This window comes from Paenibacillus sp. SJS-P3, assembly GCF_056711585.1.
Map to the genome: position 1 here is coordinate 4,727,059 of NZ_CM160043.1, position 114,858 is coordinate 4,841,916.

101 protein-coding genes, 2 pseudogenes and 1 riboswitch (2 of these 104 cut by a window edge) are annotated in these 114,858 nt (G+C 59.6%); of the genes and pseudogenes, 37 read left to right on the plus strand and 66 right to left on the minus strand.

All coding sequences use genetic code 11. The features are described from left to right. Positions 1-409: the 5' portion of a hypothetical protein gene (locus AC06G8_RS21600; RefSeq protein ID WP_480283911.1), read on the minus strand. The gene continues 545 nt to the left of window position 1, outside the view; the window shows 409 of its 954 coding nt (coding positions 1-409); it begins with the start codon at positions 407-409; its stop codon lies beyond the left edge, outside the window. Between the two features lie 192 nt (positions 410-601). Between AC06G8_RS21600 and AC06G8_RS21605 the strand changes: the two genes are divergently transcribed. Then, on the plus strand, positions 602-772 hold the full coding sequence (locus AC06G8_RS21605; RefSeq protein ID WP_480283912.1) for a DUF1540 domain-containing protein: 171 nt from the start codon (positions 602-604) through the stop codon (positions 770-772). Between the two features lie 270 nt (positions 773-1,042). On the opposite strand, the gene AC06G8_RS21610 is transcribed toward AC06G8_RS21605, so the two are convergent. Then, entirely contained in the window at positions 1,043-1,987 is a 945-nt protein-coding gene (locus AC06G8_RS21610) for a GTPase (RefSeq protein ID WP_480285485.1), read from the minus strand. 702 nt (positions 1,988-2,689) lie between these two features. On the opposite strand from AC06G8_RS21610, the gene AC06G8_RS21615 reads away from it, so the two are divergent. The 9 genes from AC06G8_RS21615 to AC06G8_RS21655 all read left to right on the plus strand — a co-directional run bounded on the left by AC06G8_RS21615 (position 2,690) and on the right by AC06G8_RS21655 (position 11,311). Then, positions 2,690-3,220 (plus strand): cupin domain-containing protein, encoded by a 531-nt coding sequence (locus tag AC06G8_RS21615; protein WP_480283913.1) that lies wholly within the window; start codon positions 2,690-2,692, stop codon positions 3,218-3,220. Between the two features lie 215 nt (positions 3,221-3,435). After that, the gene (locus AC06G8_RS21620; protein WP_447663194.1) at positions 3,436-4,173 is read left to right on the plus strand and encodes an ABC transporter ATP-binding protein; all 738 of its coding nucleotides are present in this window, start codon (positions 3,436-3,438) and stop codon (positions 4,171-4,173) included. After that, entirely contained in the window at positions 4,170-5,216 is a 1,047-nt protein-coding gene (locus tag AC06G8_RS21625) for an ABC transporter permease (protein ID WP_480283914.1), read from the plus strand. Before AC06G8_RS21620 ends, AC06G8_RS21625 begins: the two co-directional genes overlap by 4 nt. Before the next feature lie 48 nt (positions 5,217-5,264). Then, complete coding sequence (locus AC06G8_RS21630; protein ID WP_480283915.1) at positions 5,265-5,921, plus strand: TetR/AcrR family transcriptional regulator; 657 nt, start codon at positions 5,265-5,267, stop codon at positions 5,919-5,921. A gap of 213 nt (positions 5,922-6,134) precedes the next feature. Further along, positions 6,135-7,616: an alpha-amylase gene (locus tag AC06G8_RS21635; protein WP_480283916.1), complete on the plus strand. Its 1,482-nt coding sequence runs from the start codon at positions 6,135-6,137 to the stop codon at positions 7,614-7,616. Between the two features lie 109 nt (positions 7,617-7,725). Further along, the gene (locus AC06G8_RS21640; RefSeq protein WP_480283917.1) at positions 7,726-8,232 is read left to right on the plus strand and encodes a DinB family protein; all 507 of its coding nucleotides are present in this window, start codon (positions 7,726-7,728) and stop codon (positions 8,230-8,232) included. Positions 8,233-8,594: 362 nt separating this feature from the next. Continuing rightward, on the plus strand, positions 8,595-9,956 hold the full coding sequence (locus AC06G8_RS21645; protein ID WP_480283918.1) for a lytic polysaccharide monooxygenase: 1,362 nt from the start codon (positions 8,595-8,597) through the stop codon (positions 9,954-9,956). 159 nt (positions 9,957-10,115) lie between these two features. Further along, positions 10,116-11,048, plus strand: a complete 933-nt coding sequence (locus tag AC06G8_RS21650; RefSeq protein WP_480283919.1) for a methylenetetrahydrofolate reductase — start codon at positions 10,116-10,118, stop codon at positions 11,046-11,048. A 44-nt stretch (positions 11,049-11,092) separates the two neighbouring features. Further along, positions 11,093-11,311 carry a hypothetical protein gene (locus tag AC06G8_RS21655; protein WP_480285491.1) on the plus strand — a complete coding sequence of 73 codons (219 nt, stop codon included), beginning with the start codon at positions 11,093-11,095 and terminating at the stop codon, positions 11,309-11,311. A gap of 89 nt (positions 11,312-11,400) precedes the next feature. Here AC06G8_RS21655 and AC06G8_RS21660 read toward each other — a convergent pair whose 3' ends face one another. The 5 genes from AC06G8_RS21660 to AC06G8_RS21680 all read right to left on the minus strand — a co-directional run bounded on the left by AC06G8_RS21660 (position 11,401) and on the right by AC06G8_RS21680 (position 17,785). Continuing rightward, a complete protein-coding gene (locus AC06G8_RS21660; protein WP_447663201.1) occupies positions 11,401-12,510 on the minus strand; it encodes a DNA alkylation repair protein in 1,110 nt (369 codons plus the stop codon). Between the two features lie 9 nt (positions 12,511-12,519). Beyond that, positions 12,520-13,614: a hypothetical protein gene (locus AC06G8_RS21665; RefSeq protein WP_480283920.1), complete on the minus strand. Its 1,095-nt coding sequence runs from the start codon at positions 13,612-13,614 to the stop codon at positions 12,520-12,522. Between the two features lie 210 nt (positions 13,615-13,824). Beyond that, a complete protein-coding gene (locus AC06G8_RS21670; RefSeq protein WP_447663203.1) occupies positions 13,825-15,420 on the minus strand; it encodes an HD domain-containing phosphohydrolase in 1,596 nt (531 codons plus the stop codon). A gap of 171 nt (positions 15,421-15,591) precedes the next feature. Further along, complete coding sequence (locus tag AC06G8_RS21675) at positions 15,592-16,503, minus strand: polysaccharide deacetylase family protein (RefSeq protein WP_480283921.1); 912 nt, start codon at positions 16,501-16,503, stop codon at positions 15,592-15,594. Next, entirely contained in the window at positions 16,478-17,785 is a 1,308-nt protein-coding gene (locus AC06G8_RS21680; protein ID WP_480283922.1) for an MFS transporter, read from the minus strand. Before AC06G8_RS21680 ends, AC06G8_RS21675 begins: the two co-directional genes overlap by 26 nt. Before the next feature lie 222 nt (positions 17,786-18,007). On the opposite strand from AC06G8_RS21680, the gene AC06G8_RS21685 reads away from it, so the two are divergent. Together AC06G8_RS21685 and AC06G8_RS21690 are read left to right on the plus strand one after the other, a co-directional pair. After that, positions 18,008-19,468 carry a catalase gene (locus AC06G8_RS21685; RefSeq protein WP_447663206.1) on the plus strand — a complete coding sequence of 487 codons (1,461 nt, stop codon included), beginning with the start codon at positions 18,008-18,010 and terminating at the stop codon, positions 19,466-19,468. 412 nt (positions 19,469-19,880) lie between these two features. After that, complete coding sequence (locus tag AC06G8_RS21690; protein ID WP_447663207.1) at positions 19,881-20,495, plus strand: DedA family protein; 615 nt, start codon at positions 19,881-19,883, stop codon at positions 20,493-20,495. Positions 20,496-20,606: 111 nt separating this feature from the next. Here the strand turns inward: AC06G8_RS21690 and AC06G8_RS21695 are convergent, their stop codons facing one another. From AC06G8_RS21695 to pruA, 7 genes are all read right to left on the minus strand, one after another. After that, on the minus strand, positions 20,607-21,266 hold the full coding sequence (locus AC06G8_RS21695; RefSeq protein ID WP_480283923.1) for a VC0807 family protein: 660 nt from the start codon (positions 21,264-21,266) through the stop codon (positions 20,607-20,609). Positions 21,267-21,314: 48 nt separating this feature from the next. Next, positions 21,315-21,905 (minus strand): TetR/AcrR family transcriptional regulator, encoded by a 591-nt coding sequence (locus tag AC06G8_RS21700; RefSeq protein WP_447663209.1) that lies wholly within the window; start codon positions 21,903-21,905, stop codon positions 21,315-21,317. A gap of 35 nt (positions 21,906-21,940) precedes the next feature. Beyond that, positions 21,941-22,633, minus strand: coding sequence for a DUF2306 domain-containing protein (locus AC06G8_RS21705; protein WP_447663210.1), 693 nt, complete (start codon positions 22,631-22,633; stop codon positions 21,941-21,943). A 20-nt stretch (positions 22,634-22,653) separates the two neighbouring features. Then, positions 22,654-23,133: a hypothetical protein gene (locus tag AC06G8_RS21710; RefSeq protein ID WP_480283924.1), complete on the minus strand. Its 480-nt coding sequence runs from the start codon at positions 23,131-23,133 to the stop codon at positions 22,654-22,656. A gap of 26 nt (positions 23,134-23,159) precedes the next feature. Beyond that, the gene (locus tag AC06G8_RS21715; RefSeq protein WP_480283925.1) at positions 23,160-23,714 is read right to left on the minus strand and encodes a CcdC protein domain-containing protein; all 555 of its coding nucleotides are present in this window, start codon (positions 23,712-23,714) and stop codon (positions 23,160-23,162) included. 235 nt (positions 23,715-23,949) lie between these two features. After that, positions 23,950-25,248, minus strand: coding sequence for an RNA polymerase factor sigma-54 (rpoN, locus tag AC06G8_RS21720; protein WP_480283926.1), 1,299 nt, complete (start codon positions 25,246-25,248; stop codon positions 23,950-23,952). A gap of 159 nt (positions 25,249-25,407) precedes the next feature. Next, complete coding sequence (gene pruA / locus AC06G8_RS21725) at positions 25,408-26,955, minus strand: L-glutamate gamma-semialdehyde dehydrogenase (protein WP_480283927.1); 1,548 nt, start codon at positions 26,953-26,955, stop codon at positions 25,408-25,410. A 258-nt stretch (positions 26,956-27,213) separates the two neighbouring features. Between pruA and AC06G8_RS21730 the strand changes: the two genes are divergently transcribed. The 3 genes from AC06G8_RS21730 (at position 27,214) to AC06G8_RS21740 (ending at position 30,879) form a co-directional block, all read left to right on the plus strand. Continuing rightward, positions 27,214-28,137, plus strand: a complete 924-nt coding sequence (locus AC06G8_RS21730) for a proline dehydrogenase family protein (protein ID WP_447663215.1) — start codon at positions 27,214-27,216, stop codon at positions 28,135-28,137. A gap of 374 nt (positions 28,138-28,511) precedes the next feature. Further along, positions 28,512-30,221, plus strand: coding sequence for a sigma-54 interaction domain-containing protein (locus AC06G8_RS21735; RefSeq protein WP_480283928.1), 1,710 nt, complete (start codon positions 28,512-28,514; stop codon positions 30,219-30,221). 118 nt (positions 30,222-30,339) lie between these two features. Further along, positions 30,340-30,879, plus strand: a complete 540-nt coding sequence (locus tag AC06G8_RS21740; protein ID WP_480283929.1) for an N-acetyltransferase family protein — start codon at positions 30,340-30,342, stop codon at positions 30,877-30,879. An 89-nt stretch (positions 30,880-30,968) separates the two neighbouring features. Here the strand turns inward: AC06G8_RS21740 and AC06G8_RS21745 are convergent, their stop codons facing one another. Together AC06G8_RS21745 and AC06G8_RS21750 are read right to left on the minus strand one after the other, a co-directional pair. Further along, a complete protein-coding gene (locus tag AC06G8_RS21745; protein ID WP_480283930.1) occupies positions 30,969-32,357 on the minus strand; it encodes a sugar phosphate nucleotidyltransferase in 1,389 nt (462 codons plus the stop codon). A gap of 120 nt (positions 32,358-32,477) precedes the next feature. Next, positions 32,478-33,377, minus strand: coding sequence for a DUF6492 family protein (locus tag AC06G8_RS21750; protein ID WP_480283931.1), 900 nt, complete (start codon positions 33,375-33,377; stop codon positions 32,478-32,480). A gap of 195 nt (positions 33,378-33,572) precedes the next feature. Between AC06G8_RS21750 and pepT the strand changes: the two genes are divergently transcribed. Together pepT and AC06G8_RS21760 are read left to right on the plus strand one after the other, a co-directional pair. Further along, on the plus strand, positions 33,573-34,805 hold the full coding sequence (pepT, locus tag AC06G8_RS21755) for a peptidase T (RefSeq protein WP_447663419.1): 1,233 nt from the start codon (positions 33,573-33,575) through the stop codon (positions 34,803-34,805). 308 nt (positions 34,806-35,113) lie between these two features. Then, positions 35,114-36,277, plus strand: coding sequence for a glycosyltransferase family 4 protein (locus tag AC06G8_RS21760; RefSeq protein WP_480283932.1), 1,164 nt, complete (start codon positions 35,114-35,116; stop codon positions 36,275-36,277). Between the two features lie 163 nt (positions 36,278-36,440). On the opposite strand, the gene AC06G8_RS21765 is transcribed toward AC06G8_RS21760, so the two are convergent. From AC06G8_RS21765 to AC06G8_RS21780, 4 genes are all read right to left on the minus strand, one after another. Beyond that, positions 36,441-36,941, minus strand: a complete 501-nt coding sequence (locus tag AC06G8_RS21765; protein ID WP_480283933.1) for a GyrI-like domain-containing protein — start codon at positions 36,939-36,941, stop codon at positions 36,441-36,443. Between the two features lie 194 nt (positions 36,942-37,135). Continuing rightward, a complete protein-coding gene (locus AC06G8_RS21770) occupies positions 37,136-37,681 on the minus strand; it encodes a GrpB family protein (protein ID WP_480283934.1) in 546 nt (181 codons plus the stop codon). A gap of 191 nt (positions 37,682-37,872) precedes the next feature. Then, the gene (locus AC06G8_RS21775) at positions 37,873-40,920 is read right to left on the minus strand and encodes an efflux RND transporter permease subunit (protein ID WP_480283935.1); all 3,048 of its coding nucleotides are present in this window, start codon (positions 40,918-40,920) and stop codon (positions 37,873-37,875) included. Between the two features lie 594 nt (positions 40,921-41,514). Beyond that, on the minus strand, positions 41,515-42,417 hold the full coding sequence (locus AC06G8_RS21780) for a LysR family transcriptional regulator (protein ID WP_480283936.1): 903 nt from the start codon (positions 42,415-42,417) through the stop codon (positions 41,515-41,517). A 682-nt stretch (positions 42,418-43,099) separates the two neighbouring features. Here AC06G8_RS21780 and AC06G8_RS21785 point away from each other — a divergent pair. Genes AC06G8_RS21785 through AC06G8_RS21795 form a run of 3 tightly spaced genes read left to right on the plus strand, consistent with a single transcriptional unit; the run spans position 43,100 to position 43,970 of the window. After that, positions 43,100-43,372, plus strand: coding sequence for a hypothetical protein (locus tag AC06G8_RS21785; protein WP_480283937.1), 273 nt, complete (start codon positions 43,100-43,102; stop codon positions 43,370-43,372). 60 nt (positions 43,373-43,432) lie between these two features. Next, entirely contained in the window at positions 43,433-43,822 is a 390-nt protein-coding gene (locus AC06G8_RS21790; protein ID WP_480283938.1) for a hypothetical protein, read from the plus strand. 25 nt (positions 43,823-43,847) lie between these two features. Further along, positions 43,848-43,970 (plus strand): hypothetical protein, encoded by a 123-nt coding sequence (locus tag AC06G8_RS21795; RefSeq protein ID WP_480283939.1) that lies wholly within the window; start codon positions 43,848-43,850, stop codon positions 43,968-43,970. Positions 43,971-44,051: 81 nt separating this feature from the next. Here AC06G8_RS21795 and AC06G8_RS21800 read toward each other — a convergent pair whose 3' ends face one another. Next, positions 44,052-46,112 carry a catalase gene (locus AC06G8_RS21800; RefSeq protein ID WP_480283940.1) on the minus strand — a complete coding sequence of 687 codons (2,061 nt, stop codon included), beginning with the start codon at positions 46,110-46,112 and terminating at the stop codon, positions 44,052-44,054. 140 nt (positions 46,113-46,252) lie between these two features. Beyond that, entirely contained in the window at positions 46,253-48,004 is a 1,752-nt protein-coding gene (locus AC06G8_RS21805; protein WP_480283941.1) for a methyl-accepting chemotaxis protein, read from the minus strand. Positions 48,005-48,302: 298 nt separating this feature from the next. Between AC06G8_RS21805 and AC06G8_RS21810 the strand changes: the two are divergent. Together AC06G8_RS21810 and AC06G8_RS21815 are read left to right on the plus strand one after the other, a co-directional pair. Continuing rightward, a pseudogene (locus AC06G8_RS21810) lies at positions 48,303-49,326 on the plus strand (LLM class flavin-dependent oxidoreductase). Between the two features lie 191 nt (positions 49,327-49,517). Next, positions 49,518-50,150 carry a response regulator gene (locus tag AC06G8_RS21815; RefSeq protein WP_447663230.1) on the plus strand — a complete coding sequence of 211 codons (633 nt, stop codon included), beginning with the start codon at positions 49,518-49,520 and terminating at the stop codon, positions 50,148-50,150. Positions 50,151-50,204: 54 nt separating this feature from the next. On the opposite strand, the gene lepB is transcribed toward AC06G8_RS21815, so the two are convergent. The 4 genes from lepB to AC06G8_RS21835 all read right to left on the minus strand — a co-directional run bounded on the left by lepB (position 50,205) and on the right by AC06G8_RS21835 (position 52,837). After that, complete coding sequence (gene lepB / locus AC06G8_RS21820) at positions 50,205-50,837, minus strand: signal peptidase I (RefSeq protein ID WP_480283942.1); 633 nt, start codon at positions 50,835-50,837, stop codon at positions 50,205-50,207. Positions 50,838-50,870: 33 nt separating this feature from the next. Continuing rightward, complete coding sequence (locus AC06G8_RS21825; protein WP_480283943.1) at positions 50,871-51,386, minus strand: hypothetical protein; 516 nt, start codon at positions 51,384-51,386, stop codon at positions 50,871-50,873. Between the two features lie 85 nt (positions 51,387-51,471). Continuing rightward, a complete protein-coding gene (locus tag AC06G8_RS21830) occupies positions 51,472-52,356 on the minus strand; it encodes a hypothetical protein (protein WP_480283944.1) in 885 nt (294 codons plus the stop codon). Next, positions 52,343-52,837, minus strand: a complete 495-nt coding sequence (locus AC06G8_RS21835) for a hypothetical protein (protein WP_480283945.1) — start codon at positions 52,835-52,837, stop codon at positions 52,343-52,345. The genes AC06G8_RS21830 and AC06G8_RS21835 overlap by 14 nt, the downstream gene beginning before the upstream one ends. Positions 52,838-53,154: 317 nt before the next feature. On the opposite strand from AC06G8_RS21835, the gene AC06G8_RS21840 reads away from it, so the two are divergent. Continuing rightward, the gene (locus tag AC06G8_RS21840; protein ID WP_480283946.1) at positions 53,155-54,036 is read left to right on the plus strand and encodes a general stress protein; all 882 of its coding nucleotides are present in this window, start codon (positions 53,155-53,157) and stop codon (positions 54,034-54,036) included. Positions 54,037-54,130: 94 nt separating this feature from the next. Here the strand turns inward: AC06G8_RS21840 and AC06G8_RS21845 are convergent, their stop codons facing one another. From AC06G8_RS21845 to AC06G8_RS21865, 5 genes are all read right to left on the minus strand, one after another. After that, the gene (locus AC06G8_RS21845) at positions 54,131-55,426 is read right to left on the minus strand and encodes a nucleobase:cation symporter-2 family protein (protein WP_480283947.1); all 1,296 of its coding nucleotides are present in this window, start codon (positions 55,424-55,426) and stop codon (positions 54,131-54,133) included. After that, complete coding sequence (locus AC06G8_RS21850; RefSeq protein WP_480283948.1) at positions 55,420-56,049, minus strand: xanthine phosphoribosyltransferase; 630 nt, start codon at positions 56,047-56,049, stop codon at positions 55,420-55,422. Before AC06G8_RS21850 ends, AC06G8_RS21845 begins: the two co-directional genes overlap by 7 nt. Before the next feature lie 156 nt (positions 56,050-56,205). Continuing rightward, a riboswitch (purine riboswitch) is annotated at positions 56,206-56,309 on the minus strand. 21 nt (positions 56,310-56,330) lie between these two features. Then, positions 56,331-56,900, minus strand: a complete 570-nt coding sequence (locus AC06G8_RS21855; RefSeq protein WP_447663238.1) for an MFS transporter — start codon at positions 56,898-56,900, stop codon at positions 56,331-56,333. After that, the gene (locus AC06G8_RS21860; protein WP_480283949.1) at positions 56,897-57,085 is read right to left on the minus strand and encodes a hypothetical protein; all 189 of its coding nucleotides are present in this window, start codon (positions 57,083-57,085) and stop codon (positions 56,897-56,899) included. The genes AC06G8_RS21855 and AC06G8_RS21860 overlap by 4 nt, the downstream gene beginning before the upstream one ends. A gap of 637 nt (positions 57,086-57,722) precedes the next feature. Next, on the minus strand, positions 57,723-58,742 hold the full coding sequence (locus AC06G8_RS21865) for an AraC family transcriptional regulator (RefSeq protein WP_480283950.1): 1,020 nt from the start codon (positions 58,740-58,742) through the stop codon (positions 57,723-57,725). Positions 58,743-58,922: 180 nt separating this feature from the next. Here AC06G8_RS21865 and AC06G8_RS21870 point away from each other — a divergent pair, with 180 nt between their 5' ends. Beyond that, on the plus strand, positions 58,923-59,504 hold the full coding sequence (locus tag AC06G8_RS21870) for an NAD(P)H-dependent oxidoreductase (protein ID WP_480283951.1): 582 nt from the start codon (positions 58,923-58,925) through the stop codon (positions 59,502-59,504). Between the two features lie 293 nt (positions 59,505-59,797). On the opposite strand, the gene AC06G8_RS21875 is transcribed toward AC06G8_RS21870, so the two are convergent. After that, positions 59,798-60,385: a DNA-3-methyladenine glycosylase gene (locus AC06G8_RS21875; protein ID WP_480283952.1), complete on the minus strand. Its 588-nt coding sequence runs from the start codon at positions 60,383-60,385 to the stop codon at positions 59,798-59,800. Between the two features lie 381 nt (positions 60,386-60,766). Here AC06G8_RS21875 and thrC point away from each other — a divergent pair, with 381 nt between their 5' ends. Beyond that, a complete protein-coding gene (thrC, locus tag AC06G8_RS21880) occupies positions 60,767-62,155 on the plus strand; it encodes a threonine synthase (protein WP_480283953.1) in 1,389 nt (462 codons plus the stop codon). Positions 62,156-62,396: 241 nt separating this feature from the next. Beyond that, a complete protein-coding gene (locus AC06G8_RS21885; protein ID WP_480283954.1) occupies positions 62,397-63,011 on the plus strand; it encodes an HD domain-containing protein in 615 nt (204 codons plus the stop codon). Between the two features lie 150 nt (positions 63,012-63,161). Here the strand turns inward: AC06G8_RS21885 and greA are convergent, their stop codons facing one another. From greA to rlmN, 4 genes are all read right to left on the minus strand, one after another. Next, positions 63,162-63,635, minus strand: coding sequence for a transcription elongation factor GreA (gene greA, locus AC06G8_RS21890; protein ID WP_447663245.1), 474 nt, complete (start codon positions 63,633-63,635; stop codon positions 63,162-63,164). Between the two features lie 248 nt (positions 63,636-63,883). Then, on the minus strand, positions 63,884-64,942 hold the full coding sequence (locus AC06G8_RS21895) for a GNAT family N-acetyltransferase (protein WP_447663246.1): 1,059 nt from the start codon (positions 64,940-64,942) through the stop codon (positions 63,884-63,886). Between the two features lie 99 nt (positions 64,943-65,041). Continuing rightward, positions 65,042-65,368, minus strand: a complete 327-nt coding sequence (locus tag AC06G8_RS21900; protein ID WP_447663247.1) for a YnfA family protein — start codon at positions 65,366-65,368, stop codon at positions 65,042-65,044. A gap of 237 nt (positions 65,369-65,605) precedes the next feature. Further along, a complete protein-coding gene (gene rlmN / locus AC06G8_RS21905; protein WP_480283955.1) occupies positions 65,606-66,697 on the minus strand; it encodes a dual-specificity RNA methyltransferase RlmN in 1,092 nt (363 codons plus the stop codon). A gap of 270 nt (positions 66,698-66,967) precedes the next feature. On the opposite strand from rlmN, the gene AC06G8_RS21910 reads away from it, so the two are divergent. Then, positions 66,968-67,918 carry a cation diffusion facilitator family transporter gene (locus tag AC06G8_RS21910; RefSeq protein ID WP_480283956.1) on the plus strand — a complete coding sequence of 317 codons (951 nt, stop codon included), beginning with the start codon at positions 66,968-66,970 and terminating at the stop codon, positions 67,916-67,918. 85 nt (positions 67,919-68,003) lie between these two features. Here the strand turns inward: AC06G8_RS21910 and AC06G8_RS21915 are convergent, their stop codons facing one another. Beyond that, positions 68,004-68,336, minus strand: a complete 333-nt coding sequence (locus AC06G8_RS21915) for a winged helix-turn-helix transcriptional regulator (RefSeq protein ID WP_447663250.1) — start codon at positions 68,334-68,336, stop codon at positions 68,004-68,006. 156 nt (positions 68,337-68,492) lie between these two features. On the opposite strand from AC06G8_RS21915, the gene AC06G8_RS21920 reads away from it, so the two are divergent. Further along, the gene (locus tag AC06G8_RS21920) at positions 68,493-69,437 is read left to right on the plus strand and encodes an aldo/keto reductase family protein (RefSeq protein WP_447663251.1); all 945 of its coding nucleotides are present in this window, start codon (positions 68,493-68,495) and stop codon (positions 69,435-69,437) included. 104 nt (positions 69,438-69,541) lie between these two features. On the opposite strand, the gene AC06G8_RS21925 is transcribed toward AC06G8_RS21920, so the two are convergent. From AC06G8_RS21925 to AC06G8_RS21980, 12 genes are all read right to left on the minus strand, one after another. Continuing rightward, positions 69,542-70,339, minus strand: a complete 798-nt coding sequence (locus AC06G8_RS21925) for a GNAT family N-acetyltransferase (RefSeq protein WP_480283957.1) — start codon at positions 70,337-70,339, stop codon at positions 69,542-69,544. Then, positions 70,333-70,695 carry a tyrosine-protein phosphatase gene (locus AC06G8_RS21930; protein ID WP_480283958.1) on the minus strand — a complete coding sequence of 121 codons (363 nt, stop codon included), beginning with the start codon at positions 70,693-70,695 and terminating at the stop codon, positions 70,333-70,335. The genes AC06G8_RS21925 and AC06G8_RS21930 overlap by 7 nt, the downstream gene beginning before the upstream one ends. Before the next feature lie 237 nt (positions 70,696-70,932). Beyond that, on the minus strand, positions 70,933-72,141 hold the full coding sequence (locus tag AC06G8_RS21935; RefSeq protein ID WP_480283959.1) for an MFS transporter: 1,209 nt from the start codon (positions 72,139-72,141) through the stop codon (positions 70,933-70,935). Positions 72,142-72,234: 93 nt separating this feature from the next. Then, complete coding sequence (locus AC06G8_RS21940) at positions 72,235-73,005, minus strand: HAD family hydrolase (RefSeq protein WP_480283960.1); 771 nt, start codon at positions 73,003-73,005, stop codon at positions 72,235-72,237. Positions 73,006-73,256: 251 nt separating this feature from the next. Next, positions 73,257-74,786 carry a phospholipase D family protein gene (locus AC06G8_RS21945; RefSeq protein ID WP_480283961.1) on the minus strand — a complete coding sequence of 510 codons (1,530 nt, stop codon included), beginning with the start codon at positions 74,784-74,786 and terminating at the stop codon, positions 73,257-73,259. Between the two features lie 79 nt (positions 74,787-74,865). After that, positions 74,866-76,374, minus strand: coding sequence for a hypothetical protein (locus tag AC06G8_RS21950; RefSeq protein ID WP_480283962.1), 1,509 nt, complete (start codon positions 76,372-76,374; stop codon positions 74,866-74,868). Continuing rightward, positions 76,371-77,474 carry a DUF58 domain-containing protein gene (locus AC06G8_RS21955; RefSeq protein WP_480283963.1) on the minus strand — a complete coding sequence of 368 codons (1,104 nt, stop codon included), beginning with the start codon at positions 77,472-77,474 and terminating at the stop codon, positions 76,371-76,373. Before AC06G8_RS21955 ends, AC06G8_RS21950 begins: the two co-directional genes overlap by 4 nt. Beyond that, positions 77,474-78,496, minus strand: a complete 1,023-nt coding sequence (locus tag AC06G8_RS21960) for an AAA family ATPase (RefSeq protein WP_447663259.1) — start codon at positions 78,494-78,496, stop codon at positions 77,474-77,476. Before AC06G8_RS21960 ends, AC06G8_RS21955 begins: the two co-directional genes overlap by 1 nt. A gap of 88 nt (positions 78,497-78,584) precedes the next feature. Beyond that, positions 78,585-79,427 carry a KPN_02809 family neutral zinc metallopeptidase gene (ypfJ, locus tag AC06G8_RS21965; RefSeq protein ID WP_480283964.1) on the minus strand — a complete coding sequence of 281 codons (843 nt, stop codon included), beginning with the start codon at positions 79,425-79,427 and terminating at the stop codon, positions 78,585-78,587. 122 nt (positions 79,428-79,549) lie between these two features. Further along, positions 79,550-80,704 carry a DUF3500 domain-containing protein gene (locus AC06G8_RS21970; RefSeq protein WP_480283965.1) on the minus strand — a complete coding sequence of 385 codons (1,155 nt, stop codon included), beginning with the start codon at positions 80,702-80,704 and terminating at the stop codon, positions 79,550-79,552. Positions 80,705-80,874: 170 nt separating this feature from the next. After that, positions 80,875-81,936, minus strand: a complete 1,062-nt coding sequence (locus AC06G8_RS21975; protein ID WP_480283966.1) for a cupin domain-containing protein — start codon at positions 81,934-81,936, stop codon at positions 80,875-80,877. Positions 81,937-82,078: 142 nt separating this feature from the next. Continuing rightward, entirely contained in the window at positions 82,079-83,779 is a 1,701-nt protein-coding gene (locus AC06G8_RS21980) for a methyl-accepting chemotaxis protein (protein ID WP_480283967.1), read from the minus strand. A gap of 198 nt (positions 83,780-83,977) precedes the next feature. Here AC06G8_RS21980 and AC06G8_RS21985 point away from each other — a divergent pair, with 198 nt between their 5' ends. Beyond that, positions 83,978-84,130, plus strand: coding sequence for a DUF1540 domain-containing protein (locus AC06G8_RS21985; RefSeq protein WP_447663264.1), 153 nt, complete (start codon positions 83,978-83,980; stop codon positions 84,128-84,130). Positions 84,131-84,428: 298 nt separating this feature from the next. Here the strand turns inward: AC06G8_RS21985 and AC06G8_RS21990 are convergent, their stop codons facing one another. The 8 genes from AC06G8_RS21990 to AC06G8_RS22025 form a co-directional block, all read right to left on the minus strand. Then, positions 84,429-85,841, minus strand: coding sequence for a DEAD/DEAH box helicase (locus tag AC06G8_RS21990; RefSeq protein WP_480283968.1), 1,413 nt, complete (start codon positions 85,839-85,841; stop codon positions 84,429-84,431). 187 nt (positions 85,842-86,028) lie between these two features. After that, complete coding sequence (locus tag AC06G8_RS21995) at positions 86,029-87,273, minus strand: MFS transporter (RefSeq protein WP_480283969.1); 1,245 nt, start codon at positions 87,271-87,273, stop codon at positions 86,029-86,031. Positions 87,274-87,285: 12 nt separating this feature from the next. Next, entirely contained in the window at positions 87,286-87,654 is a 369-nt protein-coding gene (locus tag AC06G8_RS22000; RefSeq protein WP_480283970.1) for a MerR family transcriptional regulator, read from the minus strand. Between the two features lie 352 nt (positions 87,655-88,006). Then, positions 88,007-88,876, minus strand: coding sequence for a M15 family metallopeptidase (locus tag AC06G8_RS22005; protein WP_480283971.1), 870 nt, complete (start codon positions 88,874-88,876; stop codon positions 88,007-88,009). Between the two features lie 264 nt (positions 88,877-89,140). Next, entirely contained in the window at positions 89,141-90,244 is a 1,104-nt protein-coding gene (locus tag AC06G8_RS22010; protein WP_447663269.1) for a sensor histidine kinase, read from the minus strand. After that, positions 90,237-90,923: a response regulator transcription factor gene (locus AC06G8_RS22015; protein ID WP_480283972.1), complete on the minus strand. Its 687-nt coding sequence runs from the start codon at positions 90,921-90,923 to the stop codon at positions 90,237-90,239. Before AC06G8_RS22015 ends, AC06G8_RS22010 begins: the two co-directional genes overlap by 8 nt. A 172-nt stretch (positions 90,924-91,095) precedes the next feature. Then, a complete protein-coding gene (locus AC06G8_RS22020) occupies positions 91,096-95,184 on the minus strand; it encodes an S-layer homology domain-containing protein (RefSeq protein ID WP_480283973.1) in 4,089 nt (1,362 codons plus the stop codon). A 273-nt stretch (positions 95,185-95,457) separates the two neighbouring features. Beyond that, the gene (locus AC06G8_RS22025) at positions 95,458-96,384 is read right to left on the minus strand and encodes a phosphotransferase family protein (RefSeq protein WP_480283974.1); all 927 of its coding nucleotides are present in this window, start codon (positions 96,382-96,384) and stop codon (positions 95,458-95,460) included. A gap of 264 nt (positions 96,385-96,648) precedes the next feature. Between AC06G8_RS22025 and AC06G8_RS22030 the strand changes: the two genes are divergently transcribed. The 3 genes from AC06G8_RS22030 to AC06G8_RS22040 are packed head-to-tail and all read left to right on the plus strand — an operon-like array spanning position 96,649 to position 98,528. Beyond that, complete coding sequence (locus tag AC06G8_RS22030) at positions 96,649-96,837, plus strand: PLD nuclease N-terminal domain-containing protein (RefSeq protein ID WP_447663273.1); 189 nt, start codon at positions 96,649-96,651, stop codon at positions 96,835-96,837. Beyond that, positions 96,838-97,746 (plus strand): ABC transporter ATP-binding protein, encoded by a 909-nt coding sequence (locus AC06G8_RS22035; protein WP_480283975.1) that lies wholly within the window; start codon positions 96,838-96,840, stop codon positions 97,744-97,746. Further along, positions 97,743-98,528 (plus strand): ABC transporter permease subunit, encoded by a 786-nt coding sequence (locus AC06G8_RS22040; RefSeq protein ID WP_447663275.1) that lies wholly within the window; start codon positions 97,743-97,745, stop codon positions 98,526-98,528. The genes AC06G8_RS22035 and AC06G8_RS22040 overlap by 4 nt, the downstream gene beginning before the upstream one ends. A 140-nt stretch (positions 98,529-98,668) precedes the next feature. Here AC06G8_RS22040 and AC06G8_RS22045 read toward each other — a convergent pair whose 3' ends face one another. The 4 genes from AC06G8_RS22045 to AC06G8_RS22060 are packed head-to-tail and all read right to left on the minus strand — an operon-like array spanning position 98,669 to position 100,572. Next, complete coding sequence (locus AC06G8_RS22045) at positions 98,669-99,151, minus strand: hypothetical protein (protein ID WP_480283976.1); 483 nt, start codon at positions 99,149-99,151, stop codon at positions 98,669-98,671. Positions 99,152-99,201: 50 nt separating this feature from the next. Then, positions 99,202-99,390 (minus strand): hypothetical protein, encoded by a 189-nt coding sequence (locus tag AC06G8_RS22050; protein ID WP_076357404.1) that lies wholly within the window; start codon positions 99,388-99,390, stop codon positions 99,202-99,204. Positions 99,391-99,449: 59 nt separating this feature from the next. Beyond that, the gene (locus AC06G8_RS22055) at positions 99,450-99,968 is read right to left on the minus strand and encodes a methylated-DNA--[protein]-cysteine S-methyltransferase (RefSeq protein WP_480283977.1); all 519 of its coding nucleotides are present in this window, start codon (positions 99,966-99,968) and stop codon (positions 99,450-99,452) included. Continuing rightward, the gene (locus tag AC06G8_RS22060) at positions 99,940-100,572 is read right to left on the minus strand and encodes a bifunctional transcriptional activator/DNA repair enzyme AdaA (protein ID WP_480285486.1); all 633 of its coding nucleotides are present in this window, start codon (positions 100,570-100,572) and stop codon (positions 99,940-99,942) included. The genes AC06G8_RS22055 and AC06G8_RS22060 overlap by 29 nt, the downstream gene beginning before the upstream one ends. Before the next feature lie 229 nt (positions 100,573-100,801). Between AC06G8_RS22060 and AC06G8_RS22065 the strand changes: the two genes are divergently transcribed. The 4 genes and pseudogenes from AC06G8_RS22065 (at position 100,802) to AC06G8_RS22080 (ending at position 107,687) form a co-directional block, all read left to right on the plus strand. Continuing rightward, positions 100,802-103,519, plus strand: coding sequence for a LytS/YhcK type 5TM receptor domain-containing protein (locus tag AC06G8_RS22065; protein ID WP_480283978.1), 2,718 nt, complete (start codon positions 100,802-100,804; stop codon positions 103,517-103,519). Then, the gene (locus AC06G8_RS22070; RefSeq protein WP_480283979.1) at positions 103,494-104,240 is read left to right on the plus strand and encodes a LytR/AlgR family response regulator transcription factor; all 747 of its coding nucleotides are present in this window, start codon (positions 103,494-103,496) and stop codon (positions 104,238-104,240) included. Before AC06G8_RS22065 ends, AC06G8_RS22070 begins: the two co-directional genes overlap by 26 nt. Positions 104,241-104,418: 178 nt before the next feature. After that, a pseudogene (gene cstA, locus AC06G8_RS22075) lies at positions 104,419-106,212 on the plus strand (carbon starvation protein CstA). Positions 106,213-106,769: 557 nt separating this feature from the next. Then, positions 106,770-107,687: an aldo/keto reductase gene (locus tag AC06G8_RS22080; protein WP_447663282.1), complete on the plus strand. Its 918-nt coding sequence runs from the start codon at positions 106,770-106,772 to the stop codon at positions 107,685-107,687. 71 nt (positions 107,688-107,758) lie between these two features. Here AC06G8_RS22080 and AC06G8_RS22085 read toward each other — a convergent pair whose 3' ends face one another. The 3 genes from AC06G8_RS22085 to AC06G8_RS22095 all read right to left on the minus strand — a co-directional run bounded on the left by AC06G8_RS22085 (position 107,759) and on the right by AC06G8_RS22095 (position 112,836). Next, the gene (locus AC06G8_RS22085) at positions 107,759-108,730 is read right to left on the minus strand and encodes an iron-hydroxamate ABC transporter substrate-binding protein (protein WP_447663421.1); all 972 of its coding nucleotides are present in this window, start codon (positions 108,728-108,730) and stop codon (positions 107,759-107,761) included. 179 nt (positions 108,731-108,909) lie between these two features. After that, a complete protein-coding gene (locus AC06G8_RS22090) occupies positions 108,910-112,041 on the minus strand; it encodes a galactose-binding domain-containing protein (RefSeq protein ID WP_480283980.1) in 3,132 nt (1,043 codons plus the stop codon). A 225-nt stretch (positions 112,042-112,266) separates the two neighbouring features. Then, the gene (locus tag AC06G8_RS22095; protein ID WP_480283981.1) at positions 112,267-112,836 is read right to left on the minus strand and encodes a GNAT family N-acetyltransferase; all 570 of its coding nucleotides are present in this window, start codon (positions 112,834-112,836) and stop codon (positions 112,267-112,269) included. A 63-nt stretch (positions 112,837-112,899) separates the two neighbouring features. Here AC06G8_RS22095 and AC06G8_RS22100 point away from each other — a divergent pair, with 63 nt between their 5' ends. Further along, positions 112,900-113,169, plus strand: coding sequence for a hypothetical protein (locus AC06G8_RS22100; RefSeq protein WP_480283982.1), 270 nt, complete (start codon positions 112,900-112,902; stop codon positions 113,167-113,169). Positions 113,170-113,187: 18 nt separating this feature from the next. Here the strand turns inward: AC06G8_RS22100 and AC06G8_RS22105 are convergent, their stop codons facing one another. Together AC06G8_RS22105 and AC06G8_RS22110 are read right to left on the minus strand one after the other, a co-directional pair. Continuing rightward, positions 113,188-114,192: a Gfo/Idh/MocA family protein gene (locus tag AC06G8_RS22105; RefSeq protein ID WP_480283983.1), complete on the minus strand. Its 1,005-nt coding sequence runs from the start codon at positions 114,190-114,192 to the stop codon at positions 113,188-113,190. A 192-nt stretch (positions 114,193-114,384) separates the two neighbouring features. Further along, positions 114,385-114,858 carry the 3' end of a stalk domain-containing protein gene (locus AC06G8_RS22110; protein WP_480283984.1) on the minus strand. Its footprint extends 1,284 nt past the window's final position, so the window shows 474 of its 1,758 coding nt (coding positions 1,285-1,758); its start codon lies beyond the right edge, outside the window; it ends in the stop codon at positions 114,385-114,387.

Genomic DNA, 114,858 nt, shown 5'->3' on the forward strand with positions numbered 1-114,858 from the left:
ATTTGACCAGCGAATCGATAGAGCCGCTGCTTCCCTTGCGCCAAGCGGCGTTGACCGCTTTCTGGACGGAACTCGCGGCGATGCGGTTCTGCAGGGATTCCAGCCCGGCAGTCTGCGCATTCTCCAGACGGAGCACCATCATGGATGCCGTCCATTTATCGGCTTCTCCGATATGTTTGTTCAAATAGGCAACGGCCTGGCTCAGCGTCTTGGAGCTGGATGCCAGCCTGATATATTCGTTGTACATCTTCTTGATCGCTGCCGCATCAGCGGGAACGGAGGTTATGGCCGCCTCGCCTGCAGCGGGTGCCGGCTGGCCTTCGAGGGCAAATACAGCGCTGCCTCCGGAGAGAGCCATCGTCAAAGCCAAAACAGAGCCTGCGGTTCGTTTCCAAGTCTTGTTCATCATGTCTTTCCTCCCTATCATTCAGCTCTCTTGCTTCAGGTGCGCACCCTGCTCACCCTTTCAGACGGTATATACACGGGAAGGTTGCACGAGAATCAAAGTCCGCTCCGCATCCATGCCAGTCATGCCGGTTCGGCAGCCCGCATACCCTATTAGGGACAGGTATCCAGCAGCATCGAGACGGAGGTGAATGCAATGGCATGCGAAGTATCATGCGAGGTCAGCAGCTGCAAGAACTGGTCTCTCAACAACGTCTGCACGGCGGCAGCGATCACAGTGGCGTTAGCCGGCGAGCGGGCGGACCGCAAGGCTGAGGACGCGGGCTGCCGCACGTTCGAGCCCAGACAGCAGGAAGCTACCGCCTGATTTCCTTTTTCTCCGATCGACCGAAGCGGCGGTACTGGCATTCGCACAACTGTTGGCTGCTGGAATGAGCTGCGCCGCCGTTGTTGCAACGGTGCAGGTCGAGCCGGCGACGGTCGAGGGCCCGTTGGCCTGCAAACGACAAAAAGGCGCATAGGCGCCTTTTTGTCGTGGAAATTATTTGAACGTCATCCTGCATATCCATACAGCCGGTCAGAGGAGCAGGTTCGAAGCATGGGCTTCGACTTCCAGGCCCCGATCTCCGCAGCCGTCTTACCCCTTCGCTTGCTTGCGGAACATGCCGTACAGCTTGCCGATCGTAGCGGTATTGATATCCATATTGTTCTCGTAGGCATACTTGACCGCGTAGCCGAGCGCCAGCGTCATCGCACCGGCCACCGAAGCTCCGGCTACTGACCCTGCTCCGGGAAACAGCTTCAGCACTTGCCTGAATACGCTTTTGCCGATATTGCCGACCACAGTGGCGACGACGAGCTCGCGAGCCGTCTCCTTGCTGATCGGCTTGCCGTACAAGACGGCCAGCCGCGTAAGCAGTCCGATCTGCACGGCCGTGATCGGCACGATATCCGCTCCGGGAATCGGAGCCGCGCCGATGGCCGAAGCGGAGGCTGCCGCTCCCAGGATCCACTTGTTAGCCGCCGCCGATTTCTCCTTGAGATTTTTCGCGAACAGCAGATCCTTGGACTTTTTTCGGAGCAGCTCCAGAATGGCGGCCCTCAGCGCTTCGATATTCTCGCCGGTGCGGGAGGAGACGGGGACGACATCGTACTTGCCTCCGGTCTCCTGCTTCACCCTTGCTGTGATGCGGTCGACCTCGTCCGCCGCATCGATCTTGTTGAGCACGATCAGAATATTCGGATTCGTGTCCCGAATCGCCTCGAAGGAGCGCTTCTCCGCCTCCGAATACACCGTTCCGGCTGCATTCAGGAAGAACAGGATGATGTCTGCCTGACGGTAGTAATCCATCGTCTGCTGCGAGTTCTCCACCCGTACGTCGTTCAGGCCGGGCGTATCGACGAAGAAGATCCGCTCCTTGAACAAGTACGGCCGGATATCGGCCGTCTCTCCAGGCTCCGCCCCGACTCCCGCCACCGTTTCGCCGACGATGCGGTTGAGGGTCGAGGATTTGCCCGCGTTCACGTCGCCGACGAGCGCGATCAGAATATCCTGGTCGAGCTCCCTGCCGATCTCGGCCATATGCTGCTCGTATTGCGCCTCCGCGGCTCGTCTCCATTCCACTTCCCAGCTGGAAGCTGCGGGCAGAAGCTCATTCAAGCGTTCCTCGAGAGGAGGTGAGAGCAGACTGGAGTCCGAGCGGGAATTATCCGCTGCAAGCGCGGACATGGAGCCTCCTTCCGCCGGGTGGACCAGCAGAGCGCCGGCGCTCTGCTGGCTAGAGACCAGATCCAGCTCGGCAGCGGCGGCATAGGCGCCCGCGGCATCCCCTCCCGGGGGCGCCGCCGCGCTTGCTCCGTCCTCGGAGCCATCCGAGAACGCCGACGCATAGGATGCGCTCTCATTCGTCCATGGCGCCGAGGCGGGGGCTCCGGATGTTTCGGAGGAAGGCGCCGACGCCCCGGCAGGCAATCCGGCCGCGGCCGCACGTCCCGCTTCGATCATGACATCCGCCTCGCCTTGCATGGCCTCCTCGGCCATTTTCCGAACGCGATCCGCTTCCGGCAATTCCCGTCCCTCGTCCTGTCCATATACCCGCTCTTCCATTCCCAGTTCTCCCTTCGGCTCTCCCCGTATTCGACCGTCATGAAGTCTATCTCTTCTCTTACCTCGATAATGCCCGTCGTGAATCTCGCGAAGCCGCCACGCGGTGGAAGAAACGGTTGCCGGCACCGCGCCGCGGGTATGTTAGCCTCATAAACCTGAAAAACAAGGAGGTCCGCCATGAAACCCGGTCCCGAGCATCACCCTTCCGTCCGAACATTTGCTTTCCACGATGACGGCAGCATTCCCAACCATCCCAGCCTCCACGTCCTTTTCTATCCGTCGGCCGTCTCCGAGCCGGGACGGATGGAGCTGCTCTTCGCCTCCAACGGATGGGGAAATACCTGGACGAACGGCGTCTTTTCCTATCATCACTACCACAGCAATGCCCATGAGGCGCTCGGCGTCGCGCGCGGCAGCGCCAAGCTCCAGCTGGGAGGAGAGCAAGGAGAGATCGTCGAGATGGAGGCAGGCGACGTGCTCGTCCTGCCGGCCGGAACCGGACACAAGAAGCTTCGGGCGAGCGCCGATTTCCTGATCTCCGGCGGTTATCCCGGAGGCATCGATTACAATATCCGCACCGGCGAGCCCGGCGAGCGTCCGCGCGTGCTGGAGGAGATCCGGCTCGTGCCGATGCCCGCCTCCGATCCCGTTTACGGAAAGGAAGGACCGCTTCTTACGCTGTGGAACAACAACCAAGGGGCCAGATAGAACATACGACGGACTCGGCCTCTGGTCGAGCCGGCTGCGGTCGGAAGCAGCGATGGAGCCGGTCCCTGCCATAAAGCGGTCAAGTACGCCGCCATACGTACATAAATTGCGCATCGGTCAATGGAATGGAAGCAGATGTCAGGTCTTCTATTTTTCCGCTTTTCGATTAGAATAGGAGTGAGTAATCACTCATTTTCGAAGGAGATGAAGCTTCCATGGAAAATCCGACGCTTCCAGCCGCCGACCTCCGGCAGATCACCCGCCGTCTGGGCAAGCGTGAAGTGTTGAGGAATCTCAGCCTGCAGATTCCTCGCGGCCGGCTGACCGGACTGCTTGGCCCATCCGGCTCCGGCAAGACAACGCTCGTCAAGCTGCTGGCCGGCATCGACAAGGCGGATGAAGGCGAAGTAACGGTTCTCGGCCGGAGCATGCCTGCCTTGCCCGTGCTGCAGCGCATCGGGTATATGGCGCAGTCGGACGCTCTCTATGCCGATCTGACCGCAAAAGACAACCTGGTCTTCTTCGGGAAGCTCTACGGGCTCCGGGGAAGCCGATTGCAGGAAAGAATCGCCGCCGTGATGGCGCTCGTCGCGCTTGATGATCATCTCCACAAGAGTGTCGCAGCCTACTCCGGAGGCATGAAGCGGCGGCTGTCGCTGGCCATCTCGCTGCTGCACGAGCCGGAGCTGCTGCTGCTCGACGAGCCGACGGTCGGCATCGATCCCGTGCTGCGCCAATCCATCTGGCGGGAGCTGCTGCAGCTGCGGGACGGCGGCACGACGATTCTAATGACGACTCACGTCATGGACGAAGCCGAGAAATGCGATACCATCGCCTTCATCCGCAGCGGCGAGCTGACCGCCTCCGGATCTCCGCGCGAGCTGATGGAACGCAGCGGCGCCTCCAGCATCGAACAGGCGTTCATCGCCATGGGAGAAGGTGTCACCGCATGAGGACGCGCGCCCTCGCCTACCGAATCATCCGCCAGTTCCTGCGCGACAAGCGCACGCTCGCGCTGCTGTTCCTGGCGCCGCTGCTCGTGCTGACGCTCATGCACTTCGTCTTCGGCGGCGCCTCCGCGGCCCCTTCCATCGGCCTGATCTCCGGCCCCGGAACTGCCCAGGAGCACGTGTCCCAAAAGCTTCAGCATGCCGGTGCGACTATCCGTGACTATGCCGACTCCGAAGCCGGGCAGACGGCTCTGGAGCATGGGGATATCGATGCTCTGCTGCAACTTGGAGGCGCCGCGCCGCGCGTCACGCTGGAGGGAACCGATCCTGCCGTATCGAAGGCGTCGCTCGGGCTGCTCCAACAAGCTCTTTCCCCCGACGCTGCGGCATCCGGAGGCATAGACGGCAAGCTTCAGGTCGCCTACCTGCACGGCTCCGCCAGCCTCAGCTCCTTCGACTCCTTCGGACCTGTGCTCGTCGGCCTGTTCGGGTTTTTCTTCGTCTTCCTGCTTGCCGGCGTCTCCTTCCTGCGCGAGCGGACGACCGGGACGCTGGAGCGGCTGCTGGCTACGCCGATCCGCAGATCGGAGGTCGTCGCCGGCTATCTGGGCGGATTCGGCTTGTTCACCCTGCTTCAAGCCGCCCTCATCGCCTGGTACTCCACGTCGGTGCTTGGCCTGTATATGGAGGGATCCTTCTGGCTGCTCATGCTCGTAAACCTGCTGCTGGCGCTGACGGCTCTGACTCTCGGCACGCTCCTCTCCACCTATGCGGGCAACGAGTTCCAGATCATTCAGTTCATCCCCCTCGTCATCGTGCCGCAAGTGTTCTTCTCCGGCCTGTTCAGCCTCGATGCCATGAATGAATGGCTGAGGCATATCAGCCTCGTCATGCCGCTCTATTACGGCGCCGACGCGCTGAGAGGGGTCATGCTGCGGGGAGAAGGATTCGCCTCCATATGGGTTGATCTGACCGTGCTGTTCGGCTTCTCCCTGTTGTTCGCCCTGCTCAATGTGCTGGCGCTCAAGAAACAGCGCTCCATTTAAACGAGCCTGCCGGCTGTGTTACGATGGACGGCATAAGGAGTTGGCATGATGAACGATGGAAGAGAACCTTGGCTGCAGGAACTGCTGCAGGGAGGCGAAGGGAAAATGACCGACAAGCAGGCGCGCATCGTCGCCGCAGCAGCGGATCTGTTCGCCGAGAAAGGATATGCCTCGTCCTCCACGAGCGAGATCGCCTCCAGAGCAGGCGTTGCCGAAGGAACGATATTCCGCCACTACAAGACGAAGAAGGACCTGCTGCTGACAATCGTAAAGCCGGCGATCATCAAGCTGCTGGCCCCCTTCCTGCTGCGGGAATTCAAGGATGTGCTCCATACCCGCTACAGCACCTACGAGGAATTCCTCCGCGCCATGATCATGAACCGGCTGCAGTTCCTTTCCCAGAACAAACGGCTGTTCAAGGTGCTGCTCCAGGAGCTGCCCTTCCACCCCGATCTCCAGCAGCAGGCCAAGGAAACGCTGATTCCGCTCGTCCTGCCGCAGCTGCTGGCGGTCATCCGGAAGTTCCAGGACGAGGGCAGCCTCGCTCCGCTGCCGCCCTTGACCGTTCTCCGGCTCACCGCATCCGGAATCATGGGCTATATCCTCGCCCATCTGGTCGCCGCCGACCGGAATGCCGGCGGCTGGGACGAGCAGGCCGAGCTCGAAGCGACGATCGCGTTTCTATCCAAGGGGCTCGCTCCCTGACAAGTCCATCCAGAGGGAAGGAAGCCGCGTTGCGCAGCTCAAGCGGGAAGTCATCGAGATCGAGGTCGAGATTCCCGTCAGCCCGGCCTCCGACTGATTATGCCCGCCCGCCTGGGGCGGGCTTTTTTGGCGCGCCTCCGCTGCCTTGATTAACCGGCCGCCTCCGAAGGTTAATGATGCGGAAACGACAAGCAGAAGGGTGATTTCCGCACGATGGAGCGCAACCACACGATGATGCAGTTTTTTGAATGGCATGTACCCGCCGACGGCCGCCATTGGCAGCGGCTCAAGGAACGGTCCGCCGAGCTGAAGGCAGCCGGCATTGATGCCGTCTGGATCCCTCCCGCCACCAAAGCTTCCTCTCCGGAGGACAACGGCTACAGCATCTACGACCTGTACGATCTGGGCGAATTCGACCAGAAGGGCGCGGTCCGCACGAAATACGGGACGAAGGCGGAGCTGCTCGAAGCTATTCAGGCCTGCAAGCAGGAAGGCATCGCCGTCTATGCGGATCTCGTCATGAACCATAAGGCCGGCGCGGACGAGAAGGAGAAGTTCAAGGTGGTCGAAGTCGAAGGCGACAACCGCCAGGAGGAGATCTCCGACGCCCACAACATCGAGGGATGGACAAAATTCACGTTCCCCGGGCGCGGCGGCAAGTACTCGGACTTCACCTGGAACTTCAACCATTTCAACGGAACCGACTTCGACGCCAAGCGGGACAAGACCGGCGTATACCGCATCCTCGGCGAGAACAAGGACTGGAACGAGAATGTCGACGACCAGTTCGGCAACTACGACTACCTGATGTTCGCCAACGTCGACTACAACAACCCTGAGGTCAGGGAAGAAATGATCAAGTGGGGCAAATGGCTGGTCAAGGAAACCGGCGTGGACGGCTTCCGGCTGGATGCGATCAAGCATATCGACCATACGTTCATCCGTGATTTCGCCCATGCCGTGAAGGAGGACCAGGACGGTCCGTTCTACATCGTCGGCGAGTTCTGGAACAGCATTTCGGAGGACTGCCTCGCTTATCTGGATGCGGTGGAGGGCAGCGTCGACCTGTTCGACGCGCCCCTTCATTACCGGTTCAAGGAAGCGGCCCAGGCCGGACAAGGCTTCGACCTGCGCACGATCTTCGACGGATCCATCGTCAAGGAACGCCCTCTGGAGGCGGTGACGATCGTCGACAACCATGACACCCAGCCGGGAGAAGCGCTGGAATCGTGGGTGGACGACTGGTTCAAGCAGAGCGCGTATGCGCTCATCCTGCTCCGCAAGGACGGCTATCCGGTCGTTTTCTACGGAGATTATTACGGCATCGGCGGAGAGGCTCCGGTGGAAGGCAAGAAGATGGCCATCGACCCGCTGCTGTACGCCCGCTATCATCGCGCTTACGGCGATCAGGACGACTACTTCGACGATCCGAATGTGATCGGATGGGTGCGCAGGGGCGTGCAGGAATTCGAGCGCTCCGGATGCGCGGTCGTGGTCTGCAACAAGGAGGAATGCTCCAAGCGGATGTTCGTCGGCGAGGAACGCTCCGGCCAGGTGTGGGTCGATCTCACCAACACCCGCGCGGAGCGGGTCGTCATCGGCGAGGACGGGTTCGCCGATTTCCCGGTGAATGGCGGCAGCGTCTCCGTATGGGCGCTGCCCGAGTTCGACGTAGAGCCTGAGGGCGGCGAGTAGGACGCCCCGCAGATCATTTGCAGACCGGCACGCCGGTAAAGAATAATAAAGAGCAGGAACAGCGTTTTCAGAGCATGCAGCCTGTCCCCAAAAAAGGAGAGCTTTGACCATGAATGTAATCGACTCCCTGGAAATGACCCGCTCGGAGCTTGTGGAAGAGGTCCATGCCCTACCCGTCGATCTGCTGACGCAGAAGCCCGCAGGAGGCGGCTGGTCCGTCATGGAAATCCTCGAGCACCTGTCGCTGCTGGAGGCGCGCATCGTCAAGGGCATCCAGGCCTCGCTGCTGGCCCCGGAACGCGGCGATCTCCGCCCTGCCCCGCTGGAGCTCGTCAAGGACCGCTCCCGCAAGCTCCAGGCTACAAGCCAGGCCGAGCCTTCCGGGCGCTTCCATACGCTCGCCGACGCGCTGGAGGCTCTGAATGGAGCGCGGCAGAGCACGCTCGAAGCTCTGGCTCCGTCCATCGGCACCGACGCCATGGACAGCCACGGCTTCGACCACCCTGCGTTCGGACCGATGAGCGCCAAGCAATGGGTGGAGCTGATTCCGCTGCATGAAGCGCGCCACCTGGATCAGATCCGGGAAGTTGCCGCGGGCCTGAAGAGCGGGAGCTGACCGGCATCCCTTGCCGAAGCTTGTTCGGATCAGACCGTATCCCGCCTAGGGCGGATACGGTCTTTTTGCGCGCATGCGCTCCTTCGGCATCCGCCGGGGGCAAGGCTCCGCCTGCCATCGGGAAGAGCCGCAATTGCGGAACTGCCTTTCGCTTCGTTTGGATAAAGCATTATTTACCCCCTGCCATGAATATTTTCCCCCTATTGCTTTCACGTTAAATGCCTTATTGTGGTAGCAAGAGAGCTTCCAATGTCTCCCACTTCATCGTAAAGGAGGCCTGTCGCCGACCCGGAGGAACCCCGTTCCCGCCACGGATCAGACAGAAGGAACTTCATTTATCCATCTTACAGGAGGAATGATTAATGAGTGTACGAATGAATGACAGCCGCATGTTCATCTGGAAGCTGGCAGCCGCTTTCGCGTTGATGCTGCTGGCCCTCGCCTGCGCCAAGGCCTTTGCTGGAAGCGCTTCCGCACATGGCTATATCGATTCCCCCTCCAGCCGCTCCAAGCTGTGCAGCACCGGCGTCAACACCGGCTGCGGCGCGATCCAGTACGAGCCGCAGAGCCTCGAAGCCAAAGGCAACTTCCCGACAGGCGGTCCAGCCGACGGCCAAATTACGGGCGCAGGCGCCTTCCCCGAGATGTATGCGCAATCCGCGACGCGCTGGAGCAAAGTCAACCTGAGCGGCGGTACGAACACGTTCACCTGGAAGCTGACGGCCCGCCATGCGACGACGGAATGGAAATACTACATCACCAAAAAAGGCTGGGATCCGAACAAGGCGATCGCCCGCGCGGATCTCGAGCAGTTCTGCTACATCAAGGATACCGGCAAGCAGCCTGAGGCCACCGTCACGCATACCTGCAGCGTGCCGACCGACCGCAGCGGCTACTACGTGATCCTCGGCGTCTGGGAAATCGCGGACACCGGCAACGCCTTCTACCAAGCCATCGACGTCAACCTGACGAACGGCGGCACGCCGGTCGACACGACAGCTCCATCTGTCCCTGGCAACCTGCGCTCCACGTCGGTGTCTTCCACGAGCGTAGGCCTCGCCTGGAACTCCTCCTCCGACAATGTCGGCGTTACCGGCTACAAAGTCTATCGCGGCACGACGCTGCTGGCCACCGTGTCCGGCTCCACGACGACCTACACGGCAACCGGCCTGACGGCCGGCACCGCCTACAGCTTCACGGTCCAGGCCGTTGACGCCGCGGGCAACACCAGCGCTTCCAGCGCAGCCCTGAACGTCACGACGCCGACGGGCTCCGCGCCGGATACGACGGCTCCGACCGTGCCTGGCGGCCTTCATATCCACACCTTCGACGCCTCCAGCATCTCGCTCATGTGGAGCGCTTCGACGGATAACGTAGGCGTCACCGGCTACCGCATCTACAACGGCTCCACCCTTGTCGCGACCGTCTCCGGAACGACGCTCGAGTACAAGGTGAGCGGCCTCAGCGCCGGCACCTCCTACACTCTGAGCGTGCAGGCCATCGATGCGGCGGGCAACGTCAGCCCGTCGGCGACGGTTGCCGGCAAGACTTCCGACGGCACGACGCCGCCAACCGGCCCTCAAGCCTGGGCTGCCGGCGTCGCTTATAAAGTAGGCGATCTGGTCACTTACGGCGGCAAGACGTATTCCTGCCGCCAGAGCCACACCTCCCTGACAGGCTGGGAGCCGCCAACGACGCCGGCCCTGTGGCTGCTGCAAACCTGACGAGGCTTCCGATCCAAAAAGGAGAATAGCGAAGAGCCCCTGCCCCCGGCAGGGGCTCTTCGGCCTATAACCAGCTATTCGGAAAAGGAATATCAAGACAGGTATTCGAAGTGCTAAACTAGGTAAAAGACCAGCAAGCGCGGCACAAGGAGGCCCTTCATGAGTACCCCCACCCTTAAGGACAAGCTGCTCAGCCGGCAGAGCGGCATCATCACCTACGGCATGACCCCGCCCAAAAATACGCATCCGGCGGAGAAGGTGAGGGAAATCGCCGACAAGCAGATCGAGCGTCTGCAGGGCATCGGCATCGACGGCCTCGTGCTGTACGACGTCCAGGACGAAGCCCAGCGCACCGACAAGGACCGGCCCTTTCCCTATCTGGCCTCGCTTGATCCGACCGCCTATTATCGGGACTATCTCCAGCAGGAGCTCGGCCTTCCGGCTGTCATCTACCACTGCGTCGCGGGCGGGAGCCGAAGCGAGCTGGAGGAATGGATCCACCAGAACCGCGACGAGCAGCGCTACTCGGTGTTCGTCGGCGCCTCGTCGAGCAGGCAGCAGGTGCAGGTCAAGCTGCCCGAAGCCTATCGTCTGGGCGCCAGCTTGAACGAGAAGCTGATGCTCGGCGGCGTCGTCATCCCGGAACGGCACCGGGGCAAGGGGGACGAGCATCTGCGCGCGCTTCACAAGCAGCAGTCCGGCTGCGCCTTCTTCATCTCCCAGGCGACCTACGACGTAGAGGCATCCAAAAGCTTCCTGTCCGACTACTATTACCATTGCCGGGACAACGGCATCGGAATGGCGCCGATTCTGTTCAACCTCGCTCCCTGCGGCTCCGCGAAGACGCTGGAGTTCATGAAGTGGCTCGGCATCAGCATTCCAAAATGGCTCGAGAACGAGCTGATCCATTCCCACGATATTCTGGACAAATCCGTCCAGCTCTCGCGGGAGACTTTCCGGGAGCTGTACCAGTTCGGCCTGGAGAAGGGCATACCGATCGGCTGCAGCATCGAGAGCGTATCGACCCGCAAGGTCGAGATCGAAGCTTCCATCCAACTGATGAAGGACATCAAATCCGATATGAGCCGCTGAGGCCTTGCCTCGAGCGGAAGGCAACGGGCGGGTTTGCAGGACGAATGAAGAGCGCCTCGGCGCTCTTTTTTTTCATTCTGCCCGTCCGCGCCTTCCACTTTGACCCGCTTCGCGTCGGCACGAATTTGTCGGGCTGGCTGTCAGACCGGTTCGACAGCCGCTGGCTGCTGTTCTGGTACTGCGGGCTGCGCGGACTGTCCCTGCTCTTCGTATCCCGGCCGCCATACCGGTTAGCGGCAGTATGGAGGCTTGAAGAGACTTGAAGAGGCTTGAAGCGCGGCCACCCTGTATCTTGGAATCACGGCAAGAAAGCCCGGCTGCGGATGACCTTCATCCATGCCGGGCTTTCGGGTTATACGCGCGCCTCTGCCGCCGGCATCGTCAGCTCGAACGGTCCGGCCGCGAGCTCGACGCCGTTGACCAGCACCTTCAGGGCATGGACGCCCGGGTAGTAGCGGCGGGTAGTGATCGGCTTCAAGGCATGATGCCGAGAGACGGCCGAGATTCCCGGCGGGTAGCTGCGCTCCGACAGCTTGAACCGCTTGCCCGAGAGGCTGCCGCTTGCCTTGACGAAGCCGATCTCATATTCGATCCGCAGCGGCACGGAATCGTCTCCCCGATTGTGCACTTCAAAGGAAAATTCGAGCTCGCCCCCGAACTCCACCGACGGCGTCAGGATGCGGAACTGCTCCACGCCGGCATCGGCCGCGGCCGGATAGCCGAACAGCGCCAGCGCCTCCGGCAATCCCTGCTTGAGCAAGGTGCGGCAGCCGTGCTTCAGGATCCAGTCCGTCCGGGCCGATCTTCCGATCTCGCGGACGGCCAGCTCCAGCACCCGCTGCGGGTGGTCTTTGGCGATATCGTTGAGATTGTTGGCGACGCTGCGCCTGACGTACTCGCTGGCATCGTCCAGCATCGTCTCCAGCAGGCTCAGCACAGGCTCGGGATCCCGGACGAACACGGGCAGCCTCGTCCCCCAAGGAAGCCGCGGGCGGCAGCCTTCGCTGGCGAGCCTCCTCACATGCTCGTCGGGGCTTTTCGACCAGAGCGCGAGCTGCTCCATGACCGCCTCCGGACGGCGCAGCAGGAAAGGACGAATCGCGAATTCCGATGTCGAATACCGGCTGATCTCGGCCAATGCCGCGAGGGAAGCCGGCTCATGCTCCGGCTTCTCCATTCCTCCAAGCTCGATGAAATCGGGAAAGAAAATGTATTCGACGCCCCGGAACTCTTTCGCCGCCTGGCATAAGAGATGCAGAGCCCGTTCGTACGATTCCGGCAGCGTTTCCCGCAGAGCGAGCGTCACGAGCCTCATCCTTTCCTTGAACGGAGCCTCTCCCCAGGGGTCACGGCGAACCAGGTCCATGAACCGTCCTGCCGGAAAAGCCGGCTCCAGCTTGCGGAACGCCTCCGCGACGGCTTCGAGCTTCTCATCGGTGTACAAATTGCGCAGTGGCTCCATCGTTCGGCTTCACAACTCCTCTAGGTTTAATAAAGACCGCTCAGCTCCCTTTCCAAGAGGCTGATGGGCAAAATCCGGCTTGAATTCCCGAATGCGCTCAAGCATGCCGGGCAGAGCGGCTCCAAACTGCGAATGGCGGCTGCCATTGGCGCCCGACGGATGCGGAAAGCCCCAGAGCACTTGAGCTTCGGAAAGCCATCCGTCTGCGGCAAGCAGCCGCAGCGCCTCCTCGACGGCACGGCCGAGGGGAATGATCAGAGGCTTGTGCATCGAGCTCAGCTCTGTCCCCATATGGCCCATCATGATCTCGGCCAGCAGCGGGCTTCGTCCGAGCGGCGGACGATGGCCCGAGTAATTCGCCCCGTCCATGAATACCGGACATGGCAGCACCGATGTCGTATGGATCAAGGGATGATCCAGTAGAGCAAATGACCCCCCTGCCGAGAAATGCAGGTCTGCCTGCGCGGCAGGATCCAGATCCTCCATTCCATCCTCATGCCGGTCAAGGCCGGCCGAAGGAAGCAGCAAGCCTGCCGGAGGCTGGCTTGTAATTCCTCGCTGTCCGCACGCCGCGCTCTCTGCCGCCTCCCATTCCGCCAGCTTGCCGGGGAGGCCGAGCCGCTCCAGCATGGCCAGCAGATCCCGCCTCATCGATCCGGCGAATCTCGCTTCCCGCTTGGCCATCAGGCAAGCCTCGGGGGCGTCTCGGCCATCGAGCAAGGCGCGGCGCATCGTCCGAAGCGAGATCTCCATCTGCCTCCAGCCGGGAGTAAGTCCGGCGATCAAGACTTTCGCCCGGCTGCCTGCGATTTCATTATGGGGTGCGTAATATTCCTGCAGTCTCCCCGAGCTCTTCAGCAGCAAGCCAGGGACAAGCAACTCGCCGCGCTCGTACCGGTCCCGCTCCGGCAAAGACGCCATCAATTGGGCCGCACGGACGAACGCATCCGGGCGGCTCAGGCGATCAAGCCCCTGCAGCTCATAGCCGCCAAGCTCAGCCATGGCTGATCCCTGTGCGGGACGACCGTTTCGGCTGCTGCCTTCTCCGCCGCAATCCGCCCTCGCGCAGCGCTCTGCTGCCGCGATTCCGTTCCCATCCGGCATTGTCCGTTCCTGCCATTTATCTTCTCCCCGCTTTTCCCCATGCTGATCTTCTTCCCATTATACCCAAGCAATGCTGACAGCTTGTTGTCAGGAAACGAAAATTCCTCGATCGGCATCGACTCCGCGAAAACTTCGGAATCCCGCTAGTTAAGCCGGAAATGCAAAAAAACCGGGCTGCCCGCCCGGCCGATTGCCGAAAACCTTGCTCCGTCAGGAGCTCTTCCGCTTCTCCAGTCCCCGTTCTTCCATTTTCCCGCCGGGCAGAAGCCCGCCCGCGCGAGCGGGAGACTCAGGATCGGACATGCCGGATTGATCCACTCCGCCCATCGCATCGATGAACAGCTTGGCATACTCCGGGTCCCACTGGGTGCCGCTGCCTTCCTCCAGAATCCGGAGCGCACGGTCGATCGGCATCCCGCACCTGTAAGGACGGTCGGAGGTCATCGCATCGAAGGCGTCGGCAACGGCGATGATTCTGCCCATCATCGGAATGTCCGTACCGCTCAGGCCGTCCGGGTATCCTTGGCCGTCGTAGCGTTCATGATGGGATCGGACGCCGGGCAGGAAGGCGGCCATCGCCTCGGCAGGCTCGATCTGCCTCAGGATATTCTCGCCCATGACCGTATGGAGCTTGATCTGGTCGAACTCCTCGTCGGTCAGACGGCCTTCCTTGAGCAGCACGCTGTCCTGGACCCCGATCTTGCCAATGTCATGCAGGAGCGCAGTCTTGTGAAGCGCATCGAGCGTCCATGCATTCAAGCCGGCTGAGCGTCCGATCATGAGCGCGTATCCGGCCACCCGGTCGGAATGGCCCGCCGTATAGGTATCCCGGGCATCCAGCGCGGCGGCAAGCGTCGAGAAGTAGCTCTGCAGCAGCTGCTCGTTCATCTTGGCGCGCTCCTCCAGGCTGCGGATCATATCATTGAACCCGTCCACGAGCCGGGAGAATTCATCCGAGTAGAGATCCGGAACGGTAGCGCCCAGATCGCCTCTGCGGACCTGCTGCATCGTCCCGTACAGCTCTTCGATCGGCTGCTTGATGTTGCGTCCGAACAGCCAGGCGGCAAAGGAAGCGAAGCCCAGGCTGACGGCCAGGACGAATCCCGACCAGACCCAATCCTGATTGTGCTGGTCGCTGGCGTGGACAGCCTGGCGGATCTGCGTGGAGAGCAGGAACAGGATGACGGGCAGCGTTCCGATAACGAATACGCTCAGCTGGAACTTCTTCTGGATCGGCACCAGCACCTTCCCCTCAAGCGACAGCCCGTTGATTCCCGCCTTGACGGCGCAGTCGCGGATCTGCACGAGCACCGGCCGTACCGCCTGGACCGTCAGGAAGAATTCCACGAGTGCATGCAGGCATGCGATGAGAAACGAAGCGACCGCGGCAATGATCAGGAAATAGGGCCTGATCGTAAGCCAGCCCGATTCCAGGCTGATCAAGGATAGGATAAGAGCAGGCACCATGAAGCCTAACGTATGCGGTCCCATGATCCGCAGCACGGCGAGCATCGGCAGGCGGTGGGCTCTCAGATAAGCTGCGCGAATATCCGTTTCGCTGAAATGATCCGCCATGAACAGCTTGCGGATCGGCTGAAGATGGCTGCGGAACACAAGTCCCTCCAGCGATCCCATGACCAGCAGGGATACGAGCAGCACGGCTGTCACAACGGCCAGCTGCTCGCCCTCGACGCCGAGCGTGATCCATATAACAGCTCCCCCTACCCCCAATACGGCCAGGAGAGAGCCCGCCAAATAATTGCGAACAAGGTTCCGTTGAAAGTGATGGTAGCTGCTGGACAACATGAAGACCTCGATTCCGTGCGCCGCAACTCGGGGCACCTTACATGAGCGAAGACGGTCCTAGCCTCAGGGCCGGACCTATTGCTCTTCTTATTATCGCCCGTAGAGTTGCATTTTGTTAGATTTTGGCGAAACTAATGATTGTTTGTCGAATAATAGCCTTTTTCTTGCTTATTACCCTAATAAGCGCCAAAGGCGGATCCAGGAGCGCAGCCTCGGCTGACGCTGCAGCCGGTCGACTTCCGCATAGGTGGTAAGCTCAATACCGGCATCGCGGATCGCATACCGGAAGTCGGCATCCTGCGGAAGAAGGAACTCCCATTCCCGCTTTTCCCAGGATGGTATGACGGCCGCCATCGCCGGATCGGGCGCTGCGGGATGGATGTACGTCTCGATAATGCCTTCCGGCAGGGCGTACAGCTTGCGGATCATCATCTCCTTGAAGGTATCGTACGTCTCTCCGATCTCCTCATGATAGGAATGGCTGACCAGATAGTCGGGAACGGGAACATTCAAGGCGTCGGCGAGCACGAGGACCTTATCCAATATCCCTTGGGCTCCCGGTATCGAAGCCAGGAACTGATCCTGCTCCCAGATCTTGCGGAACAGCCGGTACGGCAGCCTTCTTCGGGAGCATTCCCGCAGCACCATCGGGAGGAAGCTTCTGCCCGTAGCGAGGCCGAACAGGCTGCCCATGTGATTGTCCGCATGAGAGACCGGGATGCCCGCCTCCCGGATCGCCTCGAACTGCGCCCTCATCTCCGCGCGAAGCTCGCGCGCATCGACGCGGCGTTCGAACTCCTCCACGGTCGGATGCAAGAACCCTTCCGCGTCCTGCAGAGACTTTCCTCCGGTGAGGCTGCCCCATCTGTATCCGGGAAACTCGCTCGTGAAGGTCAGATGGGCCCCGATATTGGCGGCGCCGGCCCGCCTGCACCATGCCGCCGCCTCGGAAAATCCAGGGGCAGGCGCCATGATCGTGGCCGAAGACACGAGCTTCTCCTCCAGCAGGCAGATGATCGCTTCGTTGGCGGCCCGGCTTTGGCCGAAGTCGTCGCAGTTAAGAATCAGTTTTTTGCTCCCCATGCCGCTTCTCCTCCCGGTACAGCGATGATATCGCCAGCGATACGGCCATAAGGCCGAGCGGCACGAGACTGATCAGCCAGCGGAAGGCCTGCTCCGGATCCGGTCCCGGGTCATGTCCGCTGACATAGCCGAACATGCGGCCTACAATCCAGAAAGCCAGAGCGGATATGAGCCCGCTGGAGCGGTTGATGAACCCTCCGACAGCGGTATAGACTCCCTCCCGCCGCCTCCCCGTGCGCTCCGCGTCTTGATCGATGATATGCCCGTTCAGTACCGCCGGAGTCACCAGAAATCCGGCCAGGCCGAAGCCAATCGAGATTCCCGCCGCGATTCCCGTCCCCAGGCTTCCTGCGAACCAGAGCGGAATCGCCGTGATTCCGTACACGGCCAGCGACAGCCGCCAGCTGCGCAAGCCGCCGAGACGCCGGGCGATGAGATACCAGACTACGACCAGCGGAATGACGGATACGAATACGGAGGCGAGCAGAATGGAAACCTGGCTCTCCGGAATATGCAGAGCATACTTGGCATAAAACGGAATCATGGAGCTGAGCAGCCCGTTCACCGTTTGGGCGAACGAATTCGCCAGATGGAAAATCCAGAAATTGCGGTTGCGGAGCGTTTCGCGGAAAGCTTGCCGCAGCGGCAGCGGAGAAGGGGCGCGGGCGGCGGGGCTCTCCTGCAGATGCTTCAGAAAGACAAGCATGCATAGAAGGAAGAGGGCGGCGTACGCGACAGACATGCCGCTGAAGCCGATCGATTTGAACAGCAGAGGCGTGGCCGCCGTGCCGATCAGGATGGCCAGCATCTGGAAGCTCTGCTGGACGGCGGAGGCTTTGGCCCGGAGCGCGGCTCCGGCGAACAGCTCGGGAAGGAGGGAGCCATAATTGACCCAAAGGACGGATGAAGCGCTCTCGAACAGAATCAGCACGATCAGAAACCACCAGAACAGCTCTCCGGCAGCCGAGGCTCCGGACAGCCCGGGCGGGACGGAGAACATCAGCACGAACAGGATGGCGAAAGCGGGCAGTCCTCCGTAGAGCCAGGGCTTGCGCCGGCCGCGGGGGGATCGGGTCCGGTCGGACCAGTAGCCGAGAAGCGGCTGGTTGACCGCATCCCATACGAGATAGACCGATCGCGCCAGCGTCGCAAGACCGATGCCGAGCCCCAGCTTCTCCACGTAGTAATAGCTGTAGAACGAAGTGAAAGCCTGGCTCGGCACCATGATGGCGAACATTCCTAGCGCGTACATAAAGGTGGAATTCACGCGTTTGGACGACATGATTCACACTCCCGGCTGATGGAATTGCGGCAGCTCCGCAGCGGCTCCCGATGCTCTATATTACTTCACGGCCTGCCAGAAAAATCCTTCCGATAGTTTATTATAATGATTATAAAAAAGTATTGACTATCAAATTAGAAACAGATAAAGTTATGGCGACAGAATGAACTCATACATGGCGCTTATGCCGAAAAATTCGAGCCGAAGGAAGGGGAGCTTGCGATGAACAGACTTACGACGAACCAGGGTGTCCCGATCGGAGACAACCAAAATTCCAGAACTGCCGGACAGAACGGCCCGACGCTGCTGGAGGATTACCAGCTGCTGGAGAAGCTGGCCCATTTCGACCGGGAGCGCGTGCCTGAGCGCGTCGTCCATGCCCGCGGCGCAGGCGCGCATGGCGTATTCCGCACTGCGGCCAGCATGAAGCGCTGGACCAAGGCGGCGTTCCTGCAGGATGCCGGAACCGAGACGCCGGTCTTCGCCCGCTTCTCTACCGTCATCCACGGCCAGCATTCCCCCGAGACGCTGCGCGATCCTCGCGGATTCGCCATCAAGTTCTATACGACGGAGGGGAACTACGACTTTGTCGGCAACAACCTGCCCGTCTTCTTCATCCGCGACGCGATGAAGTTCCCGGACATGGTCCACTCCCTGAAGCCGGATCCAAGCACCAACCTGCAGACAGCCGACCGCTACTGGGATTTCATGTCGCTGTCTCCCGAGTCCACCAACATGCTTGTGCATCTGTTCTCCGACGAGGGCATTCCCGCGAACTACCGCGAGATGCGCGGCTCCAGCGTCCATGCGTTCAAATGGGTGAACGAGCATGGCAACCGCGTGTACACCAAGCTGCGGTGGGTGCCGAAGCAAGGCGTGCGCAGCCTCAGCGCCGAGCAGGCGTCGGAGATCCAGGGGCGCGACTTCAACCATGCCACGCGCGACCTCATCGACGCCATCGACCGCGGCGATTTCCCGGAGTGGGATCTGTTCGTCCAGATCCTCGATCCGGCCGACCTCGATTCCTTCGACTTCGATCCGCTCGATCCGACCAAGGATTGGTTCGAGGAGGATATTCCTTACGTGCATGTCGGCACCATGGAGCTGAACCGCAATCCCGACAACGTCTTCGCGGAAACGGAGCAGGTCGGCTTCAATCCCGGCGTCGTCGTCCCGGGCATCGAGCCGTCCGAGGACAAACTGCTCCAAGGACGCCTCTTCTCCTACTCCGATACGCAGCGTTACCGGATCGGACCGAACTATTTGCAGCTGCCGGTCAACTGCCCGTTCGCCCAGGTGAGCAACAACCAGCGTGACGGGGCCATGCAGCACGGCAAGTTCAGCGGCTCCGTCAATTATGAGCCGAGCCGCCACCTCGATGCTCCTCAGCCGGATCCGGCCTACGCCGAAGCTGCCGCGCCTCTCGAAGCCGGAGCTGCCGCAGGACGCCAGCGCATCGCCAAGACCAACGACTTCGGCCAGGCAGGCCAAGTGTTCCGCCGCTACTCCCCGGCCGAGCAGGATGCGCTTGTGCGCAACCTGTCCGCCGATCTCGCCTCCGTCGAGGCGTCCACCCAGCTGCGCGCGATCTGCAACTTCTTCCGCGCGGATGCCGAGCTCGGCAAGCGGCTGTCCGCGGAGCTTGGCGTCGATCTGACTCCATATCTCCAGCATCTGGGCTGACCGTATCCTCCTGAACTTCCGCCGCCACCCGGCTGGAAGCAGGGCTTCGATCCGGCCCGACATCATCCCATCCGGGCTGACCGCAGCTCCCGATCGTTCGCCGCCACCCGGCTGGACGCAGGAGTTCGGTCTGGCTCTGGGGCAGCCCAAAAGTCATGAAAGTGACTGAGGGCTGCCCTTTTTTCTGTTTTCCAAGAGATAGGGCAGCCTGCGCATCCTCTCCCGACAGACTTGTCCCAGCGACGGCTCCGGCCTCCAGCCAACGAAACGCCGCGATGTCCCATGCCTTTCAAGCGGCCTTGCTCGATGGCGGATGGCAGCATCTTCTGAATCCAAGAGGCGGGGTCAAGCGTATAAGGGGAAACCAAAGTCCGCCGCCCGAGGCGGGACTCCCGAAAGGAAGTGCGCTTTTTTGGAAGCCTGGATTACGGAGGTCATGGACAAGTTCGGCTACTTCGGCGTTGCGCTGCTGATCGCCCTCGAGAACCTGTTCCCTCCGATTCCCTCCGAGGTCATCCTTACATTCGGAGGATTCATGACGACACAGACCAGCCTCACGGTGACCGGGGTGGTCATCGCCGCCACGATCGGTTCCGTCTTCGGAGCGCTGGTCCTATACGGAATCGGCGCCTGGCTCCATGCCGAGCGGCTGGAGCGGATCGTCGAGCGGTACGGCCGCTGGCTGCGCCTCAAGCCGGAGGATGTGCGCAAGGCCGACCGCTGGTTCGACCGCTACGGCCCATGGGCCGTGCTGCTCTGCCGGCTCGTGCCGCTCGTGCGCAGCCTGATCTCGATTCCAGCCGGCATGTCGGGCATGAATCTGCCTCTGTTCCTGCTGTATACGACGATCGGCTCGCTCATCTGGAATATCGTGCTCGTAAGCGTCGGAGCATCGGTCGGAGCTTCCTGGGAATCGGCCGTCGGGTTCATGGACGTCTTCTCCAACATCGTCTACGGCCTGCTCGCCGCCGGCGCCGCAGCGGCCATCTATTTCTTCTACCGCAACCGCAGCAGGAACCGCCGCTGACCGCCGTTCCATCGCAAAGAAAAAGCAGGAAGGGGGACCGCCCTTCCTGCTTTTTGGATACCCTCATTATCTCCTTGCCCTCGTTCTGCTTGCCTCTTCATGCTTGCCTCTTCATGCTTCCGAAGCCTTCGGATCTGGCGTCGCCGCGTTGATCCGGCTTAGAGTGCGCCGCCGGTACGTCATGCTCCACAAAGCTCCGAACCCAAGGGTGCCATAGAGGAGAAGGCCGGATACGGCCAAAAAAGTCTCGACGCTCAGAACGAGAACCAGCCCTACCCGCAGCATGCTTTCCCCTAGCAGCAGCGCTCCCCAGAAGACGGTCGATACTCGTGAGGCACGCCGGTACTCCGCCAGCTCCCACCTCTGCTCCATCGCTGCGGCATCCGCCGCCGGCACGAACCTCGCCGCCAGCCGGTAGACGAGCGGACGCCGTCCCGCCAGGGACAGCAGGAACGCAGCTCCCGCAGCTCCCGTGACCAGCGACTCGCGCAGCAGCACGGCCTGCTCGCCGCCTCCGGCCAGCGCCGCTCCCGCTCCCAGCACGAAGAGCCCGGCCATAAGCAGGCCGAATGCGTCCGGCTTTCTGCGCCGCGCCAAATGCCACAACTGCTCCAGCAGCGGGAGGCAGGTCGCGATCAGCAGCGCTTGCAACCCGGTCATGCCCTCGCTCAGGATGCGATACGCCACATAGGGCAAAACCGCGTTCATTAAGACTGTCGCTGCCGCTCCCGCAGGAATTCGGTGCAGAACCTTGACTCTCGAACCCGCCATCCGACCCATCCACTCCCGATACCGAATGAACCCAGTATAACGGATAGATCAGCGGAGCGCTTTAGAAATCAGGGAAAAAATGTCTGCCGAGCCCAAGCTGTCCTCCTGCTCCAGCGTCCCCAGCGTCCGCATTCCGTAGCTGAACACGATAAACAGTCCGGCCATCTTCGCGGCGTCGATCTCCCTCGGGATCGCCCCCGCCTGCTGGCCGGTCTCGATCCAGCGGCGGCTGAGCTCCAGATTGAACCGATGAAGCTCGTTCATCATGGCTTCGATCTTGGGATTGTCGGTCTGGCTGAGCAGATAGGTGAAGATTTTATTGGTGACGGCATTCCGGTCCGTATTGCGCTGGATCGCCTCCGCGATCATGCGGATCGGAGGAGTCGCCTCTCCTTTGGGCGTCTCCGATACCGATCGCTTGAAGCTCTCGTTCATCTGGTCCATCTTGGTTTTCAGAATCTGGCCGAACAGCTCGTTCTTGCCCGATACGTAGTGGTAGATGGCGCCTTTCGACAGCCCCGAGCGGTCGATGATATCCTGCATTGTCGTCTGGCGGCAGCCCTTCTCCTGGATGATCTGCTCCGCCGTATCCAGGATCAGTTGAAAGCTGGAGGTTCGGCTCGCGGATTCCTTCATCATATTGTCCTCTCCTTCAGCTGTCGATTATGGTCTTCTTATTGTATACCAACCGTCGGTCCGGTCAAACCAACGTCGCGCCCCTTCGATCTGCGGATGATCCACTCGGCGACGGCCAGATTGACGAGCCAGCACAGCCAGCTCGCAGCCTGGTAAGCCGGAGTGAAGGAGCCAAGCAGCAGCACCAGAGGTCCCATCAGAACACGCAGGGATACGCCTGAAAAGGTAAGGGCATAACTGCGGATCATCCAGTGACGGTGCTCGCCGATGCGGCCAAGCATCGCCTGCCTGACGCCATGTATCGTCGTTCCCACCCATAATGCGTCCAAAAGGAGGAAGCCGGCGCTGGCGATCCATCCCCCGCTGGCTTTGAAGGCCAGATACAGGCTTGCCAGGCTGCTGAGCGCTACGGAAGCGGCGTAAATCCGGCCGGCGAGCCGGTGGAGCCGCACCGTCCTCAAGGAAGGCGAGCCAGCATGCCGCGCCTTCCCGGCCGCAGGACGCAGCAGCGCGTACAAGCCGGCAAGCATAGCCGCGCTTGCCGTGATGATGTGGACATACAGCATGTAGATCCACGGCGAGTAGCTGAACCCCGGCGACTGCAGCTTGAAATTGACGAACCCGCCCTGCCTCGCTCCCGCAATGCCGTACTGCACCAGCACATACCCGAACACGAGCAGCAGCGCGGCGGCAGAGAGCGACCAGAGTCCCGTTTTTGCTTTCCATGTCATCTTTCTATCTCCTCCTTGTATCATACGGATTGATGGGCCATCTGCCACGGGTAGCGCAGCGCCACGAGAAGGGCACGGCCCAGCAGTATTCCTCCAAAGCCAAGCAGATATGGCACGAAGGGAAGCGCGTGCGACAGCTCCATCTGAATCCCGAACGCGCTGGCCGCGCCGAGCTCGATGCCGAGCCGCAGCGGAATGGAGAACAGCCAGATTGCCGCGCCCGCAACGGAGCCCCGAATGATCCATACAGAGCCTTCCTGGAAGATCAGGCTCAGATGGCCTTGAAGCAAGCCGATGCCCATCCCCATCAAAGCTTCCATTAGCAGGAGAAGTCCTTCTCCCTCACCGGCTGCAGCGCGGGAGGAGGCGGCGAGAGCGCCTCCCAGCAGCAGGATCGGAAGAGCGAACAGCCTGACGCTCAATATTCTGGTTCTAAGCTGCGAGCGCAGCATCAGGAAAACGAGATAGAAGATGACGACCGGCGACAGATTGGCAAGCATGAAACCTCAACTCCTTTTTCGAAAGATTAGACCGACTGTCGGTCTATATTAGGCGTACGCATGGGAATCTCTATCCGATCTTCCCGAACCAGACGGCGGTAGGAGGCGTACATCCACACGCGCCACAGGAAGGTGCAGATCACCATCGCAGCGATATACATGGCCAGCATCAGCTCGATGTCCGGTCGATGCTCCGGCGTTAGAATCGGATACGTGTGGAACACCTTGTCACGGATCAGGTAACGGACATAAGGAAGACCGAGCAGGAAGACATAGAACAGAAGATTGAACTTGAAGAATATCCTTCCGCCTGAGCGAGCCTCGAACCTCGTCGTCAATATATAGGGAAGCGAAAGCATGATGCCAAGTCCCAGCGTCCATGCGGCCTGCACCAGCGTCGCCCGGCTGCCCATGCAGACGGCGATCCACGGCAGCGGCGCGAGCAGCAGCCAGTCTCCCAGCAGGAGCTTGATTCCGCTGCCCTTCATTTCCCTGCGCGTCTGCCTGAACTGCTTGAACGTCATCCAAATAATCAAAGCCCAAACTCCGTAGCCGATCAAATCCCATTGCTGCTGCGTCATGCTTGATCTCTCCTCTTTTTCGCCTCGGCCAGGTTCCCGTACCGACCGACGGTTTGTTATCATCAGAATACAAAACCGACCGTCGGTCTGTCAAGAGGGGATGAGGTATTTTTTTCGATTCCTCTCCCCTAGCCGCAGACAGTCCCATGCTGCTGCCACCGCCTTCCCCTTTCGCCGCAGCCGTCTGTCGCAAAAAAAACAGAACATGCCTCGTGAGGCATGCTCTGTTCGCAATTTATCGGGGCTTCCGTGCCGAAGAGGACGGGATCCGGAGCTCGTCCCGGTATTTGGCTACGGTTCGGCGGGACAAGGCGATCCCTTCTTCCCCAAGAAGATTCGCGAGCTGCTGGTCCGACCAAGGATGCGCCTTGTTCTCGGCGCCGATCATCGCCTTGAGGCGCTGCTTCGCGGCCGCGGCCGAGGTCCCGTCGCCGCCGTCCGCAGACAGGCTGGCGGAGAAGAACGAGCGGAGGCTGAACACTCCGTGAGGAGTCTGTACATATTTGCCGCTCACCGCACGACTGACCGTGGACTCATGCAGCTGCACGACGGCAGCGATATCTGCAAGCGTCATCGGTCGAAGCGCCGAAGCACCCCCTTCCAGGAAGCCCGGTTGTCCGTCCATGATCGCCTGCAGGACTCTGCGCATCGTCCGTTTGCGCTTCTCCAGGCTCTGCACGATCCACTTGGCCGACCGGTAGCACTCCTCCAGGTAGGCGTCCGCTTCCCCCCGCCTATCCCCGAGGAGCCGGCCGTAGCCGGAATTCACCGACAGCCGCGGCTCCCAAGCGGCATTGAGCTCGATGTCGAAGCCGGAGGCCGTACGCTCGATCCTGGCATCCGGGATGATCGTCTGCGGCTTGCAGGGAGAGATTCCGGCGCAGGGGCGTGGACTCAAGCTGCTGATATAAGTGCGGATATCCATGACCTTATAGCGGCTCACGCCAAGGGAAGACGAGACGGCCTCCCATCTCTGGCCGGCCAACTGGTCCAGATGATGCTCCACCGCCTCGGCGGCCAGCGCCGGGCTACGTCCGTCGCGCTCAATCTGCAGCAGGAGGCATTCCTTCAAGCTCCTCGCTCCGACCCCTGCGGGATGGAGCGATTGAAGCTTCCGCAGCGCTTCATCCGCCTCCGCTTGATCGAGTCCAAGCTCGGATGCGATCTCGCCCAGACTCAACTGCAGATAACCGTCGTCGTTCAGGTTGCCCGCCATATAAGCAGCTGCCTGATGGATGCGCCGCGGAAGGGACAGAAGTCGAAGCTGGCCGAGCAGCTCAGCCTCCAGCGTCGGTTCGGCCTCTGCAGCGCGGGAGATCGGATCCCCGGAGAAGGAGGACGATCCGCCTTTGCGTACGGCGCCTCCGGCGCGGGTGCCTTCGTACTCCAGAACCGGGTTCTCCGCCGCAAGTTCCCGCACGTAGCTGTCGAGCTCGCATGCGGGAAGCGTCAGCATATGGATGGATTGCCTGATCTCCGGCGTTACGGCCAGCCTGAGCCTCTGCTCCTGGCGCAGTTCCAGTCCTGTCATCATCCTCTGCCTCCCGGTCCAGACTCTCGCGGCGCTTCATGCCTCCAGTATACCCAAGGGGAGCGGACTATGACAGTCCCGCTCCCCGCCTCGATCCCGCTGCGCTCTCTCCGATACGAGCTGCTTTCTCTCCGAAACGAGCTACATTTTCTCCGACACGAGCTACATTTTCTCCGAGACGAGCTTCGCTTGCGTGAACAGAAGCAGGTAATCGCGTCCGCCCGCCTTGGAATCGGTGCCCGACATATTGAAGCCGCCGAACGGATGGACCCCGACGAGGGCGCCGGTGCATTTGCGGTTGAAGTACAGGTTGCCGGCGAAAAACTCGCGGCGGGCCTTCTCCAGGTTTTCCCGGCTGCGCGATATGACCGCTCCAGTAAGGCCGTAATCCGTATTGTTGGCGAACTCGAGCGCCTCGTCGAAGGAGGATGCCTTGATGAACGCGACAACCGGTCCGAAGATTTCTTCTTGAGCGATGCGGGCCTGGGAGTCCACGTCGGCGAAAATCGTCGGCTCGATGAAATAGCCGGACGGATCGCCCGTGCCGCCGCCCGTCACGAGCCGTCCTTCCTGCTTGCCGATCTCGATGTACTCCTGGATTTTGCGGTAGGCGTTCGCGTCCACTACCGGACCGATATTGGTAGCGGCTTCGGCCGGGTTGCCGATCCGGAGCTGCTTCGTCAGCGCCGTTACTTTCTCCAGCACCGTGTCGTAGACGTCCTCATGAATGATCGCGCGCGAGCAGGCGGAGCATTTCTGTCCGGAGAAGCCGAAGGCCGATGCGGTGATGGCTTCCGCCGCCAGGTCGAGATCGCTGTCGGAGTCGACGACAATAGAGTCCTTGCCGCCCATCTCGGCGATGACGCGCTTGATCCACTTCTGGCCTGGCGCCGTCTTAGCCGCGCGCTCATTGATGCGCAGGCCCACGTCCCGGGAGCCGGTGAAGCTGATGAAGCGGGTCAGAGGATGCTCGACGAGGTAGTCCCCGATTTCTCCTCCCGGTCCGGGCAGAAAGTTGACGACGCCCGCTGGAACGCCTGCTTCTTCGAGCAGCTCCACGAACTTCGCCGCGATGACCGCCGTCGGGCTGGCAGGCTTAAGGACGACGGTATTGCCGGATACGAGCGCGGCCGTCGTCATGCCGGCCATGATGGCCAGCGGGAAGTTCCACGGCGGGATGACGATGCCGACGCCGAGCGGCATGTAATAGAGCTCGTTGTCCTCATCCGCGAGGCGGGTCAGCGGCTGCGGAGCGTGCAGACGCAGCATTTCACGGGCGTAGAATTCCATGAAGTCGATCGCTTCGGCCGTGTCCGCATCCGCTTCCGCACGGTTTTTGCCGGATTCGAACGTCAGCCACGCGGAGAACTCATGCTTGCGGCGGCGCATGATCGCAGCAGCCTTGAACAGGCAGCGGGCGCGGGACTCCGGAGCCATCGTCCTCCAAGTCTTGAACGTGCCGGATGCCGTCTGGATGGCGCGTTCCGCAAGCTCGCGGTCCGCCTGGTGAACGCGGCCGACGACCTGCTTCGTATCGGCCGGATTGATGGAGTCGAGCAGGCTGCCTGTCTCGATCTTCTCGCCGCCGATGACGACCGGATAGGTTCGGCCGAGCTGGGCTTCCACCTTTTTCAAAGCATCGTCGTAGGCTTGGGCGGTCTTTTCATCCTTGAAGTTGGAAAACGGCTCGTTCACAAATTCCTCTCTCATGGTACAGCCTCCTTGGATATCGTTCTTAGCCCTGCGTCTGCATGGCCAGCTCATTTTTTTGTTTCTCAACATAAGTATTCAAGCAAGTTTCATGCCAACTTCCGTCCTTCGTTGACAATGAATGTTTTTTTATTTTTTCAAGCTTGGTTCCCTCGATGTTGGCACGGCGCTTGCTTCTATTATCTGCAGGCACCAATTTCCCGGCTACAATGCTTCGGGAATCTATTTTTCGACGGAGAACGGAAGGGGCAATCGAGGATGGAAATCGGATCCGAGCTGTACCGCAAAACCTTGCTTACGATTACGGGCAACAGCCTGGTAGAGAAACTGACGCTCAAATACGGCAAGAAGCTTGCCGGCAAATTCATAGCAGGGCAAGAGCTTCCGGAAGCGATAGACGCGATCCGGGAATTGAACGGCAAAGGCATCATGGCCACGCTGGATCATCTAGGCGAGGGAATCAAAAGCATGCGGGAAGCCGAGGGCTACCGCAAGGAATACGTCCGGCTCGTCCAGGCGATCGCCGCAGCCGGAGTCGTCTCCAACATCTCTCTCAAGCCGACTCAGATGGGCCTCGCCCTCGATCCCCAGGCTTGTTACGAGAATATCCGCCTGGTCGTGAAGGAAGCGCAGCAATGCGGCAATTTCGTCCGCATCGACATGGAGGACACGCCGTTCACGCAGGCGACGATCGACATCGTCAAGCGTCTGCATGCCGAAGGGCTGACCAACGTCGGCACGGTCATTCAGGCCTACCTGCACCGGACCAAGCAGGATATCGAAGACATGATCGAATCCGGGATCCGGCTGCGCCTCGTGAAGGGAGCCTACAAGGAGCCCGCCGAGGTCGCCATTCAGAAGAAATCGGCCGTCATCGACAATTTCAAGGACATGATCCGCACCCATCTGGACCGCGGCATCTATACCGCCGTCGCGTCTCACGACGATACGATCATCGACTGGACCAAGAAGTATGTGGAAGAGAACGGCATCTCCAAAGACGCCTTTGAATTCCAGATGCTGTACGGCCTCCGCATGTCCTACCAGGCCGAGCTCGCCCGGCAAGGCTACCGCGTCCGCTGCTATGTGCCTTACGGGGCGATGTGGTACCCCTATTACACTCGCCGCCTGGCGGAGAAGCCGGCCAACCTGATGATGGTTCTCAAAAACATGTTCAACTAGATCTCTTCAAAGTGTCTAATTCATTAGACACTTTGGACTTTTTTTGACATGTCTTGCCAGAGGCATTTTCGACCGAAGCCCCTTGCATGCGAGAGCTCGCCTTCAAGCGAACCGTTCCCAGCCGCAGCAAAAAGGGGCTTGTCCGATTTGCTCAAGGCGCATACGGCAATGAATACGTTTCGGGGAGATCGGCTTCTTGATAGATCCGGCGCGTCAGCATTTTCATCTCTCATTCCATGCCAGGCTGCATCCCTCCCAAAGGGATGCAGCTTATTTTTGCGGTTTTGACCAAAAGTGTCAAAATTTTTGTACACTTCTAGCCGCTAGTTCTTATAATAAAGATAACGGTTACAAACAGGATGAGGAGGAATGAGATGAGGCACCAGCTTCCTGCAGGCTGCAGCATCATGACGCAAGACTTTGTCCTATGGACCGAGGAAGAGGCCGGCTCCGGCATTTTGCCCAAGGCGGGCATCGTTGCCTTCATCCGCTCCGCGGAAGGACTCTACGAATGGCTCGTGCCTGGAAGCCCCGGCAATTCCGGCCGGATCGCGGTCCATGCCGTTCCTGAAGGAACCGGACTCGGCGAGCTGGCCGCCATTGCCGGGGACTGTCCCTACGCGCTGCTTACCGGGACATCCGGGCAGCCGAGCGGAATGGTCCGCATGAGCGATGTCCGCCGGGAGCTTGCGCTCGCCTACCGGCAGCTCAAGGCGGGCTTCGACGCGGCTCTGGAAGCCTCGGAGATTGCGATTACGGTCATCAACGAGCACAGCGAGGTGATCGCATGGACTGCCGACGCGGAGCGGATGTTCGGCATCCGCCGCGAGGATATTCTCGGCAAGCAGGCATCGGACTTTTTCCCCAAGGAGCGTCTCCAGGTGCTGCGCACGCTGCATACGGGCGAGGCCGTCCGGCAGATGCAGCATCAGCCGCGGCAGGATATCCACGCCATGATCAACGCCCGCCCGATCGAGCTGGACGGCAAGGTGATCGGGGCGGTAGCGGCGGAGATCGACATCACCTCGCAGATCCGGATGAACAAGCAGCTGTTCACGATGGCGGCCAAAGTCCAGCATTTGGAGCGTGAGGTCGCCAAGCTCAGCCCGACGAGCGATCCTTTCGCCTCCATCAAGGGAACGAGCGCGGCGCTCAAGACATCCGTCGAGACGGCCCGCAAGATCGGCTCCACCCAGGCGACCGCGCTCATCCTCGGCGAGAGCGGGGTCGGCAAGGAGCTCTACGCGCGCGCCATCCATGATTCGAGGGAGAAGGCCGGGGCTCCGTTCATCGCCATCAACTGCGGCGCCATCCCTCCCTCCCTGTTCGAGAGCGAGCTGTTCGGCTATGAGCGAGGAGCGTTCTCCGGCGCCGATCCGAGAGGCAAGAAGGGCAAGATCGAGATGGCCGGAGGTGGCACTCTTTTTCTCGACGAAATCGGGGAAATGCCTCTCGACATGCAGGTCAAGCTGCTGCGCGTACTGCAGGAGAAGAAGTATTACGCGGTCGGCGGCTCGGCCTTGAAGCAGGCGGATTGCCGGATCATCGCCGCCACGAACCGCGATCTCAAGGCCATGATCGCCGACAATAAATTCCGCGAGGATCTGTACTACCGCCTCAATGTCGTCACGCTCGACGTGCCTCCGCTTCGGCATCGGAAGAGCGACATTTATGAGCTGATCCAGGCCTTCCTCTCGGAATTCTCCGTCGCCTACGGCCGGTTCATCGAGGCTTGTCCGAGCGAAGTGGTGCAGGCGATGATGAGCTACGATTGGCCCGGCAACGTCCGGGAGCTGCGCAATGCGGTCGAGAGGCTCGTCATTCTGTCCTCGGACGGAGAGCTCAAGCCGGAGTACTTGCCAGGGCCGGTGCTGAGCGCTCCGGGCTCGGCGGCGCCGGCTGCCCCCGTCAAGGAAGCGCAGGCCGGCGCCCGGCTGCAATCCATGAAGGACGAGGTCGAGAAGCAGAAGATTCTCGAAATGCTGGAAGCCGAAAAAGGCAACAAGCGGGCCGTCGCCAAAAAGCTCGATATCTCGCGGGCGACGCTGTACAACCGGATGAAACGGCTGGGATTGCCGCTTTAGGACGGATGCCGATGGAGCATGGAACCGCCGAGGCTGGACCGATGCGCCGGCGGAGCCTGAGACCGACGCGGTGCGCCGTCCCCTGTGGGACCTAAAGCAGAAAAGAGGGGGGATCGATTTGAATTCGATGAAAATCCGGATACCAAAGCGTGAAGAGGCCGCGTCGATGAACGCTTTTTTCCAGACCGTGATTACGGATACGTTTGCCAAGGAAGGCTTGGACGATCACGCTGATGACTTGGAAAATGAAATCGAAAGCAAGCGGCTCCGCCTGGAGCGCTGCTTCGAAAGTGAAGGCACGGAAGTGCATTTCCTGGTTGCCGAGGTCGACGGAGCCATTGTCGGTTCCATCGAGCACGGTCCTCCAAGCAGCCTGATTCTCGACGTGACCGATGGCGGGTACGGCCATCTTCGGGAGATCGGCACCGTCTTCGTCCATCCCGCCCGCCAGCGGCGCGGGATCGGCAATTCCCTCCTTGAAGGCGCCTTCGCTTCCTTGCGGGAGCGGAGCATCGATGAATTCTGCCTGGACAGCGGGTATAAGAGCGCCCAACGGATCTGGACGAAGAAGTTCGGCGAGCCGGACTACAGGCTGCGAGACTACTGGGGAAAAGACGAGGACCACATGATCTGGAGAAGAAAGGTGCCGCGCCTCTGATCCCTCCTTTCCATACTAAAAGGCCAACGGCTGCGCAATCAGGACCTGATGCGCGGCCAATGGCCTCTTTTTCGCATGGAATGCCGCCGCTACCAGCTCATCAGCAGCCGCTCGATGTCTTTTTCATCCCGTACATCGCCAATCTCGACCTGCATGCAGAGCAGCTCCGTGACGGCCTTCACTCCATGCCTGGCTCCAGGAGGAAACCGCATCACATCCCCGGGTCCGACCGTATAGATCTGGTCCTCGAGCATGAAGCGGCCGGTCCCTGACAGAACCGTCCACACCTCTTCCTTGCGCTCATGCAGATGGTAGCTTGTGTGGCTGCCCGGCTGCAACTCCACGCGCCGCGTAAGCACCGCGCCGTCCTCCGTCTCGGCGTAATCGATCGTCCGGCGTATTCCCCATCGCTTCTCCTCGTACATGGGCAGCCGCGCCTGCTCGCCCAGCATGCTCTTGATGCGGCTCGCCTCGCTCTTGCTGGCGACGAGAATGCCGTCCGGGCTTGCCGCCACGATGACATCGCACAAGCCGATCACATAGATCGGGCTGCTCAGCTCGTTGATCAGATGGGTGTTGTGCGAGCCTTCAGCGATATGTCCAGGCCCGATCTGAGTGCTTCCCATATGGCTGACGAACGTTTCCCAGCTGCCCAGATCATGCCAAGGACCCTCATAGAGAAGCGCCGCCCGGCGGCTGCAGCGCTCGACGACCTCCTCGTCGAAGCTCGCCTCCCGCAGCCCGCGAAAATCCTCTCTCAGCTCCCCGTCCGCGGCCAGCCGCTCGTCGCCGCCCAGCCGCTCCAGCATGTAGCCCAGCCGAAAGGCGAACACACCGCAGTTCCAGAGCGCTCCCCGGCGGATCAAGCTCGCGGCTGCGGGCGGATCGGGCTTCTCCGCGAACCTTTCGACCGGAAACCAGGGCTGCTCCTTGCCATCGCCTGCTCCAGCCGCCTCCTTCTCTCTCTTCCCGCGCGAGGCCCGCTTCTTCCGCTCCGGAACGATATAGCCATATTGGCTGGAGGGATGAGAGGGAGCGGTGCCGACGAGAGCGATGTCCGCACCCGCCTGCTCCAGCGTCTGCGGCAGCCGCTGCAGAAGGTCGAAGAAATCGGACTCCACGAACAAATCGACGGGCAAGACGCAGACGATCTCATCCCGGTCTGCCTTCAGCTCGCCTGCCAGATAGGAGCATGCCTGCGCCACGGCGGCGTAGGTGCCCCGCTTGCGGCTCTCCTCGATAATGGGGATGCCGAGCCCGACATGGCTCCGCGTGATTTCGGCCTGGCTGCGATGCGTCACGATCGCCGCTTGGCCAGCGAGGCCTGCCGCGGCGAGCTGGCGGCAGACGCGTTGGATCATCGACTCCAGGCGTCCGTCTTCGCCAGGGAGGAGTTTCAGGAACAGCTTGGAGCGAACGTCGTTGGACAGCGGCCAGAGCCGCTTGCCGGATCCTCCGGATAGCAGAATGATGCGCAACTGATGACAAGCCTCCTTGCTTCTTGACCTGCTTGGACTCTCTATGTGGAGCGGCTTGCTGGCTGACATCTGGCCGCTCCGCTTCCTGCCCACGGCTTCTTTGGTCAGCACGGGCAGCCATCAGCGATGGCCTCCCTTCAAGGCAGCAACTCCTCCGGGCAGTAATATCCGGCCCTGCAAGGACAGCTGCCTGATCCGGCCCGCCGCCTTGCTTCCACTGCGGACATAGCCTTTGCGTTCATGGAAGCTGACGGAGCGGTATTTCGCCGCAAGCTCCTTGCTGCGCTGCGGCGTCAGCCGGCTCGCCCGCCCATGCAGCCCGCGGTTCAACGCTTTGCGAAGCTGCACGCTGCCGGGATAGCGGCTGTAGACAAAATTCCCATACGTCTCATATTCGCTGAAGCCAAACTGCTTGGTCCGGTCGATGCTCTTGAGAATGGCGCGATGCCAGCTCATGCCGTGCCGCCGCTCGATATCGCGCTTCAGCTTGCGCAGCTTGCTTTTCTCGAACAGCATATAGTGCGTGACGAGCGACCGGGGAGCCGATGGAGCGCGTCCCATCAGCTTTTTGTACGTGCGGAAATACTCCGGCTGGCTCCAGCTCCGGGTATAAAATGTCGTCCGCCCCCCCGAGCGGAACGAATGGGGACGAATCAGCACCGTATCGGCGTCGAGAACGAGAAAATGCTCGGCCTTGACGATCTTGTCGCCGCTAAGCTTGAGCAGCTGCTGGAACAGCCAGCCGGAACGGTCCCACTTGGCCGAGCGGTAGGTGATGTCCTTCTTCGTCAGGGGAAGCACCGTATTTTCGTCCACGAACCTCCACCCATGGGTGCGGCAGGACGCTTGCATTGCTTTCGTACGCGGCGCGACGATGACAATCTCGCCGACGGGGTGCAGAGACTGGCGGCGAACGGCTTGGACGGCATGAGGCAGCGTCCGGAGGTCTTTCTCGATCGCGGGGATAAGCACGTCGATCCGGGTACTGACACCGCCGGATGGGACGGAATGACTGGGCATACAATCATCTCCTGTGCAGGGAGCTGGCTCCATGGCTTTGCCACCAACATATGCCGGCGCCTCCCGCAGCGGTTGGGCAAGCGGCACGAAGAGGCGTCCGCCTTGGGCATGGCCAGCCGGCAATGTTGGCTTAGCCTGTCCCTGCCTGCTATGATGAAAGGACAAAGAGCATTCCGAAGGAGGATAACGATGGAATTGAAGCAGGAATTGATCCGCAGGCTCATCGCCTACGCGCAGGTGGACACGCAGTCGGACGAGAACAGCGAGACTTGTCCTTCCACGCCAGGCCAGCTTGAGCTCGCCCGGCAGCTCGCCGCCGAGCTGAAGGAAATCGGGCTGACGGAGGTATCGCTGGACGATAACGGCTATGTCATGGCGACCCTTCCAGCCACGACGGACAAGCCGGCGCCTACGATCGGCTTTCTCGCCCACATGGACACTTCTCCCGACCTTACCGGGACCAATGTGCGTCCGCAAATCGTCGAGGGCTACGACGGGAGCGATATCGTTCTCGATGCGGAGAACGGCATACTGCTCTCCCCCCGCGAATTCCCTGAGCTGGCCGCCTACAAGGGCCAGACGTTGATTACGACCGACGGCCGCACGCTGCTCGGCGCGGACGACAAAGCAGGCATCGCCGAAATCATGACGGCCATGGCTTATCTGGCCGCTCATCCGGAAATCCCCCACGGCAAGGTGCGCGTCGGCTTCCTCCCGGACGAGGAGATCGGCCGCGGCCCGCATCGCTTCGACGTCGCGGCCTTCAATGCTCAGTTCGCCTACACAATGGACGGCGGCCCGCTGGGCGAGCTGGAGTACGAGAGCTTCAACGCCGCCCAGGCGATCGTCACGATCCAGGGCAAGAGCGTCCATCCCGGCACGGCCAAGGGCAAAATGATCAACTCCTCCGCAATCGGCATGGCTTTCCACGGCAGGCTGCCCGCCGGCGAGGTGCCGGAATTCACGGAAGGTTACGAAGGCTTCTATCACTTGAGCTCGTTTGAAGGCACCGTCGATAAAACCCGGCTCAAGTACATCATCCGCGATTTCGACCGCCAGAGCTTCGAGAACCGCAAGAGCGCCATGGAAACCATCGCCGACGAGTTCCGCCAAACCTACGGCAAGGACAGCATCACGCTGGAGCTGACGGATCAGTACTACAACATGCGGGAGAAGATCGAGCCGGTCATGGAAATCGTGGAGCTGGCCCGCCAGGCGCTGCTGGATTCCGGCGTGGAGCCGATCATCAAGCCGATCCGCGGCGGCACCGACGGCTCCCAGCTCAGCTACATGGGCCTGCCGACGCCGAATATCTTTGCCGGAGGCGAGAACTTCCACGGCCGGTACGAATTCGTATCCGCCGAGAGCATGGAGAAGGCGGCCGAGGTCATCATCCGGATCGTCACGCTGGCGCAGGAGCAGGCTTAGCGGGCTTGCCGGCCTTAGGCCGCGCCAAGGGGCGCCAGCATAGCATCCATTCCAAGCCGCCTGGCGCATCAGCCGGCCGCTTCGGAACGGGCAGAAGGGAATCCGGTCCAAGGACCGGATTCCCTTCTTTTGCTGCCGAGCCTGTCTGAATCCGTTTATTTATCATGACGCTGGCGATGATCCTGCCTTTCAACTGATCCAGAGACCTGGGCGCGGCTTGCTGCCTTCAAACGCTCTCAACAATTCCTTGACGATCCGCTGACAATCTCATGGTACTCTCTTCCCAACCGAGAACGGAGGGATGAGCCATGCGAGTCGCCTTGTTCACCGACACCTATGTGCCTCAGAGAAACGGAGCCGCGCGCACGCTCGGACGTCTGGCCGCTTACCTGGAAAAGAGGGGCATCGAGCCGCTTGTGCTGACGCCCCGCTGCTCCGCCGATGCGGAACAGAGCTTCGTAAGGAGCTACCCCAGCATCCCCTTCTTCCTGTATCCCGAATGCCGGATCGCCATGCCCAATCCCATCGCCCTCAAAGCCGAGCTGAACCGTTTCCGTCCCGACCTGATCCACCTGGCGACTCCGTTCAACATCGGCCTGAGCGGACTTCTTTATGCCCGCAAAAATGCCATCCCCCATGTCGCCTCTTACCACACCCACTTCGACCGGTACCTGGCCTACTACGGCCTTCAGCATGCCTCTGGGCTCTATTGGCGCTATGCCTATTGGTTCCACCGGACATGCGCCGCCACCTTCGTCCCTTCGCGGGAGACGCTGTTCTCCCTCTACCGGCATCGCTTCGGCGGCCTCCGGTTATGGCAGCGGGGAGTGGACTGCAGCGCCTACCACCCGAATCTCAGGTCGCCGGACGAGATCCGCGAGCAATTCGGCCTGCCAGGGAAAAAGCTGGCTCTCTACGTCGGGAGGCTCGCGCCGGAAAAGGATCTCGCCACCCTCGCAGCCGTCATGAACGGGCTGTCCGGCGAAACCCGCGAGCAGCTCCATCTGCTGGTCGTCGGCGACGGCCCGCTGCTGCCCGAGCTGCGCCGCCAGATGCCGGACAACGTCACCTTTGCCGGATACCGGGAAGGCGCGGAGCTGGCGCGTCTGTACGCTTCGGCCGACCTGTTCCTCTTCCCCTCCAGCACGGAGACTTTCGGCAACGTCGTCCTGGAAGCCATGGCAAGCGGGCTTCCGGTCATTGGAGCGGAAGCCGGCGGCGTCAAGGAGCTCGTCCGCCAAGGACGCACCGGCCTCCTGTGTCCTCCCGGCGACTCGGCCTCCTTCATCGATGCTCTTGAGCGGCTGCTTGCCCGTCCCGAGGAGGCCTCATCCATGGGAGAGGCTGGAAGAAGAGAGGCGCTGGGCCGATCCTGGGACCAGGTGCTGGGGGGCATCGTGGATCAGTACGAGGAAATCCTGCGCGCCAAAGCGGAAACCAGCCGCTCCTGGAAAGGGATTTCCGTCTCCTGAAAAGAAGTATTCCTTTGTAATACCAAACATTCCAATTCCATTTCTCTAGACTTGGCGGGCTTTTCTCAATGCCCATGCTCCTGAACGCTTGTTTTCATGACGAGCATCACGGCTCCAAAAAATCCCCTGCAGCCCAAAAGGCCGACAGGGGATTCGTTCTTCGCTAGAGAGCCCGCTCCACGGGAATCAGAATGGCGAACTCCGGATCCCGGTCATAGGGATCCTGGCTCATCGGGTACTCCTCGTAATGAGTCAAGCCTTCGGGAGCGGTCTCCTTCATGCCCTGCTCCCCGATCCAGGCATACAGATTCTTGTAAGAGAGGTCTATGCTCTGCCCTTTGCGATGGAAGCAGCAGGCATAATCCAGCTCCGGGACTGTGATGCCCGTCATGCCTTCCGGAATGGTCTCGGAATGCTGCTCTCCCAGCTTCACGGCCGCATAATGGACAAAACCTTCTGCAGCGGGAAAAGCGTGATAGGACAAGCCGAGCAGCACATCTGTCTGCACCGCCCCTTGAATCTCGCGCAGCCTCTTCTTGAATTGTTCCTGCAAGATCCGGATGCCTCCCGCGCCGGCCTCTGCGAACGTCCCCTCCCACCGAATGCCAACGGCCCGAAAGGCGGGCCGCTTGATCAGCCGAGCCTCGGCGATCTGATTATCCATATTCAATTTCCCTCCTTTAATTTGCCTGTTCTGGAATCATCATACTATACTATATGGACAAATTCTGTCATAGAAAGAGAAGTTTTTGCCTCGAGATGCATAGGACATCCTTTTCGTCGGCAGTCCGTCCCCAGGAGTGCGAAATCTTCCTGCCTCTGCGGTCATGATTCCGCTCAGAACCGGGTTCCAGGGGCTCAGACATCCGATGGCCCAGGGCGCCAGCCCTCCATCTGGGACCAGCTGCCGGCTTCACGAAGAAGCTCCCAGATGATCGGCCCTTTTCCCTCTACGTATGCGGGACGGTCCTCCTTGAACAGGCCCATCAGGCGATGCTTCTCGGCTGCATAACGCCGGCACGCGTCCGGATTTGCTCTCAGATAATCCCGGAACAGCAGTGCGACCTGTTCCGCAAAGCTGCCCGCTTCGCGGACGTGGATATGAGTTCTCCGAGCGCCTGGAAGCTCGCGGAAATACCTCTTCGTCAGGTCTGGGTTTTCTTCGCGGTGCCGAAAGCCAGCCGCTTCCATTCTATCTTTGCATGCACGGAATTCTCCAAACGAAGGTATCGAAATCTGGATATCCACAATAGGCTTGGCATCGAGGCCGGCGACCGACGTCGAGCCGATATGGTCGATGCGCAAGGCGCTCGGACCGAGCTCTCTGCGCAGCTTGTCGGCCGTATCCAGAAAGTACGTCCTCCACTCCGGAGCATGCTCCGAAATTTTCCATTGATCCTCCATGAGCCAGACTCCCCCTCGATTTCCCATCTTTGTCCATTATAACAAGTCTAATGCCGCAATAGAGCAGAGGGTTTCCTCCCAGACAGCCAACCGAGAAAAAACCCGTCCCCCTGAAGGGGACGGGTTGCATTCCGTTCCATGCCGCATATTCCTCCGGCTGCACCCTAAGGATGGATGCTCCGGCGCTTCAATTAGAGCTCGGCCTGCAGGGCCGGCTGGCCCGTTGCGGAAGCCTTGCCCGCAGCCGTGGCAGCATCCCGGCGCTGACGCGCCGACTTGCGGAAGAACAACAGCTCGTAGATGCACGGCACGATGATCAGAGTGAGCACGGTCGCCACGATCAAGCCGCCGATGACGACGATGGCAAGGCTCTGCGATACGATGCTGCCGCTTTCCGAGGATCCGAACACAAGCGGAAGCATGGCGCAGACGGTGGCGACGGCCGTCATCAGAATCGGCCTCATGCGGGTGCCCGCCGCCTCAAGCAGCGCTTCCCGGATGGTCATGCGCTCTTCGTTCTGCTTGACGCGGTCGATGAGCACGATCGCGTTGGTGACGACGATGCCGATCAGCATGAGCGCCCCGAACATCGCCGTGAAGTCCGGCGTCACCTGCGTGACGATCAGACCCAGCACCGCGCCGATCGCGGCCAGCGGCAGCGTGAACATGATGGCGAGCGGAGCCCGCAGCGTCTTGAATGTCAGCACCATGATGAGGTACACGATTCCGATGGAGACGAGCGCGATCATGCCGAGATCGGCGAAATCCTGCGACTGGTCGCTGGAGGCTCCTCCGACGAGAACTTGGACTCCTGCCGGAGCCTTCACTTCATCGGCTGCCTTCTTGATGTCGGCGCCGACGACCGACAGGCGGCTCGGCTCTGCCGATGCGGTAATTCTCACATACGGCTTGCCGTCCTTGAGATAGTACATAGCCGCCTTCTCTTCCTTCTTCCACTGGGCGACGGCCGATACTTGCTTCGGCCCCGCATCCGTCATCACCGTCAGGCCAGGCAGCTCGGAAGCCTTCTCCGGCTTCAGCATCGGCTCCAGAATGACCGGTGTCTGCCTCCCGCCCGCTTCCGTGAGCTGGCCGATCGGAACCGGGTTCAGCATGCCCTGCAGCTGCTGGGCGATCTCCGCCGCCTTGGCCTGCGCCGGATCGACCTCCAGCGTATAGACCTGCTTGCGTTCCTGCTGATTGCTTTCGACCTTCAGCACGTCCTTGACGGGCTTGATCCGGGCCATGACCTCGTCTGCTGTTTTCGACACGGCCGCGATATCGGAGCCGGCGACGTCAACGAACACCTGCGATCCCCCGCCCCCGGACATCATGCTCATCGCCGAAGCGGTCAATTCCGCATCCGGGTATTCGGACTGCTTCGATTTGATCAACTCAATGACAGCTTCGGCATCAGCGCCTTTTTTCATGCCAAGCAGGAAGGTTACCTCCGTCGGGGAGGAGACATCTCCGAATCTGGCTCCATCGGAGCTGTTGCCTGCCGACATATAGACCCAGTCCTGTCCGTCCAGGCCTGTCAGGAACGTCTCCATCTTTTTGCCTTCCTCCAGCAAATGCTCCTGGGTGGCATCGGCCTTGAACGCAAGCGTAATGTTGACGTTGGAAGCGTCCGAGGAGTCGATCGCCCCTTTCGGCATTGCCGCGTAAGCACCGATCGAACCGGCAAGAAGAATGACGGCAGCCGTCAGCGGCACCCATTTGCGGCGCAGGTTCCACTCCAGTATGTTCTGGAAGCGGCGCGACGGCGCATGCTCGGTGATCCGGACGTTGCGGAACATGCGGGAGCTCATGAGCGGGATGACGGTCAGCGCCACAAGCAGCGAGGACAGCAGGGAATACGTCACCGTCAAGGCGAACGGCAGCAGGAACGATTGCAGCGATCCGCGCAGCAGGCCCATCGGCAGGAATACGGCGACGGTCGTCAGCGTAGATGCCGTAATGGCGGTGCCGACCTCCCGCGTCGCATCGATGACCAGCTTCGGCGAGAACGTTTCCTTCTGCAGCCTTCGGAATATATTTTCGATAACGACGATGCTGTCGTCCACCAGCCGGCCGACGGCGACGGCGACGCCGCCGAGCGTAAGGATGTTGAGCGTGACGCCGGAGGCGTCGAGCAGGTACAGTGTCAGGCCGAGCGACAGCGGAATGGATACGATCGTAACCAGCGTCGCCCGGATGTTGCGCATGAAGACGAGAATGACGATCGTCGCGAACAAAGCTCCCAACAGCACCTCGCGCATCATGCTGTTCACGGAATGAACGACCTGCTCGGAGGTGCTCATGAGCACCTTGAGCTGCACGCCCGGCATCTCCTTGCTGAGCTCTTCCGATTTTTGCTCGATCTGCTTGCCGACATCGACCGCATTGGCTCCGGCAGCCTTCGTAAAGGTGAGCACCATCGCATCCTTGCCATCGATGCGGCTGACGTTCTCCCTGCCGCTCTCCCGCTCGACGGATGCCACATCGCCAAGAGTCACGCCGGCCGCCACCGGCAGCTTCTTCAGCGTCGCCTCGTCATGCAGGGTGGAGCTGACGTTCAGGTTGACCGCAGCTCCGTCCAATATGCCCGATCCGACCGATGCGGAGGCGGAGCGGCCGTTCATGACCGCGTAAAGCGACTGCAGAGGAACGCCCTTCTCCTGCAGCTTCGCCGCGTCCGGCACGATCCGGATCTGCGGCTGCGGCTTGCCCGACACGGTTACCGAGCCCATGCCGTCGATGGATTGGAACGATTCCATGATTTCCTTCTGGGCCTGCTCCTGGCGCGCCGCATCCAGGCTGTCGTCGTAGGTGAGCGTAACCCAGCTGATCGGAATCATCGACGTGTTGAGCTGAACAACGTATGGCGCGCCGACGCGCTCCGGCAGCGGCACGGTGGCGATCGCCCTGTCGACTTCAACCTTCGCCTGCTTCATGTCGGCCGACGAATCGAACGATAGATTGATTTGCGAATATCCGTCTCCGGAAGAAGCGAACGACGCCGTTTTTCCTTTGACGCCGGCCGTCGCCTCCTCCATCGGCTTGGTCACCAGCGCCTCCATGGAAGCCGCATCATAACCGGGCCCGATGGCCGTAATGGTCACCTGCGGATTGTCCGCCTCCGGCAAAAACTCCATCGGCAGCTTGGAATAGCTGAATATGCCGAGTCCCAACACCAAAATAACACACAAGATAACCGCGGCTTTGTTGCGGAAAGCCCCTTCGATCAACGACCTCATCCCTTGAATCCTCTCCTCATCCGATTTTCTCTGTCTTTGTATGAAAGCCAGTATCTAGCATACCCGGCGGAAGAGAGAGCGGGAAACGGCTCGGGAACGGGATTGAGTCCCTGCTGAAGACGGGCGGGGCATCGGTCTGGAGGCGGAGGCCGACGGCCGAAACAGCAACATGAAAGCTTCCCGTGCGTCTAAATGTCAGAAGCCTGCAGCCGATGGATAGGGCAGTGCACGAACCCCTGACAGCGGAACCTGAAGGAACGTCCGCAGGAATGATTTCCTGGGCTATCTGTACTGAAGGCGGTCAGCCGTACCAGCTTCCCGCCCAAGCTCCTTATCTGCCAGCCGACGCTTGTGGCTGAGCTTTGAATCGAAACTTTTTTGACGAAAAAGAGGAACGTCTTCGGAAGACGTTTGAATCCTTCCTTGCCAAAAAAGAGACCTGCTCCCATTCGGGACCAAGTCTCCTATTTGCGTTCTCCGACCTTTTTCATCCAGATGCCGCATGAAATCAAGTTTCCATCAGGACCGACGGAGCTCCCCGTCGGTGAAGCCTTCCATCCGGCCTCCGCTTGGCTGGCTATGATGACGGCTGGATCAACCGCTTATGACCTCATGCAGAGCCTCTACATAAGCCGCTCCAAGCTTGGATAGAGCAATATGCCGGTGGCTGATCCAGCCGACCTCGATCGTCTCCTCGCATTCGAGAGGCACGGGAATGATTTCGTTCCCATTGAGATCGGCGCTCAGCACCCCCGTCGAGATCGTATACCCGTTCAGGCCGATCAGCAGATTGAACAGCGTGGCTCTGTCGTTGACCCGGATGCTCTTGGGATGGGAGAGCGTGCTGAGGATCTCCTCCGAGAAATGGAACGAGTTGTACTCCCCCTGGTCGAATGAGAGGTATGGATAGTGCTGAAGATCCTCGATCGTGACGCTAGCCTGCTTGGCGAGCGGATTGCGGATGCTGATGAACACATGGGGCTGTGCCGTGAACAGGGTCCGGAATTCCAGATTGGCCGATGAGAGCAGCTTCTGGATGACCTGGGCATTGAATTCATTGCGGTACAGAATGCCGATCTCGCTGCGCTGCGTTCGCACGTCCTCGATGATTTCATGCGTCTTCGTCTCTCGAAGGGCGAGCTCGTATTCCTCCTGTCCGTATTCCTGCACCAGATGCACGAAAGCATTCACTGCAAAGGCATAGTGCTGGGTCGAGACGGAAAAATGCTGCGGCGACGGCTTGCCGCTGAGGTAGCGGCTCTCCAGAAGCTCAGCCTGCTCGACGACCTGCCGGGCATAGGCGAGGAACTCGGCTCCCTGAGCGGACAAGATGATCCCCTTGTTGGTGCGCCGGAAAATCGTGATCTGCAGTTCATTCTCCAGCTCCTGGATCGCTTTGGACAGGCTCGGCTGCGAGATGAACAGCCGCTTGGCCGCCTCGTTCATCGATCCGCGGACTGCAACTTCAATGACATATTTGAGCTGCTGTAGCGTCATGGACTTCCCCCTTCTAATCTGCATACTCATGGAAATGCAAAGCATTACCTGAATTGACTTGATTTCAGCTATCTTCAACCATGCGGCCAATTCCCGTCCGGAGCGGGCTTTACACTTGCGTCCTTATAGCTGACCTTTCCCCAGGCATTCAGGGCATCCACGCCCAGCCGCCGATCCATGCTGGCGGTGTGCTTGGAGTGGAAGAGGAACAGCAGGAACCGCTCTGAGCTCAGTCTCTTCTCCCAGCATCTCAGCTGGGCGATCCGACGCTCTCCGCAATTCTCTGACATGCAGGCGTCCATCGCCTTCTCGCGCTCGGCCCGCAGGGACGGACTCAGCAGGTTCGAGGGTGACGCTTCTCGGCATCCGGTACAATTCTCTTTCGCTTTTTGACCTCGCATAGGCCGATTATACTGATGCTGCAAGCCTGCTCAAGCCGTACAGCCCAGCCGCATTGCAAGCTTGCGACTCGAGAAGAAAAGATCGTACTCGTATGATATCCTTTCTGTTCTCATAAACCAAGGAGAATGAATGCCGTTATGCCGCCCGATAACCGACCGACTTCCCTACCGGCTCCGCATCCTGTCTCCGCCGCAGCCATCCGAATGGCCCCCGTCCGGCTCTGTGGAGGAGCCGCCCGTTCAGTTGCTGTCCTCCGGCTTTGTGGAGGAGCCCCCCGTTCATGCTGCTGCTGTCCTCCGGCTTCGTGCTGGCGCTCGGCGGCAAGCTCTATGAGCTGACGCTGAGGCTGTTCCTCTACGACCTCACGCATTCCGCAGTCGCGATGTCGGCGATGCGCAGCATCGAATTTCTGCCGAGTCTGCTGATTGCCGTGTTCATAGGCGTCCTGGTCGACCGCTCCCGCAAGAAACGCTGGACGATCCTGTCAGTCTTCTTCCAGACCGCCGTGCTGGCCGGCCTGTACCTGTGGACCGAGAAAAGGGCCCGGCGCTGACCGGGCTTGTCCTCTCCTTCTCGAAGCTGCAGGACGGCTTGCTTCTGACGGCGGCCGCTTATGTTCCCGCCTTGCTGCTGCTCTCGCTGCTCCCGGCAGAGGACCGCTCGCCGCGCCAGAAGCCGGCCGGGCTGGGGCCGGGAGCTGACCGAAGCCTGGCGGGAGCTGCGCAACCGCGCGCTGTGGCAGCTTACACTGCTCTTCGTCTTCATGAACGCCGCATCGGGAATGGTGGATGCGACGGTGATCTTCACGGCCAAGGACCGTCTCTGCCTGAGCTCCGGCATGCTGGGCCTCGTGCTCTCCGCCGCCGGAGCCAGCGGACTGGCCGGCCGCCTGCTGATGCCGCCGCTCAAGCGGCGCTCCGGCTTGGCACGCTGCTCGCCGCAAGCTCGCTGCTGTCGGCTGCCGGCAGCCTGCTGCTTACCCTGGCCGCCTCCACCGGAATGATGGCGGCGGACTGTTCGTCGACGGCATGGCGGGGGCCGTCAGCACGGTCTGCATCTGGACCTACCGGCAGGAATCGACGCCGGCCCATCTGATCGGCCGCATCAACGGCCTCACCGGATCGTTTTTCAAGCTCGGCATGCCGCCTTAGCTCCTTTTGGAAAACGGCTTGAAAAAAGGGTATGACCAAGTAATGCTTGGTCATACCCTTTTTGGAAATGGAAAAGACAACCTACATTTTGCGCGCCCAGTGACGGTGCGCCGCGACCGCTTCGACGAAGGCCTCTGCCGAACCTTCTGCGCTCACGATGCCCGGATCGCCTGCTTGCGCCTTCAATCCGGCCAGCTGCAGCAGCTCCGCGGCATCTTCCGGGCTGCCGAAGCCGATCGCCTTGAAGTGCTGGAACGCTTCCTTCAGGAAGTCCGGCAGCTTCGGATTCGACTTCAGCATCGCGAGGCTCGCTGCGCCGCCGGCGACGAATACGGCGTCGAAGAGCACCGAGTCGCTCGTCAGGAAGCTGTGCGCCGCTTCAACCTCGCTGCCGTCGTCTCCGCTTACCATGCCGAGAATCGAGCTGAGGTATTCCGGCAGCGCTCCGGCCGCCGTCAAGGCAGCGGCCAGCTCCGCCGTCTCCGCGCCGCGGAAGCCGTCCGCGACAACAATCGCCACCTTGCGGTTTTTCGCCGACTTGACCGTATTCATGATGCTGAGGGCCGGCGAGGATGCTTTCACTTCCGAGCCTCCGTTCAGGTCGGCCGGAGGCTGCGCTCCGATGTTGGCCGCGACGGACGCAGCGAGCTTGCCGCTTACTTGCGCGAACATGTCCACGACGCCCTGGCGGATGCTCTTGTCCTTCACATGTCCGAGCTCGAAGCTGAAGGCGGAGATGATATGCTGCTTCTCCACCTCGGACATGCTGTTCCAGAACAGGGTGGCCTGGCTGTAATGATCCTTGAAGCTGTCGCTGCGCTCGCGCGTGACGCGGCCGTCGACCTTCTCCTGGTAATGCTTGTAGCCGTCCTCGGTCGGATGCGGCGAGCCTCCGGCGATGCCGTTCTTGTGATAAGCGACCGGACCGCGGTTGATCGTCATCCGGTGCATGCCGTCGCGCTGGTTGTTGTGGACCGGACACATCGGACGGTTGATCGGAAGTTCGTGGAAGTTCGGACCGCCGAGACGGGACAGCTGCGTATCCGTGTACGAGAACAGCCTTCCTTGCAGCAGCGGATCGTTGGAGAAATCGATGCCCTTGACGAGATGTCCCGGATGGAAGGCGATTTGCTCCGTTTCCGCAAAGAAATTGTCCGTATTGCGGTTAAGGGTCAATTTGCCGATGCGCTGCACGGGCACGAGCTCCTCAGGCCACAGCTTGGTCGGATCGAGAATGTCGAAGTCGAACTTGAACTCGTCCTCTTCCTCAAGCACCTGGATGCCGAACTCGAACTCCGGATACCTGCCGGCCTCGATCGCGTCGTACAGATCGCGGCGGTTGAAGTCCGGGTCCTTGCCGGCGAGCTTCTGAACCTCGTCCCAGACGAGGGAATGGGTGCCGAGCACCGGCTTCCAGTGGAACTTGACGAAGCGCGCCTTGCCCTCGGCGTTGACGAGGCGGAACGTATGGACGCCGAAGCCCTCCATCATGCCGAAGCTGCGCGGCAGCGACCGGTCGGACATCGCCCACATGATCATATGGGCGGTCTCGGTGTTGTTGATGACGAAATCCCAGAACGTATCATGCGCCGACTGGGCTTGCGGAATCTCATTGTGAGGCTCCGGCTTCACCGCATGGATGAAATCAGGAAACTTCATCGCATCCTGGATGAAGAAGACCGGCATATTGTTGCCGACGAGATCGAAGTTGCCTTCCTCGGTGTAGAATTTCACGGCGAAGCCGCGCACGTCGCGGACCGTATCCGCCGAGCCGCGCGAACCCGCTACCGTAGAGAAGCGGACGAATACCGGCGTCTTGGCCGACGGATCCTGCAGGAAGCCGGCTTCCGTCAGCTCCGCCATCGGCTTGTACACCTGGAAGTAGCCATGGGCGCCGAAGCCTCTGGCATGGACGATGCGCTCCGGAATGCGCTCATGGTCGAAATGCGTCATTTTCTCCCGGAAATGGAAATCCTCCATCAAGGTCGGGCCGCGCACGCCGGCCTTCAGGGAATGCTCGTCCTCCGCCACATGCAGGCCTTGATTCGTCGTGAGCTTCTGCCCGTCGTTGTCGACGGTATGCTGCGCAAGCTGCTCGTCCTTGCTCGTTCCGGCTGCGGTCTGCTTCGGGTCTTGGCTCATTCTTCGTATCTCCTCCTTAAGGGGTTGGAAGGTGCTTCGCACGCTGAAAGATCAGCTGAACATTAGCACTTTTTCTTACCCTCCGCTATTCCGGGCCAATCACGCTTGCAGGAGCGGGATGGAACCGAGAAGCAAACGGATCAAAGGGCGGAGATGGCATGGACCACAGGCTGCGGCGCATCGACGGTCGAACGCATGGCCTCTTCTTCGACATGGAAGGCATCCAGCTTCTCCTGAAGCAGCGCCGCTATCGCCTGCAAAGATTCCGCAGAACCGGATATGTCTTGCATCGATGCCATCTGTGCGCTGCATTCATGGGCCGATGATCCGGAATGATCGGCAATCGTGGAAGCAAGCGACAGCAGCTCGTCGCTTGAGGCCAGCATCTGCGCCATGGAAGCCGACAATTCCTCCGTGGAGGCGGATACCTCCTGGGCTTGCTGAGCTACGGTCGTGATGGAATGAGCCACAGAACGGAATGATAATTCGGTATTTCCGATGCTCTCCGACCCCAGCATGACTTCCTCCATTCCTCTATTCACCGCTTGGACCGCCCGGTCCGCATGCTGCGAGATGCCGAACACGAATTCGGAGATGCGGGCCGAAGCTTCCCTCGTTTCTTCCGACAGCTTCTTGACCTCTTGGGCGACGACGGCAAATCCTCTTCCGCTCTCCCCCGCCCGTGCGGCCTCTATGGAAGCATTCAAGGAGAGAAGATTCGTCTGGGAAGCCACATCGTGAATAAAGGCGGCCATCTCCTTGATCCGGGCGGACTGTTCGACCAGATTTCCGACGGTTTCAGCGGCTCCTTCCATGACGGTTTGGATCTCCTTCATTCTTCCCATTGTTTCCGACATCAGGCGGCTCCCCATGTCGGCCTGCTGCAGAGCCTGTTCGGAGGATTCCGACGTAATGGATGCCGCTTCGGCTACACGCTGCAGGCTCAAGGCGCTTTCCTCCATGGCGGTCCGGCTTTCATTCATCCGCTCCCGTTGAGCGGAGGCGGATTCCGCGATAGCGTGGACCGATAGAAAGATACGCTCTGATTTGGAGGCCGCTAATGCCGATGCACCTGCCAGCTGGCGGGATGAAACCGCAAGCTCTCCGGCATTTTGATCGATGGTTCGGAGGAGCTGGCTCAGCTGCTTCTTCATGCCGTTCACGGCGCCGGTCAAAACGTCAAGCTCCTGGATCGAGGCAGGAGGCAGGTCATCTCCGGTCAAGTCCCCCTCTGCGATTCGCTGCGCGGCCCCTGCGGCCTCGTCCACCGGACGAGAGATCCGTCTTGAAATAACAATAGCCGCCGCAGCTCCGAGGAGCAGCGCGAGCACGATCGCCGCGGCCAGCACCTTCTGCACGTCGGCCACTTGCGCCCCCGCCTCTGCTTGAGATTGCGCAAGCTGGCTTTGCTGGAAGAGCTCCAGCTCCTCCGCCGCAGCCGACAGCTTGAGCGCCATAGGGATGCATTGCTCCTCGACCAACTGGATATATCCTGCCGTATCGCCTCTTTGCTTATAGCCGGCTATCGTCGCAACGATGCCGGCATACTCGTTCTCCAGCCGCTCCAGCTTGCTTGCAAGCTCCTTGGATTTCTCCTGCTTCAAGCTGCCCTTGAGCGCCTCCATCCCTGTGGCGAAGGACTGCCGATCGGCCTCGTAAGCGTCGAAGGACGCTTTTTGTTCCGTAATCAGATAGCCGCGGACGTTTTTCGCCTCGCTTGCCGCCAAATATTTCAGATCTTTGATCAGCAGTATTGTTCCGACCCGGTCCTGAATGAGGGATTGATACGTTCGGTGGAGCGAGTTGAGCTGATTCCAGCTCAAGGCTCCGACCAAAAGAGTAAGCGCAAGCACAACGGAGAAGCCTAGCAAAAGATTGGTCCGGATTTTCATCCTCTTTAACCCCCCGATAAAGTTAGTAACACTATTTTTTATTTACACTCACTGGTATATTAAACTTGATCGACAAATTTCGCAAATTTATGACAGTTTTCAACAAAAAAAGAAGCGATTAAACCGACGAAAATAAGTCTCCCATTCAAAAAAATAGACGCCTAAAACCCATCCATGCAGGGTTGTTTTTTCTATCTCCATATCCGACCGCTTCACTTGCTTTTTGAAACCTGATCACGAATAATAAGTAAACAGGGACTTCCGTCCCTGATCAACGCTCCCCAAAGGAGGATGTATGATGACTGCATCTGACCATAAACACATTCCGATCTCGGTGCTGGATCTTGCCCCGGTCGTGGAGGGCTCCACTCCCGCCGAGTCGTTCCGCCGCACGCTCGAGCTGGCGCGCCACGCCGAAGAGCTCGGCTATACCCGCTACTGGCTGGCGGAGCATCACAACATGCCCGGCGTGTCCAGCTCGGCCACCTCGCTGGTGATCGGGCATGTCGCGGGAGGCACGAGCCGCATCCGCGTCGGCTCCGGAGGCATCATGCTCCCGAACCATGCCCCGCTCCAGATCGCCGAGCAATTCGGCACGCTGGAATCGCTCTACCCCGGCCGGATCGATCTCGGCCTCGGCCGCGCGCCGGGCTCCGATCAGCCGGCATCCCGCGCGCTGCGCCGAGGCCTGACGGCCGGCGGCCAGGACTTCCCTGAGCTGCTCAGCGAGCTTCGCGGCTACTTCGATCCGTCTCTAGGCACAGGCCGCTCCCGGCGTGCGTGCCGTTCCCGGCGAAGGGCTCGACATTCCGATCTGGCTGCTCGGATCCAGCGGCTTCAGCGCCCAGCTGGCCGGAGAGCTCGGCCTGCCGTTCTCGTTCGCCAGCCACTTCGCTCCGGATTATCTGATCCCGGCGCTCCATCTATATCGCAGCAGCTTCAAGCCATCTCGTCACCTGGACAAGCCGTATGCCATGGTGGCCGTCAATATCGTGGCCGCGGATTCCGAAGCCCAGGCGGCTTATCTGGCCACCTCCCAGCAGCAGCAGTTCCTGAACATCGTACGCGGACGCACGGGCATGCTGAAGCCGCCAGTGGACAGCATGGACGGATTGTGGTCGGAACAGGAGAAGGCGGTTCTCGCCAGTACTCTCCGCTACTCGATCGTCGGAACGGCGGAGACGATCAAAACCCGTCTTCCGGAAATTCAACAAGAGACCGGAGCGGATGAATTCATCATTGCCGGCCAAATCTACGATCAAGAGGCCAGGCTGAAATCATACCGGATCGCAGCCGAAGCCGTGAACGAATGGAATAGCTGAACGGCAAAGACCGGTATATCCAGCGCTGTTCAGCTGAATATACCGGTCTTTTTTTATTGATAGCGTTTGTAAGAAACTGTATACTATAGAAGGCCGCTCCAATTGTTTTTACTACTGAAGCATGTTACATTTCGGATCGATTTCATTTCACCCCATATATATTGATCAAAGAGAGGGGCCCTGCAGGTACGATGTCCATACGTGTATTGGTTGTCGATCCCTATCAGCTGGTCCGCAGAGGACTCACTTCCATCCTGTCCGGCGAAGAATCCATCGAAGTCATCGGCGAAGCCTCCGACCGCAAGGAAGCGCTTGCTCATATCCAGAGTCTGCAGCCGGATCTATGCATCATGAACAACCGGATCAACCAGCAGAGCGGCCTGGATGTCATCGGCAAGCTCAAGCAAGCGGGAGCTTCCTGCCGCTTCATGTACCTGACGTCCTCTATGCGTCCGGCCGAGCTTCAACAGGCGCTTGACCTCGGCATCGAAGGTCTCGTGCTCAAGGAGGCGCTGCCCGAAGAATTGATCCATTCGGTGCGGATGATCCACCGCGGACGCAAGTACTACGACGTCGAGCTTCTGGAATCCCGTCTGACCGACAAGCCGGCAGAGAATTCGCATAACTTGACGCCCAAGGAGCTTGAAGTCCTGCAGATGCTCAGCGAAGGGCTATCCAACAAGGAGATCGCTTCTCGTCTGGTCGTAACCGAATATACCGTCAAGAAGCATGTCAGTCAGGTGCTGTCGAAGCTGGAGCTGACCGACCGGACCAAAGCCGCTCTGTTCTACCATCAGAACTCCATGTTCCAGAACATCGTCTGACGTCCCCCATCTTCGCTTAAGACCGTCCGGAATTCCGGACGGTCTTTTATTCTCTCATAATCCTTCCAGAGGTTTAGAAATGGATTTCCATGGAAGCAGGCTCATGAGCGCGTAACCCTGAACTTCCTTGACCGGAACCTGTCCCAGCTCTGGACTGCGGCTGTCGAGGCTCTCTCCCGGCTCGCGGTTGTCCCCGAGCACGAAGAGACTGCCGGGAGCCACCCTGGTCTCGTCTATATCCATCGACTCTCCCGTCGTGTAAAGCTCAGGGAGCGCCTGCCCGTTCACGTAAACGATTCCCGCACGGATCGCTACTGTATCGCCTTCCGTCCCGATGACGCGTTTGACGATGCTGTAGCCGAGGGTTCCGCTATCCACAACGACCACATCCCCACGATCCGGCTTGGAGAAGTAGGTTGAAACTTTATTCAATAGAATAATATTGCCGCTTCCGAGCGTGGGAGCCATCGAATGCCCGGAGACACGATCCAGACCCACGGTATGGGTCAGGATGAACAAGCCAAGTCCAAGCAGAATGATGTAGCGTACCCAGCCCATCACTTCGGATCTGCGGCACGGTTTGTCTGCCCCTGCGGTCAAAGTCTCCCCAATATCGGATGCGGATGTGCCGACCGAATTTGATTCGCCATCAAGCGCTGCTTCTAGTTGTACGTTCTCCCGATTCATACGCTTGACCTTCTTTCCCTCATATAGGAGTCGTTACGGCAGGTCTGAACCATAGACCACTTCGGAGACAGGCGGCGGTGAAGCTGACGGCTGCGGATCGCTGAGGGTAATGGCGTTCAGGTCCGCAATCGCCCTGCCTTCAATGGCATTCAGGCTGCTCACGTAGGCTTGCTTTTGCTCGTCATTGGCGAACGAACGGCTGCGGAGCAATTCATCCGCGCGATTCTGGATAGCCTCGATGGCGGCACGGCGCTTCTCATCCGCATAAGCCTGCAATTCGGAGTGCTGGCTCTGGAGTTTCGCCTGGAGTTCTTGCTGCAAGCTGGCCTTCTTGACTTCCGTTTCGGACCTGATCCCATCCGTCATCTTGGCGATGACCTGCTCCGCATCGGATTCCATTACGATCCGGAACTTTTCCTTGAGATCCACATCGGCGAATGATACGCCCAGCGAGGCGACAGCCGTCACGCTTGCAGCCACAACTCCAAGCAAAACCCGGTTCATCCATTTTTTCGCCGGTGCTGCGTTAGAGCTTCTTTGCTTTCTCATGCTTGTTCTCTCCCTTCACCTTGGATGCAAACAAGTCGTCAAGGGGACTCCAGGAATCCCCTTGACGGCTGTCGCCTTGCATTGATTACTTAATGCTGTTGGCTACGGCATCCAGAGCGTTCAGCGCGTCGGTCGTAGCGGTAGCTGCAGCCGCGTTTACTTTTTCGTTGTTGGTTTTTACAAGAGCTGCAGCATACTCGTTGATTGTTTTGCGGAGTTCTGCGATTTTGGCATCCAGGTTTTTGCGGATTTCGGCATCGGCCGTCGATTTAGCTGCGCTCATCAGATCCAACAGATCGGCTTTTGAATCCTGGATTTTCTTGGAAAGCTCATCCGTAGCCGCTTTTTGAATTGCCTCGATGTCCTTCTTGACTTGATCCGTGCTGTCGTTGCCTTGTTTGTTGACGGCTCCATCAAGAAGGGCTTTAGATCCTTTCTCCGTCACTTCGACCGCAGCGTTGGTCAGGCCTTGGTTCAGGCTGATCAGGGCCTGCTTCTTGGTTTCCAGTTGGCTGGACAGGCTGTTTTTGGCTGTTTCGACCTGGTTCACGTAGTCGTTCTTCGTGCTGTTGATCGTGCTTGTGGAGGTCGTGGATTGTTCTTTTTGGTTCGTTAAGACTGCAGATTTGGAGTTGGCCGGCAGTTTAATCGTATCAAAACCGTATTTCACCAATTCGGAACCCAGGTTCAAGGAAGCCTTGGTCGTAACCGGATCCGATACGTTTTTCGTAATGTTCGTGTTGTACCAGCTTTGGAATTGTCCACCGATATCCGTTGCCGCGAACACCGTGCCCATGCCTGCGATAAGACCCGTTGCCAGAACGCCTACTGCTACTTTACCTTTAAGGGATTTAAGGGATTTCAGGGATTTCATTGCCATGATTGATTCTCTCCTTTTAAATGGGTTTTTGGTTGTACGGATTATGTAATCTTCTTGACCCGGCTTGCAAGGCCGTTCAAGGCCTTTCATTCCCGGATGCCTGCTGTCCCTGCCATTGCTCCAGCGTCCGCTCCAGCGCCTGTTCCAAATCGGTTTCGGATTGCTCCGTCTGCGACTGGACAGCCTCCCGAAACTTCTGCCGGATCGTTCCATCCTCGCCTTCGCCGCCTCGCAGCTCTTCAGCAGCCTTCTCAAGTTCGCTGCCCATGGACCGGATTCTTGCGCCGATGGAGCCGGAAGCTTTCTGGCCGGCTTGCTCTGCAGCCATATCCAGCTCGTCAGCAGACTTTTGCGCCTGCTCCTGGACAAGACCTGCAGCAGAGGCTCGGATCGATTCGCCGGCTGGCTCCTCCCGCCCCCAGCGAAGGGAGCCTGCCTTCTGCGAGAAGGCATCCTTGTACCAGGCTTTGAGCTGCGCTCCAGCATCCGAGGCGCCGCTGGCTGTTCCCGAACCAATCGCCGCCGCAAGCGCCAGAGCGGCAATGCCTGCCGTCAGAACCGTGCGTTTCATATCCTCACCTCCGCTTTCAGTCTCCGGGACTTTATTCCTGGTGTCTGTACTCAGTATAGGGCTTGAGTACGGCTTAATCGTCACCATTAAGGATAATTCTGGTTGTCCCAATAAGTTCCAATCGAGAAGAATGAAAGGAGTAGACTACTTTTCTCCCTATGGCCTCTTTGTGCCTGCAGCTAGAGGATGAAGGCATCCCTTGGGAGTAGAACATCTACTCCTTTTGAGCCAGAATGAAACTATTTCGGCTCGTTTACGCATGAAGGACAGCGGTTATATAACTTCCAAGGCATTAAAATCTGAAGGAGGCGAAAGAAATGAGCAAAAAAATCGTAGGCGTATACGACACGGAAGAAGCGGCAATCAGCGCTATCGAGGATCTCAAGGCGCGGGGAGTCAACAGCGAAGATATATCCATTCTGGCAAGAGACAAGGGCGATGTTGCAGCCATCCAGGAGGAAACCGGAACGATGGCTCCCGAAGGGGTCGCAGCCGGAGCCGCAGGCGGCGGAGTACTCGGCGGCCTTACCGGCCTGCTTGTAGGCATCGGCGCTTTGGCCATTCCGGGCATAGGGCCGATCGTTGCGGCCGGACCGATCGCGGCTGCGCTCACAGGCGCAGCCGTAGGTGCCGGAGCAGGCGGACTCGTCGGCGGCTTGATCGGCCTTGGCATTCCGGAGAATGAAGCCAACATGTACAATGAATATGTACAGGACGGCAATATTCTGGTGCTGGTTGAATCCAACACCGAACGGGACCATGACATCTACGATTCGCTCCGTTCGACCGGCTCCATCAACGCGCCTTCTTACGAACGAGACATTCAGCCCTACAACCAAACGGCTGCGGCGGCCGAGCATGTCGGAGCGGACGGCGCCGTCCCTGCAGCCGACGTGTACCCGGACGGCGAGCCGGTCCGCAGAGCCGGCCTCGACCCATCGCCGGTCGCAGGCACCGGTCTCTCGGACCGCGACCGGGATGGACGCATCATGGGAAGCGACCGCGATCCTGTCGACGGCAGCTACAGAGCCGCGGACGGCTATGCGGAGCCGGACCGCACGCATGATTCCCGTTACTACAGCGATGAAGAACGCCGGGACGGCCATGTGCCGCTGAACCGCGACCGCGACGGGAACGGCGACGTCACCCTGCGCGAGCGGGCGGAGAATCTTGGCGACAATGTGAAGAACCGCTTCTGATCTCCTTATCTATAGAAGAGACGTCATGAAATCAAAAGAGGCTGTTCCGGTCCTTGGCGGACTTGGAACAGCCTCTTTCTAATTCTAAAAGCTTCTACGAAGCTTCCTGGTAAGCGGCCGGCGCTGCGTCGCGCTGGCGCCGCGTCATCATGATGTTCAGGATGATCGCGGTCAGCGATCCTGTCACGATGCCGCTCTGCAGAAGCATCGAAGCCTCCGACGGCAGCTGGCCGAACATCGCCGGCACGGTAGCGGAACCGAGACCTACAGCCAGGCTGCACGCGACAATCATCAGGTTGCCTTCCTTGCGCAGATCGACTTCGGACAGAATGCCCATGCCGGAAGCCGCGACGGAGCCGAACATGACGATCATGGCGCCGCCCAGCACGGCGCTGGGCACGACGGTCGTCAGCGCCGCGAGCTTCGGCAGCAGGCCGAGCAGCACCATGATGGCGCCGGCAGCGACGATGACGCTGCGCTTCTTGACCTTCGTCAGCGCAATGAGGCCGACATTTTGGGAGAAGGCCGTATAAGGGAAGGCATTGAAGATGCCTCCCAGCATGATCGCAGCGCCCTCCGAGCGCAGGCCGTTCACGATCTGCTTCTCGTCGACCTGCTGGTCGGTCGTCTTGCCGACGGCCAGGTATACGCCTGTCGATTCCACCATGCTGACGATATTGACGAGAATCATCGTCACGACAGCAACGAGGCTCACATGCGGAGCGCCGAAGTAGAACGGCTGCGCGATGCTGAACCAGGAAGCGTCCCAGACGCCGGAGAAGCTCACCATGCCCATCGCATACGCGGCTGCTGTGCCGGCGGCAAGGCCCACAAGCACCGCGATGGCGCGCATGAAGCCTTTGGCGAAGCGGCTGACGACCAGAATGACGACGAGGGTGAGCAGCGCCAGCAGCAGGTTGCGCGGGGCGCCGAAGTCGGGCGCGCCCTGACCGCCTGTGGCGTTGTTCATCGCGACAGGGATGAGCGACAGTCCGATGATCGTGACGACCGATCCGGTGACGACCGTCGGGAAGAAACGCAGCAGCTTGCCGTACAGCGGCGCGGCGAGCAGAACGAACAAGCCGGACAGGATAATGGCTCCGTATACGGTCGCAAGGCCGTATTCCTTGCCGATGACGATCATCGGCCCGACCGCCGTGAACGTGCAGCCGAGCACGACCGGGAGGCCGCTGCCGAAGAACCGCGTTTTCATGACCTGCAGAAGAGTGGCAAGGCCGCAGGTGAACAGGTCGGCGGCAATCAGATACGCGATCTGGGTCGGCGTGAGTCCGAGCTCCCCTCCGACGATCAAAGGAACGACGACGGCGCCGGCATACATGGCGAGCACATGCTGAAGGCCGAGAGTGACGGTTTTGCGGCGGCTCAGCATCCGGCTCCATCCATTCCGGCGGCGCCGGCTGCAGCAGGCTCGGCTTCAAGCTCGCTGACATACGTGACTCGTCCAGGTGCCATCGATGCGATCCGGGCGAGGGAATGCACCTCGACTCCGAGCTCCTCCAGCAGGCCGCGGCCTTCCTGGAAGCTCTTCTCGATGACGCAGCCGACTCCGCACAGCTGAGCGCCGGACTGCTTGACGATGTCGACAAGGCCGACGAGGGCGGCTCCGGTCGCGAGGAAATCGTCCACGATCAGGACGCGCTCCTCTGGTCCCAGATAGTTTTGGGAAATGCTGACCTGATACGTTTCCTGGCGGGTAAAGGAATGGACCTGAGCCGTGTACAGGTTCTCGGTGAGCGTCACCGCTTTTTTCTTCTTGGCGTAAACGAAAGGCACTCCAAGCGCGATGCCCGCTGCCATCGCGAACTGGATGCCGCTCGCCTCGATCGTCAGCACCTTCGTGATTCCCCGGTCTGCGAAAATTTGCGCGAACTCGCGCCCGATCTCCAGCGCCAGCTCCGTATCGACCTGATGGTTCAGGAACGAGTCCACCTTAAGCACCTTGTCCGAGAGGATCTGACCTTCCCGGCGGATGCGTTCTTCCAGCTGTTTCATCGTCGTCCAGCGCCCCTTTTCCTGTTATCCGGCCTCTTGAAAAAAACAAAAAACAGACCCCACTGAGCTGGTACCCTCAAGTGAGATCTGCCTGATAAGACAAGTCATTGGATACGCCTGGCTCGTCCGGCGCCAAGCTGCGCGCAGACAGAACCAAAAAAAGGCGTTCTCACTCATAGTCGGACGATTGCATTGGTCATCCGGTAGAAACTTATGGGCCGTATCCCCATGATTATACGAGTTATGAAAATGCTGGCAAGAGTTAAATCTGACAAGATCCGTCATGTCTCCATTCCGGCCGGGCCCGACTTCTCCTGCACCCGCAGGAGCACCAGCCCGCTGGCGAACAATAAGACGGAGCCGAAGTAGAAGATGAGATCCAACGTAAAATAATCGACGAGAAATCCACCGGCGATGACCGCCAGGCCCGAGAACAGCGACAAGCCCATATGGTAGCGACCGATCTGCTCCCCGCGCCGTCCTTCCTCCGTGAGATCCGCGAGCAGGGCTTTCTCGCATGTCCGCTGCATCGCTCCGAATACTCCCATCGCCACCTGCAGCGCATAGACCTGCCAAATGCTCGTGACCAGGGGGAAGAGAAGGAAGAGAGCCGCCATTCCCCAGGAGCCTAGCAGGAGGAAAGGCTTGCGGCCGAACCGGTCGGATGACCGGCCGAAATAGCCGTTCAGATAGGCGGAGCAGATCGTGAACAAGCCGTAGGCGATGCCGTACTGGGTGAAATCGCCGCCTATTTCCTTGATGCTGATCAGATAGAAAGGAAACACGATGCCCGAGCCGAGCGTCATGACGTTCTGGGAAAGCATCACATACCGCATCGCGACGGTTCTCATCGCAAATACTCCGCGTACCATTCGTTCATGAACAAGGACTCCCTGTCGTAAGCGAGTTTCGCTGCCTTGAATTCGTCCGCTGCCGGATATGCCGCGCGGAACTGCTCCTTCGATGCGAAGAGCTGATAGGTCAAGTAATAGGTGCCGCCGACTTGCTCGGCAAGCCCGATCATTTTCTGCGTCACGCTTTTCAACCGCTCCAGCCTTGCCGGGCGAAGACGCGCCAAGTGCCGATCCCGATGGATGGGAGCCCGCTCCGGAGATCGAGAGGCCGGTCTTCAACACCTATCGGACATACGATCCGTTATTTTAGCCAAAATCCCATTTTCGGATATCTATCGGACATACGATCCGCTATTTGTGAACAAATCCCCTCATATCGATAGCTTGAAAGCAAATAAGGGATCCTATGTCCGATAATCGCATGATTCGCCTTCAACTCCGCAAATAACGGATCCTATGTCCGATAAGCAGCCCGCCAGACTAATCCAAATCATTTCGTCATTAGATCTGCTCCAACCTCATGCAATTTGCACATTCGATGCACAGACGCGACAATGCTGCCTTAATCTAATTCCAGCCGACTTCACCAGCTCCTCCTGACTGCCCCTTGTATCCCGTATATCCACTTGCAATTGTGGAAGTTGGACTATGGGCGACGGTGCCGGTAGGCGCGCATGAAAGTGGACTTTACGAGACGTGCCGGGAGAGATGCGCAAGGAAGCTGGACTTTGGGAAGCAGTTTCTGCGGAGTTCAAGGCCTTGACGCATCATGTCCTTCGACAGCCTTCCGACCACCAAGCAGCCTGCTGCTTGAGAACGTCAATTCGCTACGGAGTTGCCCTGCCTGGAATGCCGGTATTGGCCGGGAGTCATTCCCGTCCATTTCTTGAATGCGCTGTGGAAGGCGCTCGGCTCGGAAAAATGGAGCAGATAAGCCACTTCGGCGATGCTGTGCTCTTCCCGGGCCAAATAACGGACCGCCAGCTCCTTGCGCAGCTCCCCGGCGATCCGGTTGTAGCTGGTTCCCTCTTCCTTCAGCTTGGCCTGGAGGCTGCGCGTGCTCATGCCCAGTTCTCTGGCGGTATCCGAAAGAGAAGGCAGCGCGGCGCCGGTACGGTTCAGCAGATGCCGCGAGACGCGTGCGGCGACCTTGCGTCCGTCCTGCATATCATCCAGAACCCGTTCCGCCACAGACTGGAATGCCAGACGAAGCTTCTCGTCCGCCACCAGCACCGGCAAATCGAGCACCTCCAGCGGATATTCGATCTCATCCCTTTCCGCTCCGAAACGGGGGATCACGCCGAAGACATCCCCATAAGCCTCCACCGGCGCTGCCGGCTGATGCCTCATGGAGACGGTGGCCGGAAGAAGCGGCCGCCCGGCCAATCTGGACAAGGCGCGGCAGATGGAAGAGAGCATATCCTCCTTGCAGTGGCGGGATTCCGGGATCGACGGATCCCAAATATGGAATCCGATTACGGCCATATTCCCTCTTGTCTTCTCATCCAGCTCATACCCGCTGCAAATCATCGCGTGGTAACGGCCGAGGGCGGCCAGCGCCTCCCGAATCGTGCCGCAATGCTGCATGACGTATCCGGCGATGCCCAGATCCGCGAATTCCATCCCGCTTCCCAGATGAAGCCCGAACAGCTCATCGCTCGTGAACCGGCTAGCCGCCTCCATCAGCCGTACCATTTCCCCATGCGGGATACGGGCATCTCCCTGAAGGAGAACGCGGGAATCCAGTCCTGCTTCGCGGCAGAACCTCGCTGTATCGTACCCGCGACCGGCCATGCCCCGCATGGAAGCCGCCAGCAGCGTAACCGTCATTCCCTCCATCGTGCGCCTCCCCTCCCTTTGCGCGAATGATCATCAACGATGCGCTTCGCGTCACTGGAAACCTTTTGTGGATAGTTTACCATGAATGCATGGAGGAGCGGCATAGAAGCCGCTGCTGTAACACGGGCTGCGGAAACATTCGGCTGACTGCCCATGAAAATGCAAAAGGAGAGGTTTCTTATGAAGAAAAAAATAGCGGTTGTCATCGGCCATCCTGATGCGGAGAGCTTTTGCCACGCACTGGCTGGCGCTTACATCCGGGGAGCGGAAGCGGCCGGAGCCGAGGTTCAAGTGCTGGACCTCGCATCGATGGAGTTTGATCCCAATCTGCGGCATGGCTACCGCAAGCGGATGGAGCTGGAACCGGATCTTCTGCAAGCGAGGGAGCTGATGAAGAGCGCGGATCATCTGGTCTGGGTCTTCCCCGTCTGGTGGGCTACGATTCCGGCTGTGCTCAAAGGCTTTTTGGATCGAACCCTGCTGCCAGGATATGCCTATCAATTCAAGGAGGGCTCCTCCAGTTGGGAGAAGCTGCTCAAAGGCCGCTCGAGCCGCATGATTGTGACGATGGACTCCCCCGCTTGGTATTACCAGACAATACTAAGGGATGCCGGTATTCATGCCATGAAAAAAGGAACCCTGGAATTCTGCGGCATATCCCCCGTGCGCACCACTCGCATTGGCGGCATGAAGGACTCCTCGCCGGATCGCCTGGCCGCTTGGATGGAACGCATCGAGAAGCTCGGACAGAATATGGACTGACAAACTCTGTGGGCTGTGATCGCCTTTGGAGATGAGGGCTGCAAGTTTCTTATTCATGAGACATGCAACGCTGCAATTCTCTTAAATATTGTCTGCGCTCTGTCTGCAGTCTCTCGATGAACGGAAGCAGCACCATCATCCTCAACAGCATGAACGCACTCTGTGCCCGGTCGGTCGGGCTTGCGGCGAGAGCAGGCCGGGGGCCGGGGCCGGCTCCCATCCCTTTCATGCAAAGCTTTCCAGCTTACATCGTAAGTGTGCAGGTTGGGAGAGACCATACAACTATAGTTGCTTCACCGGCTGATGAACGGACTGCCGCTCTCCCAGAACCGCCACGGATAGTCGCGGGCTTCTCCGCTGTTGTCGATGCCGATCCGGGGGCCGGCCGCGATAATGCCCCTCTCCCTTCCCTCCGCGATGTACAAGGGCGGCTCGAACATCGGATGGCCGTAATCCGCCATCGTAATGCCGAGCGCCCTGGTCAGCTTGCCGGGCCCGCTCGTCAGGTCGCGCAGCTTCTTGTCCGCGCCGCGCCGCTCCTGCATGAGCTCCAGCCCCGCGCACGGCTCCAAGGCCCGGATCAGCACGCCCTCCGGGCTGCCGAGCTCCGCGCTGACGACGTTGAGCAGGCAGTGCGTATGCATCACATGCGCATAGGCATGTCCGGGTTCGCCGAACATGACCTCCGTCCGCTTGGTCCTGCGTCCGCCGTAGCTGTGCGCCGCGCGGTCGCCCGGACCGCGGTATGCCTCCGTCTCCACGATCCAGCCTGCCGCCGTGCCCTCCGGCGTTTCCTTGACCAGCAGCATTCCAATCAATGCCTGCGCAAGCTCCAGCGTCGGCTGGCTGAAAAACTCCCTGCTTACCGGTTTTCCGATCATGGTCCGCACCTCCTTCTCTATCGCTTGATTATATCATCCATCGCCGTCCGCCCGGCTGCCGGCCAGCCAATCTTCTGCCAATTATCTCGGCTTCTCGACTATGGGCTATCCCGTCAGCTTACATCCATTCATTACGCCCACCCAGCTCGGCTTTTCGACTACCGAGTCCCCCGTCGGCTCCAGCCGTTGACCGCACCCGTTCATGAAGGCTCCGTACCTCTGTTTCCTTTGCTGCCATATTCCGATCCGCCCTCGCAGCCATCAATCCAATGACAGGCTCAAGCGGCCGCAACCTGACGTGAAATTGCAATTTCGGGGTAGGTGTGCGGGCGAATTTCTGATACAATAACGGAAAATTCAAACCGGACGAGGGGACTTGGCATGGAATACATCAGTACGAGAGGCAAGGTTGCCGGAGTCGGCTTCATCGACGCCATTCTGATGGGACTGGCGGATGACGGCGGCCTGCTGCTGCCGGCGCAGATTCCGCAGGTATCGGCAGACACGCTGAAGCAATGGCAGGAGCTCACCTACCAGGAGCTGGCGCTGGAGCTGTTCGCCTTATACATCGGAGACGAGATTCCAAGAAATGACCTGCGCGCGCTTGTCGAGGACAGCTACTCGACGTTCCGTGACGAGGCCGTCACGCCGGTCCGCCGCATCCGCGACGGCCTCGACGTGCTGGAGCTGTTCCATGGCCCGACCTTTGCCTTCAAGGACGTCGCTCTCCAGTTTCTCGGCAACCTCTACAGCTACGTGGCCCGCCGTACGGGTTCCACGATCCACATTCTCGGCGCGACCTCCGGCGATACCGGCGCCTCCGCCATCGAGGGCGTGCGCGGCAAGGAGGGCATCCGCATCTGCATCCTCCACCCTCACGGCAAGGTCAGCAAAGTCCAAGAGCTGCAAATGACGACCGTCGACGACGCCAACGTGCTCAATCTCGCGATCGACGGCACCTTCGACGACGGCCAGCGCATCATCAAGGAACTGTTCGCCGACGTCGAGTTCAAGCACCGCTACCATCTGAGAGCCATCAACTCCATCAATATCGCCCGCATCCTGGCGCAAACGGTCTACTACTTCTACGCCTACCTGCAGCTTGCCCGCCGCGGAGAGATCGCTCCGGTCAGCTTCAGCGTGCCGACAGGCAACTTCGGCGACATCTTCGCCGGCTACCTCGCCAAGAGGATGGGCCTGCCCGTCGACAAGCTGATTCTCGCGACGAACGAGAACAACATTCTCGCCCGCTTCGTCGCTGAAGGCGTCTATCAGCCCGGAGAGTTCCGCGGCACCTACAGCCCTTCGATGGATATCCAGGTCGCCAGCAACTTCGAGCGCTACTTGTTCTATCTCTACGGCGAGGATGCCGCCTCGATCTCGCGTCTGATGGCTCAGTTCAAGGAAGAGGGCAGCTTGAGCATTCCGGCAGAAAAGCTCGCTGCGGTACAGGCTGACTTTGCCGCTTATGCGGTAGGCAACCAGGAATGCCTGGACACGATCGCCCGGTATTATCGCGATACGGACTACCTGCTCGATCCTCATACGGCATGCGGCGTAGCTGCCGCAGACCGGCTCGCCGTTTCCGGCGAGGCGATGGTGGCGCTGTCCACGGCCCACCCGGCCAAGTTCGACGAGTCGATCCGCCTCGTCGGCATCGAGCAGCCGTTCCCGCCCCAGATTGCCAAGCTGTTCGATCTGCCGCAGCATCAGCAGCTGTCTCCCGCCACGAACACGGCGATCGCGGAGAAGCTGGCTGAGTTTTTCTGAATCCCGAAGACCGGAGCCTGGTGGCGCCGGTCTTTTTGCCGCCCGCATCTTGCGGCCGCTTCCGTTCAGACCGCATAGTCAAGTCCCGCGCTAGATGCATAGCACATGGCACATCGATACGTGTAGGCGGTTGGAGCTTGAAGCCGCTCGTGCGACAGAAGCTCTCCCTTCCCTCCTTTGTATGGCTACAACAGACTTCGAAGACTACTTCCGCTGATGGGCGGTCCAAGGAGGATTCCTCTTGAATGAAGCTTATTCACTTCTGAAGCCGGTTCCGCTTAGCGGCGATCTGCGGAAGGATATCTATGCCTTTCTCGTCTCCAACGGCCGGGAAGATACCGCCGTGCACTGCATGGCCGTAGGAACGGAAGCCCGCCGGTTGGCCGAAGCAGCGGGCTGCGATCCGTCCCAGGCGGAGCAAGCCGGCTGGCTGCATGACATCAGCGCCGTCTATCCCAACGACGCCCGCATTGAAGCCGCGCGCCTGCTGAACCTTGACGTGCTGCCCGAAGAAGAAGCCTTCCCCATGATTGTGCATCAGAAGCTGTCCCGGCAGATGGGGCATGATCTGTTCGGCATCCGAGATGCCGCCGTGTTGGATGCCGCAGGCTGTCATACGACGCTGCGTCCTTGCTCCACGCTTGTCGACCGGGCCGTGTTTGTCGCCGATAAAATCAAGTGGGATCAGACGGGCGAGCCGCCCTATCTGAATCTTCTGCTGCCGGCGCTGGAGCAATCGGTTACTCATGCCGCCTTCGCTTATCTCTCGTACATGTGGGAACAGCGGGACAAGCTGCGGGTCGTGCATCCTTGGCTGCGGAGCTCCTATCTGGAATTGTCCGCCGACCTTACATAAGCTTCCATCGCTACCGCCATTGCCCGGGCAATAAAAAAAGCCCGCCGCCTGCTGTCGAGGCGCGGACTGCTTCTGCTTGCCATGATGCATTTTGTTCCTGCGCTTGCCCGCCTGCTGTCTGATGCCTGCGACAAGGTCGACAATCCGATATTAAACCGTTTTGATTTCAAGCACCTTGTAGCTGATCTTGCCCATGGGCGCATCCACTTCCACCACGTCGCCTACCCGCTTGCGGATCAGGTTCTTGCCCAGCGGACTTTCATAGGAAATCCGGTTCTCCAGCACATCGGCTTCGGCAGGAGATACGATCCGGTACTCTACGTTCTCATCGAACTCCCGGTCATGAAGGACCACAACCGAACCGACATTGATCGAGGAAGTATCCGTCGTGGTCGCTACACGAGCTTTCTTCAGCATCGCCTGGAGCTGCAGAATTCTCGTCTCCATGAAAGCCTGGTCGTCTTTGGCCGAATGGTATTCGCTGTTCTCTTTCAGATCGCCGTAGCTGATCGCCGTCTTTATGCGCTGGGCCAGTTCCCTGCGCCGCGGTCCCTTAAGGTCTTCCAGCTCTGCTTCCAGCTTGGCCAGACCTTCCGCTGTCAAGATGATTTCATGATTGTCCATTCCTGATCTCTCCTTCAGTTCCTGCTCCCTCTAGTGTAGCACAAAAAAGCCTCGCGGATGCTTCGCGGGCCCGGACGGCCATTATCTCCCACTATCGGAGCCTGTTCCGGAACAAGACAAACAAGTCCAAAATCCCGAGCCTTAGACCGGGCATGGACTTGGTTCAAGTGAATTCAACTGAAATCGCGGAAGGAGTCCGTCCGGCTATTCCGCATTTTTTTGCAGGGATTCGTATCCGGAAAGCTCATTCATTGCAGTCTCGATATTTCCGCATCTCGATCCGAGGGATCGAGCTTCCTGTTCGCCGCAGCAATGCTGCCGACGTCGCCTTTGATCCGGTATTTGCCTCGCAGCGAGCGGTAGCCGAGATTCCGGTTCACGGCCAGCATCGGCTCGTTCAAGGAGTCGTTGTCTGTGCGCAGATAGAGAGCGCCTGTCCGCACGGCGAGGCGGATGGAAAGGATTTTCAGAGCCCGGGCGATGCCGCGCCCCCGATAATCGCGATGCACGCATGTATATTCGTGGTACATGCCGCGGGTCTCCTCGAAGTAACGCAGATTGCAATCGCCCACGTACCGATCGCCGTCCAGCGCAAGGATCACCCGCTCCGGCGCATAGCCGTCCCCGCGCAAATTCCATTTCTGCCAATCTCCGAAGCCCGGAGGCGTTCCAAGAAACCCCGGAATGTCGTTGAAGGTAGGCGACTCCAGCTCGTAGAGCAGCTGCTCCCTGTCCTCCTCCGGCATATCCGCCAAGGAAACGAAGCGGATCCCTTCGCTCTCGAGCCGCTCGATGACGGCGCCGTCCGCAAGGGCCGCGGCCTCTTCTACATGATTGAGATCCAGCACCGACTGCCAGGACCGGCGCTCGATCTCGAATCCGGACTGCTCCGCGAAACGCAGCGAGCGCAGATCGTCATCCCATACTTCCGTGTAGATTCGGTCTGCCCCGATGGCTGACGCCCAGGCGGCCGCCTCCCCGAGCAAGGCCCGGCCGACTCCGAGACCTCTGAATGCCTTGGATACGACCAAGGTATGGTACAGGCCGCCAGCCTCTGTCCACGGAGCGCGCCAGGTCCATAAATACCCGGCAATCCGGCCGTCATCGTTGACCGCCACTCTCCGGAACCGGTCATATCCTTCCAGCAGTCCGTCGGCATTCATATGCAGATGTCCTTGCTCATACAGCTTGCTGTCGGCTTCCGCCAGGCTCTCCGCCGTCGTCGGCTCGGACAGCTCTTCATTCCAAACGGCGGCAATGCCTTCGTAGTCATCCGGCAATACCAGCGGACGTATTTTGAATTCCATGCTCGAATCCCTCCATAACGCGGTTCCCCGCATGCTTATGAAGCTCATTATGGAGATGATTCATTTCCAGGTAAAGGTAAAAATCCGCTATATCCGCTTTTAACCGCGCGGAGCCCACAGCATGATCGATACCCCTGCCATACATACCGCAGCTCCCAGCCAGTCGTACAGATCCGGCGTCTTGCGGTCGACGAGCCATCCCCACAGAACGGCCATGACGATGAAGACGCCGCCGTATGCCGCATAGACCCGGCCAAAGGAAGGAAAGCCCTGCAGGGCAGGGATGATACCGTACGAGACGAGAAGGATGCCACCTGCGATTCCGAACCAGAGCGGCTTCGACTCGCGCAGCCACAGCCACACCATATACCCTCCGCCGATTTCGGCGAGTCCCGCCAGCAGGAACAATACCCACGCTTTGCCCAATACCCTTCACCCAGCCTTTTCCTCTGCTTTTTCCTGTCTTTTCTGCAGCCTTGCGGCGGCCGTCGGCCTTTATCGTATATGCGGGAAAGCGAGGTGTCCAGAGCTCGGCGCCTTCGTCTACATTTGATATAGATCTTCATCTGATCGCGCTGCCCTCATCCTGAACGTGCTGCCTTCATCTCGACTGCAAAAAAAGCTTTCCGCCGAGGCGGAAAGCTTTATGGGAAAACAGGCGGGTCAGACCGCCGCTTCGCTCTTGCCGCCATCCGCACGCAGCTGCTTGCTGCGCAGCTGGCCGCAGGCCGCATCGATATCCGCGCCATGCTCCAGCCGCACGCTGCAGCTGACGCCGTTTTTCTTGAGCGTGTCGTAGAAGCCGTCGATCGCCTCCGGCGTGCTGCGCTGGTACTGGCTGTGCTCGTCGACCGGATTGTACGGAATCAGATTCACGTTGGCCAGCTTCATCAGCTGGGGCCGCGAACGCATCAGATCCGACAGCTCCTGCGCATGCTCCCGCAGATCGTTGACATCCTTGAGCAGAATGTACTCGATCGTGATGCGGCGGCGCGTCCGGTCGAGGTAATAATCGATGCTCTCCAGCAGCTTCTCGATCGGAATCGCCTTGTTGATCTTCATGATCCGCGTGCGCAGCTCGTTGTTCGGCGCATGCAGCGACACGGCCAGATTGGCCTGCACGCCGCTGTCGGCGAAGTCGCGGATCTTGGCGGAAAGGCCGCTCGTCGATACGGTGATATGGCGCGGACCGATCGCCAGCCCCTTCGGATGCTGCACGATCGCCAGGAAATTCATGAGATGGGTGTAGTTGTCGAACGGCTCGCCGATGCCCATCACGACGATATGGCTGACCCGCTGGTCCAGGCCGGCTTCGTCCAGATACAGCTGCACCCGCATGATCTGCTCCGCGATCTCGCCTGCGGTGAGGTCGCGGCTCTTCGCGAGCAGGCCGCTGGCGCAGAAGCTGCAGCCGATGTTGCAGCCGACCTGGGTCGTGACGCATACCGACAAGCCGAACTTGTGCTTCATGAGCACCGTCTCGATCAGATTGCCGTCCTGCAGACGGAACAGGAACTTGACCGTGCCGTCCATCGATTCCTGGCGCGTATGCTCTTCAAGCGTGCCGAGCCGCCAGTTCTCCTCCAGCAGCTGCACGCATTCCTTTTTCACTCCGGCATTGGCCATTTCGCCGAATGTCCGGACGCGTCTGCGGTAGAGGCTTTCCCATACCTGCATCGCATGAAACTTGCGGTGTCCGCGTTCCCCGAGCCAAGCTTCCAGCTGCTCCTGGGTAAGTCCGTACAGGGTGTTCATCTATATTCAAACCTCTTTCTTCTTTTCAGCATCCAGGCTCGCTTTATCGTCCCATAAGCCGCCCGATATTTCAAGCCGGGACAAGCCTAGGAAGGCACGCGGGCACGCAGGGCCCGACGACCTGCATTCTTTCGCCGACAAAGCCTGCTCTGAAGCTGATTATCATCGTCATTGCGCTGAAAACGAGTCTCATTTAAAAGAATTGTAACCATCTAATAACAGGAGTAATATAATAATAACTATAATTTAAATGGAAAGGTCGAGATCCGAGTGGTTGATTTTCATCATCTCCAGCACGTCAAGGAGCAATCCCGGTCCAAGAAGACGTTATGGATCACGCTGCTTCTGACCTTGTTCTTCACGATCGTCGAGATCGTCGGCGGACTGCTGTCGAACTCGCTGGCCCTGCTGTCCGACTCCGCCCATATGATCTCCGACGTCATCGCCCTCGGACTCAGCATGACCGCTATCTACATGGCCTCCCGGCAGCCGGATGCAAGGTTCACGTTCGGCTACCTGCGCTTCGAAATCATCGCTTCCTTCCTGAATGGACTTGCGCTCGCGGTCATCTCGGTCGGCATCTTCGTCGAGGGCATCCGCCGCTTCCTCCATCCGGAGCCGATCCAGTACGGCTTGATGCTCGCCATCGCCTCCATCGGCCTCGTCGTCAATCTCGTGCTGACGATCGTCCTCAGCCGCAGCATGAAGGAAGAGGACAATCTGAACGTGAAGAGCGCCCTCTGGCATTTCTTCGGCGATCTGCTGAGCTCGGTCGGCGTCATCGTCTCGGCGCTGCTCATCCTGCTGACCGGCAGAGTCTGGTTCGATCCGCTCATCAGCCTCGTCATCGGCGGCATCATCTTCATCGGCGGCGCCCGCATCACGCGCGAAGCCTATCTCGTCCTGATGGAGTCCGTGCCCCGCGAATTCGATCTGGAGGCGATCCGCGCCTCGATCCGGCAGGTCAAAGGCGTCGAGGACGTGCATGAGATGCATCTATGGGCCGTATCGACCGACCATTATTCGCTTACGGCTCATGTGTTCGCCGATGAGAATATCCAGCCGTTCTGCATCATCCTCAATATCAACGAGACCTTGAAGCAGAAGTACGGCATCTCCCATTCGACGATTCAACTCGAGCATGCCGGCATCAATCCGCATGGCGAATACGGCCGGGAATTCTTGAAAAGCAGGCGGGAACTGACGGGCAGCCGAGCTTGAACAGGCAGACTTGCATGCCGCTCAAGCATTACTCAGCATTTCTAAATAACACCTTATTTAAGCGCCCTATTAAGGGTGCTTTTTTTCATGTCCATCTAGCCGCCCACAGCTTCATTTCCTTGATGATCTGATGCAGATCCTGCCCCTTGGGGGTGAGCGTATATTCGACCGTGACGGGTACGGTCGGATAGACTTTGCGTTCCAGCACTCCCTTCTCCTCCATGTGGCGAAGGGTGCTCGTAAGCGCCCGGGGGCTTACGGCCGGGATCAGGCGCTGCAGCTCCCCGAAGCGGCGGGTGCCGCAGAACAGCTCCCGCAGGACGAGGAAGGCCCATTTGCCGCCGATGACATCCAGCGTTTTTTCAATATTGCAATCGATCGTGTCGGGGTTTTTGGGAATGTAGTTGCTGCTTGCCATGGACAAATCTCCTTTGCGAAAGCTAGTAAACCTCAGTATAGTAGATATCCTCTATATAATAAAGTGAGGATATTTTCACTACTTCCCCTGAGATAGAAACATGCGTACAATTAGCCGTGATAAGGCAAGCGCATTCAATTATAGGAGGGATTCTCTATGGATTATCGCAGGCTTGGAAGCACCGGCGCCAAGGTGAGCGAGATCAGCCTCGGCAGCTGGCTGACCTACGGCGGCTACGTCGAGCGCGAGAACGCGGTGAAAGCCATTCATGCCGCTTACGATTTGGGAATCAACTTTTTTGATACGGCCAACGTGTACGAAAGAGGAGCGGCCGAGACGCTCGTCGGCGAAACGATCAAAGCGTTCCCCCGCCACTCCTACCTGCTCGCTACGAAGGCATTCTGGCCGATGGGCGATCTGCCCAACGACAGGGGCCTCTCGCGCAAGCATCTGACGGATCAGTTCCATGCGAGCCTGAAGCGCCTCGACGTCGATTACGTGGACATCATGTACTGCCACCGCCACGATCCCGAGACGCCTCTCTACGAAACGCTGCGCACGCTGGACGATCTCGTCCGCGCAGGCAAGGTGCTGTACGTCGGCGTCAGCGAGTGGACCGCATCCCAGATCGCGGAAGCGCATGCCATCGCCGACCGCTACCTGCTGGACCGCATCGTCGTCAACCAGCCGCAGTACAACATGTTCAACCGCTACATCGAGCCGGAGATCATTCCGTACAGCGAGCGCAGCGGAGTGGGACAAGTCGTCTTCTCGCCGCTCGCCCAGGGCCTGCTGACGGGCAAGTACACATCCGTGGACAACATCCCGGCCGACAGCCGCGCCGCGAAGCTGGAGTGGATGAAGAACGGCATCACGGAAGAGAAGATCGCCAAGGTCCGCGAGCTCGGCGCCATCGCTTCCGATCTGGACCTGACCGTCGGCCAGCTGGCGCTCGCCTGGATTTTGCGCCAGCCGAACGTAGCCAGCGCCCTCGTCGGCGCGAGCCGTCCGGAGCAGGTCGTCGAGAATGCCAAGGCTTCCGGCGTCAAGCTGACCCAGGAAATCGTCGACAAGATCGAGGGCATCCTCGAAGGAAAATAAAGACGCGTCTGCGAGAAGCCGAAAGAGTCCGAGCAGCTGGATTTCCAGATGCTCGGACTCTTTTTTCCTATGCCTATTGCTCCGCGCCTCGACAGTCCTCTGCGTCATCGAACAGAATGACCGTCCGCCGAAATTCTCAGCAGCCTCGTCCTCGTCGCCATTCCCGCGCTCTCCAGCGTCCGCTTGGAGGCCTCATTGCCGTACCCGCATCCGCTGACCGCCGTCAGCCCGTGCTCCGCGCATCGCTGCCTCAGCCGAAGGATCAAGCTCTTCCCTACGCCCTGGTTGCGGCAGGACTCGTTCACGAACATCCCTATGCTCGCTGTCCCTTCGAACAGCCTCGACTTCTCCAGCACTCCGATGCCGAGCAGCAGGTTTCCCCTGAAAAGGACGAACAGCTCGCCGCTGGCGATCCGCTGCTCGTACTGATCCAAAAACTCGCCGCACACGTTGCCGATTGTCTCCTCATCCCCGATCTCGGCCGGACGGAAGATTTCTTCCTGGCGATCCGGCGCCGCAACGGCGTGCAGCGGGATGCCTTCCTGGAACAAATAGGCCTGCTTCCGGATGGGGAAGCCCCTATCGAGCGCCAGGCTGAGAAACAGCTCGTCGCAGGTCGGGAGCAGCAGCGACTGGATCGAATGATGCTCCATCACTTGTCCGAACAGCACCTGCGAGTGCTTCAGCCAAGGAATGCGGATGTAGAACTGCGTCAGCAGCGCTTCGCCATGTATGGCGTAATAACCGGCCAAGCCGGTGCCTGAATGGAACGAATAGAAGGCGGACTCCAGAATATGCTCCTCCAGGAAGGAGTCGAAAGGAACCGCAAAGCTCCTCAAATATTCATCGATCAGAATGCCGATCTCTTCCTTGGAACAGGGCTGCGCGGTCGGAATCAGCATGCGGCCGGCTCCAGATACCACTCTCCCAGCTGCTCCAGCTGCGGCTCCGTCAAGCCGATTCCACCCCTCAAAAAGGCTTCGGGCGTACCGTGGACGCGCCGGATCTCGTCGAACGCGGCCTGAATGTATTCCTCTCGGAAGGCCAGCACCGAACGGACCCGCTCCAGATGAGACTCGGTGCGCAGATCGCAGACGGCCGTCATGCCGAGCGACTCCACATAAAGAGCTTCCTCAGCCGTCAGGCGATGCAGCTCGCCCGAACGGAACAGGACGCCCTCCTTCACCTGCCTGCCGTCCGCGGCCATGCAGCCGCCGAGCTCTCTCCTATTCAAGCCAGCCTCCAGCTGTTCCTTCATGGAATGCACTCTCCTTTTCTGTCTTCGAGCGAAGCCGGCCGTATGCTCCAACCGTTCAGGGGCGGTGGGTCAGCTGCGGTCGGTCCGCCAAGTCTTGCAAACAGCTGGCGGTTCCTAAGCATCTCTCGTGCAAAATGATAGCGTCTGCTATTCGTTTATCCTGCAAAACCGCATGGCTGCCGGCACCGCAGCCGCCCAGATCCGTCTGAATTGCCATCAAGTATTTCGAAGTAATACTCAGCATTCCGGATTCGTTTTCGACTGATTTCGACCCCATACCTTCATGCTCAGGCCCAGGCTGAGCGCGATGGCAGCCGCCGAGAAGGCCAGGCACACCGCTTGCAGCCCAAGCACATCCGCAAGTCCGCCGACCGCAAGCGTAAGGCCGCTCTGCAGCGCTCCCTGCGCCGCGTCGGCAAGGCTGGCCACTCGGCCCATTCTGTCGGACGGCACCTGCTTCTGAAACCAGGTGGCGTAGCCGGTGCCGACATAGGACATGAAAAATCTGAGCAGGACGAATGCCGCCGCAGCCAGGAAAAACGTATGCGACAGATAGAAAAGGAAGTAGAAAACGCTCGTCAGAAGCGTCGCCGGGCCTAGAAACCAGCGCCAGGAGATCCGCTTCGCGAGCAGGGCTGCCGTGAAGGAGCCGGCCAGCGCTCCGATCCCTGTCACGCTGACGATGAACCCGTATTGCTCCGTGGACAGCTTGAGATGCTGCTTGATATACGTCAGTTCTTGAGAGTCGATCGAGTAGCCGATGATGACGGAGCTTTGGAACAGCAGATAGATGGCCAGGAAGGACGGCGCGGTCAGGACGAAGCTCCGCACGACGCCCCAATCGCTCCGAAGCATGCGCAGCGTGACGGGTTCCCGGGCCGGCCCCTCGAGCCGAGGAACCGCCGGCAGCAGCGAGATCATCAAGGCGCAGACGAAGAAGGTGACGGCGTTGAAATAGATGCTGAGGTCCGTGCCGAAACGATAGATGAGCAGCCCGGATATGGCCGGCCCGAGCAGGAAGGCGCCCGAGCTGCTCATGCCGAGAATGGAGTTGAACCGCTGGCGGTCTTCCGCCGGGATGAGCTTCGTGATGTAGACCGACTGGCTCGGACCGAAGAACGATCCGGCCAGGCTGATGAGGAAAATGAGTCCGAAGATGACCCATACAGAGGAGGCGAAAGGAATAAAAAGCATGAGCGTGCCGCGCACGAGGTCGGTCAGCATCATGAGCTTGCGCACATCGGTGCGGTCGACGATGCTGCCTGACCAGAAGTTCGTCAGCAGGAGCGCGATCGGCCGGATGACGAACAGTCCTGCCATAGCGGCAGCGGAGCCGTCCGTCAGCTCCAGCAGGGCGATGTTGATGGCGACGAAATAGATCCAGTTGCCGAGATGAGAAAACCCCAATCCGCCGACGAGAAGGGCTGCATGCTTCCAGGACTTCAAGGATGTCCATCCTCCTTACGGCCAAGAAACCGTTTTCTTCAATCTATCACGGATTCAATGTTCCACAATAAGGAAAATGTGACAGCTTCGGCACTATGGCAGCAGCCGTATATCTGCGCAGGAAGCCACGACGACGTCGGCATCCGGCAGCTGAAGCGCGGCATCGCCCGCAGCCAGTCCGATCGCAGCCGCCGCTCCGGCCGCCTTGGCCATGAGCATATCCCCGTTGGAGTCGCCGATGATGACGACCTTGGATATGTCCAGTCCCATCCGGCGGCAGGCGAGCTCCGCCAGATCGGGATAGGGCTTGCCGCGTTCGACAAGGTCGGTGCCGATGATTTCGCCGAAGTGGCCTTCGAGGCCGAGCCAGGAAAGATGCTTGACCGCCGCGTTCGTTTCGTCGGCCGTCACGACGGCCATCGGGATGCCGGCCGCGCGGCAGGCTGCCAGCAGCTCCGTCACGCCGGGCAGGGCGAGAGCGGCCCGCTCCCGGTCGAGCTCACGGTCGGCATGCTGCCAGCTCTCATGGGCCGCCACCCGGGCATCCGCCCAGGACAGGCCGTGCCGATAGCCGCATGCGCTCAGCAGCGCCAGCAGCTCATGCAGCGTACCCATCGACAGAGGGCCGCTGCGGTCATAGCTCTCGGCATTGCCCTCCGGCGCGAACGAGATTCCCCACTCGTTGCCCAGCTCTTCCAGAGACAGCGGTTCAAGCCCCCATCCCTCCAGCCGGGCGCTGAAATGCTGCCTCATATGGCGCGTCCATGCCCCCCAGGTATGAACGAAATCCAGGAGCGTTCCATCCTTGTCGAACAAAATGGCTTCCGCTTCGAATATGCGGCCTGCTGCGACGATCTGCGGCATATGGCTTGTCCTCTCCCTTGTCGCGCTTTCCGTCCGTTTGCGGAGCGCTCTTTTTCCCAATATAAAGGATAGGCATAGCTCTTGCATAGACAGCGGAAGGCCGGCAAGGCCGCTTTCCGCGCTTGTCTCTGGCTATTAGGCAGCAATGCCGCGATTATTCAGGGATGAATTCCGTCGATTGCATCCGGTCCTGCACCGCAAGCGGCAAAAAAACCGCCCCGGCCCCATAGGGCCGAGAGCGGCTTGATCCGTCAAAAGGTCGTAAAGCCAAGCAGATCCTGGACTCGGTAAAGCACACGCTTGATCCAGACCGTGTCATTCTCGTACTGGCCGTATTCGACTGTATACGGCGCATCCTCATTGGACCAGAGCCGCTGGAAATAAGCTTCCGCCTCCATCGCCGCACGGCTCCCGGAAGGGGCCGTTATTCTCAGATTCGACTCCAGGTTCAGATCGTCGAGATTGCGGGCCGTGAAGTTGGCGGAGCCGTTATGGATGACCGCGCCTTCCGGACCTGCGATGAGCATTGCCTTGACATGATACTGCTCCTTGTCCGTGTTGTACCAGCGGATCTGGATGTTCCCGTCCGACTTGTCCGCAAGCTCCTGCGCCACGGGACGGTTCGGGATGCCGATCTTGCCGTTGCCAAAGGCGACTTCGTTCGGGTCCAGGATAAGCCGGATTGCGGCGCCCCGCCCGGATGCATCCAGCAGCGCCCGCACGACGCTGCGGTCGGCCAGATAGAACATGCCCATCCACACGGTGTCGCCGGCGCCGGCAGCCTTCAGATCGGCAAGCACATGCTTGCGGATCTTGCCCTCGGTCAGCAGCTGGACGCCGATCGTTCCTTGCCCGGCCGATTCGGCTGCCGCAGGCGGAGGAGGATCAGGCAGCCTGATGCCTGCCTTGGACAGATCGAGAGCCGCCTGCTCGGTCCGCAGCGCTTCTCCGATCAGCCCGCTGCTTCCGCTTACGGCATAACCGCTGTTGGAATTATAGAAGCTGGAATCATGGGCATTGGCGCTTGCAAGGACGAGCTCCTTCTCCGTAATGAGCACCTTGCGGTGGTTGGCCTTGGCGTTGACGAGCTTCAAGTAAGCGCGCAGCGTCATGTCCGGCGCCTCGCTCGCCATCTTGTTCGGAAGCCAGCCCTTGCCGTGCTGCCCGAACCAGCCGGCCGTCATCCTCCAGGCGGCGGTGTAGAGCGGATTGGAGTCCCGCAGCGGGTTGACGTTCGTAATCGACACCTGGATGCCCGCACGCTTCAGAAGCTCCAGCTCCGGATCGTCATGGGAGCCGTAGGAGGTGTTGACATCGTCGGTAATGACGATTGCCGCAAGCTCGGGGTACCGCTTCTTCTGCTCGATCAGCTTGTCCGTCATCTTGCGGCTGAGCGGCGGGTAGGACTGTCCCTTGTTGGCATAGCCGTTATACAGGAACATATCGAGAACGATGAACTGCCTCGCGTTGCCGATCGCCTGGAACATGCGCTCGAAAATCTGCTGCTCCACCTGCTGCCCGCCGCTGGCGTCCCGATGCGTGAGATCGTTAAGCAGCTCCAGGCTGCCGTCCGGAACGTAATGGACGGTTCCCTCGAAGGATACTCCGGGAGGGAGCGGCTTATGGGTCTGATAAACGACGACGCCAGCATACAGAATCAGCAAGGCAAGGACGGCAAGCAGCCAGGGCTTGCGGTAAAAAGGCCTCGAATGCCGGCCGGACCGGCCTTGGACCCGGCTTGGAGAGACAGGATGCGATGGGATCGAAGCTCGTCGTTTCATGGATAGGTTCTCTCCTAACAGGGTTCTCTTCCTTGTGTACCGCCCTTGGCTGCTATTTGAAACAGGCTCGCCTGCATCCCTAAGAGCCGCCGCGGCCTCGAGTCCGGTCCTCCGCCTTCCCGTACCTGGCTTCTCCGTATGTCTGCGCGAGCTTGCCAGCCTCCTCCGGCGTCAGGGAGGTGAAGGCCTCTTCCGCCGCGGACAGATTGGCGGCATGCTCTTCGGGAGTCAGGCTGGGCCTGTATTCGTAGCCTTCGGCTATCGCGCTGCGGATGAAGGAGCGATACCGCATCCGCGGATCGCGGCCGTCGCCCTTCGGCTCCTCCTGCGCCTTGCGGCCAGCGGAGCGTTTCTTGCGCTTGCGGGGCACCCGCTCCAGCTTGATGACCTCGTCCGAGTAGCCCGCCCCGGCCGGCTCCTTGAGCGACCTCAGCAGCTTGAGCCTGCGGAACAGCGCTTCCGCCAGCTGGCGGATCCGCTCCGGAAGGAAGCGCCGCAGGAGGAGGTACAGGAAGTAAGCCAGCAGGACGGCGGCGATCAAAAGAACGATGACGATCAGGATATTGCCGATCAGCACGATCCATTCGTTCGGCTCCTTGGCCTCCGGCAGCTGCATGGGCCCCGCTTCGCCTGCAGGCGGTTGTTGCGGCTCGAGCGGGGGCAGCCCCTGCTCTGCGGGGGGACGCCTCAGCGCGGCCAGCAGCGCGTCGCGGAGATGGCGCAAGGAATCGGCAAGCCCTTGCCAGGCACCGATCACAAGCATGAGCGCGACGAGGGACCCTGTCAGCAGCCGGTTCCAATACCGCATCGCGGGAGTGCCCCGCCAGCCGAACCCGTCCTTGCCGGCGGCATGCTGGACCTGAAGGCGGTTCAGGCGAAGCAGATACAGGCACAGGGCAAGCGTGAAGGAGGCCTGGACGGAGAAGGCGTACGGCTTCAAGTAGGCATTCGTCAGGACGACGATATAGATGACGAACGAGGCCAGCATCCCCAATTGGACGAGCATCGGCGCAGCCTGGTTCCACAGCGATCGCCGCCCTGCGATAAGCCCTCTGGCAGCTGCGGCTCCGGCGGCAAATCCCCATACGCAAGCGCGGATGGCGGCTCCGGTCTCGGATGCGCCGGGGAACAGCCTCAGGCCGATCCAGGCTCCCGCGCCGGCGCCAGCCAGAGCGAGGAATGCCTTGGCCAGCCGCCCGGCAGGCCCTAGGGATACGCGGCTCCCGGCAATCGCAGCCGCCGCATGGAGCGCCAGCACGATGAGGCCGAGCAGCAGCGGCGGCAGGAATAGCGGCAGCTCCGCAGCTCGGAACATGGGGAAGACAGCTCCGAGCAGCAGGACCGGATACAGCGCCAGACATTCGAGCAGCGAAAAGGCCAGCATGGACGGATCCGCTAGAGGCTGACGGCCGACCACCCTTGGCGCTTGGCCGGCCTGGAGTTCAAGGCCGGAATGCGGAGCTTGCATGGCCGCACGCTCCCCTCCGTCTCCAGCCTGATCGTGGCGCGCAGCTCCTCCCTGCGGGGAAGAAGCCGCATCCGGCACGGAACGGGGGTCGGGACCGGCGGCGGAACGATCTCGTCTCATGGCCGTCTCCCTCCGTTCGTACGGACAGGCGGTTCCACAAAAGCAACGCGGTGGCCGGACTGCTCCAGCAGGGCTGCAGCCTCCATAATCCGGTCCGACCGGAACGCCGTCACGAGCAGATAATCCATCCCGGCGGACAGCTCCATCTCGGCTTCTCGCCGAAGCAGCTCATGAAACGGCATCCGAATCCTCGGTTCTACCGCAGCCATGGAAGCGAGCGTCTCCTCGAGCTTCCCGCTGCCGCTGCCGAACTCCACTCTCCCGGTATCGTCCGAGTGCCGGCTGACCGTTCCATTATGGGCGAATCCGGCCGCCAGGCCTCGGCCCAGCATTCCTGCAGCCAGAGCAGCCGCGCAGCTGATCGTTGCCTCCATGTCGTCCGGCCTCGTCACCCGGTCCCACATCATTTCGGATTCTTCGATGTTCAGCAGGATCATGGCGCGGGGATCGGCCGTATGCCCATGCCGGCGCACCTGCAGCTCCAGCGAGCGGGCCGATGCCTTCCAATCGATGCGGTTGAACGCGTCTCCGGGCAAGTACGCCCGCGTGCCGCTGGCGACGAACGGGTCCTCGACGATCCAGCGCCTCACCTCGAGCTCTCCCTGCCAGCTTCGCCAGGAGTCGGGCATGGCGCTCTCTTCCATCGGAGCCGGGTATACAGTGAGCGTATGCGGAAGCGACAAGGTGATCGACGGCGTGTGGATGGAGAACAGGTCGCCGCCTGTCAGCGACGCCGTCTCCATGACGAATACGCCTCTGCTGACGCAGGTCGTCTGATGGGTGCGGACGATCTTGACACGCGGCTGCAGCGTGAACAGGCTCGTATGGTTCTGATAGATTCGGCCCCGGCTGACGGACGTATCTCCGCGGCCGCGGAAGACGATAGAGGCGGGAAGCATCGTCTCCAGGCGCAGCCACGGTACGGGAAGCCCCTTGGCATTCTCGATCGTCTCGACAATTTCCAGCCGTTCGCCTGCGTAGTAGGCTTCCTCGCTGAAGCGGCGGGACACCTTCACCCCGCGCAGCGATCCTTTGCCGAGCACCAGTCCCTGAGCGTAAACGAGAGCTCCGCAGACGGCAAGCAGGAGCAGCAGCTCCATCAGCGGGCCTCGGCCCCAAGGCCTTCTTCGCTCGGCACGGGCATCGCGTCAAGCAGCTCCTGAACGAGCGCTTCCGTCGGCCGGACCTCCGTCGAATGACGCCTCTTCAGCACGATTCGATGGGCGCATGCCGGCACAGCCAGCCGCTTGATGTCATCCGGCAGCACATAGCTGCGGCCGTGCATGGCCGCATAGGCTTGGGAAGCCCGCATCCATGCCTGGGTGCCGCGAGGGCTGATGCCGAGCGCGACTCCCGGATTGGAGCGGCTCGCCTCCGCAAGGGCGACCATGTAATCGAGCAAGTCGGCATGCACCGATACGCCGGCGCACAGCCGCTGCGCCTCCAGCACCTCCGCCGCCGAGGCGGCCGGCCGCAGCGCTTCCGTCCAAGGGGAGACGGCGCCTACGGTGCGCAGCAGGATTTCCCTGCCTTCCTCACGGGAAGGATACCCCAGATTCATCCGGATCATGAATCGGTCCATCTGCGCTTCCGGCAGCGGGAACGTGCCTTGGTTGTCGACGGGATTCTGGGTCGCCACCACCATGAACGGCTTCTGCAGCTCCATCGTCTTGCCTTCGATGCTGATCTGCCGCTCTTCCATGCATTCCAGAAGGCTCGACTGCGTGCGGGGCGTGGCGCGGTTGATCTCGTCGGCGAGCACGATCTGCGTGAACAAAGGACCTTTGCGGAAATAGAATTCGCCGTCCTTCTGATGGTAGTAGTGGATCCCCGTCAAGTCGGAGGGGAGCAGGTCCGGGGTGAACTGGATCCGCTGGAAGTCGAGGCTGAGCGATGCGGCCAGGCTCTTGGCCAGCATCGTCTTGCCCGTTCCCGGCACATCCTCGAGCAGGACATGCCCCGATGCCAGCAGAGCTGTCAGCAGCAGGTCGATCTCTCGATCCTTCCCTACCATTACCCGGTTGATGTTCTCCTTCACTCTGGCGGCCAGCTGCTGCACTTGATGCACCTTCCCACTTCCTCTCGATATCGTCGCTTGAGGCGGGCCTTCAGCAGGCCGCATGCCTCTACGATTCTATTCTAGCAAATGGGTTCTGGAAAAAACAGACAAGCGGACTCCCGGAAGAGCCCGCCTGCCTGGATGGATGAGATCAAGGATTCTGGACGCTGAACGTGTCTCCGCCCTTGATCGTCCCCGATTCGAAGCCCTTGTAGAACCAGCGCTTGCGCTGCTCCGACGTGCCGTGCGTGAAGCTCTCCGGCACGACATAACCTTGCGACTGCTGCTGGATGCTGTCGTCGCCGACCGCGCTGGCCGCCGTCATAGCCTCGTCGACGTCGCCTTCCTCGAGCAGATTGTTTCCTTGCTCGTAGTGGGCCCAGACCCCGGCATAATAGTCCGCTTGCAGCTCCAGCCGGACCTGGTACTTGTTGTACTCCGTCTCGCTGAGCTTATCGCGCAGCGGAGCGATCTTGTCCATCGTGCCGAGCAGCGTCTGCACGTGATGGCCGACCTCGTGGGCGATGACGTAAGCCATCGCGAAGTCGCCCGGCGCCTTGAACCTCTGCTTCAGCTCGTCATAGAAGCTGAGGTCGATGTACAGCTTGCGGTCGCCCGGACAATAGAACGGTCCCACCGCCGAGGTCGCGCTGCCGCAGGCGGATTGGACCGAATCGCTGTAAAGGACGAGCGTCGGCTTCTCGTAGGTCATTCCCTGCTTCTGGAACACGTCGCTCCATACCGTCTCGGTGTCCGCCAGCACGACCGACACGAACTGGGACAGCTCCTGCTCCTGCTGCGTCTGCTCATAGGGCTCCGAGGAGCTCTGCCCGCCGGTCATGCCTCCGAGCAGGTCGCCGGGGTTTCCGCCGAGAAGCGTGACGATCAGTATCAGGATGATCCCGCCGATTCCGCCGCCGACCAGCTTGCCTCCGCCGCCCATTCCCCTGCGGTCCTCCACATTGCCGCTTCCTTGTCTGCCTTGCCATCGCATGGCGACTCCTCCTCGTCTGTCTCCAAAGGTCGTATTCCCGTTGAAAGGTTTACCTTTGATATACCCGCGGGAGGCGGTTTGACGCTGGAAGAGCTTTCATGAGGCCAGCCCGGTGCCGGCTGTCAGAAAAAGCATCCGCCGTAATCGGCTTTGCGGTCGCGCCAGACGGAATGGACATGGCCGCGTCCGGGCATCGCAGCTTCCCTCTTCACGACGGATTCGATCCATAAGCGAGGGCCCTCGATCCGAAGGTAGGAGCCCGGCCCCGTTTCGTCCAACGAGCCCGACCAGCCGATGTAGGTCCTATCCAGAGCTTCCTCCGTGAAGTAGTCCGCCAGCAGCTGCGGCATGTCGGAAGGATGGGCATCGATCGCCCAGCCGGTGACGGCCTCTCTCACCTTGCGCTTCTGCTTGTCGTCCAGATGGGCGTACGGAAGGCCCTCGTGCTCGGGGAACCTCGCATCCCTGCCCGGTCCGAGAAGCACATCCTCGAACTTCTCCTCGAGCTGAGCCGCTGCCAGCTGATCTGGCTGCAGAGAGCGGAACAGCTCGTAGGAGGCTTTGAGCCGGCCTTCCATCGGTCCATAGGTTCGGCCGCCCGCCGCAGAGATTCTCGGCTCGATGCCGACGAACATGGGGGTCAAGCCTTGCTCGCGCGTATGATACGTTCGGTTGATAGCCAGATGGTGGCCGCTGATCTGCAGCATCCATGGGCTCGATTCGCTCGGATCGCCCAGAAACGCCACCTGATAAAAGCGGGAATCCCATTTTGGATTGCCGGAAGCCTCCTGCTCCGCCTGATCGGCCAATAGGATCGCCTTCATCGTATGGTAGCCATGCGGTCCAAGGGCTTCCGCAGCAAGCGCTTTGAAGGCTTCCAGGCTGGCGGGACTCATCGAGCCCAGAGAAATGCCGTTCCGGGGCGCCTCCTCGAGCGGGAAATAGCTCCAATCCACCGCATGCTTCGCTGTAAACGGATACCGGATCGCTTTGCGCTGCTGCGGTGCGAGGGTATCCTCGAGCGCGCGGGCAAGACAAGCGACTCGGCTGTCATGGGGCAATCGGGAGCAAGCAGCCGTCGCCTCGCGGGCGACGCCTTGCTGTAAGGCGTTGTACACATCCGCCCCGCTTCCCTTCTTGCCGGGAGCCGGCTTCTGGACCGGATTGGCCTCGCCTTTAGATGCGGCCCATGCGGCTGTTCCCTGCGCGCCGGAGGAAGTGCCCGGCCAAGCCAGCGTCAGCGCCAGAAGCGCCGCTGCGGCTATGCTTTTGTTCATGATCGGGTAAGACTCCTTTATCAAGATGAAATAACGGGTGCGGCGCCTGCCTGTCATGCCCTAGCATTCGCATTCGGCTGCCTGATCATTCCATTATTTCGGGAGAACGCAAAAAGAAGCGGTCCCTCAGTCCATTGGATGACTGAGGGCATCGCCCCTCTGCAGACGACTTATCCGTTCGTCCGGCCGGTTGCCGGAGCGAAACGCCCGCTCCCGCCATACACGTACATTCCAGCTTCCTCCGGCTGGTCAGCGCCCATGCGGCCCTCACGCCCCTCATGCTGAGCAGCCGGGGATTTGTACGAATAGGCATGGCCGTACGGGCCCGGCATTCCATGCATTTCCGGCATCATGTGCCCTCCGCCATATCCATGGCCGTACATGCCGGGCATTCCCTGCATTTCCGGCATCATGTCCCCGCCGCCATATCCATGGCCGTACATGCCGGGCATTCCCTGCATTTCCGGCATCATGTCCCCGCCGCCATATCCATGGCCGTACATGCCGGGCATTCCCTGCATTTCAGGCATCATCTGTCCGCCGCCATATCCATGGCCGTACATGCCGGGCATTCCCTGCATTTCCGGCATCATCTGCCCGCCGCCATATCCATGGCCGTACATGCCGGGCATTCCCTGCATGAGCGGCTGAGCGTGGCCTGCGCCGTAGCCGTAACCGCCGGAAGCCTCCTGCAGCGCCTGTACCTTGCCGCAGCCCGGAGGCGGCCCAAGAATGAGGGACTGCTGGATCGGCGCCACCGCCTTGGCATATTCTTCTTCATCGACGCAGTACGCGAGATTCATGATTTCCTTGGGCGTAAAACGGAGGAAGTCCGAGCCATAGACGATATCCGGAGTCGGTTGATCGAATATAGTCAGGATATGCGCCTTCTCGGACAGCGTCACGATCCAGTGGAACCAGCCCTTGGGCAAGACGGCGACCTGACCCGGCTTCAGCTTGCAGCTCATCAGCTTCTGAGTGAACGGGTCGAATACGGAAGTCATGACTTCACCGCTGATGACGAAGACCAGCTCCGTCGCATTGGTATGCCAATGGGGTTGAATGATGATGCCTTTAGTCAAGTGTACGTTGAAAAGACCCGTTCGGATGGCCGGGAGCTGCTCGCCGAACAGCTGCGTAATGTAGTTATGCGGATCTCGCTTGAAATTCAGCACCTCATTGGAGTCTGCGCATAAGGTCAGATTAGGGGATTGCAGGACAGAATCGGTCACGTTCTTATTCCTCCACTCTGGGTTGCAGTCTAGTTCACTGTATGCCCAGAACGGCCGATCTGCTCCTCACTGCCAGCAAGCCCATTGCCTGCATTCAAAAAAAAGACAAAAAAGCACGGGCACAGGCCCGCGCTTCAGCAAGCTATTCGATCTTGAACCGGTCAACCAGCTGCTTCATCTCTTCCGCCATAGCGGAGAGGCTGCTGGCCGAAGCATGGATCTCTTCCATCGACGCGAGCTGCTCCTCGGTCGAGGCCGCGGCTTCCTCCGAGCCGGCCGCATGGGACTGGGCGATGCCGGCGATCTGCGAGGCCGCGTCGGTGACCTCCTGAATGCTGCCCGTAATCTGCTTCACGACGGCCGCCATTTCCTCGATATGCGGAATCATATGTTCTGTGCCGGACAGAATTCGGGAGAACTTCTCCGAGGTGAGCTCCGATATGCTCAGTCCCTGCTGCGCACCAGCCACGACCTCGCTCATGATGGCGACGGATGCTTCCGTGTCCTGCTGGATGCCGGCGATCAAGGCGCCGATGTTTTTGGCCGACTGCTGCGATTGCTCCGCAAGCGCCCTTACTTCGCCGGCCACGACTCCGAAGCCTCTGCCGTGCTCGCCGGCGCGGGCGGCTTCGATCGCGGCGTTCAGGGCGAGCAGGTTGGTCTGACGGGCCAGATCCGCGATGACTTTCAGGATGCCGCCGATTTCGCGGGAGCGTCCGGACAGCGAGGCGATCACCTCATTGGATCTTTGGACCGATTCATGAATGAATCTCATCTGGTTCAGGTTGTCCTCCACATACCGGCTTCCATCCTCCGCCTCGTCGAACGTCTGGCGGGAGAACTGCAGCACGCTCTCGGAGCTCGCCGAGATGAGCCTTGCGCCACCCAGCACTTCCTGGAGGGCATTCTGGTTCTGATCCAGCCGCATCGTCGTGATCTCGGCGCCGCCCGCGATTTCCTGGATGGCGGAGGCGACCGTCTCGGCAGCCTTGCCCGACTGCTGCGCCCCTACCTTGAGCTGCTCGGCGGATGCGGCCAGCTGTCCAGCGCTTCCGGCAATGCCCCCGATCATTTCTTTCAGTCCGACCGTCATCTCATGGAAGGCTTCGTTCAGCTGGTATATTTCGTCCCGGCCGCGGATAACGAGCTTGTCCCCCGTCAGATTCCCTTCCGCTACCTGCTTCACCGATTCAGACAGCCGGATGAGCGGACGGGTGAGGAACCACGACACGAGGATGCCCAGCGCCAGTGCGACCAGAGCGGCCGCCGTGCTGATGACGATGACGGCGATCAAGCCTGCATTAGCCTGGTCTCCCGCCTTCCTGACATTGTTGCGGATAACGGTGTCGCCTATCCACTCCGTCATGGAATCAGCCTGGCTCGTAATGGATTCGCTGACGGGAAGAATGATCGTGACGCCTTCTTCCGCCGCCTTTTTCTTGTTGCTCAAATAACTGTTCATCACCTTCACGGTTACTTGCTTGAATTGCTGATTGGCATCGTCGATAGCTTGCAGCCGTTTTTCGGTTTCCTCCAGAGTTGCAAGCTCAAGCCCTTTTTTGACTGCGGCGTCGATCCGGTTGTTGGCGTCATAGATCTGGGTTTTGTACTTGGCATCTCCATACAGCATATAAGCGCGGAAAGCGCTGATCTGCATCGCGGAATCGGTCTGGATGGATTGGGCGAGAGACCTCAATTCACCTGCCGTATTGACGATGTAGTCATAGGATTTCTTCGTATCATCTACGGTGCGGATCGTAAAGACGGATGACAGTCCAAAAAGCAAGGAAACCAAAACAAAGCTGCCGATCAGCTTCATTCTAATGTTGAAATTAATTTTCATGGGGTCTCTGGATCCCTCCGTATCAAAAGATACGTATGTTATCGACGGAGTGGAGAAAAAAATTGAGGAATGGCAAAAAGTGATTGGCAGGCTTTCAGTTTGTTGGAATCGAGATACTCGAGGAATCGGGCGTGGAAGCAGCCAAGGTATAAGCCCCCCTGCCGTTCGGCCATGCTAATAAGCAGGGAGGTGAATGCAATGGCCAAAGATGTTCTTTGCGAAGTGAACTCCTGCCGGTACTGGGCTGCCGGCAATAAATGCGCGGCTGCATCCATTTATGTCGTCAGCCACAGCAAAAAAGCCAGCAATTCCGAAGAAACGGACTGCAGAACGTTCGAACCGAAAATCTGATTCGACTCGGACAGCCGACCGCCGGCTGTCCGTTTTCATTTCCGGCTCCCCTTTAGCATAACCAACAGTGATAATGATTATCACTGTTTGGGAAAATTTTTCAACCCGCACCCTTGCAGGCTTGAACAAGCTTCTCGACAGCCTCCATTCCCATCTGCCGCATCTCCGCACGCCTCCCGCTCCGAGGCACCATCTTGCTTGGATCCCACCTAGATTCTTATACGCAAAAAAACCGCCCGGCCCTCTGGCCGGGCGGCTGACGCCGCTCTAGCTTGCTGATGCAGTACCTGCCCGCTGCTTAGCGGCCCTTGTTCGCCGGAGCTGCCGTGCGCTCTCCTGCCGGACGCTGTCCACCTCGGCGCTGCCAGCTCTGCTTGGCTCCTTGCCCCGACTGGCTGCCTTGGCTCCCTCCCTGCTTGGCTTGACCGCCGCCGCTTCCCGGGGAACCTTGCTTCGCCTGCGCTCCTTGGCCGCCGCGGCCGCCCTGCCTCGCTTGGCCGCCTCCGCCCTTGGAGGAGCCTTGCTTCGCCTGTCCGGCCGGCTTCTCCGATGGCGCCGGAGCCCCCAGCATCGGGTACGGATGGTCGGATACAACCGGAATTTTCTTCTTCGTCACCTTCTCGATATCCTTGAGGTAAGGGAGCTCCTCCACCTCGCAGAACGAAACGGCGATTCCGCTATGTCCGGCCCGGCCGGTACGGCCGATCCGGTGCACGTACGTCTCCGGCATGTTGGGCAGATTGAACTGGATGACATGGGACAGCTCGTCGATATCGATGCCGCGGGCGGCGATATCGGTCGCTACGAGCACCCGCGTCGCGCCCTTCTTGAAGTTGCTCAGAGCAGCCTGGCGCGCGTTCTGGGACTTGTCGCCGTGAATCGCCTGGGCGGATATGCTTTTCTTCGCCAGGCCCTTCGCGACGCGGTCCGCTCCATGCTTCGTGCGGGTGAATACAAGCACCGAGGAGATCGTCTCGTCCTGCAGCAGATGGGTAAGCAGGGACAGCTTGTTTTCCTTGTCGACGAGGTACACCGACTGCTCGATCCGATCGACCGTCGAGGACACCGGGGTGATTTCGATCTTGACCGGATTCACGAGCAGTGACTCCACGAGACGGGCGATCTCCGGAGGCATCGTGGCGGAGAAGAACAGCGTCTGCCGCTTGGCGGGCAGCCTGGTCATGATCTTCTTCACGTCGTTGATGAAGCCCATGTCGAGCATGCGGTCGGCTTCGTCCAGCACAAGCACTTCGACATGCTGCAGATCGGCATGCTTCTGGTTGATGAGGTCGATCAGCCGGCCCGGCGTCGCGATCAGGATATCCGTGCCGCGCTGCAGCTGCAGCTCCTGACCGTGCTGGGAGACGCCGCCGACGATGACGACGCTGCGCAGCTCGGTGAACCGGCTGTAGGCTTTGATGTTTTCTTCGATCTGGATGGCAAGCTCACGCGTCGGCGTCAGGATGAGCGAGCGGATGACCCGCTTGCCTGAAGGCTTGCCGCCGCCCGGACGTCCAGCGCTCAGCTTCTGGATGATCGGGATGGAGAACGCGGCCGTCTTGCCTGTGCCGGTCTGGGCGCAGCCAAGCACGTCCCGTCCTTCAAGCGCAGCCGGAATCGCCTTCTCCTGGATCGGCGTAGGCTGCGTGTAGTTTTCTTTGCTCAGCGCCTTGAGAATGGCTGGCGCGATGTTCAGTTCTTCGAATTTCATATGGTCTCCTATGTTAAACGTCTATTTTCGCGTGTGCTCACGAACCGTTCCCCTCCATCATAACCCATCGGAGAGCCGGAATACAGGAACATTGGCAGAAGCCGCTTCCATTCAGGCTCCGGCACCGTCCAAAAAAGCAGGCCGCCAGCGGCAGCCTGCTTGCTGTGGGCATGCTCGGGAACATTCATCAATGGGCAGCCTCGACCTCATCGACATGCTTCACATGCTTGCGATTGGCGAGAATGTAGGCCACCGAGACGAGCACGAAGGCGGCTCCTACGATGAACGGCACATGGGGATTGAACCACTCGGCCAGCTTGCCGGCAAAATAAGGCGCGATCGCGCCGCCGAGAAACCGCAGGAAGCTGTAGGCGGCGGAAGCGGTCGAACGCTCGACGGGAGCCGCGTTCATGACGCCTGTCGTGATCAGCGTGTTGTTGTTGCCGAGCAGAGCCCCTGCAAAGATGACGCAGGCGATGACAACCCAATGGATGTCGGTCCAGATGCCCATCGCCAGCAGCGTGAGGCCGAACAGCGCCAGCATGACCGCCATCGATTTGACGGTGCCGAACGCCCGCTGGAGCTTCGGCGCCATGAACACGGAGGTGGAGGCGAGCAGAATCCCCCAGCCGAGGAAGACGTAGCCGATGCCGTGGATGTCCAGTCCCATGACGAAGGGAGCGTAAGCCATCAGGGTGAAGAAGCCGAAGTTGTACAAGCATGCCGTGAGCCCGAAAACGACAAGCGACCGATGCTTCATCGCCTTGAACGGATCCAGGAGGGAAGCCGACAGCTTCTTCTGGGCATAAGCCGGCGTCTTCGGCGGTGCCGACTTCGGCATCATCAACGTCAGCGCGATGAAGGCGAGCACCATCAAGGCTGCGACGCCGAGGAACGGTCCTCTCCAGGAAATCGAGCCGAGCTCGCCGCCAAGGAGCGGGCCTACGGAGATGCCGAGGCCGATGGCCGCTTCATAGAGGATGATCGCTTTGGCGACGCCGCTGCGGGAGAGCGACACGATCGCCGTCAGCGCGGTGGCTACGAACAGCGCATTGCCGAGGCCCCAGCCGCCGCGGTAGCCGACCAGCTCCCATATCCCGTTCGAGAAGCCGCCGAGGGCGGAGAAGATGGCGATGATGACGACGCCGAGCAGCAGCGACCGCTTCATGCCGAGCCGGGAGGTGATCGTGCCGGTGATCAGCATGGCGACAGCCATGACGGCGTTATAGCTGGTGAACAGCAGGCTGACCTGGCTCGGCGTCGCGTTCAGCTTTTCGGATATGGCAGGCAGGATGGGATCGACCAGCCCGATTCCCATGAAGGCGATAATGCCGGCAAAAAAAACGGCCCATACGGCGCGCGGCTGATTGAGAATGCCGCTGCGCGCGGCGGGCAATTCATGCTTTGCTGCAGGTTGGGTTGTATTGGCCACGAAGGCTCACTCCTATTCGATTTCGTATCTGATTTTCGCTTCCTGGATCTTGTCCTTCAGCTCGATGAATTCCGATCGGATCTTCACGATCTTGGCGATCTTCTGATCCATCATCTCCAGCTGCTTCTCCACCGTCTTCTCCATATCGCCGATCATGGAGCGCTTGCGTTCGATATCCTCCACGATGCGGATGCCGTCCCGCAGGACGCTCAGCTCTTCGCCGATCGACACGTACTCCTGAAGCTCCTGCAGCGAGAAGCCGAGCGCATCGCGGGCATTGATGATCTTCTTCAGCTTCTCCACATCGGATTCGGTGTAGAGGCGGAAGCCTCCCTCGCTCCGTTCCGGAGCCAGAAGCCCGATCTCTTCGTAATAGCGCACCGTGCGCTTCGTCAGGCCGCACAGGTTGGCGACATCTTCGATTTTGTAGATCGTTATCCCTTCTATCTATATTATTTATTACTAAAACAATTACCTCAAAGATATCACTTCTTAACCTTAACGTCAACGTTAACTTCCCCTCATCCGTGCTTAAGCATCTGAATCAGGCGGCAACCCTTGGGCATAGAAAAAACGGAGCCTCCTGTCCGGTAGGCTCCGCTTCCATGCGGCTGGTATAGCATGTTGCTCCCATCGCATATTCATGGATCTGACTCCATGATTATTCCGATGCTCTTGGAATGCTTCTGTTTTTGGCCGGCGTCCACGCAGGTCCCATATGCCTTTTGCCCGCTCAGTCCATTCGGACCGTTACAATGACCCCGTCCGAATTGTTGCCGGACAGCTCGTACGATTTTCCCGCCGGAATCTTCACTGTCGTCTTTCCCCGGACGGGATGGTAGGAAATCCGGTATTCCGCCCCTTCGACTTCCGTTTCAATCGTCCCCTGATCCTTCAGCAGGTCGAGATATTCCTCCAGCACAAGTCCTTCCCGCTGAATGACCGCGCTGTGCGGCAAGCCTACGTAGCGGAAATGCCAGGGCTCGTAGCGGATGCCGGTCACATCCGTCTTGTCCTCCGGATACCTCAGGATGAATCCGTACTTCCATGCGTTCTTTTTCAGCCACTTGCCTTCCGGAGCTTTGCTCATCTCGGCGCGGCTGGAGCCGATATCCAGGGACAGGCCCAGATTATGCTCGCTATGTCCTGGCGGAAGCGCCGAATTGCCGCCAAGCTCGCGATAGAGCTTGGCCTGCTCCTCGTTGCTCCGATAGCCGCTGCTGATCAGGAAATGATCGACTCCATCCTTATCCGCGTCCTTCACCATCGCAATGAACCGCTTCGCCACGCTCTCGGAGAGCCGGATCTTGTTGTCGAGGAGGCCGTAGCCTTCCAACAGCTCCTTATGCTCGTACAGATTGACCACATCGGACTTGCCGTCCTTGGAAGGAACGGCATGCTCCTTGTTGACGAGCACCAGATCCCCCTGATGGATCCGGGATTTGCCGAGCGATATCGACTGCTCCTTCTCTGCGCCGCTGTCCGGGGCAGCCGATTCAGCCGGCTGCGAAGGCTTTGGCGCCGCTGTGAACGAAGGCTCGGGATGCGCCGATGCGCAGCCGGCTGCCGCGAGGAGCAGCAGCATTGAAATCCATCTCTTCATGAGTCGCTTTTCCTTTCGCTCTTTTCTTGCTCCAGCATAAGGGCAACTAGTTAAAAAGGATTTGAGACCTGATAAATTTTTCCTTAAATCGGTTTTATATCCGTCAGCGATCGGGCAGGGGCAGTCGGACAGGGCAATCGGCGAATCAAACCGGAATCGGAAAAGACAAACAGCCTTCTCCGGCCGGCGGCCGTGAAGGCATGGCAAAATCATTCCCGCTTCATGGGAAGGCTTACAGAAATATCCCGCTTGCAGCCGCCGCCCTCATCCAGCTTGCCCTTGCAACGGCAGGCGGACCTCAAATACGGTCCGGATAGCGCTGCTCTCGGCCGCAATCTTCCCCTTGTGCCGGTCGATGATGTTTTTGGCGATGAACAGGCCGAGTCCCGTGCTTCCTTCCTGGTGGGTCCGGGCCCGATCGCCGGTGTAGAACATTTCGAACAGGCGGGGCAGCTCGTCCTCCGGAATCATATCGCCGTAATTGGCGATGCGGACGACGGCCTCTCCGCCCTCCAGGCTGCACTGGACATCCACGAACTCTCCGTCCCTGCCGTACCGGGCCGCGTTGGCCAGCAGATTCTCGAACACCCGCGCGAGCAGCTCGCCGTCGCCGTTCACGATGAGACCAGGAGCGATGTCCGGCCGGATGCTCAGCCGGCTTTTCTGGAACACGGGATAGAGCTCCTCGTTCAATTGGGCGAGCAGCTCGCTCAGATCCAGAGGCGCGGTCTCGAGCGGAAGCGTGCTGTAGTTCATCCGGGTGACCTCGAACAGGCCGTCGATGAGCTTCTCGAGGCGCTTGGACTTGTTGAAGGCAATGGACGTGTAATGGCTTTTCTGCTCCGGAGACAGCCCGCCGTCGCGAAGGATCAAGTCCAGGTAGCCGAGCACGGAAGTGAGCGGGGTGCGCAAATCATGGGCCAGATTCAGCACGAGCTGGTCCTTGCTGTTCTCCGCGAAGTCGCCCCGCTCGACGGCGCGCTGCAGGTTGGCGCTGGCCGCATTGATATCGCGGGCGATGCTCTCGAACTCGTCTCGCGAAGCGATGTCAACGCGTCCGCTGAAATCGCCGGAAGCGAGGCGCCCGATTCCGGCCGATATTTCGCGGAAGTAGGCGGCGTAAGGCGTCGTCAGAAAGAAGAAGAACAGCACCGCAAGCGGGACGAACAGGATCAGGAAGAAGTTGAGATCGCCGAAGCTGCGGATGGCATGGCGGAGCCGCTCGAGCGGCTCCCCGTATCTCACATGGCTGCTGTAGTAATACTGCAGCGCCTTGAACACGGCATACGTAACCAGGCCGGACAGCAGCATGCTGAGCGCCAGCAGCGCGATCATTCGGGCCCGGAAGCTTCTCAGCCACTTATCCATTGAACTTGTATCCCACTCCCCAGACCGTCTTGATCCACTTGTCCTTGTCTTCCCCCAGCTTCTTGCGCAGGGTGCGGATATGCACCATCACCGTATTGCCGCTGTCGAAGTACTCCTCTTCCCACACATGGCGGAAAATGTTCTCGGCTGCGAACACCTTGCCGGGATGGCTCGCGAGCAGATGCAGAATATCGAATTCCTTGGGCGTCAGCTCCACGCCTTGCCCGTACACGGCAACCGTGCGCCGCATGGAGTCGATCGCCAGCCCGCCGACCTCCAGCAACGAATGCTCCTCCTTCGGCCGGCTCAGCTGCATGGACCGCCGGAGCTGGGCGTTCACCCGCGCCACGAGCTCAAGGGGATTGAAGGGCTTCGTCATGTAATCGTCCGCCCCCATGACCAGGCCGGATATTTTATCGAAATCCGAGGTTTTGGCGCTCAGGATGATGATCGGGATATGATTCTCCACCCGGGTCTGCCGAGTCACCTCGTAGCCGTCGAGTCCCGGCATCATGATATCGAGAATGGCGAGGTCGACCGGCTGCGACTGGATCGTCCTCAGCGCCTCTGTGCCGTCTGCGGCCTTGATTACGTTGTACCCCTCCTTCTCCAGATGCAGAGCGACCAGGTCGGCAATCTCCGCCTCGTCATCCGCGACCAGAATCGTTATCCGCTTCATCTGCTGTCCGCCTCCCCGATTGCTGCCCTCTAGGCATAGCTTTTCTTCAGTTCTACCAGAGTTGGCTCCAAAAAACCAACTTTAAGCGGCTAAAAATAGCGGCATCCTCATTTCAGGCAAATAAAAAAGGCGCCCTGACTGCATAAGGGCGCCTTTGCCGGTTGAATCGAGTTTATTGGAAAAGGATCCGATTGACCAAACGATCCAGCAGCAGGGCAGATTCCTTTCGGGATGCCTCAGCGCCGGTCGAGTAATGGAACACATCCTCCTTCTGGCCAATCAAGCCCGAGCCCATGGCTTGCTCATAGTAAGTTTTGGCCCAGTCAGGCACGGTTGCACCCGATGCTCCGCTGGCCGATGCAGGGGAATACCCTGCATATTGCATGGCTTTGACCAGCATTGCGAGCATTTCTTGATGAGAGATCGTATGGTTCGGCTTGAAGCTTCCATCCGGATAACCGTTGATGATGCCCGCCTGCACAGCTTGCTTAACGGCGGCATCGTACCAGCTGCCTGGCTTGGCATCGGTAAAGGAGGTCTTGCTGCTGATAGCGTCTGGCGTCATTCCGAGAGCTTTGCTCAGCATGGCAGCGAACTCTGCACGGGTAACCTTGCCTTCAGGCTTGAAAGTGCCGCCGGGATATCCGGACAAGATCGTCCGGCTTGCCAAGGTTTTGATGCTTTGCGAGTATTCTGCGGATGCAGGCAAATCCGTAAAGGAAGTTGCCAGGCGTGCCACGGCGTAAACTGTGCCTGTCCTCCCATAAATCGTCGCCGTCAGCATGCCGTTGCTGTAAGAATAGCGAGCCGGCACGGGAATGAAGCTCTTGGACGAAGCGTCATACGCATAAGCGCCAAGCTGGGAAGCCGGAATGTCCGGGGCATCCAGCTTGAGGACATGCTGGACGTATTGGCTGTAGCCGCCAATTTCTCGAGTTGCGCCTCCAGCGGTGACGGAAGCCGTGAACTTCACCGGCTTGCCGACCGGATTGCCTTTCCCGGATTGCCTCAATCCCGCTGCATCGCTGTCGTTCAGCTGCTCGAAGGAAATCTCGAATCGCTGCGCCGTTCCCGCCGTCGAAGTGAGAGCCAATGCGGTGGCAGGAAGGCTCCATGAGCCCGACGGAGTCTCGAAAATGAACAAGCTCCCTTTTTTCTCCTGCAGCTTCTGCACGCCTGATGCTTCAATGCTGAAGACGATCTTGCCGCTCTTGCTGTCCGAAGCTAACGTTACCGTTCCTTTGCTCAAAAATTCATTCTTGCCCATTAATCCGGAGAGGTGAGCGGCCGACACATCCAAGGATGTATAGACTTTGCCGCTGCCGTCCTTGGATTCCACGGCTTGAAGCTTGTCCGACGCCGGCGTCGGGGATGGAGTCGGCGTCGCAACGACCCCTGGGAAGCCTCCGAATCCGCCAGGGAAGCTTCCCCCCGTTCCGCCATCAGAGGTCGGCGTCGAAGATGGAGACGGAGATGGCGAAGCGGACGGAGTAGGCGTAGTTGTCGGCTTTGGCGTTCCCCCAGGGAATGTTGGACCGTCATTGATTATTTCCGGGATAACAAGAGGTGTCGGATCGCTTTCGTACAATCCCGGCCGCTTCCGGGTGATATAAATTTTGGTGCCGGGACTCCCCATATTTCCGGTTTGAATCGTAATGCTTTCTGTTCCCGCAGGCACCCTTGTTGTAGAAAACGATAAGTAGGAGGAGTTGTACAGGGTAATCATATCCCCGGGCTTCACATTTTTTACTTTGACCAAATCTGAAGCATACAGATATTTGGTCAAGGCGACATCTCCTTCTGGAATAGAAGGCGAAATAAATCGCTCCAGAATCAAGAATTGGTATATCGGCGCTTCATAATCTCCGCTTTGCTGCACAAGAGCAAGACCGACTGCGCTTTCCGGCAGCTTTGTCTTGCCGACAGCGACAGAATAGCTGGATTTCCCTCCAGCCACTTCAGCCAACTTTGCGCCGATAAGTCCATTTTCCCCGACGAAATACAGAGAGTAAGTCAGATTTGGCTTTTCCTTTCCCGCTTTCCATGCAACGGTGCCCTGAACATATCCATCTGCCGAAGAAGTTTCTTGAATTCCGAATTCAGCGGCAAAAAAGGCGGGAATATCCCATAGCATGGTTTTGGCCGGCTTCAGCTGCGGCTGAGGATCCGAATAGCTCAGGTACGGATACAACCCAATGTACTCGGCCTTTTCCGGGAAATCGTAATAATAGATTTTATAGGTCAACGTCCCGTCATCCAGCTTCTTATCCATGTAACCGCTGATATAATTGAGTTTATTTCCGTCGGTATCCATGAAATAAGGAGCATATCCCTGAACCTTTCCCACATCACGCGCAGGCTTGAAATACAAGGTTCCGCTCACCATATTGGACGAATAGCTGTCAACCGCAAAAACGAGATTCGATGGACTCAATTCCGTATCCACGTAGGACTGAATGCCCTTTATACCTTCAAAACGGTATAAGCTGTTCGGTGTCGACAAGTATATGCTTCCGTCCGAATCGACGTAGGCGTCATTGATTTCAAACGGCAGAGCAAGCTTTTTGACATAAGTATCCTTGTCATAGACGTTGTTCTTGCCGAACGCCAAGTCTCCCGATACATAAAGGATATTTTCCGGGTAAGAGCCTAACAATCTGGCCGGATTGCTCTTATTGTATCGTTTGGATCCCAAGTATAGGCTGCTGCTGTCCAGATGTAGATCGTTGTATCCATATCCCGCATCGACTTTGATTGAAGAGGCTATGCCGAGCGTATCCGGATTCATTTTGATGATTTGCCCGTTGGTGTACGTGTACAGAGCATTGTCCGACAAGTCGTACGCAGCTTGCCCAAAGTTGGTGCTGTTGGGATAGCCCATGACCTGCCTGTCTGTCGTTCCATCCGTGACATGGAAATTGTTGAAGGTATCCTGTCCCCAATAGAACACATTGACGGTTCCTGCAGGCAGGACGCGGCTTGGATTGGACGGAATCCGTATTCTGTTCACGCCTGAACCAAGGGCAGCTTCATCAAGCACGCCTATTGACGTCTCTCCTTCAAAAGCGATATACAGCTTCCCATTGTGCAGTTGGATATGTAGCGGCTTGGAGCCGACATATTGCTTGGACACCAGACTAAGATCGTGTTTATTCAAGACAGCCAGCTCGTTCGTGACGGAGGATACTGCATAGAGATAAGGCGAGGCTGCATCCGTCGTCCAGCTGTCGATCGGATAATTGCTGGAGGTGGAGTAGTTCGTTGTCTTGTTCAGGCTGATTGTGGGGAGCGCTCCTGAAGGGTCGAACGCATAGGCTTCCAGCGTCTTCGTATAGTAATCATCCTTCACGATGAAGGCCTTTCCGCCTCCAATTACAGCACGTTTCGCTTCATAAGGAAACTTGGCGATAGGAAGATACCGGTCCTTGTCGAACACTCCTTCGCTTGTCGCGACCAGAGACCCGTTCACGTCTTGAAGCTTGGAAATTAAGTAAGTATACGAATCAAGCCGCGGATACATCCCATGGATTTCGGACAAATCCCTCCCGTTCAACCTCGTTCCTGCATAGAGCACATCCGCCCCATCCTGGAAAATGTGAGGCATAGGGTTTCCGAACCCGTAGCCTCCGTCATACGTGCTCTTGCTGAGAGTTTGACCTGTCAGGTAGTCAATGGCATACAGATGTGAACCCGATGTGCCTGTCTCGCCTGCGTATAGGATATGATTGCCCTCATCCACCTTTAAGCCAGGCCCTGAAACTCTGTCTATAAGCAGCGTTGTCTGCCCTGTAGCCCGATCCTGCTTGTAAACTTCGCACCATTGATATAGCGAAGTCGTATAGAAAATATATTCGCTCGTCACGGCGATCCGCTGAGGCTGATAGGTCGTCTCGATCATAGCGCTGACCGTACGGCTCGTTAGATCCACGACCGCGATATCCATGGCCCCGGACAAGGCAATATAAAGATGGTTTCCGTACAATTCCATATCCGTAGGCATTGAGCCTACGCTCAGTTCCTTCTGTACGGCAAGATTGCCCGCATCCAAGAAGGTCAGTTTGTTGTTGTCCTTCGTAAGAGCATAGACGGATCCTGCGCCCTGATCATATACGAGGTCGGTGACAGTAGCGCCGAGCGTGGCGGAACCAACTAATTGCATGGCTGGAGACGGTCCCGCTTCCTCTGCAAAGGCCGTTTGCTGATTGCTGCCGTAGCTACCGCCGCTGATATTCAGCCATGGGGCTCCGATTATGAACGCCATGAATAGCAATAATGCTTTTTTCCCCAATCCTCTTGTGACCAAAATAGTTTACTCCCCCCGAAGAATAAATACTGAATTCACATTTCTAATTTAAGGGGTTGCAGGATTATTTTCCATGCCTATTTTTTTCATTATTGCCCATTTTCCTTTTCTCTGCCGGGACAATCGTTTATGCGATAAAACTATTGCTTCTGAGCTGAAAAAAACATAAATCGGGAGGAGAATAGTCGGACTGAAGGCGGCTTCTAGAAGCTAGGCTTGACTGAAGCCTCTTCAGCCCGGATACCACAAAGGCTTGCACCGGCTGAAGCCCTCGTGATCATCGATGACCTTGCCTATCCGCCTCAGCATGTCCGCCGTCTCTGCCGGCCTTACCCGGACGATCCAGGGAACGGAAGAGAGGCAGACAAGGCCGATATAGAACGCATACAGCTGCCAGAATCCGCCGTCCGGCTCCCCGTCATGATAACCGCGAATCTGGCCGGCCGTGAACGGCACACTCGTCTCGGCGCTGAAGAAGCCGGCCTTGGCGAATTCCTGAACGGGATCTCCCCAGCCGTACCGGTTGAAGTCGATGATTCCAGCCAAAGCCCCGTCATGGACGATCAGGTTCCCGACATGGTAGTCATGATGCTGGAACACGCTTGGCCTGCCTTCCGTCAGCCCGATATGTTCCTGCAGAAACTCCAGCAGTTCCCGGCCGCGGTCCAGACGGACGCCGCAGGCCTCATAGTCCTGCCTGTAGGAGCGAAGCCGGGCCAAGATTCGATTCTGCCAAGGCTCCACCTCTTCCGGGACGCTTGCCCTGTGGATCTTGCGCAGCTCCCGCCCCGCATGAATTCCGATCGATTCCTGCTCCCCGACCGGCAGACGAGGCAGCGCCTCCGCTGCGTCTTCCCCGTCGATGTAGGTGACGAGCATGTAACCCAGTCCTTGATCCGGCAAGCTGCCGGACTGGACGGGCCTGGAGCACAGAACGTCGAGCCTTTCCATCTCCTCCAGAATCCCGTACTCCCGTCCCTTCGCTTCGGCTTGCACGATCCCATACGCCCGGATGATATAACAAGGCTGCCCCTCGGTGTCGCGGACCAAATATTTGGCGTCGTTCGAGTACCCCTTGAAAATGGGTTCGATTTCTCCGCAGCCGCTCAACAATGGAATCCATTGCCGCCATGCCTGGGGATTGTCCATCGGCCTCATTTGCATCCCGTCCTTTCGGTTCTTCTCCCGTCTATCCACCTCTATTCGAGGCTTTCTTCCCCGCTTCCTTCCGGAGCTTCGGCCAGCCGATCCGAATTCCTTAAAGTGGAATTGAACGAATCGCCGCCGGGCGGCGTCATATCGCTATGAAAGGCCATAAGGAAAGATTATGTCCTCAAGGAAGCGTTTCCGCCGGCCGCCGAATCGATTCCAACCAAGTCTTGTTCCCCTCGCAGGGATTCCAAATACACGGAGGTAGTCATCATGTCCGATATGCTGAAGCTTATTTTGCCGCTCGCCATCCTGCAGCTCATTCTCGTCGTCGCCGCTTTTATCGATCTCTCCAAGGTCCGCCGAACCAACGGTCCCAAGTGGATGTGGGCGATCGTCATCCTGTTCTCCAGCCTGCTCGGAAGCGTCGCTTATTTCCTCTTCGGAAGGAGGTCGGACTGAATGCCGTTTCTTGAAATCGCCCGGCTGTCCAAATCCTTCGGCAGCAAGGAAGCCGTCGCAGGTCTGTCCTTCACCGTCGGGGAGGGCCGCTGCGCGGGGCTGCTCGGGCCGAACGGCGCCGGCAAGACGACGACCCTTCTCATGCTCGCCGGCCTGCTGCCACCATCCGGGGGCAGCATCTCCTTCGACGGCAAGAGCGGAGGGGATATCCGGCCCAACATCGGTTATCTGCCCCAGTATCCGGCTTACCCGAACTGGATGAGCGGCCGGGAATTCCTGGCCTTCACGGGCCGCCTGGCCCGTCTGGGCAAAAAAGAAGCCGCGGACCGCAGCTCTGAACTGCTGGAGCGGGTAGGTCTGGCGGACGCCGCGGACCGCCGGATCGGAGGTTATTCCGGCGGCATGAAGCAGCGCCTGGGCATCGCCCAAGCGATCATTCACCTGCCGAAGCTGCTGCTGCTCGATGAACCGGTATCGGCGCTGGATCCGCTCGGACGCCGCGAGGTGCTGGAGCTGCTGCGGGAGCTGAAGCAGGAGACGACGATTCTGTTCTCCACCCATGTGCTTCACGATGCGGAGGCGGTCTGCGACGACATCCTCATCATCCGGGACGGGCGCATCGCGCTGGGAGGCGAGCTTCGCCAGGTGATGCGGGAGCATACGGAACCTGTGCTGACGGTAAGGTTCGCCGAGCCCCGCTCGGAGTGGACCAAGGCTCTGGCGGGACTTCCATGCGTCCGGCAAGCGGACAGCCTGCCTGCCGGCGTCAAGCTGGCCTTGGCGGGAAATCCCGAAGCGGCGAAGACCTCTGTCCTGCAAGCCATTTTAGAGAACGGAATATCAATCTCCAGCTTGGAAACCGGCCAATCGACGCTGGAGGATCTATTTGTAAAGGCGGTGCGGCCATGAGCCAGTGGATGGTTCTCTATCGGAAGGAAATGCTCGGCATGAGACGCAGCTACAAGTGGCTGTGGATTCCGGCCGTCTTCATCCTGCTCGGCGTCATGAACCCGGTCACGGCCGCCTACATGCCGCAGCTGCTGGAGGCGAACGGCATCGCCAAGGAAGTCGCCGCCGCCATGCCCGTCCCTACCGCCGCCGACATCATGCTGAAGACGCTGTCCCAGTACAACACGCTCGGGCTGCTGATTCTCGCCCTGTCGTTCATGGGCATCGTCTCCGGCGAGCGCCAGAGCGGCGCGGCGGTCATGATCCATGTGAAGCCCGTATCCCATCTGTCGCTGGCGACGGCCAAGTGGGCCAGCATGGCTTCCCTTACGCTCGCCGCCTTCGGAATCGGCTATCTGGCCACCTGGTACTATACCGATATCCTCATCGGCAGCGTTCCGTTCCCGCTCATCGGGCAAAGCCTGCTCCTGTACGCCCTATGGCTGCTGTTCGCCTTGTCGGCGGTGCTCTTGTTCAGCAGCGCGATGGATTCGCAGGCCGGAGCCGCCTTCCTGGCGCTGCTTGCGTTGGCCGTGCTCTCGCTGCTGCCGAGCCTGCTTGGCCGCTTCATGAAATGGAGCCCCGGCAGGCTCACCGGAGAAGCAGGAACGCTGCTCACAACCGGGAGTCTGGCTTCAGGCGCTTGGCTGCCCGTTGCGGCGGCTGCGCTGCTGTCCGGCGCCATGGTTGTCGGTTCCTCGCTATTCTCGAAGCGGAAGGCAGGGAACACGGGAGCAAAATAAGCGGGGAAGCGGACGCCGGTTCCGGGAATGGACTTCAGGAACCACAGCAGGAAGAACCAAAAAACACGCATAGGCCATGAGCCTTTTGCGTGTTTTTTGGTTTTGTTTCCATGCCGATCATGCGTCCTATCGTCCATTCATCAATCGAAGAATCCAGGAGGAGCGACCGAGAGCCAGCCTTCCTTCCCTGACTTTTCCAGGATGGGCTCCTTGTCTTCGGGAGCAAACGAGTCCAAGTCCGCAATCTGCCGAGGCTCGACCCGCTTCAGGTAATAGTTGTTCTTGTCATCTGCTAAGAGGAAGTAATGGACGCTCTCCGTCGACGTTTTGGCAGGGTATTGAAACTGAAGAACATAGATTCTAGCGATAGATCCGACTGGCTGCAACGCTATGGAGCTATCGGCTTCAGTCCATTTCTCGGCTGCAGCCAATGGGTCCGGATTGCTTTGCACCAGAATCAATTCGGGCTGCGCTTTCGTCGAATCGCTGCTGTAGAGCGACACATTGATCAGGCTCAACTTGCCTCCCGGCGTGCTGTCCGCCGTCTTCCCTTCGCCTGCTCCCGCTGAACAAGCCGTCAACAGCAGCACAAGAAGAAACCAGAACGTCGATCGTCTACCCACTCTTTTGTCTCCTTTAGTTTAAAAGGATGGAATGAATAAGGTCTTTCCCGTTATTTCTTGAAGTGCGCAGCGAGGCTGAGCGCCGTTCCGATTCCGGTGCCCATGACAATTCCAACCGCGAAATGGTCCATCGCCGCTCCGAGCGAGGACCCGATGGCGATGCCGACTCCGATCCAGAGCAAGGCGCCTCCGTTTTTCTTTGGCTCCTGTCTTTCCGGATCAACAGGTTCATGCGCCAATTGGTCCACTCCCTTTCGCGTTGGCAGTCTTGCCTTTATTATGCACAAAAAGGACTCCTTCACGGAAGGGGTTCTTTTTCGCGCGCAGCTCCGGGCTCGGCGGACTGGACAGCCTTCTCGTGGAGGAGCAGCCACTCCTTCCTCCAAAGACCGCCGGCATAGCCGGTCAGGGCGCCGCTGGAGCCGATGATCCGGTGGCAGGGGACGACGATGCTCAGCTTGTTCCTCCCGTTGGCGCTGCCGACCGCCCGGATCGCCCTTTCGCTGCCGATCGCGACGGCGATGTCCTTGTAGGATGCCGTCTGCGCGTAGGACACATCGGTCAAGGCTTGCCATACGCGCTTCTGAAATTCGGTTCCCTGAGCGGCGCATGGGAACGTGAACAGCCGGCGCTCGCCGCGGAAGTATTGGTCCAGCTGCAGCCGGCAATCGATCAGAGCTTGAGGCGTATCGGGCCGGATCGGCTCCGAGAGCTGCTCCTCCTCGGAGAACAGGATGGATTGGACGCCCTCGTCCGTACCGGCAATGCTGAGAACCCCGATGGGGGTGTCAAGGCCGACTCGATGCTGCTTGCTCACTGGAAATGACCTCCTTGGCTTGATGAGCCGGATGGGTTCCGCAGACTGCCGTTGCCTCTCCTGCGGCCGAGCGGCGGCGGTATTGGGTTGGCGTGCAAGCCGTCAAGCGGCGGAACGCCTTGTAGAAATGAGACGGGCTGCGGAATCCGGACTCGTAGCAGATGTCCAGGCTGCCCCGGTCTGTCGTGCGCAGGAGGCGGGCCGCTTTGTCCACTCTTATTTTCTCCAGAAACGTCCGCGGCGTCTCCGACGTCTCCTGCTTGAACAGCCTCTCCAGATGGTACGGGCTTACGCCGGCATATGCGGAGATGTCCCGCAGCGACAGAGCCCGCCGGTGCTCCCGGACCAGGAAGGCCGATATGCTCCGGATCAGGGCGGCATGGGGAGTCCGCTCCGCTTCGGGCTGGCATCGCTTGCAGGCACGGAATCCGGCCGCTTCGGCTTCCTCCCTATGGACGTAAAAGCGGACATTTTCTTTCTTCGGCTTTCTGGAGCGGCAGGACGGGCGGCAGTAGATTTTCGTCGTTGTCACGGCGGTATAGAACAAGCCGTCATACGTGTTGTCGCAGGCGATGATCTTTTCCCACATTTCCTCGAAGCCCATAGTCTCCACCGTGCCGCCGCCTTTCCTTGCCGGGTTCTTCCTGTTTATTTCTCTCCAGATCGGCATCTTGCAGCCGGCTCGAGGAGGACTCGCAAGCTTAGTCTAGCTCAGATACCGCTCCGATTCATCCTCATTCTTGCTTTTAAGCTCGGAATCTCCACGGCTCCTGACGGACCGGTTTCATTAGGGTATAATCAGGCTCAAACCCATGGAAGCAGGTGAACCCTTCGTGATCCATTTGCTGCCGCTCATGCTCGAGAGGGTCGGCATTCTGCTCATCGTCGTCTTTCTGCTCTCCCGGATGAAGTCTTTCCGCCAGATCATCCACCATGAGCATCGACTCAAGGAGAAGCTGCTGCTGATCGCCATCTTCGGCGCATTCGGCATCATCAGCAACTATACGGGAATCAAAATCAGCCATGGCGCCATCGCCTCGCAGGCTTGGCAGGCCAACGTCGATTATGAAAGCGCCCTCGCCAATACGCGCGTGCTCGGCGTCGTGCTCGGCGGCCTGCTCGGCGGCCCGCTCGTCGGCTTCGGGGCCGGCCTGATCGCCGGCGTGCACCGCATTACGCTCGGCGGCTTCACGGCCGTCGCCTGCGGCATCTCGACGATCATGGCCGGCCTGATCACCGGCCTGATCGGAGCCCGGATGCGCCGCAAGGGCAAGAGCATGACCTGGCGCGCCGTCGTCATCGGCATCGTCATGGAATGCGCGCAGATGGGCATCATCCTGCTCGCCGCCCGCCCGTTCGAGCCCGCTCTGGAGCTCGTGCGGGTCATCGGCATTCCGATGATCGTCATCAACGGCTTCGGCACGCTGCTGTTCATGCTGTTCGTGCAATCGATCGTGCAGGAGGAGGAGCGCACCCGCGCCCTCCAGACGCACAAGGCGCTGCATATCGCCGACCAGACGCTGCCGTTCTTCCGGCAAGGACTGAGCGAATACTCCTGCCGCGAGGTGGCGGAGATCATGCTGAGGACGACCCATGCCGATGCGATCTCGATCACCAACCGGCAGCAGGTGCTGGCCCATGTCGGAACCGGCTCGGACCATCATATCCCGATGCAGAGCATCTCCACCCAGCTCACCCGCAACGTGCTGGAGCACGGTCGGCTGCTGAAGGCCAAGACGCGGGAGGCGATCCAATGCAACCATGAGGGCTGTCCGCTGCAGGCGGCTATCGTCTTGCCGCTCCAGGTGCATCAGCATACGGTCGGCACGCTCAAGCTCTATTTCACGAACCCCCTTCAGATGGACCGGGTCGAGCAGGAGCTGGCCGAAGGCCTCGGCAAGCTGTTCTCCACACAGCTGGAGCTGGCGGAGGCCGAGCAGCAGAGCCGCCTGCTGAAGGACGCGGAGATCAAGGCGCTGCAGGCGCAGGTGCATCCTCATTTCCTGTTCAATGCGATCAACACGATCTCCGCCCTGTGCCGCACCGATCCGGAGACCGCGCGCAAGCTGCTGCTGCAGCTCGGAGTCTTTTTCCGCAGCAATCTTCAGGGCGCGCGGCAGATGCTCATCCCGCTGCGCAAGGAGCTGGAGCATGTCGAAGCCTACCTGACGCTGGAGAAGGCCCGTTTTCCAGGCAAATACAAGGTCGAGCTGGAAATCGATCCTGCGCTCGAAGAGGTGCTCATTCCGCCGTTCACCCTGCAGCCTCTCGTGGAGAACGCCGTGCGCCATGCTTTCGGACCGCTGAAGGGAAAACGGGTCGGACTTCCGATGATCGTCATCAACGGCTTCGGCACGCTGCTGTTCATGCTGTTCGTGCAATCGATCGTGCAGGAGGAGGAGCGCACCCGCGCCCTCCAGACGCACAAGGCGCTGCATATCGCCGACCAGACGCTGCCGTTCTTCCGGCAAGGACTGAGCGAATACTCCTGCCGCGAGGTGGCGGAGATCATGCTGAGGACGACCCATGCCGATGCGATCTCGATCACCAACCGGCAGCAGGTGCTGGCCCATGTCGGAACCGGCTCGGACCATCATATCCCGATGCAGAGCATCTCCACCCAGCTCACCCGCAACGTGCTGGAGCACGGTCGGCTGCTGAAGGCCAAGACGCGGGAGGCGATCCAATGCAACCATGAGGGCTGTCCGCTGCAGGCGGCTATCGTCTTGCCGCTCCAGGTGCATCAGCATACGGTCGGCACGCTCAAGCTCTATTTCACGAACCCCCTTCAGATGGACCGGGTCGAGCAGGAGCTGGCCGAAGGCCTCGGCAAGCTGTTCTCCACACAGCTGGAGCTGGCGGAGGCCGAGCAGCAGAGCCGCCTGCTGAAGGACGCGGAGATCAAGGCGCTGCAGGCGCAGGTGCATCCTCATTTCCTGTTCAATGCGATCAACACGATCTCCGCCCTGTGCCGCACCGATCCGGAGACCGCGCGCAAGCTGCTGCTGCAGCTCGGAGTCTTTTTCCGCAGCAATCTTCAGGGCGCGCGGCAGATGCTCATCCCGCTGCGCAAGGAGCTGGAGCATGTCGAAGCCTACCTGACGCTGGAGAAGGCCCGTTTTCCAGGCAAATACAAGGTCGAGCTGGAAATCGATCCTGCGCTCGAAGAGGTGCTCATTCCGCCGTTCACCCTGCAGCCTCTCGTGGAGAACGCCGTGCGCCATGCTTTCGGACCGCTGAAGGGAAAACGGGTCGGACATGTGACGATCACCGCGTTCCAGGAGGACGACCGGATGGTGCTCGTCGCGGAGGATGACGGCATCGGCTTCGCCAAGGAGCTTCTCGGGACGGTCGGCAGGCAGAAGGTCAAGTCCGCTTCCGGCACCGGGACAGCGCTGCACAATATCAGGAAACGCATCGAAGAGATCTATCAGGGAGCCGCAAGCTTCGAGGTCGCAAGCGGCGCCGGCGGCGCCAAGATCAGAATTGCCGTGCCGCTCAGCCATCATTATGGGGGGGAACAGGATGCTGAAAGCATTTATCGTGGATGACGAGCCGCTCGCCCGCGACGAGCTGGCCTATATCTTGCACCGCACCAAGCGCGTGGAGGTGATCGGAGAAGCGGAATCGCTGGAGGACGCGATCCAGGGCATACAGAAGGCAGAGCCCGATGCCGTCTTTCTCGATATCCAGCTCGCCGAAGAGAGCGGGCTTGAAATCGCTCAGCAGCTGCAGAATCTGGACCCCCGCCCGGAGATCGTGTTCGCCACGGCCTACGACGAGTATGCGCTCCGCGCGTTCGAGCTCAACGCCGCCGACTACATCCTGAAGCCGTACGATGAAGAACGGATCCGCCGGGCGGTCGAGAAGATCGCCGCGCTGAGGGAAGGCCGCCCCAGCAGTCAGGCTCCCGCTCCGTTGCGGCTTTCTTCCGCGCCGGAGCGGACCGGCAAGCTGGCGATTACGGTCGACGAGCGCATCCTTCTGGTGAACATCGGCAAAATCCTGTATATCACGGCGGAAGAAGGAAAAACGCTGGTGGCGACCGCAGAGCAGACGTACAAGGTCGGCGAGCCGCTCGTCACCTTCGAGCAGAAGCTGCAGGGAACGCCGATCATGCGCGTCCACCGCGCCTATCTCGCCAATGTGGATGAGATCGAGGAAATCCAGCCCTGGTTCCACTCGACCTGCACGCTGATCATGAGGAACGGAGCCAAGGTGCCTGTCAGCCGCACGTATCTGAAGGAGCTGAAGCAGCTGATCGGGCTTTGAGCTCCGCTTTCTGGCGCCCCCTCGCCTCCGAGGCTTTGAATACGCGATGAAGCCGCTTCCATTCGCCGCTTGATCCCTGCACCTCATCCCTGATTTCCTGCGTTCTATCTTGAAAACGGTTTCCAAGGCGCTTCTTTTTCTATTCTAGAGAATATCAACGTCTTGGGAGGTCACCGACATGAATGCGATTTCAATCGTAATCGGATCCATATGCATTCTCATGATTGCCTATCGATTATACGGCACGTTCTTCACGCGCAAGGTGCTGAAGCTGAGCGACGACACGCCGACTCCGGCACATACGCTGAAGGACGGCAAGGACTATGTCCCGACGAACAAATGGGTCGCCTTCGGCCATCACTTCGCCGCCATCGCCGCGGCCGGACCGCTCGTCGGCCCGATCCTCGCCGCCCAGTTCGGCTACTTGCCGGGCCTCCTGTGGCTGCTCATCGGCGCGGTCGTCGGCGGCGCGGTGCATGACGCCGTCGTGCTGTTCGCCTCGATGCGGCGCAACGGCCAGTCGCTCTCCGAGGTCGCCAAGCAGGAGCTCGGACCGGTCGCCGGCTTCTGCACCGGCCTCGCGATGCTGTTCATCATCACGATCACGATGGCCGGCTTGTCGATGGTCGTACTGCATGCGCTCGAGAACAACCCTTGGGGCACGTTCGCCGTCGCCATCACGATTCCGATCGCCATGGGCGTCGGCCTCTTCTACAAGAAGACCGGCAACCTGAAGCTCGCCTCCACGATCGGCTTCATCCTGCTCATGATCGGCGTCTTCGCCGGCCCCTCCATCCAGGACACCGTTGTCGGCGACTGGCTGACGTTCGATACGAGCACGCTCTCGGTCATCCTGCCGGTCTACGCCTTCTTCGCCGCCGCCCTGCCGGTCTGGCTGCTGCTCGCCCCGCGCGACTACTTGAGCAGCTTCATGAAGATCGGCGTCTTCATCGCTCTCATCGTCGGCGTCTTCATCATCAATCCGGCGATCGAATTCCCTGCCGTGACGGAATTCATCGGCGGCGGCGGACCGATCCTGGCCGGGCCGGTATGGCCGTTCATCTCGATCACGATCGCCTGCGGCGCGATCTCCGGCTTCCATGCGTTCATCGGCTCCGGCACGACGCCGAAGATGATCAACCGCTGGAGCGACATCAAGCCGGTCGCGTTCGGCGCGATGCTCGTGGAATGCCTCGTCGCCATCATGGCGCTGATCGCGGCCACGGCGCTGCAGCCCGGCGACTAATTCGCCATCAACTCCAAGCCCGAAGTATTCGCGACGCTGGGCATGAGCACCGTCCATCTGCCGGAATTGAGCCGGGAGATCGGCCTTGATCTGGAAGGCCGCACCGGCGGCGCGGTGACGCTCGCCGTCGGCATGACATATATCTTCACGAAGATTCCATGGTTCGAGAATCTCGCTCCGTATTTCTTCCAATTCGTCATCATGTTCGAAGCGGTGTTCATCCTGACCGCGATTGATGCCGGCACGCGCGTCTCCCGCTATCTGATCCAGGATTTCTTCGGCGAGCTGTACAAGCCGCTGAAGCGCGTCGACTGGATTCCCGGCACGATATTCGCCAGCGCGCTCGCCTGCTTCATGTGGGGCTATCTGCTCTTCTCGGGCGACATCGGCTCGGTATGGGCGCTGTTCGGCGTCTCCAACCAGCTGATGGCCTCCATCGGCCTCATCATCGGAGCGACGGTCATCCTGCGAGTGGCCGACAAGCGGCGGTATATGCTCACCTGCCTCATTCCGCTCGCCTACCTGTTCGTCACCGTCAACTACGCGGGCTACTGGATGGTCAAAAACGTCTACCTGAACCCGGACGCATCCGGCTACAACGTCCTGAATGCAGTGCTGTCCATCATCATGCTGGTGCTCGGCATCATCATCATGTTCACGGCGGCGCGCAACTGGATCAAGACGTTCAACCATCCGCGCGCTGAGCTGGAGTCGTTGTCTTCTTAACGTCTCGCTTGCCTGCTTCGTTCTCCATGCAAGGAACAAGCGGCGATAGTTCACGCGCCGCACGATTACGAACGCTCCCAAAAAAAAGCAGCTCATCGTAACTTACGATGGGCTGCTTTTAGTTTTATATGCGAAATGAATCAAAATCCCAATCACAACAAAAATCTGAATTGATATAACGATAAGCTTCCGAAAAGGAAGGCTGCCTCCCTTCTATTGGGACCCGTCAACAACGAGAGGATGTCATCTCTAAAGTGTTCATTTATGAGACTGGATTCTGTCCGAGAAAATCGATTTCAGCAAGGAGCAGCCAGAAATCACCCTCTCATTTGTTTTTTTACCCTAATTTTGGAAATAAATCAAGATCCCTGATTTGTACCTATAGCCTGTATCTCATCCTCATCTTCATCCTTGCTCTCGTTATCCTCTTCCCTCTCCCCCTCCGAATCTTCTTTGTGAACACGTGTTGAAAGCGGATTCCCTATATGCCACAATAGAAGCATATCGCGATTCATGTCTTGTCCTTATTCCTACATACATTTAGGAGGTCCTTATCCATGAGAACGATTCCACTCGGAACAAGCAGCCTGGAGGTTCCCGTCGTCGCCGTCGGCTGCATGCGCATCAACTCGCTGGACAAGCCGGAGGCTGAACGCTTCGTCCAGACGGCGCTTGAGCTCGGCGCCAATTTCTTCGAGCATGCGGACATCTACGGCGGAGGCGACTGCGAGGAAATCTTCGCTGAAGCCGTCCATATGACGCCGAGCGTGCGCGAAAACCTCATCCTTCAGTCCAAATGCGGCATCCGCCCCGGCATGTTCGACTTCTCCAAGGAGCATATCCTGAATTCCGTCGACGCCATCCTGAAGCGCCTGAAGACCGATTACCTGGACACGCTGCTGCTCCACCGACCGGATACGCTCGTCGAGCCGGAGGAGGTCGCAGAAGCGTTCGATCTGCTGGAGAGCTCCGGCAAGGTCCGCCACTTCGGCGTCTCCAACCAGAATCCGATGCAGATCCAGCTGCTGCAGAAATATGTGAAGCAGCCGATCGTCGCCAACCAGCTGCAGTTGAGCGTCACGAACGCCACGATGATCTCCCAGGGCTTCAACGTCAACATGGAGAACGCTTCGGCCGTGAACCGCGACGGCAGCATCCTCGACTTCTGCCGTCTGCATGACATCACGATCCAGCCTTGGTCGCCGTTCCAGTACGGATTTTTCGAAGGCGTCTTCCTCGGCAGCGACAAGTTCCCCGAGCTGAACAAGCAGATCGACGAGGTCGCGGCAAAGTACGGCGTCAGCAACACGACGATCGCGGTCGCCTGGATCCTGCGCCATCCGGCCCGCATGCAGCCGGTCGTCGGCACGATGAATATCGAGCGTCTGCAGGACTGCGTCAAGGCCGCCGACATCGAGCTCACGCGCGAGGAATGGTACGCCATCTTCCGTGCAGCAGGCAATATCCTTCCTTAAAAAGCAAAGAGTGCGCCTCCAGCCATCCGCGATGGTTGGAGGCGCACTCTTTTTGTGCATCCGTTCAGGCTTTACTTCAGAAAGCCTTCCTTGAAAACGGTCAGCAGATGCTCCAGCGTGATGGGGTCGCTGTAGCTGGACTCTTCCGTCTTGATCGTGATGACCTGGTTTTTTTCGACTGCCGGAATGCTCTTCCACGTCTTGGTGTCGAAGATCGGGTTCTCGACTCCAGCCATCTGGCTGAGGACGATCCAATCGCCGGCATAATCCGGCACCTTTTCGCTCGAGAGGGTGTAGTAGCCGGCACCAAGGGCGTCTTTCTTGACGGTTTCAGGCATGCCGAGCCCCATCGCCTGGTACAGAATCTCCGTCCCGCGGGCCCAGTTGTTGCCGAAGACATAGAAGCTCTTGGCATCGTATTCCAGCACCGATACCGTCGCGTTCTCGCCGATCTTGGCCTTGATTTCCTTGCCGGCCTCGGCTGCGCGCGTCTTGAAGCCGTCGATCCACTCCTGGGCTTCCTTCTCCTTGTTCAGGAGCTTGCCGATCTCCAGCTGCTGGTTCAGGTAATCCAGCTTGCCCCAGGTGTAGACGACTGTAGGCGCGATTTCCTTGAGCTTGTCGATGTTTTTCGTCTGAGAGCCGGCCACGATGAGATCCGGCTTCAGCTCGATGATCTGCTCGAGGCTGTCCTCGGATACGACGGCGACTCCCTGCAGCTTGTCCTTGAACAGCGGATCTTTCCCCGTCCATTCATCGACGCCCACCATCTTGCCGTCCATGGCAAGGATGTTCGGCGCGTTCGTCAGGCCGACGATGCGCTGCGGGTTCGCCGGAACCTCGACCGGACCGGTCTCGGACTCGTAGGTGATCGTCCCGGAAGCCGCATCGGACGAGAGCGATGGAGCGGGAGACTCGGCAGAAGCTTCGGAGGCGGCAGGCGTGCCGCCGCTGTTCGCCGCCGTGTTGCCGTTGTTTTTGCTTCCGCAGGCGGCCAGCGCCGCCATCAGCATCAGGACGAGCGGAATGGACAGCCATTTCATTTTTTTCATTCTGAATCCCCTTTTTCTATTCGATCATAACGACATGCCGACTGTGATAATGATTATCAATATCATAAACTATAAAGAGATCCCGCCGCCTTGTCAATTTCAATTTCGGCTGCTTTCCTCTCAATGACGAAGAGCCCTCCCCGCGGACGGGAAGGGCTCATCGTCATTCATCACCAGTTGTTGCCGGAGCCGGATGCCGTGAAGCTTGAGGAAGCATTGAGGAACTTGCCGGAAGGAGCTCCGTTCACCGTGTTGTTCGTGAAGGTGGACGTGCCGGTCGCCGATCCTCTCACATAGAAGCCGTAGGTGCCCGCATTCGTGATCGTATTGGAGGCATAGGTCACGGATACGCCCGGAGCAGGCTCCTCGATGAAGACGCCGGAGTAGACGCTGTCCTGGATCGTATTGCCCGATACGTTGACCGTCAGGTTTTGCGCTTTGCCGCTGTTGCCCACCCAGTAAGCCCAGATCGCGCCGATCTGATAGCCGTAGTCCTTATGGTAGGAGCCCGCTCTCAGCAGCATGTTGTTCTGGACCGTCAGCGTGCCCGTCATGGACGGAGGGTTGAAGTTCGTGCCGAAGGAGATGCCGGAGCCGTTCACGACGGTATCCGTCACCAGATTGCCGATGACCTTGTTGTCCTTGCCGCCGTAGATGGCGATATTGTTCGCCAGTGTCGGAATCTGGACGGTGTTGTAGCTGAACGTGTTGTTCGTATCCAGGTAGGTGTCCGACCACATCGCCATGCCGTCGTCGCCGCTATTGCGGATCGAGTTGTTGCTGACGGTCGTATTGCTCGTGCCGTAGTGCAGGTTGATGCCGTCCGCCCATACTTGGCGAATCCGGGTATTCGTGATGGTGGCGGCATTCGTCTGGTTCGTCAGCCAGACTCCGACCTTGGCGTGCTCGATCCACAGATTGGAGATGGTCGAGTTCGTTCCGTTGCCCTCCACGCCGGTCACGCCGTTGTAATCGTCACGGATGAAGTCGTTCGCGCTGAGCTTGAAGTCCGACAGCGCGACGTTGCCGCCCCGCAGGTAGATGCCCGCATAGCTGCCGGAGAGAGTGGAGTACCAGACGCCGGCGCCCTTCATGGATACGCCGCTGTCCAGGTACAGCCTTGTGCCGGTTCCGTTGTAGCCGGCTCCCTTGGTGCCGTTGTTCAGCGTGAAGGTTCCCGCCGGAATCCATACGCCTTTGTAGGTTCCGCCCGAGTTTTTGACCGCATTGACGGCATTGTTGATGGCCGTCGTATCGTCGGCTCCGTCGCTTGCCACCGCGCCGTAGCTCGTGATGGAGACATAACCCGCGGGCATCGACAAGGCGGCCGGAATCGCTTCCGTCTCGATCAGGTCGACCGTCACGCTCGCCGTCGAGGCGAAGTTCAAGTTGGAGGCGTTGCGCTGCAGCTTGATGACCGTGCCGGCCGGATACGATTTGTCCAGCTGGACCGACACCTCGTCATACATGTGATGCGGCGTGTTCGGAGTCGCATTCGGATTGTTGGACCAGCGGATCTCCCCGCCTTCCGTACCGTAGGCTCCATAGATCCAGCTGTATTTGGATGTCAGGCCGACGTCCTTGATCAGCGTTCCGCCGGCATACAGGCTGATCGCGGAATCGATGCCCGTTCCGGACGCGTTGTCCGGGATGGAGTAGCGGATCGTCAAGCCTTGGGCGGCTTTGTTCAGCGTGAACTGAACGTATTGGCCAGCCGAGGTCAGCTTGACGGCTTTGCGGCCGGAAGCTTCCGAAGCGAGATCGCCGAACGTAGTCGAAGGTCCGACGATTGCGCCCGTGTAGGACGCGCTTTCCGCTTCATAAGCGTCGTAAGGCATGGACGCTCCATAAGAGCCCGGGGACGGCGTCGGTGTCGGCACCGGCGTAGGCGTAGGCACGACATAGGCGATGTCGATCTTGTCCAGGTTCACATTCCCGGTATCGGTCGTATCGTACTTGTACATGATCGTGTTGCTGCCGGCATTCAGAGCGACAGTGTCGGTCCTGGCCGCCCAGGTGTCCCAGTTCGCCGTAGCGGCTAGGGAGGTCTGCGCCGCCTTGGCTCCGTTCACATAGATGCTCAAGGATTGGACGGCCGTCGAGCCGTTGGCGTAACGCAGCGCAACGCTGTAATTGCCCGCAGTCGACGCGCTCACGTTGAACCTTGCCGAGGCATTGCCTTTGTTGGCATCGGTGAAGCCGCCGACAAAGCCGGTTCCGCTGTAGCCCGTATGATCGCTCGCCACGGCCGCGCCTCCGGACAGCGTCGCCGTCTCGGCCTCATACGTTCCAGCCGGTGTCGGTGTCGGGGTTGGCGTTTTTGTCGGCGTTGGAGTTGGCGTTGGAGTTGGCGTCGCTGTCGGTGTAGGAGTTGGCGTCGGCGTAGCCGAGCCGGATCCGTACACCTCGACTTCGCTCAGCTGGCCTCCGGTCGACCCGGTATTGGCCGTAACGTTCACCCGCACATAGCGGGCCGAGACTGCCGTAAAGGTTATCGTTGCCGTGTTGGACGATGACGGATCGAAGGCATACGCCTTGGAAGCAGCAAGCGTCGCATAGGACGAGTTGTCGGAGCTGCCTTGCACGGAGAGCGTCTGGGTTCTCGCGCCCCAGGAAGGAGGAAGCTTCAGCACGACCTTGCCGATGCTTTGCGCGCTGCCCAGATCCACGGTCAGCGTGTTCGGATAGGAATTCGCCGCGCCTTCATAATAGCTGGATGCATTTCCGTCCGTGGCATTGGATGCCGGGAAGCCGGAGAACGTATTGTTGGCTGCTGCAGCTTTGTTCAGAGCCAGATTGGCGCCCAGGGAAGCATCGACGGTAATATTGTCGATATTGACATTGCCCGTGTCTGCCGCGTCGAATTTATAAGCGATTGCATTGCTGCCCGAGTTCAGCGAGACGGTCTCCGTCTGGGTCGACCAAGTATTCCAGTCCGCCGTGCCTGCAAGCGAGATTTGCTTGATCTTGGAACCGTTGACATACAGGCTCATCGTTTGATTGCCGCCGGAGCCGTTGGCATAGCGGAGAACCGTCGTATAGCTTCCCGCAGAGGAAGCGCTTACAGTAAAGGTGATGGAAGCTTTTCCTTTATTGGTGTCGGTCAATCCTCCGACAAAGCCCGTGCCTGTATACCCGCTATGGTCGGTCGCTTTGACGGCGCCTCCGGCCAGTGCGGCAGACTCGGCTTCATAAGTTTGCGGAGCTGCGGAAGCTCCCGGCGCAAAAGGAATTTGCAGAATCATCAAGGACAGCGCCAGGAACAGAGCCAGGAGCTTGCCCGCTTTTGCATTGGATCTCATGTTATACATACCTCCGTGTGATTTAGTCTGATGCGGAACTTGCTTAGCCCTCCTTCTCGTTCGGAATGAATGGCGGTCAGGCGCGCTTTCACCCCCATTGTAGCCAGGCGCGCTTAGGCAGGCCACTACATTGATGACCTATAAAGCCATTTTTGTGACAACGGCCGAAATGGTAAAAGCAAAAGAGCCCTTCCCGCTCATACGGAAGGGCCCCATGCATCGTTTTTACCGGCAGCCTTGGAAGCTCTCTCTCGAAAGCACATGCATTCTCTCTCCGTTGCAGTCCTCGTCATCGCCGGCCAATCCTTCGAGAACTTGGCTGAAGGCGAAGCCGAGCTTCTCAAGCACCCGGAGCGACGCAGCGTTGCGAGGGTCGGCCTTGGCATGCAGCCGGTCCAGCCCGATGGCATCGAATCCATAGGCGGCCAGCGCGGCAGCCGCTTCGCCCGCATACCCCCGGCCCCAGTCGCTGCGGCGGATCAGGTAATAGAGCTCCTTGTCCGGGCGGCGGAAATCAAGCTCCCCGATTCCGCACCAGCCGACCATTTCGCCGGACTCCTTGGCTAGGATGGGGAACGAGTATTTGAAGGGTTCTTCAAAACCATCCCCGTAACTGTCCAGCAGCCACCGGAACAGCTCTTCATACCGCTCGAAAGACAGCACGTCCATATGCATGTACGTCAGCAGCTCCTCATCCTGCATCAGCCCGTAGGACTCCATCAAGTCGCTTTCCCTGTACGGTCGGATGATCAGGCGCTCCGTTTCCAGGCGCATCGCAGCCAGGCTATCGTTCATTGTCGTTCATCTCCCAATCCGAAGTTTTCATGACCCAACAGCCTCGAGCAAGGAACCGGCAGCATGCAGGTCAGCACCTCTCGGGGTTTAGCCTTACCTTACGGAGCGGCGGGCAAAACGGCAAGGGATAGTTCCGATATAGCCATCTGCGAGGATTTGCGCGCACTCCCAAAAGAAAAACGGAAAGCCTCGGGCTTCCCGTTTTTTTGCAACCTGCTGTGTGTCGAGCAAGACGGCAAGCATGCCGTCATCCAGCGAAACTTCATCCCGTTCACAGCCGACGCCAAAGCGCCGATCTCCTCGCTGGACAGGAATTGGCGGTACATGGTATAACCTTCCATCATTTCAAAGTCATCGGCGGGCGATGTACAGCGGGCCCAGCTCGACGGTCGAGCCAGCGGATTGGCGCAGCGCTTCCAGCACAACCTGGGCATTGTAGCCGTCCGCGAAATCATAGACAAGCGCATCCTGGCCTCTCAGTGCCGCGATGACCTGCTTCAGCATAGGGAGCGGACTCGCGATGCCGTCGGCATCGACTGCTTGAAGACTGTCGGCGGAATCCCCTTTGTACAGATGCCGCCAATTCTCCAGCGCGACGACGCCTTTGGAACCGTGGACGACCATGGAAACGCGCTCCTCGCCGGGCAGGCCCGTGCTTCCGCTCAGGCGGATCGGAATTCCGCTGTCCAAGGCCAGTGTCGCTTCGGCCTTGTTCTCGGACAGCCTGCTGTCGGCGGGATAGGAGACCTCGCTGCTCAGCCGTGCGATGCGGCCGAAGACTTGCTGGATCATATGGATCCAATGAATGCCGACTTCAAGCAGAAATCCGCCCTGCTCCCTGGTCGCGACCCATCCGTTCTGCTGCCAAGCCCGCGGCCACTGCGGGAACTGCAGGAACAGTTCGATTCTCTCCACGGTCCCGGCCGCGCCTTCATCCAGCAGCTCCTTGAGCTTGAGAACCGGGGGCTCCAACGGGAACGAGAAATGCACGGCGTTCACGAGATCCGATCCCGCTGCCAGCTCCGCCATTTCGCGGGCTTCCTCCAAGCTGTTCGCAAGCGGCTTTTCGCAGAACACATGAATGTTCTTCTCAAAAGCGGCTGTCGCCACCTCATGATGCATCGCCGGCGGGACGGCGATGTACAGCAAGTCGATGCCGCCTTCATCCAGCATGATGCGGTAATCCGAATAAGTCCTTGCCCCGCCTGCGCTGCCCAGGACGTTCTCAATCGCAGCTGAGTTCGGGTCGCATACCGCCGCCAGCTCGATATCTTCCGGAAACCCGGGAGCCTTCTGAACAATCATATTCCTTCCCATTACGCCCAGACCGATGACGGCCAACCTGATTTTTTTCATGCTCCGCTCCGTTTCTTCGTTCAAGAATGAAAATCCCGCCCACGGTCTGCAACTGCGGACTGCCTATGGATAAAGAAAATAATACCACGGATTGCATGGCAAAAAAGAGAGGGAATGCGTTCCCTCTCGGCTGCCTTGGCGAATGCCACCACTTGATCGAACATGGCTCGCGGGCTGCGATACACAACCCGTTTATTTCACCGCGTAAATCCCTTCCTTGTAGGTCATCGAGTACACCATGCCCTCCTCCGTCAGGATAGCGCTGGCGATATTGTCTACGGCTACCCGGACTTGCCCGCCATTCGGATCAATCCGATAGATGCCGGGTTCGTAACCGCCGGACAGATAATAGACGCCTGCCGTACCCGCATAATACGTGCTGACGGGCTGTGCGGCCAGCTTCGTTTCCTTGCCGGAGGCAAGATCGTACCGGAACAGCTCTCCGGGATCGTAGTCGCTGCCGGTCGCATTGACCTTGTAATAGATGGCTCCAGCGGAGAATTGGATCTGTGCCGCCTTGCGGCTGACCAGCGTCTTGGCGCCGCTCCCGTCAATCCCGGCAGACATCACATGTCCGGTCTTGGCTTCGACGTAGTAAATCCGGCTGCCTTCCATCCAGAACGATGCGGCCGAGCCCGTCAGCTTGGTCTGCGTCTGATCTCCCAA

Excerpts from the sequence above, each read along its gene's own strand:
- AC06G8_RS21945 (WP_480283961.1), bottom strand. The coding sequence starts at position 74,786 with ATGAAACGACGAGCTTCGATCCCATCGCATCCTGTCTCTCCAAGCCGG.
- AC06G8_RS22105 (WP_480283983.1), bottom strand. The coding sequence starts at position 114,192 with ATGAAAAAAATCAGGTTGGCCGTCATCGGTCTGGGCGTAATGGGAAGG.
- AC06G8_RS21875 (WP_480283952.1), bottom strand. The coding sequence starts at position 60,385 with ATGATCGGAAAACCGGTAAGCAGGGAGTTTTTCAGCCAGCCGACGCTG.
- AC06G8_RS21630 (WP_480283915.1), top strand. The coding sequence starts at position 5,265 with ATGAACGATGGAAGAGAACCTTGGCTGCAGGAACTGCTGCAGGGAGGC.
- AC06G8_RS21680 (WP_480283922.1), bottom strand. The coding sequence starts at position 17,785 with ATGTCGTCCAAACGCGTGAATTCCACCTTTATGTACGCGCTAGGAATG.
- ypfJ (WP_480283964.1), bottom strand. The coding sequence starts at position 79,427 with ATGCGATGGCAAGGCAGACAAGGAAGCGGCAATGTGGAGGACCGCAGG.
- AC06G8_RS21985 (WP_447663264.1), top strand. The coding sequence starts at position 83,978 with ATGGCCAAAGATGTTCTTTGCGAAGTGAACTCCTGCCGGTACTGGGCT.
- AC06G8_RS21870 (WP_480283951.1), top strand. The coding sequence starts at position 58,923 with ATGAAGAAAAAAATAGCGGTTGTCATCGGCCATCCTGATGCGGAGAGC.
- AC06G8_RS22070 (WP_480283979.1), top strand. The coding sequence starts at position 103,494 with ATGCTGAAAGCATTTATCGTGGATGACGAGCCGCTCGCCCGCGACGAG.
- AC06G8_RS21695 (WP_480283923.1), bottom strand. The coding sequence starts at position 21,266 with ATGGCGGGTTCGAGAGTCAAGGTTCTGCACCGAATTCCTGCGGGAGCG.
- AC06G8_RS21770 (WP_480283934.1), bottom strand. The coding sequence starts at position 37,681 with ATGGAGGATCAATGGAAAATTTCGGAGCATGCTCCGGAGTGGAGGACG.
- AC06G8_RS21835 (WP_480283945.1), bottom strand. The coding sequence starts at position 52,837 with ATGAAACGCACGGTTCTGACGGCAGGCATTGCCGCTCTGGCGCTTGCG.
- AC06G8_RS21730 (WP_447663215.1), top strand. The coding sequence starts at position 27,214 with ATGGAAATCGGATCCGAGCTGTACCGCAAAACCTTGCTTACGATTACG.
- AC06G8_RS21610 (WP_480285485.1), bottom strand. The coding sequence starts at position 1,987 with ATGGCCGAGATCGGCAGGGAGCTCGACCAGGATATTCTGATCGCGCTC.
- AC06G8_RS21830 (WP_480283944.1), bottom strand. The coding sequence starts at position 52,356 with ATGAAAGGCCTTGAACGGCCTTGCAAGCCGGGTCAAGAAGATTACATA.
- AC06G8_RS21735 (WP_480283928.1), top strand. The coding sequence starts at position 28,512 with ATGAGGCACCAGCTTCCTGCAGGCTGCAGCATCATGACGCAAGACTTT.
- AC06G8_RS21940 (WP_480283960.1), bottom strand. The coding sequence starts at position 73,005 with ATGCCGCAGATCGTCGCAGCAGGCCGCATATTCGAAGCGGAAGCCATT.
- greA (WP_447663245.1), bottom strand. The coding sequence starts at position 63,635 with ATGGACAATCATGAAATCATCTTGACAGCGGAAGGTCTGGCCAAGCTG.
- AC06G8_RS22010 (WP_447663269.1), bottom strand. The coding sequence starts at position 90,244 with ATGGATAAGTGGCTGAGAAGCTTCCGGGCCCGAATGATCGCGCTGCTG.
- AC06G8_RS21930 (WP_480283958.1), bottom strand. The coding sequence starts at position 70,695 with ATGAAGGAACAGCTGGAGGCTGGCTTGAATAGGAGAGAGCTCGGCGGC.
- AC06G8_RS21760 (WP_480283932.1), top strand. The coding sequence starts at position 35,114 with ATGCGAGTCGCCTTGTTCACCGACACCTATGTGCCTCAGAGAAACGGA.
- AC06G8_RS21925 (WP_480283957.1), bottom strand. The coding sequence starts at position 70,339 with ATGCTGATTCCGACCGCGCAGCCCTGTTCCAAGGAAGAGATCGGCATT.
- AC06G8_RS21665 (WP_480283920.1), bottom strand. The coding sequence starts at position 13,614 with ATGCCGGATGGGAACGGAATCGCGGCAGCAGAGCGCTGCGCGAGGGCG.
- AC06G8_RS22030 (WP_447663273.1), top strand. The coding sequence starts at position 96,649 with ATGTCCGATATGCTGAAGCTTATTTTGCCGCTCGCCATCCTGCAGCTC.
- AC06G8_RS21650 (WP_480283919.1), top strand. The coding sequence starts at position 10,116 with ATGAGTACCCCCACCCTTAAGGACAAGCTGCTCAGCCGGCAGAGCGGC.
- AC06G8_RS21790 (WP_480283938.1), top strand. The coding sequence starts at position 43,433 with ATGTTCCCGCCTTGCTGCTGCTCTCGCTGCTCCCGGCAGAGGACCGCT.
- AC06G8_RS21775 (WP_480283935.1), bottom strand. The coding sequence starts at position 40,920 with ATGAGGTCGTTGATCGAAGGGGCTTTCCGCAACAAAGCCGCGGTTATC.
- thrC (WP_480283953.1), top strand. The coding sequence starts at position 60,767 with ATGGAATACATCAGTACGAGAGGCAAGGTTGCCGGAGTCGGCTTCATC.
- AC06G8_RS22060 (WP_480285486.1), bottom strand. The coding sequence starts at position 100,572 with ATGGGCTTCGAGGAAATGTGGGAAAAGATCATCGCCTGCGACAACACG.
- AC06G8_RS22020 (WP_480283973.1), bottom strand. The coding sequence starts at position 95,184 with ATGGCGTTCATAATCGGAGCCCCATGGCTGAATATCAGCGGCGGTAGC.
- AC06G8_RS21715 (WP_480283925.1), bottom strand. The coding sequence starts at position 23,714 with ATGACGCAGCAGCAATGGGATTTGATCGGCTACGGAGTTTGGGCTTTG.
- AC06G8_RS21855 (WP_447663238.1), bottom strand. The coding sequence starts at position 56,900 with ATGAGAACCGTCGCGATGCGGTATGTGATGCTTTCCCAGAACGTCATG.
- AC06G8_RS21920 (WP_447663251.1), top strand. The coding sequence starts at position 68,493 with ATGGATTATCGCAGGCTTGGAAGCACCGGCGCCAAGGTGAGCGAGATC.
- AC06G8_RS21990 (WP_480283968.1), bottom strand. The coding sequence starts at position 85,841 with ATGAAATTCGAAGAACTGAACATCGCGCCAGCCATTCTCAAGGCGCTG.
- AC06G8_RS21655 (WP_480285491.1), top strand. The coding sequence starts at position 11,093 with ATGAAGAGCGCCTCGGCGCTCTTTTTTTTCATTCTGCCCGTCCGCGCC.
- AC06G8_RS22005 (WP_480283971.1), bottom strand. The coding sequence starts at position 88,876 with ATGAAGAGATGGATTTCAATGCTGCTGCTCCTCGCGGCAGCCGGCTGC.
- AC06G8_RS21670 (WP_447663203.1), bottom strand. The coding sequence starts at position 15,420 with ATGTTGTCCAGCAGCTACCATCACTTTCAACGGAACCTTGTTCGCAAT.
- AC06G8_RS21915 (WP_447663250.1), bottom strand. The coding sequence starts at position 68,336 with ATGGCAAGCAGCAACTACATTCCCAAAAACCCCGACACGATCGATTGC.
- AC06G8_RS21705 (WP_447663210.1), bottom strand. The coding sequence starts at position 22,633 with ATGACATGGAAAGCAAAAACGGGACTCTGGTCGCTCTCTGCCGCCGCG.
- AC06G8_RS22080 (WP_447663282.1), top strand. The coding sequence starts at position 106,770 with ATGAGAACGATTCCACTCGGAACAAGCAGCCTGGAGGTTCCCGTCGTC.
- AC06G8_RS21980 (WP_480283967.1), bottom strand. The coding sequence starts at position 83,779 with ATGAAAATTAATTTCAACATTAGAATGAAGCTGATCGGCAGCTTTGTT.
- pruA (WP_480283927.1), bottom strand. The coding sequence starts at position 26,955 with ATGAGAGAGGAATTTGTGAACGAGCCGTTTTCCAACTTCAAGGATGAA.
- AC06G8_RS22040 (WP_447663275.1), top strand. The coding sequence starts at position 97,743 with ATGAGCCAGTGGATGGTTCTCTATCGGAAGGAAATGCTCGGCATGAGA.
- AC06G8_RS21710 (WP_480283924.1), bottom strand. The coding sequence starts at position 23,133 with ATGCTTGCCAATCTGTCGCCGGTCGTCATCTTCTATCTCGTTTTCCTG.
- rpoN (WP_480283926.1), bottom strand. The coding sequence starts at position 25,248 with ATGATGACAGGACTGGAACTGCGCCAGGAGCAGAGGCTCAGGCTGGCC.
- AC06G8_RS22085 (WP_447663421.1), bottom strand. The coding sequence starts at position 108,730 with ATGAAATGGCTGTCCATTCCGCTCGTCCTGATGCTGATGGCGGCGCTG.
- lepB (WP_480283942.1), bottom strand. The coding sequence starts at position 50,837 with ATGAATCGGGAGAACGTACAACTAGAAGCAGCGCTTGATGGCGAATCA.
- AC06G8_RS22035 (WP_480283975.1), top strand. The coding sequence starts at position 96,838 with ATGCCGTTTCTTGAAATCGCCCGGCTGTCCAAATCCTTCGGCAGCAAG.
- AC06G8_RS21615 (WP_480283913.1), top strand. The coding sequence starts at position 2,690 with ATGAAACCCGGTCCCGAGCATCACCCTTCCGTCCGAACATTTGCTTTC.
- AC06G8_RS21950 (WP_480283962.1), bottom strand. The coding sequence starts at position 76,374 with ATGAGACGAGATCGTTCCGCCGCCGGTCCCGACCCCCGTTCCGTGCCG.
- AC06G8_RS21765 (WP_480283933.1), bottom strand. The coding sequence starts at position 36,941 with ATGGATAATCAGATCGCCGAGGCTCGGCTGATCAAGCGGCCCGCCTTT.
- AC06G8_RS21800 (WP_480283940.1), bottom strand. The coding sequence starts at position 46,112 with ATGAGCCAAGACCCGAAGCAGACCGCAGCCGGAACGAGCAAGGACGAG.
- AC06G8_RS21825 (WP_480283943.1), bottom strand. The coding sequence starts at position 51,386 with ATGAGAAAGCAAAGAAGCTCTAACGCAGCACCGGCGAAAAAATGGATG.
- AC06G8_RS21780 (WP_480283936.1), bottom strand. The coding sequence starts at position 42,417 with ATGACGCTACAGCAGCTCAAATATGTCATTGAAGTTGCAGTCCGCGGA.
- AC06G8_RS21850 (WP_480283948.1), bottom strand. The coding sequence starts at position 56,049 with ATGAAACAGCTGGAAGAACGCATCCGCCGGGAAGGTCAGATCCTCTCG.
- AC06G8_RS21675 (WP_480283921.1), bottom strand. The coding sequence starts at position 16,503 with ATGGGGAGCAAAAAACTGATTCTTAACTGCGACGACTTCGGCCAAAGC.
- AC06G8_RS21840 (WP_480283946.1), top strand. The coding sequence starts at position 53,155 with ATGAGCAAAAAAATCGTAGGCGTATACGACACGGAAGAAGCGGCAATC.
- AC06G8_RS22025 (WP_480283974.1), bottom strand. The coding sequence starts at position 96,384 with ATGAGGCCGATGGACAATCCCCAGGCATGGCGGCAATGGATTCCATTG.
- AC06G8_RS22090 (WP_480283980.1), bottom strand. The coding sequence starts at position 112,041 with ATGAGATCCAATGCAAAAGCGGGCAAGCTCCTGGCTCTGTTCCTGGCG.
- AC06G8_RS21660 (WP_447663201.1), bottom strand. The coding sequence starts at position 12,510 with ATGGAGCCACTGCGCAATTTGTACACCGATGAGAAGCTCGAAGCCGTC.
- AC06G8_RS21970 (WP_480283965.1), bottom strand. The coding sequence starts at position 80,704 with ATGAACAAAAGCATAGCCGCAGCGGCGCTTCTGGCGCTGACGCTGGCT.
- AC06G8_RS21620 (WP_447663194.1), top strand. The coding sequence starts at position 3,436 with ATGGAAAATCCGACGCTTCCAGCCGCCGACCTCCGGCAGATCACCCGC.
- AC06G8_RS21685 (WP_447663206.1), top strand. The coding sequence starts at position 18,008 with ATGAACAGACTTACGACGAACCAGGGTGTCCCGATCGGAGACAACCAA.
- AC06G8_RS21795 (WP_480283939.1), top strand. The coding sequence starts at position 43,848 with ATGGCGGGGGCCGTCAGCACGGTCTGCATCTGGACCTACCGGCAGGAA.
- AC06G8_RS21645 (WP_480283918.1), top strand. The coding sequence starts at position 8,595 with ATGAGTGTACGAATGAATGACAGCCGCATGTTCATCTGGAAGCTGGCA.
- AC06G8_RS21700 (WP_447663209.1), bottom strand. The coding sequence starts at position 21,905 with ATGATGAAGGAATCCGCGAGCCGAACCTCCAGCTTTCAACTGATCCTG.
- AC06G8_RS21750 (WP_480283931.1), bottom strand. The coding sequence starts at position 33,377 with ATGCCCAGTCATTCCGTCCCATCCGGCGGTGTCAGTACCCGGATCGAC.
- AC06G8_RS22015 (WP_480283972.1), bottom strand. The coding sequence starts at position 90,923 with ATGAAGCGGATAACGATTCTGGTCGCGGATGACGAGGCGGAGATTGCC.
- AC06G8_RS21960 (WP_447663259.1), bottom strand. The coding sequence starts at position 78,496 with ATGCGGCCTGCTGAAGGCCCGCCTCAAGCGACGATATCGAGAGGAAGT.
- AC06G8_RS21955 (WP_480283963.1), bottom strand. The coding sequence starts at position 77,474 with ATGGAGCTGCTGCTCCTGCTTGCCGTCTGCGGAGCTCTCGTTTACGCT.
- rlmN (WP_480283955.1), bottom strand. The coding sequence starts at position 66,697 with ATGAACACCCTGTACGGACTTACCCAGGAGCAGCTGGAAGCTTGGCTC.
- AC06G8_RS21865 (WP_480283950.1), bottom strand. The coding sequence starts at position 58,742 with ATGGAGGGAATGACGGTTACGCTGCTGGCGGCTTCCATGCGGGGCATG.
- AC06G8_RS21625 (WP_480283914.1), top strand. The coding sequence starts at position 4,170 with ATGAGGACGCGCGCCCTCGCCTACCGAATCATCCGCCAGTTCCTGCGC.
- AC06G8_RS21785 (WP_480283937.1), top strand. The coding sequence starts at position 43,100 with ATGCTGCTGCTGTCCTCCGGCTTCGTGCTGGCGCTCGGCGGCAAGCTC.
- AC06G8_RS21895 (WP_447663246.1), bottom strand. The coding sequence starts at position 64,942 with ATGGAATTCAAAATACGTCCGCTGGTATTGCCGGATGACTACGAAGGC.
- AC06G8_RS22095 (WP_480283981.1), bottom strand. The coding sequence starts at position 112,836 with ATGAACGATAGCCTGGCTGCGATGCGCCTGGAAACGGAGCGCCTGATC.
- AC06G8_RS21640 (WP_480283917.1), top strand. The coding sequence starts at position 7,726 with ATGAATGTAATCGACTCCCTGGAAATGACCCGCTCGGAGCTTGTGGAA.
- AC06G8_RS21605 (WP_480283912.1), top strand. The coding sequence starts at position 602 with ATGGCATGCGAAGTATCATGCGAGGTCAGCAGCTGCAAGAACTGGTCT.
- AC06G8_RS21845 (WP_480283947.1), bottom strand. The coding sequence starts at position 55,426 with ATGCTGAGCCGCCGCAAAACCGTCACTCTCGGCCTTCAGCATGTGCTC.
- AC06G8_RS21815 (WP_447663230.1), top strand. The coding sequence starts at position 49,518 with ATGTCCATACGTGTATTGGTTGTCGATCCCTATCAGCTGGTCCGCAGA.
- AC06G8_RS21805 (WP_480283941.1), bottom strand. The coding sequence starts at position 48,004 with ATGAAAATCCGGACCAATCTTTTGCTAGGCTTCTCCGTTGTGCTTGCG.
- AC06G8_RS21635 (WP_480283916.1), top strand. The coding sequence starts at position 6,135 with ATGGAGCGCAACCACACGATGATGCAGTTTTTTGAATGGCATGTACCC.
- AC06G8_RS22100 (WP_480283982.1), top strand. The coding sequence starts at position 112,900 with ATGCAGGTCAGCACCTCTCGGGGTTTAGCCTTACCTTACGGAGCGGCG.